General features: G+C 27.0%; 107 protein-coding genes, 1 tRNA gene and 3 pseudogenes (1 of these 111 running past the window's edge). 48 read left to right on the top strand and 63 right to left on the bottom strand.

Annotated features, from left to right (window positions below; genetic code table 11):
• Both AVBRAN9331_RS01535 and AVBRAN9331_RS01530 read left to right on the top strand, forming a co-directional pair.
• Positions 1-224, top strand: the 3' portion of a protein-coding gene (locus AVBRAN9331_RS01535) for a hypothetical protein (protein ID WP_336606918.1). It extends 460 nt beyond the left edge of the window; 224 of the gene's 684 nt are visible here — the last part of the coding sequence; its start codon lies beyond the left edge, outside the window; the stop codon is at positions 222-224.
• 18 nt (positions 225-242) lie between these two features.
• Positions 243-689, top strand: coding sequence for a low molecular weight protein-tyrosine-phosphatase (locus tag AVBRAN9331_RS01530; protein WP_214120053.1), 447 nt, complete (start codon positions 243-245; stop codon positions 687-689).
• Between the two features lie 14 nt (positions 690-703).
• On the opposite strand, the gene AVBRAN9331_RS01525 is transcribed toward AVBRAN9331_RS01530, so the two are convergent.
• Genes AVBRAN9331_RS01525 through trpS form a run of 3 tightly spaced genes read right to left on the bottom strand, consistent with a single transcriptional unit; the run spans position 704 to position 5,190 of the window.
• Complete coding sequence (locus AVBRAN9331_RS01525; RefSeq protein WP_336612282.1) at positions 704-2,956, bottom strand: tetratricopeptide repeat protein; 2,253 nt, start codon at positions 2,954-2,956, stop codon at positions 704-706.
• Positions 2,957-2,964: 8 nt separating this feature from the next.
• Positions 2,965-4,212 carry a serine--tRNA ligase gene (gene serS, locus AVBRAN9331_RS01520; RefSeq protein ID WP_336612281.1) on the bottom strand — a complete coding sequence of 416 codons (1,248 nt, stop codon included), beginning with the start codon at positions 4,210-4,212 and terminating at the stop codon, positions 2,965-2,967.
• 9 nt (positions 4,213-4,221) lie between these two features.
• A complete protein-coding gene (gene trpS / locus AVBRAN9331_RS01515) occupies positions 4,222-5,190 on the bottom strand; it encodes a tryptophan--tRNA ligase (RefSeq protein ID WP_214116695.1) in 969 nt (322 codons plus the stop codon).
• Positions 5,191-5,265: 75 nt separating this feature from the next.
• Here trpS and AVBRAN9331_RS01510 point away from each other — a divergent pair, with 75 nt between their 5' ends.
• From AVBRAN9331_RS01510 to AVBRAN9331_RS01450, 13 genes and pseudogenes are all read left to right on the top strand, one after another.
• Positions 5,266-6,195: an NAD(P)-binding domain-containing protein gene (locus tag AVBRAN9331_RS01510; RefSeq protein WP_214116693.1), complete on the top strand. Its 930-nt coding sequence runs from the start codon at positions 5,266-5,268 to the stop codon at positions 6,193-6,195.
• A 2-nt stretch (positions 6,196-6,197) separates the two neighbouring features.
• Positions 6,198-8,336: a hypothetical protein gene (locus tag AVBRAN9331_RS01505; protein ID WP_214116691.1), complete on the top strand. Its 2,139-nt coding sequence runs from the start codon at positions 6,198-6,200 to the stop codon at positions 8,334-8,336.
• Entirely contained in the window at positions 8,333-9,016 is a 684-nt protein-coding gene (locus AVBRAN9331_RS01500; RefSeq protein WP_214120057.1) for a tRNA1(Val) (adenine(37)-N6)-methyltransferase, read from the top strand. The genes AVBRAN9331_RS01505 and AVBRAN9331_RS01500 overlap by 4 nt, the downstream gene beginning before the upstream one ends.
• Positions 9,003-9,368: a YkgJ family cysteine cluster protein gene (locus AVBRAN9331_RS01495; protein WP_336612280.1), complete on the top strand. Its 366-nt coding sequence runs from the start codon at positions 9,003-9,005 to the stop codon at positions 9,366-9,368. Before AVBRAN9331_RS01500 ends, AVBRAN9331_RS01495 begins: the two co-directional genes overlap by 14 nt.
• Entirely contained in the window at positions 9,350-10,732 is a 1,383-nt protein-coding gene (locus tag AVBRAN9331_RS01490) for a hypothetical protein (protein WP_336612279.1), read from the top strand. Before AVBRAN9331_RS01495 ends, AVBRAN9331_RS01490 begins: the two co-directional genes overlap by 19 nt.
• Entirely contained in the window at positions 10,720-11,190 is a 471-nt protein-coding gene (locus AVBRAN9331_RS01485; RefSeq protein ID WP_214116683.1) for a hypothetical protein, read from the top strand. The genes AVBRAN9331_RS01490 and AVBRAN9331_RS01485 overlap by 13 nt, the downstream gene beginning before the upstream one ends.
• Positions 11,162-11,632 (top strand): HIT family protein, encoded by a 471-nt coding sequence (locus AVBRAN9331_RS01480; protein WP_336612278.1) that lies wholly within the window; start codon positions 11,162-11,164, stop codon positions 11,630-11,632. Before AVBRAN9331_RS01485 ends, AVBRAN9331_RS01480 begins: the two co-directional genes overlap by 29 nt.
• Positions 11,619-12,599, top strand: a complete 981-nt coding sequence (gene mnmH / locus AVBRAN9331_RS01475; RefSeq protein ID WP_336612277.1) for a tRNA 2-selenouridine(34) synthase MnmH — start codon at positions 11,619-11,621, stop codon at positions 12,597-12,599. The genes AVBRAN9331_RS01480 and mnmH overlap by 14 nt, the downstream gene beginning before the upstream one ends.
• Before the next feature lie 22 nt (positions 12,600-12,621).
• Positions 12,622-13,806, top strand: a complete 1,185-nt coding sequence (locus AVBRAN9331_RS01470) for a DUF262 domain-containing protein (RefSeq protein ID WP_336612276.1) — start codon at positions 12,622-12,624, stop codon at positions 13,804-13,806.
• Positions 13,799-15,310: a DUF262 domain-containing protein gene (locus AVBRAN9331_RS01465; RefSeq protein ID WP_336612275.1), complete on the top strand. Its 1,512-nt coding sequence runs from the start codon at positions 13,799-13,801 to the stop codon at positions 15,308-15,310. Before AVBRAN9331_RS01470 ends, AVBRAN9331_RS01465 begins: the two co-directional genes overlap by 8 nt.
• 109 nt (positions 15,311-15,419) lie before the next feature.
• Positions 15,420-18,800 (top strand): annotated as a pseudogene (gene dnaE, locus AVBRAN9331_RS01460) (DNA polymerase III subunit alpha); the annotation flags it as partial.
• Between the two features lie 1,066 nt (positions 18,801-19,866).
• Positions 19,867-20,103 carry a zinc-binding dehydrogenase gene (locus AVBRAN9331_RS01455; RefSeq protein WP_336612290.1) on the top strand — a complete coding sequence of 79 codons (237 nt, stop codon included), beginning with the start codon at positions 19,867-19,869 and terminating at the stop codon, positions 20,101-20,103.
• Between the two features lie 9 nt (positions 20,104-20,112).
• The gene (locus tag AVBRAN9331_RS01450) at positions 20,113-20,433 is read left to right on the top strand and encodes a TfoX/Sxy family protein (protein WP_336612274.1); all 321 of its coding nucleotides are present in this window, start codon (positions 20,113-20,115) and stop codon (positions 20,431-20,433) included.
• Positions 20,434-20,653: 220 nt separating this feature from the next.
• Here the strand turns inward: AVBRAN9331_RS01450 and AVBRAN9331_RS01445 are convergent, their stop codons facing one another.
• Entirely contained in the window at positions 20,654-21,937 is a 1,284-nt protein-coding gene (locus tag AVBRAN9331_RS01445) for a PHB depolymerase family esterase (protein ID WP_336612273.1), read from the bottom strand.
• A gap of 520 nt (positions 21,938-22,457) precedes the next feature.
• On the opposite strand from AVBRAN9331_RS01445, the gene AVBRAN9331_RS01440 reads away from it, so the two are divergent.
• Together AVBRAN9331_RS01440 and AVBRAN9331_RS01435 are read left to right on the top strand one after the other, a co-directional pair.
• Positions 22,458-22,910 carry an alcohol dehydrogenase catalytic domain-containing protein gene (locus tag AVBRAN9331_RS01440; RefSeq protein ID WP_336612272.1) on the top strand — a complete coding sequence of 151 codons (453 nt, stop codon included), beginning with the start codon at positions 22,458-22,460 and terminating at the stop codon, positions 22,908-22,910.
• A gap of 9 nt (positions 22,911-22,919) precedes the next feature.
• Positions 22,920-23,426: a zinc-binding dehydrogenase gene (locus AVBRAN9331_RS01435; RefSeq protein ID WP_336612271.1), complete on the top strand. Its 507-nt coding sequence runs from the start codon at positions 22,920-22,922 to the stop codon at positions 23,424-23,426.
• A 67-nt stretch (positions 23,427-23,493) separates the two neighbouring features.
• Here AVBRAN9331_RS01435 and AVBRAN9331_RS01430 read toward each other — a convergent pair whose 3' ends face one another.
• The 15 genes from AVBRAN9331_RS01430 to AVBRAN9331_RS01360 all read right to left on the bottom strand — a co-directional run bounded on the left by AVBRAN9331_RS01430 (position 23,494) and on the right by AVBRAN9331_RS01360 (position 44,493).
• Positions 23,494-23,706 carry a hypothetical protein gene (locus AVBRAN9331_RS01430; protein WP_214116664.1) on the bottom strand — a complete coding sequence of 71 codons (213 nt, stop codon included), beginning with the start codon at positions 23,704-23,706 and terminating at the stop codon, positions 23,494-23,496.
• Positions 23,696-24,718 (bottom strand): DHH family phosphoesterase, encoded by a 1,023-nt coding sequence (locus AVBRAN9331_RS01425; protein WP_214116662.1) that lies wholly within the window; start codon positions 24,716-24,718, stop codon positions 23,696-23,698. Before AVBRAN9331_RS01425 ends, AVBRAN9331_RS01430 begins: the two co-directional genes overlap by 11 nt.
• An 11-nt stretch (positions 24,719-24,729) precedes the next feature.
• On the bottom strand, positions 24,730-26,907 hold the full coding sequence (flhA, locus tag AVBRAN9331_RS01420) for a flagellar biosynthesis protein FlhA (protein ID WP_214116660.1): 2,178 nt from the start codon (positions 26,905-26,907) through the stop codon (positions 24,730-24,732).
• Positions 26,907-27,305 carry an Rrf2 family transcriptional regulator gene (locus tag AVBRAN9331_RS01415; RefSeq protein ID WP_214116657.1) on the bottom strand — a complete coding sequence of 133 codons (399 nt, stop codon included), beginning with the start codon at positions 27,303-27,305 and terminating at the stop codon, positions 26,907-26,909. Before AVBRAN9331_RS01415 ends, flhA begins: the two co-directional genes overlap by 1 nt.
• 158 nt (positions 27,306-27,463) lie before the next feature.
• A complete protein-coding gene (carB, locus tag AVBRAN9331_RS01410; protein WP_214116655.1) occupies positions 27,464-30,628 on the bottom strand; it encodes a carbamoyl-phosphate synthase large subunit in 3,165 nt (1,054 codons plus the stop codon).
• Between the two features lies 1 nt (position 30,629).
• On the bottom strand, positions 30,630-31,892 hold the full coding sequence (locus AVBRAN9331_RS01405) for a dihydroorotase (protein WP_214149730.1): 1,263 nt from the start codon (positions 31,890-31,892) through the stop codon (positions 30,630-30,632).
• A 1-nt stretch (position 31,893) separates the two neighbouring features.
• Complete coding sequence (locus AVBRAN9331_RS01400) at positions 31,894-32,769, bottom strand: aspartate carbamoyltransferase catalytic subunit (protein ID WP_214120028.1); 876 nt, start codon at positions 32,767-32,769, stop codon at positions 31,894-31,896.
• A gap of 177 nt (positions 32,770-32,946) precedes the next feature.
• Complete coding sequence (locus AVBRAN9331_RS01395) at positions 32,947-35,025, bottom strand: RNA degradosome polyphosphate kinase (protein ID WP_214149729.1); 2,079 nt, start codon at positions 35,023-35,025, stop codon at positions 32,947-32,949.
• Positions 35,026-35,034: 9 nt separating this feature from the next.
• Positions 35,035-36,039: a tRNA 2-thiouridine(34) synthase MnmA gene (gene mnmA / locus AVBRAN9331_RS01390; protein ID WP_214120027.1), complete on the bottom strand. Its 1,005-nt coding sequence runs from the start codon at positions 36,037-36,039 to the stop codon at positions 35,035-35,037.
• Positions 36,036-37,217, bottom strand: a complete 1,182-nt coding sequence (gene mqnF / locus AVBRAN9331_RS01385) for an aminofutalosine deaminase family hydrolase (RefSeq protein ID WP_336612270.1) — start codon at positions 37,215-37,217, stop codon at positions 36,036-36,038. The genes mnmA and mqnF overlap by 4 nt, the downstream gene beginning before the upstream one ends.
• A 131-nt stretch (positions 37,218-37,348) precedes the next feature.
• Complete coding sequence (locus tag AVBRAN9331_RS01380) at positions 37,349-38,011, bottom strand: Type 1 glutamine amidotransferase-like domain-containing protein (RefSeq protein ID WP_214116644.1); 663 nt, start codon at positions 38,009-38,011, stop codon at positions 37,349-37,351.
• Between the two features lie 12 nt (positions 38,012-38,023).
• Positions 38,024-39,310: a porin family protein gene (locus AVBRAN9331_RS01375; protein ID WP_336608476.1), complete on the bottom strand. Its 1,287-nt coding sequence runs from the start codon at positions 39,308-39,310 to the stop codon at positions 38,024-38,026.
• The gene (locus AVBRAN9331_RS01370; RefSeq protein WP_214120307.1) at positions 39,307-40,200 is read right to left on the bottom strand and encodes a FecR family protein; all 894 of its coding nucleotides are present in this window, start codon (positions 40,198-40,200) and stop codon (positions 39,307-39,309) included. The genes AVBRAN9331_RS01375 and AVBRAN9331_RS01370 overlap by 4 nt, the downstream gene beginning before the upstream one ends.
• A 14-nt stretch (positions 40,201-40,214) precedes the next feature.
• Positions 40,215-40,781: a FecR family protein gene (locus AVBRAN9331_RS01365; protein ID WP_336612269.1), complete on the bottom strand. Its 567-nt coding sequence runs from the start codon at positions 40,779-40,781 to the stop codon at positions 40,215-40,217.
• Positions 40,782-40,950: 169 nt separating this feature from the next.
• Positions 40,951-44,493: an autotransporter outer membrane beta-barrel domain-containing protein gene (locus AVBRAN9331_RS01360; protein ID WP_336612268.1), complete on the bottom strand. Its 3,543-nt coding sequence runs from the start codon at positions 44,491-44,493 to the stop codon at positions 40,951-40,953.
• 90 nt (positions 44,494-44,583) lie between these two features.
• On the opposite strand from AVBRAN9331_RS01360, the gene lpxB reads away from it, so the two are divergent.
• The 12 genes from lpxB (at position 44,584) to rimI (ending at position 55,932) form a co-directional block, all read left to right on the top strand.
• Entirely contained in the window at positions 44,584-45,639 is a 1,056-nt protein-coding gene (gene lpxB, locus AVBRAN9331_RS01355) for a lipid-A-disaccharide synthase (RefSeq protein WP_336612267.1), read from the top strand.
• 4 nt (positions 45,640-45,643) lie between these two features.
• Positions 45,644-46,123 (top strand): transcription elongation factor GreA, encoded by a 480-nt coding sequence (greA, locus tag AVBRAN9331_RS01350; protein WP_239802743.1) that lies wholly within the window; start codon positions 45,644-45,646, stop codon positions 46,121-46,123.
• A complete protein-coding gene (locus tag AVBRAN9331_RS01345; protein WP_336612266.1) occupies positions 46,123-46,851 on the top strand; it encodes a UDP-2,3-diacylglucosamine diphosphatase in 729 nt (242 codons plus the stop codon). Before greA ends, AVBRAN9331_RS01345 begins: the two co-directional genes overlap by 1 nt.
• A 2-nt stretch (positions 46,852-46,853) precedes the next feature.
• Positions 46,854-47,798 (top strand): chemotaxis protein, encoded by a 945-nt coding sequence (locus AVBRAN9331_RS01340; protein ID WP_214116629.1) that lies wholly within the window; start codon positions 46,854-46,856, stop codon positions 47,796-47,798.
• 11 nt (positions 47,799-47,809) lie between these two features.
• A complete protein-coding gene (locus AVBRAN9331_RS01335) occupies positions 47,810-50,182 on the top strand; it encodes a hybrid sensor histidine kinase/response regulator (RefSeq protein ID WP_336612265.1) in 2,373 nt (790 codons plus the stop codon).
• A gap of 4 nt (positions 50,183-50,186) precedes the next feature.
• Positions 50,187-50,687, top strand: a complete 501-nt coding sequence (locus AVBRAN9331_RS01330; protein WP_214116625.1) for a chemotaxis protein CheW — start codon at positions 50,187-50,189, stop codon at positions 50,685-50,687.
• Positions 50,687-51,652 carry a transaldolase gene (locus tag AVBRAN9331_RS01325; protein WP_336612264.1) on the top strand — a complete coding sequence of 322 codons (966 nt, stop codon included), beginning with the start codon at positions 50,687-50,689 and terminating at the stop codon, positions 51,650-51,652. Before AVBRAN9331_RS01330 ends, AVBRAN9331_RS01325 begins: the two co-directional genes overlap by 1 nt.
• A gap of 9 nt (positions 51,653-51,661) precedes the next feature.
• Positions 51,662-52,846 (top strand): type IV pilus twitching motility protein PilT, encoded by a 1,185-nt coding sequence (locus AVBRAN9331_RS01320; RefSeq protein WP_214116621.1) that lies wholly within the window; start codon positions 51,662-51,664, stop codon positions 52,844-52,846.
• Positions 52,847-52,905: 59 nt separating this feature from the next.
• Positions 52,906-53,442 (top strand): 50S ribosomal protein L25/general stress protein Ctc, encoded by a 537-nt coding sequence (locus AVBRAN9331_RS01315; protein ID WP_214116615.1) that lies wholly within the window; start codon positions 52,906-52,908, stop codon positions 53,440-53,442.
• On the top strand, positions 53,439-53,975 hold the full coding sequence (gene pth / locus AVBRAN9331_RS01310) for an aminoacyl-tRNA hydrolase (protein ID WP_214116613.1): 537 nt from the start codon (positions 53,439-53,441) through the stop codon (positions 53,973-53,975). The genes AVBRAN9331_RS01315 and pth overlap by 4 nt, the downstream gene beginning before the upstream one ends.
• Positions 53,976-54,511: 536 nt before the next feature.
• A complete protein-coding gene (locus tag AVBRAN9331_RS01305) occupies positions 54,512-55,495 on the top strand; it encodes a DUF2156 domain-containing protein (RefSeq protein WP_336606890.1) in 984 nt (327 codons plus the stop codon).
• Complete coding sequence (gene rimI, locus AVBRAN9331_RS01300; RefSeq protein ID WP_336612263.1) at positions 55,492-55,932, top strand: ribosomal protein S18-alanine N-acetyltransferase; 441 nt, start codon at positions 55,492-55,494, stop codon at positions 55,930-55,932. Before AVBRAN9331_RS01305 ends, rimI begins: the two co-directional genes overlap by 4 nt.
• Before the next feature lie 9 nt (positions 55,933-55,941).
• Here rimI and AVBRAN9331_RS01295 read toward each other — a convergent pair whose 3' ends face one another.
• From AVBRAN9331_RS01295 to AVBRAN9331_RS01275, 5 genes are all read right to left on the bottom strand, one after another.
• Entirely contained in the window at positions 55,942-57,171 is a 1,230-nt protein-coding gene (locus AVBRAN9331_RS01295; protein WP_336612262.1) for a glutamate-5-semialdehyde dehydrogenase, read from the bottom strand.
• A gap of 2 nt (positions 57,172-57,173) precedes the next feature.
• Entirely contained in the window at positions 57,174-57,974 is an 801-nt protein-coding gene (gene proB, locus AVBRAN9331_RS01290; RefSeq protein ID WP_214116606.1) for a glutamate 5-kinase, read from the bottom strand.
• 129 nt (positions 57,975-58,103) lie between these two features.
• Positions 58,104-58,760, bottom strand: a complete 657-nt coding sequence (locus AVBRAN9331_RS01285) for a LutC/YkgG family protein (RefSeq protein WP_336612261.1) — start codon at positions 58,758-58,760, stop codon at positions 58,104-58,106.
• Complete coding sequence (locus AVBRAN9331_RS01280) at positions 58,753-60,183, bottom strand: LutB/LldF family L-lactate oxidation iron-sulfur protein (RefSeq protein ID WP_239802751.1); 1,431 nt, start codon at positions 60,181-60,183, stop codon at positions 58,753-58,755. Before AVBRAN9331_RS01280 ends, AVBRAN9331_RS01285 begins: the two co-directional genes overlap by 8 nt.
• Positions 60,180-60,917 carry a (Fe-S)-binding protein gene (locus AVBRAN9331_RS01275; protein WP_214116599.1) on the bottom strand — a complete coding sequence of 246 codons (738 nt, stop codon included), beginning with the start codon at positions 60,915-60,917 and terminating at the stop codon, positions 60,180-60,182. Before AVBRAN9331_RS01275 ends, AVBRAN9331_RS01280 begins: the two co-directional genes overlap by 4 nt.
• 63 nt (positions 60,918-60,980) lie before the next feature.
• Between AVBRAN9331_RS01275 and AVBRAN9331_RS01270 the strand changes: the two genes are divergently transcribed.
• From AVBRAN9331_RS01270 to AVBRAN9331_RS01255, 4 genes are read left to right on the top strand one after another with little or no spacing between them, the layout of a single operon-like run.
• Positions 60,981-61,490: a rhomboid family intramembrane serine protease gene (locus tag AVBRAN9331_RS01270; protein ID WP_214116597.1), complete on the top strand. Its 510-nt coding sequence runs from the start codon at positions 60,981-60,983 to the stop codon at positions 61,488-61,490.
• 1 nt (position 61,491) lies between these two features.
• Complete coding sequence (locus tag AVBRAN9331_RS01265; RefSeq protein ID WP_239802753.1) at positions 61,492-62,229, top strand: hypothetical protein; 738 nt, start codon at positions 61,492-61,494, stop codon at positions 62,227-62,229.
• A 9-nt stretch (positions 62,230-62,238) separates the two neighbouring features.
• On the top strand, positions 62,239-63,282 hold the full coding sequence (locus tag AVBRAN9331_RS01260) for an NAD(P)-dependent alcohol dehydrogenase (RefSeq protein WP_336612260.1): 1,044 nt from the start codon (positions 62,239-62,241) through the stop codon (positions 63,280-63,282).
• Positions 63,275-64,552, top strand: coding sequence for an MFS transporter (locus AVBRAN9331_RS01255; protein WP_336612259.1), 1,278 nt, complete (start codon positions 63,275-63,277; stop codon positions 64,550-64,552). The genes AVBRAN9331_RS01260 and AVBRAN9331_RS01255 overlap by 8 nt, the downstream gene beginning before the upstream one ends.
• 345 nt (positions 64,553-64,897) lie before the next feature.
• Here AVBRAN9331_RS01255 and ftsZ read toward each other — a convergent pair whose 3' ends face one another.
• From ftsZ to AVBRAN9331_RS01235, 4 genes are all read right to left on the bottom strand, one after another.
• Positions 64,898-66,082 carry a cell division protein FtsZ gene (gene ftsZ, locus AVBRAN9331_RS01250; protein ID WP_214116589.1) on the bottom strand — a complete coding sequence of 395 codons (1,185 nt, stop codon included), beginning with the start codon at positions 66,080-66,082 and terminating at the stop codon, positions 64,898-64,900.
• 3 nt (positions 66,083-66,085) lie between these two features.
• Complete coding sequence (gene ftsA, locus AVBRAN9331_RS01245) at positions 66,086-67,504, bottom strand: cell division protein FtsA (RefSeq protein ID WP_336612258.1); 1,419 nt, start codon at positions 67,502-67,504, stop codon at positions 66,086-66,088.
• Complete coding sequence (locus tag AVBRAN9331_RS01240) at positions 67,501-68,976, bottom strand: peptidylprolyl isomerase (protein ID WP_336608489.1); 1,476 nt, start codon at positions 68,974-68,976, stop codon at positions 67,501-67,503. Before AVBRAN9331_RS01240 ends, ftsA begins: the two co-directional genes overlap by 4 nt.
• Positions 68,977-69,043: 67 nt before the next feature.
• Positions 69,044-69,541, bottom strand: coding sequence for a hypothetical protein (locus tag AVBRAN9331_RS01235; protein ID WP_214116582.1), 498 nt, complete (start codon positions 69,539-69,541; stop codon positions 69,044-69,046).
• 64 nt (positions 69,542-69,605) lie between these two features.
• Here AVBRAN9331_RS01235 and rsmH point away from each other — a divergent pair, with 64 nt between their 5' ends.
• Genes rsmH through AVBRAN9331_RS01220 form a run of 3 tightly spaced genes read left to right on the top strand, consistent with a single transcriptional unit; the run spans position 69,606 to position 72,764 of the window.
• Complete coding sequence (rsmH, locus tag AVBRAN9331_RS01230; protein ID WP_336612257.1) at positions 69,606-70,511, top strand: 16S rRNA (cytosine(1402)-N(4))-methyltransferase RsmH; 906 nt, start codon at positions 69,606-69,608, stop codon at positions 70,509-70,511.
• Entirely contained in the window at positions 70,511-70,813 is a 303-nt protein-coding gene (locus AVBRAN9331_RS01225; RefSeq protein ID WP_214116578.1) for a hypothetical protein, read from the top strand. The genes rsmH and AVBRAN9331_RS01225 overlap by 1 nt, the downstream gene beginning before the upstream one ends.
• On the top strand, positions 70,788-72,764 hold the full coding sequence (locus AVBRAN9331_RS01220; protein WP_336612256.1) for an FUSC family protein: 1,977 nt from the start codon (positions 70,788-70,790) through the stop codon (positions 72,762-72,764). The genes AVBRAN9331_RS01225 and AVBRAN9331_RS01220 overlap by 26 nt, the downstream gene beginning before the upstream one ends.
• A gap of 2 nt (positions 72,765-72,766) precedes the next feature.
• Here the strand turns inward: AVBRAN9331_RS01220 and AVBRAN9331_RS01215 are convergent, their stop codons facing one another.
• The 10 genes from AVBRAN9331_RS01215 to AVBRAN9331_RS01170 are packed head-to-tail and all read right to left on the bottom strand — an operon-like array spanning position 72,767 to position 80,739.
• The gene (locus tag AVBRAN9331_RS01215; RefSeq protein ID WP_214116574.1) at positions 72,767-73,114 is read right to left on the bottom strand and encodes a hydrogenase maturation nickel metallochaperone HypA/HybF; all 348 of its coding nucleotides are present in this window, start codon (positions 73,112-73,114) and stop codon (positions 72,767-72,769) included.
• Positions 73,114-74,112, bottom strand: a complete 999-nt coding sequence (gene hypE / locus AVBRAN9331_RS01210; protein WP_336612255.1) for a hydrogenase expression/formation protein HypE — start codon at positions 74,110-74,112, stop codon at positions 73,114-73,116. Before hypE ends, AVBRAN9331_RS01215 begins: the two co-directional genes overlap by 1 nt.
• 10 nt (positions 74,113-74,122) lie before the next feature.
• The gene (locus AVBRAN9331_RS01205) at positions 74,123-74,551 is read right to left on the bottom strand and encodes a hypothetical protein (protein WP_214150038.1); all 429 of its coding nucleotides are present in this window, start codon (positions 74,549-74,551) and stop codon (positions 74,123-74,125) included.
• The gene (locus tag AVBRAN9331_RS01200; protein WP_336612254.1) at positions 74,548-75,483 is read right to left on the bottom strand and encodes a prepilin-type N-terminal cleavage/methylation domain-containing protein; all 936 of its coding nucleotides are present in this window, start codon (positions 75,481-75,483) and stop codon (positions 74,548-74,550) included. The genes AVBRAN9331_RS01205 and AVBRAN9331_RS01200 overlap by 4 nt, the downstream gene beginning before the upstream one ends.
• Before the next feature lie 8 nt (positions 75,484-75,491).
• Complete coding sequence (locus tag AVBRAN9331_RS01195) at positions 75,492-76,196, bottom strand: type II secretion system protein (protein WP_336612253.1); 705 nt, start codon at positions 76,194-76,196, stop codon at positions 75,492-75,494.
• On the bottom strand, positions 76,193-77,269 hold the full coding sequence (gene serC / locus AVBRAN9331_RS01190; protein ID WP_336612252.1) for a 3-phosphoserine/phosphohydroxythreonine transaminase: 1,077 nt from the start codon (positions 77,267-77,269) through the stop codon (positions 76,193-76,195). The genes AVBRAN9331_RS01195 and serC overlap by 4 nt, the downstream gene beginning before the upstream one ends.
• Positions 77,270-77,271: 2 nt before the next feature.
• Positions 77,272-78,801, bottom strand: a complete 1,530-nt coding sequence (gene xseA / locus AVBRAN9331_RS01185; RefSeq protein ID WP_336612251.1) for an exodeoxyribonuclease VII large subunit — start codon at positions 78,799-78,801, stop codon at positions 77,272-77,274.
• Positions 78,788-79,489 (bottom strand): bifunctional demethylmenaquinone methyltransferase/2-methoxy-6-polyprenyl-1,4-benzoquinol methylase UbiE, encoded by a 702-nt coding sequence (gene ubiE, locus AVBRAN9331_RS01180; RefSeq protein ID WP_336612250.1) that lies wholly within the window; start codon positions 79,487-79,489, stop codon positions 78,788-78,790. Before ubiE ends, xseA begins: the two co-directional genes overlap by 14 nt.
• A gap of 2 nt (positions 79,490-79,491) precedes the next feature.
• Positions 79,492-80,295 (bottom strand): hypothetical protein, encoded by an 804-nt coding sequence (locus AVBRAN9331_RS01175; protein WP_214116557.1) that lies wholly within the window; start codon positions 80,293-80,295, stop codon positions 79,492-79,494.
• A gap of 33 nt (positions 80,296-80,328) precedes the next feature.
• Positions 80,329-80,739, bottom strand: coding sequence for a Fur family transcriptional regulator (locus AVBRAN9331_RS01170; RefSeq protein WP_214116554.1), 411 nt, complete (start codon positions 80,737-80,739; stop codon positions 80,329-80,331).
• A 163-nt stretch (positions 80,740-80,902) separates the two neighbouring features.
• Here AVBRAN9331_RS01170 and AVBRAN9331_RS01165 point away from each other — a divergent pair.
• Positions 80,903-81,100, top strand: a pseudogene (locus AVBRAN9331_RS01165) (Rdx family protein); the annotation flags it as partial.
• A 28-nt stretch (positions 81,101-81,128) separates the two neighbouring features.
• Here AVBRAN9331_RS01165 and AVBRAN9331_RS01160 read toward each other — a convergent pair.
• Positions 81,129-82,244 (bottom strand): FtsW/RodA/SpoVE family cell cycle protein, encoded by a 1,116-nt coding sequence (locus tag AVBRAN9331_RS01160; RefSeq protein ID WP_214116552.1) that lies wholly within the window; start codon positions 82,242-82,244, stop codon positions 81,129-81,131.
• 52 nt (positions 82,245-82,296) lie between these two features.
• Here AVBRAN9331_RS01160 and AVBRAN9331_RS01155 point away from each other — a divergent pair, with 52 nt between their 5' ends.
• From AVBRAN9331_RS01155 to AVBRAN9331_RS01130, 6 genes are all read left to right on the top strand, one after another.
• Positions 82,297-83,286 carry an RluA family pseudouridine synthase gene (locus AVBRAN9331_RS01155; protein WP_336612249.1) on the top strand — a complete coding sequence of 330 codons (990 nt, stop codon included), beginning with the start codon at positions 82,297-82,299 and terminating at the stop codon, positions 83,284-83,286.
• Positions 83,287-83,348: 62 nt separating this feature from the next.
• A complete protein-coding gene (locus tag AVBRAN9331_RS01150; protein ID WP_214120131.1) occupies positions 83,349-84,548 on the top strand; it encodes a fibronectin type III domain-containing protein in 1,200 nt (399 codons plus the stop codon).
• Complete coding sequence (gene trmB, locus AVBRAN9331_RS01145) at positions 84,548-85,681, top strand: tRNA (guanosine(46)-N7)-methyltransferase TrmB (protein ID WP_336612248.1); 1,134 nt, start codon at positions 84,548-84,550, stop codon at positions 85,679-85,681. Before AVBRAN9331_RS01150 ends, trmB begins: the two co-directional genes overlap by 1 nt.
• Positions 85,678-86,355: a cell division ATP-binding protein FtsE gene (locus AVBRAN9331_RS01140; protein WP_214120129.1), complete on the top strand. Its 678-nt coding sequence runs from the start codon at positions 85,678-85,680 to the stop codon at positions 86,353-86,355. The genes trmB and AVBRAN9331_RS01140 overlap by 4 nt, the downstream gene beginning before the upstream one ends.
• Positions 86,342-87,148 carry an ABC transporter permease gene (locus AVBRAN9331_RS01135; RefSeq protein WP_214116540.1) on the top strand — a complete coding sequence of 269 codons (807 nt, stop codon included), beginning with the start codon at positions 86,342-86,344 and terminating at the stop codon, positions 87,146-87,148. The genes AVBRAN9331_RS01140 and AVBRAN9331_RS01135 overlap by 14 nt, the downstream gene beginning before the upstream one ends.
• Positions 87,145-88,299, top strand: a complete 1,155-nt coding sequence (locus AVBRAN9331_RS01130) for a murein hydrolase activator EnvC family protein (RefSeq protein ID WP_214116538.1) — start codon at positions 87,145-87,147, stop codon at positions 88,297-88,299. Before AVBRAN9331_RS01135 ends, AVBRAN9331_RS01130 begins: the two co-directional genes overlap by 4 nt.
• Positions 88,300-88,306: 7 nt before the next feature.
• Here the strand turns inward: AVBRAN9331_RS01130 and AVBRAN9331_RS01125 are convergent, their stop codons facing one another.
• The 19 genes from AVBRAN9331_RS01125 to rpmH form a co-directional block, all read right to left on the bottom strand.
• Positions 88,307-89,620: an oligopeptide:H+ symporter gene (locus AVBRAN9331_RS01125; protein ID WP_214116536.1), complete on the bottom strand. Its 1,314-nt coding sequence runs from the start codon at positions 89,618-89,620 to the stop codon at positions 88,307-88,309.
• A 64-nt stretch (positions 89,621-89,684) separates the two neighbouring features.
• Positions 89,685-89,761, bottom strand: a tRNA-Ile gene (locus AVBRAN9331_RS01120).
• 152 nt (positions 89,762-89,913) lie between these two features.
• Entirely contained in the window at positions 89,914-91,026 is a 1,113-nt protein-coding gene (gene ald / locus AVBRAN9331_RS01115) for an alanine dehydrogenase (protein WP_214116534.1), read from the bottom strand.
• A gap of 98 nt (positions 91,027-91,124) precedes the next feature.
• Positions 91,125-91,685 carry a manganese efflux pump MntP gene (locus AVBRAN9331_RS01110; protein WP_214150328.1) on the bottom strand — a complete coding sequence of 187 codons (561 nt, stop codon included), beginning with the start codon at positions 91,683-91,685 and terminating at the stop codon, positions 91,125-91,127.
• A complete protein-coding gene (gene gyrA / locus AVBRAN9331_RS01105) occupies positions 91,675-94,278 on the bottom strand; it encodes a DNA gyrase subunit A (RefSeq protein ID WP_336612247.1) in 2,604 nt (867 codons plus the stop codon). The genes AVBRAN9331_RS01110 and gyrA overlap by 11 nt, the downstream gene beginning before the upstream one ends.
• Positions 94,279-94,316: 38 nt before the next feature.
• On the bottom strand, positions 94,317-94,880 hold the full coding sequence (locus AVBRAN9331_RS01100; RefSeq protein ID WP_239802769.1) for a ComF family protein: 564 nt from the start codon (positions 94,878-94,880) through the stop codon (positions 94,317-94,319).
• A gap of 7 nt (positions 94,881-94,887) precedes the next feature.
• Positions 94,888-95,187: a thiamine-binding protein gene (locus AVBRAN9331_RS01095; protein ID WP_214116528.1), complete on the bottom strand. Its 300-nt coding sequence runs from the start codon at positions 95,185-95,187 to the stop codon at positions 94,888-94,890.
• Positions 95,188-95,197: 10 nt separating this feature from the next.
• Entirely contained in the window at positions 95,198-95,845 is a 648-nt protein-coding gene (locus AVBRAN9331_RS01090) for a nitroreductase family protein (protein WP_336612246.1), read from the bottom strand.
• Positions 95,835-96,431 carry a LysE family transporter gene (locus AVBRAN9331_RS01085; protein WP_336612245.1) on the bottom strand — a complete coding sequence of 199 codons (597 nt, stop codon included), beginning with the start codon at positions 96,429-96,431 and terminating at the stop codon, positions 95,835-95,837. The genes AVBRAN9331_RS01090 and AVBRAN9331_RS01085 overlap by 11 nt, the downstream gene beginning before the upstream one ends.
• Positions 96,424-98,517, bottom strand: a complete 2,094-nt coding sequence (locus tag AVBRAN9331_RS01080; protein WP_336612244.1) for a polyribonucleotide nucleotidyltransferase — start codon at positions 98,515-98,517, stop codon at positions 96,424-96,426. Before AVBRAN9331_RS01080 ends, AVBRAN9331_RS01085 begins: the two co-directional genes overlap by 8 nt.
• Complete coding sequence (locus AVBRAN9331_RS01075) at positions 98,501-99,178, bottom strand: sodium:proton antiporter (RefSeq protein ID WP_214116520.1); 678 nt, start codon at positions 99,176-99,178, stop codon at positions 98,501-98,503. Before AVBRAN9331_RS01075 ends, AVBRAN9331_RS01080 begins: the two co-directional genes overlap by 17 nt.
• Positions 99,168-101,210, bottom strand: a complete 2,043-nt coding sequence (locus AVBRAN9331_RS01070; protein WP_336612243.1) for an LPS-assembly protein LptD — start codon at positions 101,208-101,210, stop codon at positions 99,168-99,170. Before AVBRAN9331_RS01070 ends, AVBRAN9331_RS01075 begins: the two co-directional genes overlap by 11 nt.
• A complete protein-coding gene (locus tag AVBRAN9331_RS01065) occupies positions 101,203-101,691 on the bottom strand; it encodes an RDD family protein (protein WP_214116509.1) in 489 nt (162 codons plus the stop codon). The genes AVBRAN9331_RS01070 and AVBRAN9331_RS01065 overlap by 8 nt, the downstream gene beginning before the upstream one ends.
• 221 nt (positions 101,692-101,912) lie before the next feature.
• Complete coding sequence (gene mnmE / locus AVBRAN9331_RS01060; RefSeq protein WP_336612242.1) at positions 101,913-103,238, bottom strand: tRNA uridine-5-carboxymethylaminomethyl(34) synthesis GTPase MnmE; 1,326 nt, start codon at positions 103,236-103,238, stop codon at positions 101,913-101,915.
• On the bottom strand, positions 103,235-103,864 hold the full coding sequence (locus tag AVBRAN9331_RS01055) for a Jag N-terminal domain-containing protein (RefSeq protein ID WP_214116505.1): 630 nt from the start codon (positions 103,862-103,864) through the stop codon (positions 103,235-103,237). Before AVBRAN9331_RS01055 ends, mnmE begins: the two co-directional genes overlap by 4 nt.
• The gene (gene yidC / locus AVBRAN9331_RS01050) at positions 103,851-105,398 is read right to left on the bottom strand and encodes a membrane protein insertase YidC (RefSeq protein WP_336612241.1); all 1,548 of its coding nucleotides are present in this window, start codon (positions 105,396-105,398) and stop codon (positions 103,851-103,853) included. Before yidC ends, AVBRAN9331_RS01055 begins: the two co-directional genes overlap by 14 nt.
• 9 nt (positions 105,399-105,407) lie before the next feature.
• On the bottom strand, positions 105,408-105,740 hold the full coding sequence (yidD, locus tag AVBRAN9331_RS01045) for a membrane protein insertion efficiency factor YidD (RefSeq protein ID WP_214116501.1): 333 nt from the start codon (positions 105,738-105,740) through the stop codon (positions 105,408-105,410).
• Position 105,741: 1 nt separating this feature from the next.
• The gene (gene rnpA / locus AVBRAN9331_RS01040; RefSeq protein WP_275592001.1) at positions 105,742-106,080 is read right to left on the bottom strand and encodes a ribonuclease P protein component; all 339 of its coding nucleotides are present in this window, start codon (positions 106,078-106,080) and stop codon (positions 105,742-105,744) included.
• Positions 106,068-106,205 (bottom strand): 50S ribosomal protein L34, encoded by a 138-nt coding sequence (gene rpmH, locus AVBRAN9331_RS01035; RefSeq protein ID WP_214116499.1) that lies wholly within the window; start codon positions 106,203-106,205, stop codon positions 106,068-106,070. Before rpmH ends, rnpA begins: the two co-directional genes overlap by 13 nt.
• Before the next feature lie 88 nt (positions 106,206-106,293).
• Between rpmH and AVBRAN9331_RS01030 the strand changes: the two genes are divergently transcribed.
• Together AVBRAN9331_RS01030 and AVBRAN9331_RS01025 are read left to right on the top strand one after the other, a co-directional pair.
• Positions 106,294-106,854, top strand: coding sequence for a uracil-DNA glycosylase family protein (locus AVBRAN9331_RS01030; RefSeq protein WP_214116498.1), 561 nt, complete (start codon positions 106,294-106,296; stop codon positions 106,852-106,854).
• Positions 106,855-106,856: 2 nt separating this feature from the next.
• The gene (locus AVBRAN9331_RS01025) at positions 106,857-108,038 is read left to right on the top strand and encodes a hypothetical protein (protein ID WP_336612240.1); all 1,182 of its coding nucleotides are present in this window, start codon (positions 106,857-106,859) and stop codon (positions 108,036-108,038) included.
• Positions 108,039-108,072: 34 nt separating this feature from the next.
• Here the strand turns inward: AVBRAN9331_RS01025 and AVBRAN9331_RS01020 are convergent, their stop codons facing one another.
• The 5 genes and pseudogenes from AVBRAN9331_RS01020 to AVBRAN9331_RS01000 all read right to left on the bottom strand — a co-directional run bounded on the left by AVBRAN9331_RS01020 (position 108,073) and on the right by AVBRAN9331_RS01000 (position 111,981).
• A complete protein-coding gene (locus tag AVBRAN9331_RS01020; protein WP_214116494.1) occupies positions 108,073-109,101 on the bottom strand; it encodes an aspartate-semialdehyde dehydrogenase in 1,029 nt (342 codons plus the stop codon).
• Between the two features lies 1 nt (position 109,102).
• Complete coding sequence (locus AVBRAN9331_RS01015; protein WP_336612239.1) at positions 109,103-110,398, bottom strand: sigma-54-dependent transcriptional regulator; 1,296 nt, start codon at positions 110,396-110,398, stop codon at positions 109,103-109,105.
• Complete coding sequence (locus AVBRAN9331_RS01010) at positions 110,395-110,781, bottom strand: hypothetical protein (RefSeq protein ID WP_336609208.1); 387 nt, start codon at positions 110,779-110,781, stop codon at positions 110,395-110,397. The genes AVBRAN9331_RS01015 and AVBRAN9331_RS01010 overlap by 4 nt, the downstream gene beginning before the upstream one ends.
• Positions 110,757-111,065: pseudogene (locus tag AVBRAN9331_RS09840) on the bottom strand (lipoprotein required for motility); the annotation flags it as partial. The pseudogene AVBRAN9331_RS09840 and the gene AVBRAN9331_RS01010, both read right to left, overlap by 25 nt.
• Before the next feature lie 214 nt (positions 111,066-111,279).
• Positions 111,280-111,981, bottom strand: coding sequence for a plasminogen-binding N-terminal domain-containing protein (locus AVBRAN9331_RS01000; protein WP_336612238.1), 702 nt, complete (start codon positions 111,979-111,981; stop codon positions 111,280-111,282).
• Positions 111,982-112,076: 95 nt separating this feature from the next.
• Here AVBRAN9331_RS01000 and AVBRAN9331_RS00995 point away from each other — a divergent pair, with 95 nt between their 5' ends.
• The 3 genes from AVBRAN9331_RS00995 to AVBRAN9331_RS00985 form a co-directional block, all read left to right on the top strand.
• Positions 112,077-113,249: a peptidoglycan DD-metalloendopeptidase family protein gene (locus AVBRAN9331_RS00995; protein WP_214116477.1), complete on the top strand. Its 1,173-nt coding sequence runs from the start codon at positions 112,077-112,079 to the stop codon at positions 113,247-113,249.
• 3 nt (positions 113,250-113,252) lie between these two features.
• Positions 113,253-114,605 (top strand): magnesium transporter, encoded by a 1,353-nt coding sequence (locus AVBRAN9331_RS00990; protein WP_336612237.1) that lies wholly within the window; start codon positions 113,253-113,255, stop codon positions 114,603-114,605.
• A gap of 66 nt (positions 114,606-114,671) precedes the next feature.
• Positions 114,672-115,343, top strand: a 672-nt coding sequence (locus AVBRAN9331_RS00985; RefSeq protein WP_336612236.1) for a cache domain-containing protein, incomplete at its 3' end; no start/stop codon positions are given.

The raw sequence follows: 115,343 nt of genomic DNA, 5'->3' as shown, positions 1-115,343 counted from the left end.
AACTACAAACTCATAAAAACTCAAAAATATTTACTCATATTGCAAATATCATATCTTATTTAATACAAATTGAAAGGGCATTTTATAGTGTAAATGCACCTGCTAAAAAAGAATCGGTTGCTGATATTGCATTACAAAGAATACCTTATGAACCAAGACTTCCAACCGAGTTTTCAAAAATCAATATGAGTGAGCTAACTAGCTTTAAAGAAAATATAGAATAAGTTTTATAAAGGAATAAAATGAAGATAATGTTTGTATGTTTAGGCAATATTTGTCGCTCTCCTATGGCTGAGTTTATTATGAAAGACTTATGCAAAAATAAAGAATTTAAAATAACAAGTTCAGGAACAGCAGGTTATCACGATGGAGAAGATATGCATATAGGCACGAAAAAACTTTTAAAAAATAAAAATATTGAATGCGATAATTTCGTATCAAAAAAACTCACAAAAAAATTATGCCAAGAATATGATTTAATCCTTACTATGGACGAGAGTAATTATAAAGATGTTTTAAATAATTTTTATGAGTTTAAAGACAAAGTAAAACCAATATGTTCTTATTGTGATTTAGGATATAAAAATGTGCCTGACCCTTGGTATACAAATAATTTTGATGAAGTTTATATGATTTTAAATAATGCTTGCAAAAATATTTTAAAAGAAATTGAAAATAATAAGATTTAACTAAAAACTAAATCTTATCTAAATATCTGAAATGTAAAAAACTCTGATTTGTATTCATCATTCATTTTCTCATATTGCGATATAGCTGATTCATAATTTTTTGCTTCGTGATAAAGTAAAGCTAAAGCCAATCTTGATTCAAGATTGCTTGGATTTTTTACACGAGATAACTCAAGTAAGGCTATAGCTGAATTATTATGCCCTGCTCCAATAGCTGCAACACTAGCTAAAAATAAAATATCAGAATCTTCAATATGATAATCATCAATCAAACTATTATAAATTGCAAAACTCTCTTCAAATTCATTAGCATAAATATCTATATAAGCAAGTGCTTTTAAAGCTCCTATGTCTTCATTAGTTTTTAAATATTGCTTTAATTTTTCTCTTTCTTGTTGTAAAAGACCTGAAATCTGCATTAATTTTACATAGTTATACCCTACTATTTTAGCACCACCAAATAATGAGCGATAATCTAATTTTTTGTTAAGAAAATACATTTGAACATCTTTAGCATAGGCTTTTACATCTTTTTTATTGTTTTTTAAAGAAAAATATAAAATATTTGCGATTATGTCATTATCACTTAAGTCTATTAAAACTTTTGATTTATCTATCATCTTATCGTAATCATTTTGCATATAAAATCCAAGAATTTCTAAACTAATATTACTAATATTATTTGTATTAGTTTGGTTCAAAAAACCTTGCATATTTACATAATCTTTTTTCTTAATTGAAAACAATGCTAAATAATAATTTCTATCTTTTTCATCTTCAACATAATTTAAATTATATTGTAAATCTTGCTCTAATTTCGTAGTATCATCATATAACAAATCCGAACAAAATAAAGCATAAATTCCTGCTCTTAAATCCTTAGGGTCTAAATGATAACTAGCTAAAAAGTGCTTTTTTGCTAAATCATATTTGCCTAAGAGTGCATATGCTAAACCTAAATCATATTGCAAAATACTATGCTGCGGATAAAGCTTTACTAATTCTTCTAATAATTCACTAGCACTCTTTATATCATAACTAAAAGCATAATTTAAAGCTTTTGTAATTTGTATATTTATCTTTGATAAAGTTTGACTATTTTTAAGATAATTTGAGCTTTTATCTAAATCATCTAAGTAAATATTAACATTTGCCTTATTTATCATCTTAGTTGCACTTGTCGCATCAAATACTTTAAAAGGCGAAAAATAAAATATCAAATCATATTTTTGTTGCTTTGAATCTATAAAGGTTTTTTCATAAGTATGTTGAGCGTAATTTATATCAAATATCCTATCATCTATGGTTGTTTTGACATTATAACTTGACTTAAGCCACTCTAAATCATTTTTCTCTAATTCTTTTAAAAACCTTGAAGCTTCTTGATATTCTGCTAATTTTATATCAACTAAAGCTAAAGCTAATTTTGTCTCTTTTGGTTTTATTCTTTTTTCAAGTGCATTTTTTAAATAAAATCTTGCTTTGTTATATTCAGCATTTCTTGCATAAAGTAATCCTAAAGATAAATTTTTATCATAAGAATCTTGTAAATTAATCTCTCTTATAGAATCAGAACTTTTATTAAATGAGCTTAATATTTTTGCTCTTAAATATCTTGCGTCGTTTTGATAAAGTGGATGGATTTGTTTATTTAATGCTTGTAAAGCTTCAGGATAAAATCCTTTATAAAAATTCACTAAACCCAAGTAATAATAATAAAGGCTTGAGTTTTTTTCATTACTTAAATAAGAATATGCTAAATCTATATAATATTTAAATTCTTTATCTTTTTGTAATTTTAAAGCACAAACAGCAGCATTTAAAGCAGCCACCGTGTTATTTTCATTATTTTCTAAAGCCTTTTGAAAACTCTCTAAAGCTCCTTTATAGTTTGCTTGTTTCATTCTTGAAACTCCTAAATTATAATGCGAAAAACTCTCATTATATTTAGCTATATTTTCATATATTTTTAAAGCTTCACTTTTGTTTCCACTCTCATATAAAGCATTGGCTTTTGCCACCATTAAATCTAATTTTTGGCTTTTAAATTGTTGAATGCTTATTTTTGGTTCTATTAGCTCATTTTGCTCAACTTTAATTTCTTTTGACTTATCTTGAGTAAAAATTAAAAAAAGTAAAACTACTAATAAAATAATAATAAGTAAAGAAAGTCCAGCGATTAAAATTATACTTTTTTTGCTGAACTTACTTTGTTTTACTGGAAGAGTATTTCCTTCTTCAATAACAATTACTTGTTCTTCTGCCATACTTTATCTTACATATATTTTTGTAATACTTCAGGTATTGCTATTGTGCCATCTTCTCTTTGATAATTTTCCATAATAGCTACTAAAGTCCTACCTACTGCAAGGCTTGAACCATTTAGTGTATGAGCTAATTTGTTTTTACCATTTTCATCTTTATATCTTATTTTTGCGCGTCTTGCTTGAAAATCATAGCAATTACTAACAGAGCTAATTTCACGATATTTATTTTGTGCTGGTAGCCACACTTCTAAATCAACTGTTTTTCCTGCACTAAAGCCCAAATCCCCACTACAAAGCATTAAATGTCTATGAGCTAAACCTAAGCTTGTTAATAAATCACTTGCACAACTAAGCATATCTTCAAATACTTTATCACTATCTTCTTGAGTGCTAATGCTTACAAGTTCAACTTTTCCGAATTGGTGTTGGCGGATAATTCCTTTTGTATCACGCCCTGCACTTCCTGCTTCTTTTCTAAAACAAGGTGAATAGCAAGTCATTTTGATAGGCAATTCATTTAAAGGTATAATTTCATCATTATATAGATTTGTTACACTAACTTCACTTGTAGGGATTAAATACAATTCTTCGCCATCAATTTTGAATAAATCATCTTTAAATTTAGGTAATTGTCCTGTGCCAAACATAGTATTAGCATTTACAATATAAGGAGTATTTACAAACTCAAATCCTCTTGAGCGGTTAAAATCTATCATATAATTATATAATGCTCTTTCAAGTCTTGCACCTTCACCGCGTAAAGCTACAAAACGACTTTTAGCAACTTTTACACCACGCTCAAAATCAAGCCAACCAAGTGCTACACCTAAATCGTGATGGTCTTTTGGAGTGAAATTAAATGTTGGTGGAATTAATACCTTTTTAATCTCTACATTTTCTTCTTCATCATTTCCAATAGGCACACAATCAGCTATTAAATTTGGAATACAAGCTGCAATTTCATTTAATTTAGCTTCACTTATGCTTACTTTTTCGTTTAATTCAGCTATTTTTTTCTTATTTTCATCTAAAGACTTTTTAAGCTCACTTATATCTTCTCCTGATTTTGCTTTAAGTCCCATTTCTTTTGAGAATTTGTTTTGAAAACTTTGAGCGTTTTCTAATTCTATTTTTAACGCTTTTGTATCATTGTAGCTATCTAATAAACTTTTTAAAACTCCATCATCTACTTTTTTTGCTTTTAATTTTTGATTAAAAACTTCATAATTTTCTTCAATTTTTCTTAAATCTATCATAATTTCTCCTTATAAACTTAAAGCTTTATAAACTTGTTGCATTTTATTTTGCGCTAATATACTAGCTTTTTTTGCACCATCGTTTAATATATCAGCAATTTCTTTACCTTGCAATAATCTTTCATACTCACTTCTAGCCTTGTCAAAATACTCCCAAATAACATCACATAAATACAATTTAAAATGTCCGTATCCTTCTCCACCTTTTTCATACCTTGCACGAAGACTTGCTAAATCATTTTCATCTAAAAATAATTCAGCAATTTTATATATATTACAATTTTTCCAATCCTTAGGCTCTTCAATAGGAGTGCTATCGCTTACTATTTTATTTACTTGTTTTTTAAGTTGTTTATAACTTGTGAAAATATCAATAGTATTGCCATAACTTTTACTCATTTTAGCACCATCTGTGCCTACTATTGTTTGAGTATTTTCATCAACTAATGCTTCAGGGATAGTAAATACATTTCCAAATTCATTATTAAATTTAATTGCAATATCTCTTGTGATTTCTAGGTGTTGAATTTGGTCTTTTCCAACAGGAACTAATGGTGCATCAAACAATAAAATATCAGCCGCCATTAAAACAGGATATGAAAATAAGCCGTGATTTGCACTAAGACCTTTTGCTATTTTATCCTTATATGAATGTGCTCTTTCAAGTAATCCCATAGGAGTAAATTGCGATAGTATCCAATAAAGTTCTAAGACTTCTTTAACATCACTTTGTAAATAAAATATACTTTTATTTGGATTTAATCCTAAAGCTAAAAATGCAGCTGCTGCTTTGTTAATATTATCTTTAAAATTACTAGCTGTTTTTTTATCCTTTAAAATACTTGTCATAGCGTGATAATTTGCAATAAACATTATCATTTCATTATCATTTTGTCTTTTCATCATTGGAGCTATTGCTCCAAAATAATTGCCTATATGCAAATCCCCACTTGGCTGAAGTCCTGTAAAAATTCTCATTTGTTCTCCATATCTTTACTTGTAATTTAAAATTTATGCTTAATATAGAGCAAAAAAATTAATAAAGGAGCTTAAATGCTATATGATTTAGTAGTAATAGGTGCAGGTCCAGCGGGAATTGCAAGTGCTTATGAAGCACATAAAAATGGTTTAAAAAATGTTTTATTAATAGAAAAAGCAGCAGAGAATTGTCAAACTTTTAGAACTTATTATAAAGATGGAAAAAGAGTTGATAAAGTTTATAATAAAATTGATATTCCAAACTTAGGAAATATACCTTTTGAAGATGGAACAAAAGAAAGCTCATTAGAATTATTTACAAGCCTTTGCGATGGTTCTTTTGAAGTAATGTTTTCAAATGAAGTTGAGAAAATCAAGCAAGTTGATGGAAATTTAGTTGTATATTCAAGTAAAGGCGAATTTAAAACAAAAAATGCAGTAATTTCAATCGGTAGAATGGGAAAACCAAATAAACCAAGTTATAAACTACCTTCAAAATTAAGTAAAGTTATCAATTTTAACGCAAACGATGCTAAAGAAAATGAAAAAATCTTAGTAGTTGGTGGTGGTAATAGTGCTGTTGAATACGCTGTTGATTTAAGCAAAAAAGCAAATGTTACATTATGCTATAGAAGAGCTGAATTTAGTAGAATTAATGAAATAAATCATAAAAATGTATATGAAGCAAAACTTACTTTAAAATTAGCAACTGATATTAGCGAAGTAAATGAAGTAGATAACAAACCTGAAGTTACTTATACTAATGGTGAAAAAGAGATTTTTGATAGGATAATTTATGGAATTGGTGGCTCTACTCCAGTTGATTTTCTAACAAATAGTGGAATAGAAATTGATGATAAAGGCGTTCCTACTTTTGATACAAATATGCAAAGTAATGTTAAAAATATTTTCGTAGCAGGAGATATTGCTAGTAAAAATGGAGAAAGCATAATAACTGCTTTAAATCACGCTAAAAAAATTGCTGATTATATTATTAAGGGTTAAGCTTGGCTAAGAAGAATTTAACACTATATAGCTTAGGTGCTTGTGCTGTTATTTTAGGTGGAATTTATTTTGTAATTCCATCTAAAGACACAAAAACAAACCAAACACCAATAAAACCACAAGTAAAAATAGAGCAAAAACAACAAACAAAACAAGTGCAATTGCCAAAACTTGAAGAACAAAACTATAAGATATTAAATGATAGAATTGTAAAGCTTACAAAGCAAATAGAAAGCTTAAAAAATAGCAATACCAAAGCCAATGAAATAGAAAATCTATATCAAGAAATTGAAAAATTAAAAATACAAAACGAACAATTAGAAACTAAGAATAATGAATTAGTTCATCGTTTAAATAACGAAAGTTTATTAGTAAATGAAAATAGCAAAAATTCATATCAGCAAATGATAGATAAGCTAAATGAAGATTTAGCAAATTATAAAAGCGAAAATGATAGTTTAAAATTAAGCTTAAATGATAAAGAAAACGCTGTTAAAAATCTAAATTCTTTACTAGGAACTCTTAGTAATCAAAAACAAATGGACGAATTTGAACACGATAATTTAGCAAGAAAATTGCAAGATGAATTAGATAAAGCAAATGCAAAAATCATAGCAAATCAAAAAAATTACACAGATGTGGTTAAAGAAAATGATATTTTAAAACAAAGAGTAAAAAATCTAGGGAATTTAGAAAGTGTAAATGCTGAATTAAGTAAAGTAAATAATGAACTTAACTTAAAAAATCTTGAATTAAGTAAAGAAATAAAAGCAGCAAGCAAGCTAAATGATGAATTAAAAAGTAATAATAATTCTGATTTTGTAAAGCTTAATTTGGATAATAAAAATCTCCAAGCAAAATTAGATGATGCCAAAACTTCAATATTAAAACTAAATCAAGTTAAAAATGATTTGGAACAAAAATTAGATAATTTAAAAAATATTGAAAAACAAAGAGATGAATTAAAAAATGAAGTTTTTCAAGCAAAACTAGAACTTGAAAAATCTAAAAACGAACAAACTAAAGTGATTAAGGATTTAAGTGATAAAAGCCAAAATTCACTTGATAATCTTACAAAAGAGCTAAATAAAGTTAATGAATCTAATGCTAAATTACAAGATAAAAATACAAAAAATGAAATAGCATTAAAAGATATGCAACTAAAAAATAAAGAACTAGAATTAGACTCAAAGAAAAAAGAAAAAGATTTAAGTGAAACAATAGCAAAACTTCAAAAAATTGATGAGCAATTAAAAGCAAGTAGTGCAAATAATATGGATTTAAAAACAAAATTAGATAATTTACAAAAAGAAAAAATAGAATTAACCACGCAATTAAATAAAATTAATAATGAGTTTTTAAACTATAAAAACGATAGCTTAAGTAATAAACAAAATGATGTTAAAGACTTAAATAATAAACTTTACGAAAGTTCAAAAGCTTATGATGAGCTAAATGTAAAATATATTGCTTTAAAAGAAGAATATGCGGCTAAAGAACTAGATAATAATAAAGCAAAACAAGAAAACAAAACACTTTTAGATGAAATTGAACAACTAAAATTAACTATTAGTAAGGATACAAATTCTGAAAGAGTTTTAGCCTTAGAAGAAGAAAAAGATAAGCTATTAAAACAACTAAATGAAATAAATATCAAAACTTTAAATAACTATAATCAAGAAAATAGCGAACTAATAGCAAAAAAAGAAAAAATTCAAGAATTAGAAAAAAAACTTGAATTAGCTCAAAAAGGAAGTTCGTTAAATACAAATAGTTTAAAACTACAAGATACTTTTGTTTGTGATGATATAAAATCAGGAGTAATTGGACTTAGTAAAACTTGCTCGCTTGAACTTGATAAATTCTTAGCAAAATATAATCAAAATTATTTATATGAGATAACTCCTATAATTGATGATAGTGGCTTTAAGAGTTTAAGTGCTATTGATGGAGTTCATATGGCTAGCAAAGAAGTGCAAAGATTAACTCGCTTAGCTAATTTTGGATTATCAAAAGATAGAACAAAAAGTGCTGCAAGTTATATAAAATCAAAAATTCCTAATGCACTAATTAGCTCAAGTTTAGAGCCTGAATACTCAAAAGACAATAAAAAAGGCTTTATTTTAAGAGTTTATAAATGATAATTTATCAATATAAAAACGGCTATCGCTACAATAGTGATAGCATAATTTTATATGATTTTATAAATAAAGATAAGCTTAAAGGAATAGGACTTGATATTGGTGCTGGAAGTGGAATTTTAAGCCTATTATTAAGCGAAAATAAAAATATAAAAATAGATGCAATTGATATTCAAGAAGAAAATGTAAAACTATGCAAAAAAAATTATGAAAAAAATAATCTTGATTATAAAGTAATTTTAGGTGATATTAAAGATTATAAAGTTTATAATTATTATGATTTTATAATCTCTAATCCACCATTTTATTCTAAAATGCAAGCACAAAATAAGCATTTAAATATTTCAAGACATATTGATTTTTTGCCACTTGAAATATTGCTAAAAAGTGCTGATAAATTATTAAAACCAAAAGGTTTTTTATATTTTTGTTATGATGCTAAAAAAATTGATTTAATATTTGAAACCTTAAAAAATACGAATTTAAAATGCGAAATAATAAGATTTATTCACACAAAAGCCGAAAAACCATCAAATTTAGTATTAATTAAAGCAAGAAAATTAAGCAAAAGCGATGTGCTGATTTTGCCACCTTTAATATGTAACGATAGCAATGGCACAACAAAAGAATTTAATTCAATTTATCAAAATATCAAGGTTCAAAGTTATGATTTACAATAAAGATTACTCATATTCATTTGATGAAAGTAAATGCAGTGAGTGTGGCGGTAAGTGTTGCACGGGTGAGAATGGTTATATATTTTTAACTAGCGATGAAATTATGCAATTAGCTAAGATAAAAAATACAACTTTTAATGATTTTGTTAATAAATATTGCATTAAAGTAGGCGTTAGGTTTAGCCTAATTGAAAAACCATATAACAATGGTTTTGCTTGTATATTTTTTGATGAAATTAATAAAAATTGTGGAGTATATGAAGCAAGACCTATGCAATGTAGAACATTTCCGTTTTGGGAATATTTTAAAAATAACCTAAAGGAGCTTAAAAAAGAATGTATTGGAGTAAATTAATACTAATCTTATTAGCTAGTATTACTTTTGCTGATAGTATTGATGATTTGCGTTTAAATGCAATGTTAAACGAAAATAATAATGCTAAATTATCTAGCGAATCATATTTAAAATTATATGATGAAACAAAATTAAAAGCTTATTTAGAAAATGGAATAAAACAAGGTTTTATTGCTAATTTAAATATGGATAAAGCAGTAAATACTTTAAGAGATATTGATAAAGATAATAATTTAATCAAAAAACTAGATATTGTTAAATTAGTAGAACAAAAAAATTATAAACAAGCAAAAAAAGAATATTACAAATTCATATCAAAAAACGAAGATTTTACACTAGCTAATGCTATGAGTAAGGAGCTGTTTAATCAAGGATTAAAAAAAGAAGCCTTACAAATATCTAAAGATTATTATAAAAAATATAGCAATTTATACTCATTATATTTATATATTGAAATGCTTATGGCTAACGAAAAATATAAAGATGTAGTAAAACTAACAGAAGAATTTAATAAAACCGCAGAAGAAAATAATAAAGTAGATACAGAATTAGCTCCTTTTTTATTAATGCGTTTAAATGCTTTAAAAGCTCTTAATATGTGGGAGAAAACGATTAGATTAGACCCTAAAGGCTATTCAGAACAAATATTAAAATTATTTAAAGAAAAAGATTATAAAAATATCAAAGAATATACTAAATTAGTGCCTATAAATCCTGATTATTCATTGTTTTTGTTGTATAGATTAGAAGCGCTTTATGAACTTAATAATTCTTCAGATATTAATGAGATTTTTAGCTTAGGAATGAAGCTTTATGAATTTACAAATAATAAAGATATTTTATACACAATAACTAAGAAATTATTGGAATTTAACAAGAAAAAAGAACTTTATGAAATAGCTAATTTAGATGATGAATTAGCTTATAAAGTATATTTTAATTTAAAAGAATATAAAAAACTTAGTGAATTTTTATATCAAAAAGCAATTAAAGAAAATAATAATAGTTATTTAATAGAATCATATATATACGAAATGCTAGATAATCCTAAAGAATTTGATTATTTCAAATTAGATGAATTAGTAGCTAAAGGTGGCGTTGCTCCTAATATGCTAAATATATATGCTTATACAATAATTGATGAAAAAATTGATATTGTAAAAGGTATAAAACTAATACAAAAAGCTTTAGAACAAGAACCTGATAATGCTTATTTTCTTGACACTTTAGCTTGGGGATATTATTTAATAAATGATTGCAAAAACGCACAAGAAACTATGCAAAAAGTATTACAAAACGAAGATGTTTTAAATGAAGATGAAATAAAACTGCATAATCAAAGGATAAATAAATGCAAGAATTAAGCAAAGAAATTCTAATAAAAAGCCTTGGATTTAATCTGTTTTATCCAAGAGATTTAAGCGAATTTAAAAATGAAATAATTAAATTTAGCTATGACTTAAATGATTTAAATGATGCTTTTATTACCAGTGATTTTGATGAGCTAGGTTATGCTAGGCGTTATGTTAAAAAACATTTATTTTATTATTCAAAAAACTTAAGCGAAGATGAATTAATCAAAGCTAGTATTTACGGAGCTGATGGGATTGTTTTGGATAAAATTGCTAATAATGATTTATTAAATCTTGCAAAAAATTGTGGTTTTAGCTTAGGGTTTTTAGCTAAAAATAATATAGATTTATTTAAAGCTACCATAAAACAATTTGATATTTTTATTGCTAACGATAAATTATTAAAAAATGTTCCAAATACTAAATATAAAGGAATTCTTAATGCAACACCTAAAAGCACCTTGGCGTGATAAATATTTTAAAGAAGATAGAAGTTTATGTCCTTTTTGCGAAGTTAGTGAAGTGTTAGTTTATGAAGATGAGTTATGTAGGGTTTTAATGAATAAATACCCTTATTCTCCGGGGCATATTCTAATAACTCCTAGAAAGCATGTTGAGTTTTTAAACGATTTAGATGAGATAACTTGGCTTAGAATGGCAAAAATATCTAGATTTGCTGAAAATATTATGAGAACAACCTTGCATGCACAAGGAGTAAATATCGGACTTAATTTAGGTGATGCAGCGGGTGCTGGTATTGCAAAACACTTGCATTTGCATGTCTTACCAAGATGGCATAAGGATACTAATTTTATAACCACTATTTGTGATACTAGAGTTATAGGGACTAGCCTAGATGAATTATATTTAAAGATAAAAGAGAGCTTTAAAAACTACAATGCAGCTAATTAGTGCTAAAGAATTTTTAAATACTAATAAAAATATTTTAATAGACGCAAGAAGTCCAAATGAATACAAAAAAGCACATTTAAAAAAAGCCTTAAACTTTTTTGCCTTAAATAATGAAGAGCATAAATTAGTAGGGACAAAATATGCTACTAATAAATTTAACGCAAAATTATTAGGAGCTAGTTTTATTTGCAAAAACACAAGCATTCATCTTAAAAAAATACAAAATATAGCAAACCCACATAAAGATGAAATATATATTTATTGTGCTAGGGGTGGTCAGCGAAGTGGTGCGATAGGTCATATTTTAAGTGAGATTGGATTTAAAGTTTATAAATGCGAAGGTGGTTTTAAAGAACTTAGAAACGAGATGATTTCGTATCTTAATAGCTATCAAAATCCTAATTTTGTAAGCCTAGCAGGAAATACAGCTTGTGGTAAAACAAGGCTTTTAAAATTACTTGATAATAAAATAGATTTAGAAAAATTAGCCCATCATTTCGGCTCAACTTTTGGCTCTCGTGGGTTTTTACAACCTAGCCAACAACAATTTGATATAAATCTAATAAATGAATTAAAAGCATTAAAAGATGCAAAAGTATTCATAGAAGCAGAGAGCAAAAACATAGGAACTATAACTTTATTTAATAATTTTTACGAGCAAATAAATAGCGGTATTAAGGTGTTTTGCGAAGCTAGTTTGGATATTAGAGTGCAAAATTGTGTGAATGATTATCAAAACATTAGCTCGGAGTTTTTTTATTTTTGTCTTGAGAGATTAAAGCCTTATTTAGGAAATGCCTTAGTTTATGAGCTAAGCACTGCTTATAATAATAAGGATTTAAAAAGTGTAGCAAAAATACTTTTAATCAATTATTATGATAAGGTCTATAAAAAACCTAAGGAATTTGATTTATTATTAAATCTTGATGATTTAGAAAAAGCTAAAAATGAGTTAATGAAATTGTAATTTTATAATCTAAAGGATTTTTATGGATAATGTAAGCTCAATCATATTAACTTTTGATGAATTAACCAAACTAAATCTTAGCATACCTGATTATCAACGCCCTTATGTATGGGAATTAAAGCAGGTTAAAAAATTAATTGAAAGTATAAATAAAGATGAAAAATTACTTGGTTCAATCGTGTTATATAAAAATAATGATACCTATGAAATAATAGACGGGCAACAAAGACTAACCACTATAAAACTTATTTTAAAGGCTTTAGATAAAAATAATAAGTTTTTAGAAAATGCTAAATATTATCATCAAATATCACACATAAAAATTAAGCAAAATTACGAATACATTCAAAAATACTTAAAACAAAATAATAACTTTTATGATAAATTAAAAAATACTAATTTTATTTGTATTAGCACGAATGATATAAAAAGAGCTTTTGTGTTTTTTGATAATATTAATACTAAGGGCAAAAAGCTAGAAAATTATGATTTAATCAAAGCATATTGGGTATTAAATACCAATAATGATTTAATTAATTACTATGTTAAAAAATATAATGATTTTATTGAAGATGGGAAAAAGCACGAACACCCTACATATAATGGAGTAATTTATAATAATTATTTTCAATATTTTTTAAAAAATATAGCTATGATTAGGGGGTCTATGCGTGAATATAATAAAAACTATCAAGATATTAATATCATAGATGAATATTGTAAAATCACTCCTTTTAGTGCTGGATTAAATATAAATAATATAAATGCAAGTTTTACTAATGGGGTTAGCTTTTTTGCTTGGGTAAAAAAGCACTATGAAAATACAAAATTAATAGCAAAAAGTGATTTTATAAGTAAATTCCAAAAACTATATGTAAATAATAATTTATATCACTATACTATTTTTGTTTTGATTGTATATCTTGATAAATTCCCTGATGGTGATTTTAATAAAATAGCTAGAATGATAGTTAGGATTACTTATTATAGAGCTATTAATAATGATACAAAATATTCTTATTCTTCTTTAAAAGAAGATGCAAAATACATAATCCAAATCATTTTAAGCTCAAATATAGAAGAAGAATTAGTTTATAGATTAAATGATTTAATAGCTCATTATCCTTACAAACAATGTATTAAACAACTTGAATTTTTAGAGCAAGAATTTAAAAATTATGGTATTTTAGGAGCTTCTTATGAATAGCAAAATCATTAAAATAAGCGAAATAAATCAAAGCCTTGTAATACCGATTTATCAAAGGTTATATGAATGGGATAAAGAGCAAATAAGAACACTTTTAGATGATATTTTAAATGCAAACGAAGAATATTTCATAGGCACAATTACAACTAGCTTAAGAAATAATGAATTAATAATAATTGATGGGCAACAAAGGCTTAGCACTATATTTTTCTTATGTGCTTATATGTGCTATGAAAATAACAAAATGCAAAAAGCTGAAGGGGAATTTGCAAATGCTTTTAATTTTGCGTATTTAGAAAATGAATGTAGATTTAAAATGCCTTTAAGAGAAGATATAACAGATGCTATTTGGGATTATGATTTTCATAATTTAGGAGAGAATATAGACAATGCTTTTAATACTTTTGAAGAGTATTTTAAAGACAATGATAAGTCAAAATTAAACGAAAACCTTTTTAAAAATATAAAAATTAATTTAGTAATTTTAAATGATAATTTAGGCGAATATTTTTTAACTATGAATAGCAATTTAATTCAATTAAATCCAAGTGATATTTTAAAGTCATATTTACTAAATCTCTTAAAAGATGATGATAAATATTTTTATTATTCAAATATTTTAAATGAATGTATGCAAATGGATAAAATAGCTGATTTTAATACAGAATACAAAGCTCTTAGTATAGATGATATTTTAAATACCAAAAATTCTGAAAATAATATAAAAATATACGAAAGCCTTATTGATTACCCTACTTTTGTTTTATATGTTTTTAAGATTTTATTTCCAAATAATATAGAAATTAACAAAAACAAATTCTTAGAAAATACTTGGAATAAATTAGAACATTCTAAAGAAAATGCTATAAAAATAATAAATGCTTTAAAAGAATATAGAATTATTTTTGATAGAAGAAGTGTTAGAAAAACTCACGAAGATTATAAGCTTTTAGGAGATTTAAAGGATGCTAAGCTTGAATTGTTTTTAAATTATTTAAGAGTAACTAGAAATCCTAGTGAATATTTAGAAACTTTACTAACTTGTAAAAGTGATGAAAATTTATTTAAAGAGCTAAAAAACCTAGATGATAATCTAGCAAAAAACGACAATCTTAATGATTTAAATTATAATCATCCAAATATTGTTTATTGGTTACAACGCTATGAATACTATCTAATGCAAGATGCTGATTTTAAAAACAACTATAAAAATTACATTACAAATTATCGCTTTAGAGATATTAATTCAGTTGAGCATATTTACCCACAAAGCAGAAGTAAAATTGATGACTTAGGCAATTTAGCCGTAATAAGTGATAGTGAAAATTCACAATTTAGCGATAAAGATTTTAATAAAAAGAAAAATATTTTTCAAAATTTCATAAATGAAAAAATAATAATTAGTCTAAAATTATTAGAAGTCTATTCTAAAAATAGCTGGGATTTAGAAGAAATTAATGCCTATCATAAAAAAATGCTAGATATTTTAAATAATTCCTTTTAAGCTAAATACAAAATTATTTAAAATTCCATAAAAAATATTAAGAATTTAAAATAGATTTTGTGTTTAAAAAGTCTTTAGATAAAACGACTAAAATAGCCCTAAAGGATAAATTATGGATTTTACACATTTACATTTACATACAGAATATTCGCTTTTAGATGGCGCAAATAAAATTGATGAATTAGCAAAAAGATTAAAAGAGTTAAATTTTAAATCTTGTGCAATAACTGATCACGGGGTTATGTTTGGAGCAATTCATTTTTATAAAAGTATGAAAAAGCACGGAATTAAGCCTATTATTGGATTTGAAGGCTATTTGCACGATGATGATGATTTAAGTAGCACTGCAACCAATCGCCGTTGGCATATATGTTTATTTGCTAAAAATCAAAAAGGCTATGAAAACCTTATGTATCTTACTTCAAGAGCTCATATAGATGGTTTTTATTATCGCCCTAGAATTAATAAAAAATTATTAAAAGAATATAGCGAAGGTATAATCTGTAGCTCTGCTTGTCTTGCAGGTGAGATTAATTGGCATTTAAATGATAAAGAAGTTCGTCGCAATGGAAAAACAAATGCTGATATGGGTGCTAAAGGCTATGAAGGTGCAAAAGCAGCCGCACTTTGGTATAAAGAAGTTTTTAAAGATGATTTTTATCTTGAAATTATGAGAATGGGTATAAATTCTCAATTAAATATAGATACAAATATACTTAAATTAGGAAGAGAATTAGGCATAAAAGTAATAGCTACAAACGATTCACATTATACTTATAAAGATAGAGCTCAAGCTCAAAATATCTTTATGGCAATTAGCACAGGAGATATTGTAGGGGTTGATCCTGAAAGTGATGAAGCCAAAAAAGACAATGGCTTAAGACATACAATGAGTGAAATCTATGTAAAAAGCGCTGAAGAAATGCACGAATTATTCCTTGATGTGCCTGAAGTTGTGCAAAATACTCAAGAAATAGTTGATAAATGCAATTTAGAGCTAAACTTAGGAAACCCTACTCCACCAAATTTTAAATTCGCTCTTGAATATGCTGAAAAAATTGGCTTAGAATTGCCTAGTCAAGATATGTTTAGCTTTAGCAATGATGATGTATTGTTTGAAAGGCTTTGTTGGGACGGGCTTAATAAGCGTTTAGTATATATTGATGAGAGTAAACACGAAACCTATAAAGAGCGTTTAAGAACTGAAATCAACATTATTAAAAATATGCGTTTTAGTGGTTATATGCTAATCGTTCATGATTTTATAAAAGCTGCTAAGGATATGGGTATTCCTGTTGGACCTGGTAGGGGCTCTGCCGCAGGTTCATTGGTATCGTTTTGTTTAGAAATAACTGACCTTGACCCACTTCCTTATAATCTACTTTTTGAGCGTTTTTTAAATCCTGAGCGTGTATCTATGCCTGATATTGATGTGGATTTTTGTCAAAATAGGCGTGAAGAAGTAATTGATTATGTTGTAAAAAAATATGGTCGCTATAACGTAGCTCAAGTAATTACCTTTGGCAAATTACTTGCAAAAGGTGTTATTCGTGATGTTGCAAGGGTTTGTGATTTACGCATAAAAGATGCTGATACTTTAGCAAAATTAGTCCCTGATGAGCTAAAAATCACTCTAAAAGATGCTTACGAAAAAAACCCTGATATTAAGGCTTTCATTGAAGATTTAGACAATCGTGCAGAGTATAAAAATATAGTTTGCCACCCTGATGATGTAAGGGGCAAAAGCAAAATTGGAACTAGAGTTTGGGAGTATTCATTAGCACTTGAAGGACTTAATAGAAACGCAGGAATGCACGCTGCTGGAGTGGTAATTTCAAACGAAGAATTATGGAAAAAAACCCCATTATTTAAACAACCAAAATCAGACGCATTAGTAACTCAATATATGAAAGATTATCTTGAAGATGTTGATTTGATTAAGTTTGACTTCTTAGGACTTAAAACTTTAACCGTTATTGATAATGCTATAAAACTCATTAAAAAACGCCATAATATAGATATAGACTGGAACAAAATTGATGTAAATGATAAAGGCGTTTATGATTTAATTCAAACAGGAAATACTCTTGGGATTTTCCAAATAGAAAGCTCGGGAATGCAGGATTTAAATGCTAGGCTTAAGCCAACTTGCTTTGAAGACTTAATCGCTGTTTTAGCACTTTATCGCCCAGGGCCACTTGATAGTGGAATGGTTGATGATTTTATAGATATTAAGCACGGAAGAAAACCAGCTGTATATGCTTTCCCTGAATTAAAGCCTATTTTAGAGCCAACTTATGGGGTTATTGTATATCAAGAGCAAGTTATGCAAGTAGTTCAAACCATTGGTGGATTTAGCTTAGGTGGAGCTGATTTGGTTCGTCGTGCTATGGGTAAGAAAAAGCTTGAAGAAATGGTAAAATTAAAAGGAGAATACCTAGAAGGTGCTATAAAACAAGGCTTTGATGAGAAAAAGGCTGATGATTTATGGGAGCTTATCTTAAAATTTGCTGAATACGGCTTTAACAAATCTCACTCAGCAGCCTATGCTCTAGTAGCCTTTCAGACTGCTTATCTTAAAAAATATTATGAAACAGAATTTATGGCAGCATTACTAACTAGCGAAGAAGGAAAAGTTGAAAAAATAGAAAAATATAAAGATGAGCTAGATAGATTAGGAATAGAGCTTTTACCACCTAATATAAACGATGGCACAAGGGAATTTAACGTTACTATAAAAGATGGAAAAGCTGCTATTGTCTATGGGCTTGGCTCAATTAAGAGCTTTGGAATTCCTAGTGCTGAAGGACTTGCAAAAGCTAGAGCAGATAAGCCATTTAGCGATATGAAAGACTTTATTGCAAGGGCTGATGCTGCTTATATGAATAAAAAAGGCTTAGAAGCTTTAGCTAAGACGGGTTGTTTTGAATGTATTGGGATTAATAGAAAAAGTGCTTTAAATGCAATTGATTATATTATTAATGAGTTTAAAGCAAAGAAAGAGCATGATAAAAGATTGCAAGAGAGTTTATTCTCTCAATTTGAAACAGAATATCATAGTAGTATTGATATTACAAACCAAGAAGAATTTAGCGTAGCAGAATTAGCCGAGTTTGATAAAGAATATTTAGGAATATATCTTGGCTCACACCCGCTAGATGAGTTTAAAAAAGAAATTAAATCAATTGAGCATTATAAAAGTAGTGATTTTGAGAATTTAGATGATGGGGAATATCAAGCATTTTGCTTAGGAATTATTGAAGAAGTTGATTTTAAACAAAGCAAAAGCGGTAAAAGCTATGCAAATATTAAAGCGCTTGATTATTATTCAAATTTTAATATTTTATGTTTTAATCCTGATTTAATAGATGTTTTAGCATCAAAATATAAAGCAATGAACCTAGCAGCTCAAGATGTAAAAACCAAAAAATCTCTTTACGCATTTATTTTAAATCTTAAAAGAGATAATGCAAAAAATACTTTATTTTTAAATAACTTAATAGAAGTAAATGCTAGTGAAATAGGTGTAAATACTGATGATAAAAATGCTCTTGGATATGAAGTGTTTAGCAAAAAGGGTGGTAAGAAAATTAAGGGCGATATTAAAAGATTTTCTCATCTAACTCAAAATATTGAATACTTAAAAAGTAGCGATTTTAACAAGGCTGATTATGGAGATTACAATGCTTTTTGCTTAGGAATAGTAACTGAAGCAGAATTTAAAGTAAGCAAAAAAAATAAAGCCTTTGCTAAGCTTAAAGTGGTTGATGAAGGTGGAGAATTTGATATTTTATGCTTTAATGATGAAGTGTATAAAAAGCTAGAAAATGAGTTTTTTAGTAAAGAAAAAGAAGAGAATTTATATGGATTTGAAGTTAGTTTAAGAGCTGATGAGAATGGAGTTGGGGTATTTATTGATGATTTTTTCTTAATTACTAACGAGCTTATAAAAGAGCCAAGTGAGAATAAAAACTCATTAGGTTATGTGGTATTTGAAAAAAGAATAGCAAAACCAAGAAGGCAGTATTCTAAAGAAAATAAAGAAGAATTCACGCAAAACCCAAAAGCCTTTGAAGGAGAATTTATACAAATTGATTTATTAAATATCAGTGCAGAGATTTTGCAAGAAATCACAAGATTGATTAAAGAAAATTTAAGTCAAAATGTAAGTGCAAAAGAAATAGTTTTAGAATTTTTAGATGATTCTTGCGTGAATAAATATTCAAGAAGATTTGGTTTAAATAATGAAGCTATAGAGAAAATAAAGGAATTATCAAAAATTAGCTAAAAAATTGATATTTAAATTCTAGTGGATAAAGAATTTATAAAATAAACTATAAGACTTTATCCACTAAATAATCTTTTAATTTTATAACTAACTTAGATAAAAGTAAAAGAATTTAAAACATAGATTTTTAATAAGTCCTTATTAAGTATAAAATGCTAGTTAAGTAACACAAAATAAGTTTTATAAATTTTACAAAAGCTTTAGAATTAGGTGTTTGCTAGTATTTTTTGAAGTTAGATAAGGCTTAAAGCTTTCAAAACTAAAGCAGATTTTATTTTATTTTGCAGGGTTTAAGCTAAACAATGCCGCTAAAAAAGTGGGTTGCGAATATCATTTTATGTTTGTTAATAAAAACGGAGAAGAGCTTAGGCAAGTATCATCTATGCTAAATAATACAAAATACCGCCCATCAGTCGGTGAGGTTTTTAGCCTAAATGATATAAATAAAGCCCTAAAAAGCGTGAAAAATAGCAACAAAACTGGCAAGGTTTTAGTTAAACTTTAAGGAGATTTTATGGCTAGTAGTAAAGAGTATTTGGAGTATGTTTTGGAGCTTTTTAATGAGCCGAATATAACTTATAAGTATATGTTTGGAGAATATACTTTATATTTTAAAGATAAAATCATAGGTGGGATTTTTGATAATCAATTACTTTTAAAACCCACAAAATCAGTGCTAAACTACATAAAAGAGCCAACGCTAGTTTTGCCCTACGATGGGGCAAAAACTAAAATGGTTTTGTTTGATAAAGAAGATAGCGAGCTTTTAAACGCAATAGTTTTAGCAATGTATGAAGAACTTCCAAATCCTAAGAAAAAGCCTAAAAAAGCTTGATACGGAAATAAATTCTACACTCCAAACAAACGAAATTTTATGGAATTTATTTCGTGTATTTTCAAAGAATTTAAAATAGGAATTTCGTTTGTTTTAGCCTAACTATAAACATACGAAATTCCGATTTAATTTCAAGTAAAAAATTATTACAAAAACCTTTAAATAAATTGATTTTGATTTAAAACACCTTGATTAATATTAGTTTATTGTATAACTAGTATTAATCATTAATTTGTTCAAAAATCCATTCTCTTATAGGTTCTATTGAGTATGCAATTCTCCAAGTATTTCTATGTCCGCTAGCTCCTTGCTTGCTATCTCCTTCTAAAAATACGCTATCTTTTTTAAATACTACATAATTAATAGGATTATTATTAGAAATTATCTTATCAAATGCAAAACGATACTCGCTATCACCCCATCTTCCGTCCCAAATATCACGGCTAATCTTAGCCCCTTCCTTTTCTAATTGTTTTGTTATTAAATTTTGCCCAGGAAATGCTCCTAAATCATCTGCTGATACTAATATAAAAAGCTTTTTATTTGCTAATGGTTTTACTAGTTTATAATCCCATTGACCTGCCACCAAAAACGATGCGGCAAATAAATTTGGATATTTGATATTCATAGCAATACTCATCATACAACCACCAGATTGACCTGTGGCATAAATCCTTTTTGTATCAATATTGTATTTATTTACTAGTTCGTTGATTAAATTAATTGTTGTTTCTAGCATGCTTGAGGCATTAGAATTATCATCTACTATTATTTCATCATATTGTGGTGCCAACACAAAGCAAGGTCGTTTTTCTTGCTCTTTAGGACTAGCCCAAACAATAGCACCTAAACCTTGATATAAAGTAGCTTTATGATACTCACTAGTTGTCCCAGCATCGTGCATAAATAACACTAAAGGAAGTTTTTTGTCTTTAGCGTTTTTAGGAATATACAAATTATAACGCAAGGTTTTATTTGTAATTCTATCTTGAAAAACAAGTTGCAAAAATTCATCAGCAACAAGGTTTTTTACACTATCTGTGCTATAACTTATACCTTGATATGTTATTTTGGCTTTTGGTTCTTCAAAAACTAAATTACTTGCTGGCTTATCTCCTGCAACCCAAGGCTTTTTAGATGTTTTACTTGCTTTTATTGTAGAATTTGACATAGGTATCATTTTTGATAAAGATAGATTTTTATCTTCTAAAGATAATAAAAGTATGATAAATTTTCCTTTTTCTTGCTTTTTTAATCCTATTTCATCGCTTATAAAAACATCGCTAATAGTTCTATTTTCAACGCTAAAATCATCTTTTTTAATATCTTTTAAGGTTAATATTTTTTCACACTCAAGTGCAATAGCGACAAGCTTAATACCATCTCCAAATATCTTAGTAATAGCAAAAGCTCTTATGTTTTTGCTTGTTTGATTTGCAAAAACAGGGCATGAAACAGCTAAAACTAAACCTAAACTAGAAACTAAAAATTTTCTTCTTTTCATATATTTTTCCTTGTTTTAAATAAAATATAATTTTATAATATTAATTTTAATTATTAAAATTAATATTATTTTTTTGAAAATTTTTTATTATCTAGCGTTGTTTTAAACTAAAATTTTATAGTTAAAAATACAAAAAATAAATTCTTTTAAATATACAAATTTACTTAAAAAAGAATTTGAAATCGGAATTTCGTTTGTTTAGCTTAATTAAAAAATAAAATTAGCTTTATAAAAAGTGTGTTAAAAACACAAAAACATTTTTATTTGTAACGAGCGTAAATAAATCAATTTTATTTTATGAAAAGCTTGGGTTTTGCATAGAGCAAAAATAAGAGATTAAAAACCTTTTTTCAAACGAAAATGCCTAGATAATGCTACAAGATATAAATAGGATTAAAAAAGAGTTTTCGTTTCTAGCAAATCTAAAGGCAGCTATGAAATGAAAGAATTTGTAATGCGAGATTTTAATGATTATGTATATATAATTGCATAAAAAAATAATTAAATTTAAAGGAAAATTATGAAAGCAGCAGTTTTAAATAATTTTAAAAGTGATTTAGAAATAAAAGAAATTTATATTCCAAAAATAACAGATGATGAAGTTTTAATTAAAGTAACTTATGCAGCCGTAAATCCACTAGATAATCTTATAAAAGATGGTGCACTAAATATAATAACTCCTTATAAATTACCACTAATTTTAGGCAATGAATTAGTAGGAGTTATAACTAGCATAGGTAAAAATGTAAAAGAATTTAAAGTTGGAGATAGAGTTTATGCAATGTGTGAAAAAGCATTTGCTGAATATGTAACGATAAATCATAAGTATATAGCAAAAGTGCCTGAATATTTAAAAGATGATGAAGCAGCTTGCGTGCCACTAGCCTCTTTAACATTTTTACAAGCTATTAAATTAATGAATGCTAAAAATGAAAACTCAATATTTATTTCTGGAGCTAGTGGGAGTTTTTAAAATCTTGCTTTGCCACTTGCAAAAGAGTTTAAAATATATGCTAGCGGAAATGCTAATTTTAAGCAAAAAGCCTTAGAATTAGGCGTTTGCGAGTATTTTTCAAAAAGCGATGATTATACAAAAATTAAAGTAGATTTTGTAATAGATTGCATTGGTGGAAATGAAACTTTTAAGCAGTTTAAAATCCTAAATAAAGGTGGAAAGCTAGTATCTTTAAAGGGTATGCCTGATATGAAATTTACTAAAAGCTTGAAGCTTTCAAAACTAAAGCAGATTTTATTTTATTTTGCAGGATTTAAGCTAAACAATGCCGCTAAAAAAGTAGGCTGTGAGTATCATTTTATGTTTGTTAATAAAAACGGCGAAGAGCTTAATCAAATATCTTATATGCTAGATAATATAAAATACCGCCCATCAGTCGGTGAGATTTTTAGCCTAAATGATATAAACCAAGCTTTAAAAAGTGTAAAAAATAACAATAAAATCGGTAAGGTTTTGATTAATTTAAATAATTAGAACGCTTATAAAATATCTTTCTAATTTAAATTCTAAGAATTTAAATTAGACTAATTATATTTATATTTTAGTTAAAAAACTCAGGGTGTTTGTCTTTTAATAAAGCCATAGTTTCTAAAATAAGCTCAAAATCATCTTCACTCTTCGCTTCATCAATTAGCTCAAGATAAGTAAATGCAGCCTTTTCTAGGCAGTTTTTCTTAACTCCTGCATAATACAAAGCAGCTTTATGCATTAGAGCAATCTCATACATTAAATCTTCAATTTCTTCATTTTTCATTAAATTTCTCCAAATAAGTTTTAGTTTGTTCGTAAATCTTAGAATATACACTACTATCTTTATAACTTGTAAATATCCCGCCACTAGCATTTGCGTGACCGCCACCATTAAAAGCCGTTTTTGCAAATAAGCTAACATCAATTTTATTATTAGCCCTAAGAGAGATTTTCTTGCCAGGATTAATTTCTAAAAAGAAATCATATTCAGGATTTTTGACTAAAAAATCATTCCCTATAACGCTAACATTTCCTATATCATAGACTAATAAGCCTTTTTTATCTTTATAATAAATCGTATAATCTTGCTTATTTTCGCTTAAAATCCTTACTAAATAATCGCTTATTAAATTACACAAAGTATCGTTTTTGTCATTTTTAAAAAACTCTTTTTTAATACTATGAGTTGCATCTTCTAAAGCAATATTTGGATTTTCAAGATGAAAATATTCTCTAGCTTTGTTTAATAAAAAGAACATATAAGCGTGATTTTGCTTAGCAAACATAGTTCTATTTATCTCCTTACTGCTAGCAATTATTTGCATTAAGATTTTGCCTAATTCAAAATATTTGCTATCACTTAGCCAAATATCAATGCTATTTATAATATCTACCATTAGGCTTAGCTCTTTATTTTCTCCAAAAATTTTACTAAAAAAATCATAAGTAATCTTAGTAGCACACCTTGAACTATCTAAAAAATACCAAGGATATTTTTCCATACAAGCTTTACCTGTTTGATGATGGTCAAGCAATAATAATTTTGCGTGATTTAGCCTTGCAACCCTAGAAGTAAATTCTTCGCAAACACTTTCAATAGGATTTACATCAGTTATTAAAATAAGAGCAAATTCATCAGGATTTGCTTCTACTTTTATCATAATTTCTTCAAATTTTTCTTCAATTTCTTTGCCATAATTAGAATTATAAAACTCACAATCCTTAAAATAATTAGCTACCACATATTGGCAACCATATCCATCTAAATCAGTGTGGCTTAGGTGATATATTTTCATTATTTTCCTTTCTAAATTGCTGCATCAACATTGCCTATATTATCAAAATCAGCGTTATTTGCAATCTCGCTATAAGCAAGAACAACAACTTGTTTTAATCCAAATCTTTCACAAATTTCTTTTATCTTTCTTCTAAGACTAGGTTCTACTAATAATATAAAAGTATTTGAGTGCATATTATAATGCTCTTTTACTTTATCACTAATTGCTGTATATAAAGCGTGGGTTTGCTCTGTATTTATTGCTAGGGTTGTTGTGCCGTTTTTATTAGTTACTAGCATTTCCAATAAACGCCTATTCACTTGCATTGATAGTGCATAAAATTGTAGTTTGTTATTATCATCTAAATACATATTAGTAATTACTCTATTAAGACTAGCTCTTACATGATCTGTTATTGTATCAATATCTTGAGTATAAGGCACTAAATCAGATATTGTTTCTAATATACTTATCATATCTTTTATTGGAATTTGCTCTTTTAATAATTCTTTTAATACCTTTTGTATAAGACCTATTGAAGTGATTTTCAATACTTCTTCAACCAATACACTTTGAGTAAGCTTTAATCTATCTAATAAAGAATTTACTTCTTGCCTAGTTAAAAGTTCGGCTGCGTGTTCTTTAACCAATTCACTTAAATGCGTGCTAATTACTGCACCAGGATGGACCACTACATAACCACTCATCGTAGCTTTATTTTTTTCACTTGGGTCAATCCAAATAGCTTTTGAACCAAAAGCAGGTTCTATTACTTCTATTCCTTCTATTTCATCGGTTTCATCAAAACCATTATCAATTGCTAAAAATTTATCAGGATATATAATATTTTTTGCAATTGAAATTCCTTTAATTCTAAAATCATATTCATTAGGGTCTAACTGAATATTATCAATTATTCTAATATCTTGCATTAAAAAACCTAGATTTTTAGCTATTGTTTGACGCATTGTTGGAATTCTATCTATTAAATCACTTTCAGCAACTTTTACTAAAGAATACCCGATTTGTAATTCAAGCATTTCAAGATTTAAGCTTTCTTCGTTTTTCTTTTTACGCTCTGCTGCAATTTCAGCTTCACTTTTTCTAGGTGGTGTTGTGCTTTGAGCTGGTGCTGCTCCACTTGTATTTGGCTGTTGAGCTGCTCCTTTTTGCTTTGGTTTAGGACTTAATAAATCTTCATCTTTAGTCTTCATAAGTAAAAAGCCAAGCCCACCAAATACAAAAGCCATAAAACCTAGTGAAATAGTAGGAAGACCAGGAACTAAAGCAAATACGAACAAAATAAACCCAACTATAAATAAGGTTTTATAATCTCCAAATAATTGCTCTAAAGATTTTTCAGCAAATGGTTTTTCTTCTTTGCTTGCACGAGTAATAATTATAGCTGTTGCTGTTGAAGTAATTAATCCTGGGATTTGAGATACAAGTCCATCTCCTATAGTTAAAATAGTATAACTAGAAGCAGCAGCATTTAATTCTAAATCGTGCTGAAACATACCTATTAAAAGTCCGCCAACTATATTAATAATAGTGATGATTATACCTGCAACTGCATCACCTTTAATAAATTTAGAAGAACCATCCATAGCTCCATAAAAGTTCGCTTCGCCTATTATTTCTTGACGCCTTTCTCTAGCTTGCTCTTCAGTAATAAGCCCTGCATTTAAATCAGCATCAATTGCCATTTGTTTTCCTGGCATTGCATCTAGCGTAAATCTAGCTTGAACTTCACTAACACGAGTTGAACCCTTTGTAACAACCATAAAATTAATTAATACTAAGATACAAAATACAACAACCCCTATTACATAATTTCCGCCTACAACAAATTCTCCAAAACTAGCAATTATATCACTAACCGCAGCAGGACCTTCGTGCCCTTTGCTTAAAATCATTCTAGTGGTTGCGATATTAAGGCTTAGTCTAAAAAGAGTAATTATTAAAATTAATGTTGGAAAAGTAGTCAAATCAGTCGGTTTTGGAATATACATAGCTATTAAAATCATCAAAACCGATATAGCAATACTAAGTGCTAAGCAAAAATCAAGTATTCCAGATGGTAAAGGAACGATAATAATTGCTAAAATAGCAACTATTAAACCTACCATAGAAAGACTTTTAAATTTTACAAGTGGCTCTAAATAAGGAGCTACTAGGCTTAGCATAGTATTTTTTTGTTTTGCCATTATTTTAAAATCTGCTCTAAGGTAATATCAGTTAAAAAAGAATTTATTTTATCTTGTAAGTTGGTAATTATAGGATATATTTTACAAGTATCGTGCCTATTACTAGGACACTTATCATCTCCTGTGCATTCAAAAACTAAAGGCTCTTTTTTTTCAGCAGATATTATGACATCTTTTATATTTATTAAATTTGGTTCTTTTGCCAGAATAAAACCACCATTAATACCTTTATAAGATTTTAAAATATGCGCTCTTGCTAAATTTTGTAATATTTTTGCTAAAAAGCTTCTTGGTATATTTAATTCACTTGCTAAAGTATCTACATCTATTGGACTTTTATGTTTTGCAATGTAAATTAAACTAATTAAAGCATATTCACTAGCTCTTGTAAATAACATTGTTTTCCTTAAAATATTTTTATTTAAATCTTAACTTTTTTTATTTAATACATAGACTAAGCAATAATCATTCTTGATTAGGAGTTTAAAAAATATTTATTTTATACTAAAATTAAAAAGGAATTTAAACTCAAAAAATGAGTTTAAATTCTTAAAAATTATAAAGAATACACGCTTAATGATATTTCTTCTAAAGCCTTTAAATAAGCTTTTGCAATATCAAGATTTGTAAAGCTTGCAACCTTACTCTCACTTGCTGCGCGTCTTATTTTAAATCCATCACTAAGGCTATTTTTTGCATCTCTTGGAGTATTAATTACTAATGTAATTTCTCCATTAACAATTTTTGAAATTATGTCATCTTCATCGCCTAATTTATTAACACTAATTGCATTAATTCCGTGATTATTAAAATAAATTGCTGTATTTTTAGTAGCTAAGATTTTATAACCTAAGTTCATAAATCCACGAGCAAGCTCAAGTGAATCAGCCTTATTTTTATCATCAATACTAAATAATACTCCGCCAAATTCTTCTATCCTAACGCCACTTGCAACAAGACCTTTATAAAGTGCTTTATTAGCACTTGTGCTAGTTCCCATAACTTCTCCAGTGCTTTTCATCTCAGGCCCTAAAACTGTATCCACTAAAGATAATTTTGAGAAGCTAAATACAGGAACTTTTACATAATACATTCCTTGTATTTCTTCAAATTCTTTAGTAATTCCTTGCTCTTTTAGGCTTATTCCTAAAGCAGCTTTTAAAGCTATATTTGCTAGGTTTTTATTAATTACTTTACTTAAAAACGGCAATGTTCTTGAAGCTCTTGGATTTACTTCTAATACATAAAGCTTGTTTTCAAAATATACAAATTGTATATTTAAAAGCCCTTTAATCTTTAAAGCAAGTGCAAGTTTTTTAGTGTAATTAATAATTTCTTCTTTTACCTCATCACTTATACTAACGCTTGGAGTTATTGCTGTGCTATCTCCACTATGTACACCTGCTCTTTCAATATGCTCTAAAATACTTGGTATATAAACATTTTCTCCATCACAAATAGCATCTACTTCAAGCTCTTTTCCACATAAATATTTATCAATTAATATAGGTTTATCAAGGCTTACTTCTGTTGCTTCTTGCATATATTTTTTAAGTTCTTCATCGTTAAATACAACTTGCATAGCTCTACCACCTAAAACAAACGATGGACGAACTAATACAGGATAGCCTATTAAATTAGCATTTTTGATAGCTTCATCAACACTAATTGCAGTAATTCCTTTAGGTTGATTTAAGCCTAAATCACTCATTAATTTTTCAAATAATTTTCTATCTTCAGCAGTATTTATACTATCTAAACTTGTGCCTAAAATCTTAACTCCATTTGCTTCTAAAAACTCAGCTAAATTAATAGCAGTTTGACCACCAAAACTAACAATTACTCCTAAAGGTTTTTCAATATTAATAATTTCTAAAACTTCTTCATTGCTTAAAGGCTCAAAATAAAGCTTATTAGCCACGCTATAATCAGTTGATAATGTTTCAGGATTGTTATTAATTATTATTGCTTCATAGCCCATTTCTTTAATAGCCCAAATAGCATGCACGCTAGAATAATCAAACTCAATTCCTTGACCAATTCTAATAGGACCACTTCCTAAAACTATTATTTTTTGCTTATTGCTAATTTCATTTGTGTCTTTAAATTCTTTATTATAAGTTGAATAAAAACTTGGAATTAGATTTTTATAATCCATCGGCTGAACGCATTTATAAATAGGTCTTATATTATTTTTAGCTCTTAGTTCATACACTTCTTTTTGCTTGCATTCCCAACGATGTGCGATAATTTTATCAGCTAGTCCTATTTGCTTAGCTTTTGTAAGTGCTTGAATATCAAATTTTTTCTCTTTTAATTCGTGTTCTGTATCAATGATTTGCTTAAATGTGTCTATAAATAATCTTTGCATTTTAGTAAGATTCATAATCTCATCAACACTAATTCCACGCCTTAAAGCTTCTCCTATGAAAAATATTCTTTCATCTCCAGCTTTAATTAAACGCTTTTTGATTTTTTCATCTGTGTATGTTTCGCCGTTTTTAAGACCTAGATGACAAATTCCATATTCAAGTGATTTAATAGCTTTTAAAATACTTTCAGCTAGGCTAGTTCCTAAGCCCATTACTTCACCCGTTGCTTTCATTTGAGTGCCTAAATAACGATTAGCATCTTTAAACTTATCAAATGCAAATCTAGGAGCTTTAGTAACTATATAATCAAGATTTGGTTTATACTCAAGATAGCTTAAGCCACTTGCTTCGTTTTTAATCTCATCTAAAGTTTTGCCTATTGCGATTTTTGCTGCGATTTTTGCTATAGGAAATGAAGTTGCTTTACTAGCTAAAGCACTTGAGCGTGAAACTCTAGGATTTACTTCAATAATAAAATATTCTTTTGTAATTGGGTTTAAAGCTATTTGAACATTACAACCACCTTCAATTTTTAATGCTCTTATTAATTTAATAGCAACATCTATCATTTGTTGTTTGATTTTTGGCTCAAGTGTTTGAGTTGGTGCAACAACCAATGAATCACCCGTATGAATTCCAACAGGGTCAATATTTTCCATATCGCAAATTAATATAGCATTATCAGCTCTATCTCTTATAACTTCATATTCAAGTTCTATAAATCCTGCTATTGATTTTTCAATTAAACATTGTCTAGTAGGAGAATAAATTAAGCCTTCGCTAGCTATTTTTTTAAGTTCAGCTTCATTTTCACAAATTCCGCCGCCAGTTCCACCCATAGTAAATGCTGGACGAACAACAACAGGATAACCACATTCATTAGCAAAAGAAATTGCACTCTTTGTATTATTTACAATAACACTTGGTGGAACAGGTTCATTTAATTCATTCATTAATGCTCTAAATAATTCTCTATCTTCAGCCTTGTTAATAGTATCTAAGCTAGAACCTAATACTTTTATATTATATTCTTTTAAAATCCCTGCTTTATCTAATTCTATTGCCATATTTAAAGCAACTTGTCCGCCTAAAGTAGCCAAGATTGCATCAGGGCGAGTTTTTTTAATAACCTTTGTTACAAATTCTAAAGTAATTGGCTCTATATAAATCTCATCAGCAATATTTTTATCAGTCATAATGGTAGCTGGGTTTGAATTGATTAATATTACATATTTACCTTCTTCTTTAAGTGATAAACAAGCTTGAGTTCCTGCATAATCAAACTCTGCTGCTTGACCAATTATAATAGGACCACTTCCTATAACTAAAATTTTATTTACATCTTGCATTTTATTCTCCTTTAAAAATAATTTTTCCATCACAAATTGTAAGCTCTACTTTTGAGCTTAATACACTTCCTAAATAAGGCGTATTCTTGCCTAAACTAACGATTTCATCTTCTTTTAATTCCCAAGTTTTATCTAAATCAATTACTACAATATCAGCTATCGAACCAACTTTAAGCTCCCCTGCATTTTCTAAATTAAATATTTTTTTAGGATTAGTGCTAAAAGCGTTTAGAATTGTCTCAAGTTTTACTAAATTAGTTTTTACTAATTTTGTATAAAGCAATGAAAACGCAAACTCACTTCCTATAATTCCAAAATAAGCCTTATTAAATCCACCTTGCTTTTCATCTTTTGAATGTGGTGCATGGTCTGTTGCTATTACTTCAATTATGCCTTCATTTAAAGCATTTATTAAATAATCTCTATCAGCTTTGCTTCTTAAAGGCGGATTCATCTTCCACATTCCATTATCTTCTTTAATATCTTCATCACAAGAAATTAAATGATGTGGAGTTACTTCGCAACTTATATTTACTCCAAGTTTTTTGCCAAACTCAACCATCGCAACACTTTCTTTAGCACTTATATGGCATACATGATAATTTGAATTGCATTCTTTACAAAGCAGCATATCTCTTGCAACTTGCACGCTCTCGCTTGAACTTGAAATTCCTTTAATTCCTAATTTTTTAGACTGAACTCCATCGTGCATATGACCGCCTTCAACTAGGTCTAAATCTTCGCAATGTGCAATTACATATTTATTTAATTTCGCACATTCTTTCATTGCATCTTTCATAATTTTTGCATTTGCAACACCTCTTCCATCATCGCTAAACGCAAAAACAAAAGGAGCTAATTGGCTAAAATTAACTAAGCTTTGACCTTTTTCTTCCATAGTAATAGCTCCATAAGGAAGAACTTTCATACAAGAATCTTTTTGAATTAAATCTAATTCAAGTTTTAAATTCTCTAAAGTATCAGGCACAGGTTTTAGATTTGGCATAGCACAAGCTGTAGTAATTCCACCTTTTGCATTCGCCATTGAGCCTGTTTTTATACTTTCTTTATGTGAATATCCTGGCTCTCTTAAATGCTGATGAATATCAACAAAACCCGCACTAACAAGCTTACCTTTAACATCAATTATTTCTCCACTATAATCAATATTAGGAGCTATTTTTACTATTTTTTTACCTTCAATTAAAATATCGGTTTTAACAAATTTATTATCTATAAATGCATTACAATTTTTAAGAAGCATTTTAAATCCTTTCATATACATAATCAAGTATTGCCATTCTAGCAAATACACCATTACTCATTTGGGTAAAAATCTTTGATTTTTCACATTCAACCAAACAACTATCAATCTCTACTCCACGATTAATTGGGGCTGGGTGCATTATGATTGCATCATTTTTTAATCTTTTATAATTATTAGTTGTAAGTGCGAAAGATTTTCTATATTTTTCTAAATCTAATTCGTTTTTATCGTGTCTTTCGTGTTGAATGCGTAAAAGCATACAAACATCAACCTCATCTATAATTTCATCTAATTTATAGTATTCATTATAAGAATTATCTTGATAAATAGGAGGTGCAGCTAAAAATACTTTAGCTCCAAGTCTTTCAAGCGCATCTTTATTTGATTTTGCTACACGAGAATTTTTTATATCTCCAACTATTGCTATTTTTAAACCATTAAAAGTATTAAAATGCTCATAAATCGTTACTAAATCAAGCAAACATTGAGATGGGTGTGCTCCACTTCCATCACCTGCATTAACCACTTTAGCATTAAGTCCTACTAAATCATCAAAATAATTATTTTGTTTATGTCTAATTACTAAAACGCTAGTTCCAAGACTTTCAAAAGTCTTGCAAGTATCATATAAACTCTCGCCTTTATTTACACTTGAACTACTAGCAGAAAAATTAAGCACTCTAAAGCCAAGCTTAAGCTCAGCAACTTCAAAACTTGTCCTTGTTCTTGTAGAATCTTCAAAAAATAAATTAGCTATGATTTGATTTTCATAATTTTTAAAAAAGCCATCGTGTTGTTTATAATACAAAGCTTTTTTTATAAGCGTATAAAAATCATCATTGCTAAGATTTTTAGTTGTTAAATAATCACGCATTGTCCTTCTCCCACGAGAGTAAGGCCTAACCGCCATTAGAAAACAATTTTAAATAAAGGGGATTGTATAAGTGAAGTTCAAAAAAATCTGTCAATAATAATATTTTAAACTTAAAATAAAATTAATTTTTATAAATTTTAGTAAAATATATTTTAGGAATTTAAATTCCTAAAATATTTAATTCTCTCTAAAGAATTTTTGTGCCATTTGATTGGCTTTTGCTTTATCACGACCTTTTTTAAAGCTTTTATAAATTCCACTTACATAGTTTTCAAAAGTTTCTTGAGAATCAAGAGCCTTTTCATCTTTTTCTATCTTGGTATAAATTCCATTCTCATCAAGCGTGTAAGCTAATTGATTATCACTTAATTGAAGTCTTAAAATCTCTGCTAATTTAGCGTGCAAACTCTCATTTAATATAGGTGTCATTAGTTCAAGCCTACGCTCAAGATTTCTTGGCATCATATCAGCACTGCTTATATAATATTGTGGAGTTGCGTGTTTAAAATAAAAAATCCTAGCGTGTTCAAGATATTTTCCAACTATACTTCTTACTCTTATATTTTCGCTAAAGCCTTTAAGATTTGGTTTAAGACAACAAATCCCACGAACTATTAAATCAATGCTTACACCTTTATTTGACGCTTCATAAAGTGCTTTTATAATGTCTTCATCAACAAGCGAGTTCATCTTCATTATAATTTCACCCTTTTTACCTGCTAGGCTTTCAGTTTTTATCATTTTTAAAATCTGCTCTTTTATCTGAAACGGGCTCATTGATAGAGTTTTTAAGCGTTTATTTTTGCAATAGCCTGTAAGTATGTTAAAAAACGCTGTAATATCAGTATTTGCTATATCAAAATTAGATGTAAAAAAGCTAATATCAGTATATACTTTAGCAGTAGCGGCGTTATAATTACCCGTGCCTAAATGTGCGTAGAATTTAAGCGTGCCATCGTCTAATTGGCGAATTACTTGAGTAATTTTTGCATGCACTTTAAACCCTGCTATTCCATATACTACATGAGCTCCTGCGTTTTCTAATTCTTTTGCCCAATAAAGGTTATTTTCTTCATCAAAACGAGCCTTTAATTCAACCATAACCGTAACTTGCTTTCCATCATTAGCTGCGTCCATTAAAGCCTTAATAATTTGCGAGTTTTTTTCTAAGCGATATAGGGTCATTCTAATTGATATTACTTTTGAATCCTTGCTAGCTTCTTTGATAAAACTTGCAACTGGGTCAAAACTCTCATAAGGCTGGTAGCATAAAATATCTTGCTTATCAATTACTTCAAATACACTTACATTCTCATCAAATGGTGGCAAAATCTTAGGCACATAAGAAGCATTACATAAATGACTTAATTGCTTATTATTTACAATTTGTAGCATTGATGATAGGGCTAATGGGGTTTTGTATTCGTAAATATCTTTATTAAATACTTTTAAATGTATGCTTAAAAAGTTTTTAATCTCTTCGCTAGCACCGCTTTCAATTTGAATTCTAACATAAGCACCTTTTCTTCTAAGTTTTAAGCCTTGCTCAAGTAGCATCATAAAATCATCTGCTTCTTCTTCCTCAATTATAATATCAGCATTCCTAGTTACTCTAAAAGCTGCACTTTCTACCATAGTAAAACCTGGAAAAATATCTTCTAAATGCTCTTTTACCACGCTTTCAATAGGAACGAAAAGCCCCCTATCAGCTTCAAAAAATCTAGGCAATACTCTAGGAATTCTAACCATAGCGAATTTATCGTGCTTTTCATCTTCGCTTTTTAACTTAACAGCTAGTGAGAAAGATAGATTATTAAGTGGTGGAAATGGGTGCGTTGAATCTACTGCAATAGGAACAATTACTGGCATTATGGTGCTAAAGAAATATTCTTTAGCTTTGCCTTTTTGATTTCTTGTTAAATCATTATAAGTTTTAAGCTCCACACCCACTTTTGCTAATTCGCTCATTATAGAAAAATAATTTTGTTCTAAAGTGTCTTTTTCTGCGTGTAAATATTCACGAATAGCGTTTAATTGCTCTAATGGTGGTAGTTCATTTTGTGGCACTACTCCTGCTGCAAAAAGTTGCTTAAGTCCAGCAACTCTAATCATATAAAACTCATCTAAATTCGTGCAATATATACTAATAAATCTTAATTTTTCTAATAAAGGTATTTTTTTATTGCACTGATCAAGCACCCTTGAATTAAACTTAAGCCACGATAATTCTCTATTAAAAACCAATTCCTTCTTCATTAATTATCCTTAATTTATAAAACCACTTGCTACTACTAAATCACCTTGATAAAATACTGCTAATTGTCCTTTTGCTAAAGCATATACGCTTTCTTCTAATAAAACCTTTTTTTCATTTTTTAGCAATTTACAAGTCACTTCTTTAGTGTTATATCTGATTTTTACCTTGCAATCAATCTCATCAAAATCACAAAAAGCATTTACATTTTTTAATTGAAATTCTTTTACAAATAATTCTTCTTTTGAACCTACTATTATTACATTTTCTTTCGCATCAATTTCTAATACATAATGTGGAGTTAATGCACCTTTTACACTAAAACCACGCCTTTTACCGATAGTATAGTGCATATAACCTTCGTGCTCTCCTACAACTTCGCCCTTAGTATTTTTTACTAAGCCTTTTTGATTAACTTTTACATAATCTTTTAAAATATCGGTGTAATTTGTGGTTACAAAACATATTTCAGAGCTTTCTTTTTGTTCGCTGATTGATTTTAACATAGGGATTTTTAGTGCTTGTTCTTTTATGTCTTTTTTAAATTTATCCCCTAGTGGAAAAAGCACATCATTTAAGCTTTCTTTATTTACATTTGCTAGAAAATATGTTTGGTCTTTGCTTAAATCTACGGCTTTTTTAAGCATATTGTTTTCTATTTGAGCATAATGTCCTGTCGCTAATTTTGCATTTTTGCTTTTAGCATAGTCTAATAATGCTCCTAGTTTTATTTTTTGATTGCATAAAGCACAAGGATTTGGAGTAAGTCCATCTTCATAAGTCTTAATAAATGGATTAAAAACTGCTTTGCTAAATTCATCAGTAAAATCAATAATATCATAAGAAATTCCTAAAAAATCAGCCACTCTTTGTCCATTTTCTATATTTTTTTCGTGATAGTTTAAACGATTGTGTAATTTCATATAAACACCACTTACATTAAAACCTTTTTCTTTAAGCATAAGAGCTGTATAAGAGCTATCAACCCCACCACTCATTGCTAAAACTACATTCATATAATTTCCTTTCCATCTAAATACATATTTTTTATTTTATTCGTTCTTAAAATTATTTGAGCTAATACATTATCCTTATCATAACCAAAATCATCTAGCAAGATAAAATCCGCCTTAGCACCATTACTTAAAGGCTTTAAGCCATTTAAAAATAAATGAGAATTATCAAAACAAGCCGCCTTATAAATTATGTAAGCTAATTCGTTTAATTCAAATTCATTATGAGTAAATATAAAAGCTCTTAGCTCATCAAACATATTTAAACTATTATTTGAGCTAAGCCCATCTGTGCCTATGCTAAGATTTAAATCATTTGCTAAAAGATTTTTAAGCTTAATTGCACGAGAGCCTAAAAATCTATTTGATTTAGGACAAGTCGTAATTATATGATGAGATTTAAAAATACTAAAATCATCAACATAATTACAATGAGTAAAAATAGCTCTTAAATCATCAAATCCACTTAAAAAGTCCTTAGTAATTAAACTAGGATTAAATCTAGCTAAATAATTGCTTAAAGCGTTACTTTTGCCTTGCAAATACTCATTTTCATAAGCACTTTCTAAAAAATGTGTGCTGATTAATAAATCATTTTTCTTAGCAAAATTAAGTGCGTATTCATAAGTCTTATCACAAATTGAATAAGGACTATGCAATGATATATGATTATTAAGGTTTGAAAATCTTGAAAATCTCTCTTCAAAACTCTTAATATTGTTTTTTAAGGTTTCATCATTAGCACCTAAAATCTCATGAAAAATAATGCTTTTTATCTTGCTATTTGATAGGATTTCTAGGTTTGCTCCAAAACTTGAAATTTCGCCTAGATACCCTACCCCACTTTGCATTAGAATTTCAATTTGTCTATTAATCTCTTTACTTAATAAATCTTTATTTATTACTTCACGATTTTTGATAATGCTCTCAAGCCATTTTGCAAAATCTCCATAATAAAGCTTAGATAGACAAAACTCTAAATGTGAATGCAAATTGCACAATACTGGGCTTAAAATATATTCGCTTTTATCAATTATTTGAGCGTTTTTGTATTCACTTAAAGCCTTGTTAAAATCACATATTTTAATAATCTCTTCATCAAATACTAAAGCTTTATTAGTTTGTAAAAATTCATCTTGGCTAAAGTCTAAAATAGCCTTAGTTTTCATAATTTTAATCATTTTTTTCCTTTATGAAATATTACGAAACTTTTTTTAATAAATGTTGTTAAAAATAGCAAATCGGATAATAAAAATCCTTTTTAGATAAAAATTTAATCCATAATTTAAATTCTTTTGATTAAAAATATGTATTAAAGCTTGATAAAATCACCAATTTTAAAGTATTGCTCATAATATTCAGATAATTTTAAAACCCCTTCATTACCCATTACTAAGGCACTATCATTATGAATTTTAAGGGCAGAACCATATGGCAGAGCAAAAACAGAAGAATTTTGATTTAGCTTAAAATATTCATAAAGCTTCATTGAATATTCCCTATCTTGAGGGATATATTCAGTGATTATTTGGTATTTTAAAATACCTAAAGCTTGCAAATTACTAGGATATAATATAGGTAAATCATTACAAGTTTTAATATCTTCTGATAATACACTAGCCCCAGCACCCCAGCCAGCATAGGTTATAGAATTTTCTATTTTATCTTTTAAAATATCTAATAAATTTAGCTTTTGTAATCTATGTAAAAGAACAAATAAATTACCGCCACTTACTAATATCCCATCGCTATCGTTTAATATATTAATAGGGTCATTGTGTATAGAAACTATTTTTGAGTTTATTTTATTTTTAAGAGTTTTTTCGTATTCATCAAATCCATCAATTACTTGAGCATAAGGAACTAGAGCTATTTGTTTAGTTTTAGCAAAAAAATCATTTAATATACTAGCACACCAATCAAAAGAATCTAAGTTTTTATATCTATCACTGCTTAATAATAAAATATTTCTCATACTATTTTCCTTTTAAAACTCATATCTATAATTAATCATACTTGTATAATTTAAACTATCATAAAAATTATGATTTGAATTTTGCTTATCATAAATCAAAGCGAAACTCAAAGATTGATTATAATCTAATTTATAATCAAAAATACTAGAAATAACTATTTCATTATCTTTTCTTTTTGAATAATAAGATGAATCAACCTTTTTATAAATTGTATGATTATAACCAAAACTTGGCTTAAAACTAACTTTATTTAATATAGGAATAATAGCCCCGATTTTTATACCATAATTTTTAAAATCAGAATTAGCACTAAAACTATCTTTTGCATTTTCTAAATCATAATTTAAATTAAAATAATAAATATTATCATTATATGCAAAAACATTATTAAGACCTAAAGAATGATGGATAAAATTAGAATCTTTATCCATACTATCAGCAAATATTCCTTTAGATAAATCATAAGAAATTAAATATAAATAATTATCATTTACATTATTTTCATAATTAATACCCATATTTAAGCTATGCAAAAACGCAGCTCTTCTAAGTAATACAAAATCATAACTAGCATTTAGAGTAATTTTGTGATTATCCCTTACATAGCTTGGATTAATTGCTAATGTTAATACATTTAAATCAGGATAATTTTCGCTTTTATTTTTTAAATATTTTTTATTATTTAAACTCGCATAAAGCTCTGCAAAATAATTATTTCCTAAATCTAAATTATAAGCACCATCTATATTAAAATTAAAACTTAAAGAACCACTTGCTTTTTCATTTTTAAAATTTCTAATCTTCTCACCAACAAAATCAGTGAAATTATCATTGCCATAAAGCGGGTTTGTATCATAAGCAAAACCCAAATTAAGTCCTATAAAATAAGGCTTAGCAACTTCTTTTGTCAAATTATCTAAATTATTTAGCATATTATTAATTCTAACTTTTTGAGTAGAACTTAAATCCAAATTATTTAGCATATAATTTAATTCATCTCTCATAAGCTCTGGATTATTATTTTCATAATACAAATTAGCTATTGAAAATCTAGCTTCAATATTGTTTTCATTAATAATTAAAACCCTATCGTAAGCTGCAATTGCTTCTTTTGTATCTTTTAATTTTTCAGCACTTTTTGCCAAAATTAGGTTAAGTTTTTCATCACTACAATCAATCTCACATTGAGCTTTAGCTAATTCTAAAGCTTTTTTATAATTTTTCTTATTAAACTCATCTATATAATTAGCAAAAGCAAGAGAGCTTATTAAAAATGATAAAATAATCTTTTTTATCATTTTTGAACCCCGTAAGTAGAATTTCTTTGCCTATTGTTTTGATAGTCTTTACCATTTAAATATCCCTTATTTGCATAATTTATTTTATTTTGTATGCAATAAGTATTGCCATTACATATTTTAATGATATCTTTAGATATTGAATTAGTATCTAAATCCTTTATTCTTTCATTATTGTATTTATAATTATTTTTATAATCTTGATAATTTTTATTTTGATAATATTCTTGTTTTGCTTTTATCATTTCTTCTTTAGAATTTAAAAACTCATTAAAACTTTCACTATTTTTATAAGATTGTTTAGTATTTACTTGACTTTCTTTACCTGTATTAATAGTTTCAAATTCCTTAGGCACTATCTTTTCAATCTTAATAACCTTATCATTATCAAATCTTAATTGATTTCCTGCTTGAACTAAAGAAGTTTTATTTCCTACTTTAACATCTATTGCACCTTCTAAACAACCTACTTTATCAACCTTTCCAAGACTTCCAACAAACACGGTTCCTCTAATTCCAATCGTCGCTGTTTTTGCTTGAAATTCAAAATTCTTTCTAGCTATTTTTGAAATATTTCCTGATATTACTTTAAAATGTCCGTTATTTACTTCAAGACTTACTTTTGATTTTTTACCATCAATTACATAATCTTTAATATTTAAAGTTGTATTTTTACCTAGCGTAACTATTGTATTATCTATGAATTTAATTTGTAATTTTGCATTATTTTTTGTGATTATTTTGTCATTTTCTTCTAAAATATCATTTGTTTTTGCAATTCTTTCTTTGTTGTCACTTAAAATTACAACATCTCCTCTTAATGTAACTATTTTTCCAATATTTGCGAAAAGTGAGCTTGCTAAAAACACAATTAAAGCTATTTTGTTCATATTTTCTCCTATTTTTATAATTTGATTACATTAAAACTACTTGGTTTTAATTTTTCTAATTTGATAATTCCTAAATTTTTATAGTGTAATCTCTCTCCTTTTTTTAAATTATATTTTTTACCGCCTACTCCAACTTCAATTTCTCCTGAAACACAATCAACAAAACCATTATTAACATCTCCACTAAATCTAGTTCCACGAATGCCAATGGTCGCTGTATTTGCTTGGAAAGTAAAGTTTTGTCTAGCTAGCTTAGAAATATCTCCACTTACTAAATCATAACTTCCTTTTTTAGCTTTCAAATTCACTTTAGAATTTGCTCCATTAATTAAATATTTATTGATTTGTAAAGTTGAGTTTTTACCTAAAGTAAGAGTAGTATTATCTATAAATTTTATTTGAACTTTTGCATTATTTTTAGTAAGAATAATATCGTTTTCTAATAGCTCATAATTTTTATGATTTACATTAATTGTTGATTGATTTCTTAAAACCTCAACATCTCCTACATAATTTACAATACTTCCAACATTAGCAACTAATGAAATTGAAAAAAACACCAATAAAAGCAAAATACGCATAATAAGTCCTTTTTTAAGATTTAATCAGTGATTTTATGATATTAACTTTAATTATAAATTAAAAATATATTAAATAAAAAATATAATCAAAAGTAAATTTTATTTATAAAATAATAAATTTATAAATAATTCATCACAATAATTTTTATCTTATTGTGATGAAAGAAGATTAGAAGTTATATCTATATACTAGGTTAAAGCTATAATCTATGTTTAGATTACCACCGAATGTTTTTTCAAATTCTAAGCCTATATTTGAACGATTATTTAGCTTATAAGAGCTTGATAAATTAACAAATACTCTTGAATCTCTTTTACCATTATTAACACTTATAGTATCTAAATCTTTTATAGTTTTCTTAGAATTATTTACCAAATCACTAGCAAGTCCAACGCCTGCTCTAAGTGATAAATCATTTTTATTAAAACCTGTAAAGATAGCTGTTTTTAAATTAAGTGGGATAAAAGAATCTGATTGTAAATATAATTTTTTATCACTACTTGTTAATTCTTGCTTACTTACATAACCTGTTATTAATTCAATTTGTGGTTCTAAATAAAAATTATTAAAATCTTTTCTATATCCAATCTCAGCACTAGCTAAAAAAGTATAAGAATTATTTGGTTTTAAAGAATTTGTAACTTCGTTTTGATTTTTAACATATAAATTAAAATCATTTTTATAATTTATATATTTTGCTATTACATCAAAATACAATCCATTATCATATATAGTGCTAGAGTATGCTCCAAAACCATAACCTTTTATACTGCCATCTAAATTATCACTTAAACTATATTTACTAGCATTAAAAATAAGCCCTGTGTAATTTACATAATTATTGCCTTGATTTAATTTATCAGCACCTAATTGCATTTCATAAAACTTAGTCTTGTTTGCGTGTTCGTAAGAGCTTTGACCTGTATAAGCTCTAAACCAAATTCCAGCATTTGCATCTGTGTTATTTCTTAATTCTCCCATTCTTTTTTGCAAGTTATTCCATTCTAATACATAGCTAAAAAATACTTGATTTAACGAGCTATCAATCATTTGTGTAACTTCTTTATTTTCTTGAACGAAGAAATAATCTTTAACACTAGGCTTATTTAAATCATCGTTAGGTTTAGGTTCTGGTTTAGGTTCTGGCTTTGTTTCTGGCACAATAGGAGTTGTATTTTCAATTTCTTCTTTATTTACTTTTACTAAATACCAATTAGCTTTGCCATTTTCATTAACAAACTCAACATTAGGTGTATAAATACTGATATTTTCTTTATAATCAAGTGCTTTTAAATAATCATTATTAATAGTATTATTAGTATTTACAAGACTTGCTAATAAAAACTTATTAGCATTAGCTAAATCAGGTTTAATCATAAAAGTATTTTGCCCACCTAGTGTGCTTATACTTGATGTTAGAGTATTGTTTAAACTAAACATAAAATTAGTCTTGCTAGCATTTAAATTAGCTACATTTATATTTGCATCAATATTTGCATTATTTAAGTTTAAAGTAGAATTATTATCTTCTGTGATTATAGAACCACTAAAATTAGAATTATTCATAATGCTAAGAGTTGAATTATTTTTTAATTTCACATTTGCAGTCACTTCAATATCTTTTGCAACTGAACTAAACTCATTAGCAAAAGAAGTAAATACTAAAGAGCTATTTATATGATTTGCATCATATTTATCAAGATAAATCAAATTCTCTCCTATGCTAAGATTTGATTTATCTAAAGTAATATTATCTGATGTTAAATTGCTATGTTTTAATATTTTAAAGGTTGAATTACTTAGATTTATATTATTTATTTTGCTTGTTCTATTTTCGTATTCATCTTGAGTATTTGTATTAGGAGCAGTATTTACACCTAAAGAATTAGCTAAAGATTGATTTAGAAAATAAGAATGCTCTAAAGGATGACCTTGTAATATCGTAGTTCCACCATTTACACTTAATTCATCAGCTTTTATTTCTCCATCAAATACAAAAGTCTTAGAATTATTCAGTTTTAAATCAATATTATCGCTAATTTGTCCGTGATAAATACCTATATCATTAGTGTTATTTATACTTAGAATTGATTTTTTAGAATTTGAATTAATAATCTTAGTTCTAAAATCATTTGCTTGAATTTTATCAAAACTTAAATCAACTCCATTTAAATCCAAATATCCACCATTAAAAACTAAATTAGCATTATTAATTTGATTTGCATTAGTTATTTTTAGCCCTGCATTGTTTAGAAGATAAATTGAGCTAAATGCTTTATTGCTTGTATTTAAAATCGTTAGCCCTTCGCCACTTCTTAATCCACCTGCACTTTCTTTGCTAATTTCTAGCGTTCCTTTTCCCATTTTATGCAAATTATCATTAGCTGCTGTTTTTGCATTAAAATTAAGTGTCTTACCATCATCTATCACAACTCCACCCAATAAAACTTCTTCGCCATTTAAAGTAGAATTATCTTTAAAATAAAACACACTTGAGCCAAAATTTTCATTATTGCTTAAAGCAATACTTGCAGCTTTACTAAATACTAAATCTTTATTATTTTCATTATATTTATCTTTAATATTTGAATATATATCATTTGAATTATAAGAATTACCACTTAAAGTAGCAGTAAAATCATTCTTAAAATCATTAATTATAAAACTATTTATAAGAGCATATTTTGTATAAGAGCATACATAATAGCCTTTTCCTGCATCATTACAATCACTTCTACTAACTACTCCAATTACTAGCCATTCTTTTTTCAGATTATCCCATACATAAATAGCACTTCCGCTATCTCCTGGAGCTGAAGTATTTGAAAAATCAAGCCTTATATCTTTATAATAATCCTTTGCACTTAAATGTAAATATCCTGTTTCTGTTTTGCTTTTATCTTCATCTGCATATAAAACTCCACCTGTTAAAAACTCTAAAGAACCAGCCACTTGTTTAGGGATAGTATTTGTATCAATACTACCAATTTTTTGAATTCCACTACCAGTTCTTGCATATACGCTAAATCTTTCTGGATTATTTAAAATTTCACCTTTTCCTATATTATTATCATCTTTTTCACCGCTTGTTTTAATATATTCTTTATAAGCTTTAATATCCCACTCACTAGAGCTATTTTTATTAAAATACTTATCTTGATATATTACATTTTGGTCATTTTTTAAATTTTCACTAACATTTGTGTTTTTAAAATAAAATTCTTTATCAATTAGCTTTGCACTTTCATTGATATTTAATTTACTCATTTTAATTACCGCAAAATCTTTTAAATCATCAACTTGAACTAATTCACTACAAGAGTTATTCCATTTAAGATAATCTTTAAAATTTGTATCACTTGCTACTACTTTTGATTTTACTAAGCCAAATTCATATTCTTTATCTTTTTGTATTAAATAAGGTCTATATGTAGGACTAATCATATGAGCTGCAGTGATTGCAAAAGAGCCACCTATATTAGTAAGCTCGCCCATCAAATCTCCTGTAGTATTTGCTGCATTAAAACTTGGCATAGGAACTTTAAAATCAATAGTTTTTCCATAAATATCTGTAACTTCTATATTATTACCTACTTTAAACTTGCCTTTGTTATTTCCAAAATCTAAATAATCTTGATAAGCAAAATTAGGATTTACAACACCTGCAAATAAATTAACACTAAGTAAAATGGCACTATATTTGATTTTCATAGTGGCTCCTTATATTAAAATTATGTTTTATAATAATATCAATATACTTTAAATTCTCTTTAAAGAATAATTTTTATTAAAGGAAAAAATATGAAATTATTAAGCATAGCTTTAGAAAATTCTGCAAATTCTCATCTAAAACATATATTAAAAAAATTAGATAATATAGAATTATACGGGATTTATGATATTAATTTAAAAAATGAAATTCCTATTTTAAATTCTAATAATTATTGTGATTTTACAGAATTTAATGCTATGGGTTTTGTGCAGATTTTGCCACTTATTTTAAAAGCAAAAAAAGCTATAAAAGATTTGGTTCAAATAGCACTTAATGACAAAATTGAAAAGATTTTATTAATTGATTCTCCTGCTTTTAATATACCATTTGCAAAAGCCCTAAGAAAAGCAGGTTTTAAAGGCAAAATTATTTATTTTATCTTGCCACAAGTTTGGGCTTGGAAAAAAGGTAGGATTAAGGTAGTTGAGAGTTTATGTGATGAATTAGTTGGGATTTTACCTTTTGAAAATCAGTATTTTAAAAAATCTCATTATTTTGGAAATCCAAGTAATGAAGCATTGAAAGATTATTTTAAAGAAAACTCAAATTCTAAAAAATTAATAGCCTTTTTACCAGGTTCAAGAAAAAGCGAAATCAAATCTTTAATGCCGGTTTTTAGGAATTTAAAACAAGATTTTAAAGACTATGAATGCGTAGTTTGTGTGCCAAATTTTTTAAAAGATAGATTAGATTTATATGAAGATTTAAGCGGCTTTACTATCTCATATGATACTAAGGCTACTTTAAAAGAATGCGAGTTTGCTTATATTTGCAGCGGGACTGCAAGTCTTGAAGCAGGGCTTATTGGAAATGCTTTTTGTTTATGTTATAAGGCTAAAATGATTGATTATTTCATAGCAAAAACTTTAGTAAAAATCAAATTTATTGGACTTTGTAATATTATTTTTGATAAGCTTAATTTAGGCGAATTTCATAAAGAATTCATTCAAAATTTAGATAAGACAGAGTTATTAAAAGCATTTGAAAATGCAAATAAAGATGAATTTTTAGAAAAATCAAAAAAATTAAGAGAATTAACTAAAGGTGAAATAGCAAATAATTTAGCAAAATTAATCAAGGAGTAATAATATGGAAATGATGACACAAAAAGGATATGAAAAATTATTTAAAGAATTAGAGCATTTAAAGGTAGTTGAGCGTCCTAATGTGGTAAAAGAAATTGATATTGCAAGGTCTCACGGAGATTTAAAAGAAAATGCTGAATATCACGCAGCAAGAGAAAAACAAAGCTTTTTAGAAGGCAAAATCGCAGAACTTAGCGAAATTTTAGCAAATGCTAAGATAGTAAATCCAGCAGAATTTAATCACGATAAAGTAAGATTTGGTAGCACGGTTTTGATAATGGATTTAAATACAGAAGAAGAAAAAACATTTAGCATAGTAGGAAATAGTGAAAGCGATTTAGATAAAGGTTATATTAGTATAAACTCACCTATAGCAAAAGCTATGATAGGTAAAGTTGAAGGCGATGAGTTTAATGTAGTATTACCTAAAGGTAAAGCTAGTTATGAAATACTTGAAATTTATTATAAAGAGCTTGATATTTAATGCTTGTACTAAAAGAAGGAGCAATTTTTATAGCCGATGTGCATTATGATAGCACTAGGCTTGATTTTGTAGATTTTATAGATTTTTTAAAAAAGACTAATCCACCACAAGTAATACTTCTAGGAGATATTTTTAATCTTTTAATAGGTGGAATTTCAAGTTGTAAAAACGATAATTTAGATATTATAAAAGCATTAGATGATTTAGCTTTAAAAATAGAAATTATTTATTTTGAAGGAAATCATGATTTTAATTTAACTAAGCTTTTTAACAATGTAAAAATCATTAAAAATCAACCAATTTTAGCAACTTATAACGATAAGATTTTTGCTATATCTCACGGAGATATATTCTTGCCAATCATCACCCAAATAGCTTTAAGATTTTTAAGATTTAGCTTTGTAATTTTTATATTAAATTTATTAAATATTTTAAGTTTTGATAAAATTTATCAAAAGATTTGCAATCAACAAAAGGTAAAAAAGCTATATAAAAAATTAGATTTTTTTAAAAAATTAATGGAATTTAGAATTAAAAAATATAAAAGTTTTTTTATAAAAAAAGGCGTAAATATTGATTATATAATAGAAGGGCACTTTCATCAAGGAGATGAGTATTGCTTAGAAAATATAAAATACAAGAATTTAGAAGCTTTTGCAAATGACCGAAGTTTTTTTATACTAGAATATGGCTTTATAAAAAAATATAACTTACCCAGAAAGGAGTAAATATGGCAGAAGATAAAGTCTTAAAGGCTGATTCTAATGAAATGGAACTTGTAGATTTTCGTATCTATAAACAAGGACAACATAAAGTCTATGAAGGAATTTATGGAGTTAATGTTGCTAAAGTTAAAGAAATCATAAAAATACCTGCACTTACAGAATTACCAGGTGTTCCTGAATATATTGAAGGAGTATTTGATTTAAGAGGAGTTGTAATTCCTGTAATAAATTTAGCTAAATGGATGAATATAATTGAGCCAAAAGATATGGTATTAAAACCTAGAATTATTATTGCTGAATTTTCAAATATTATGATAGGTTTTATAGTTCATGAAGCAAAAAGAATTAGAAGAATTAATGCAAGTGATATTAGAGGTTCTGATTTTTCAACAAATACAGGCGGATTTGATAAAAGTCAAATAACAGGAATTGCTAAGATTGAAAATGATGAAGTTTTATTAATCTTAGACCTTGAAAGAATTGTTGAAGAGCTTGGAATTTACTCTCCAAAAATTGATATAGAAGAAAAAGAAATCAAAAAAATGACAGGAACAGCAGTTGTATTAGATGATAGCTCAACTGCTAGAAAATTAGTTCGCGATGCACTTGATAAAATGGGCTTTAAAGTAATTGAAGCAAAAGATGGTGTAGATGGACTTAATAAAATGAATGAACTTTATGAAGCATACAAAGGCGATATTGCTAATCAAGTAAAAGTTATTATTAGTGATGTTGAAATGCCACAAATGGACGGATTTCACTTCGCTTCAAGAGTTAGAGAAGATATTAGATTTAAAGGTATTCCAATTATCTTCAACTCATCTTTAAGCAACGAATTTTCAACTCTGAAGAGTAAAGATGTAGGTGGAGATGCCTTTTTAACCAAATTTGATGCTAATGTATTTTACAAAGAAGTATCAAGAGTAATTGAATCATATATTAATAAGTAAGGAGCGTAAATATGGAAGATATGCAAGAGATATTAGAAGACTTCTTAGTAGAAGCTTTTGAATTAATTGAACAAATAGATCACGATTTAGTTGAGCTTGAGAGTAATCCTGAAGATTTAGAATTACTAAACCGCATTTTCCGTGTTGCTCACACAGTTAAAGGAAGTTCAAGCTTTTTAAACTTTGATGTTTTAACAAAACTAACTCATCATATGGAAGATGTTTTAAACAAAGCTCGTCACGGCGAATTACTAATAACTCCTGATATTATGGATGTTGTGCTTGAATCAATTGATATGATGAAAGACTTATTACATTGTATTAAAGATAATGGCAATGATACAGCAATAAATATGGATATTAGCTCAATTTGTAGCCGTCTAACTGCAATTAGCGAGGGTAAAATTTTAAGCGAAGTTAAGGCTGAGCCAAAAAGTTTAAATGAAAAAATTGAAGAATTAATTGAAAAAGATTCAAATAGTAATGAAGAAGAAGTAGATGTAAATTCTTTAAGTGCTGATGAAGTAGAAGCTGAAATTGAAAGATTATTAAAACAAAGAAAAGCTGAAGATAAAGCAAGAAGAGAAGAGAAAAAACAACAAGAAGCAGTGGTAGAAACTAAAAAAGTTGAAAAAGTAGTTGAAACACCTGTTGAAAAGCCGGTAGAAAAAATCTCTGAAAGAGCTAGTGAAAAACAAGATACAAGAGAAGCTAGAAATGCGAAACAAGCACCTGTAGCTGCTGATAAAGGCAACTCATCAAATATGGAGCAAACTATTAGGGTTGAAGTAAAAAGACTTGATAACCTAATGAACTTAATAGGCGAACTTGTATTGGGTAAAAATAGGCTTTTAAAAATCTATGATGATGTTGAAGAAAGATATGAAGGCGAAAAATTCATAGAAGAATTAAATCAAGTTGTAAATCAATTAAGCGTAGTAACAACTGATATTCAATTAGCTGTAATGAAAACAAGAATGCAACCAATTGCAAAAGTATTTAATAAATTCCCAAGGGTTGTTAGAGATTTAAGCCGTGATTTAGGAAAACAAATTGAGCTTGAACTTGAAGGTGAAGAAACAGAACTTGATAAATCAATCGTAGAAGAAATAGGCGATCCTATTATGCATATGATTAGAAATTCTTGCGATCACGGAGTTGAATCAGCAGAAGATAGAATTGCAGCAGGTAAACCAGAAAGAGGAACGGTTCAGCTAAAAGCATACAATGAAGGAAATCACATAGTAATTGAAATAGCTGATGATGGTAAAGGACTTAATGCTGAAGTATTAAAAACTAAAGGTATTGAAAAAGGAATTATTAGCGAAAGAGAAGCTGATAATATGAGCGATAAAGAGGCTTATGGTCTTATATTTAAACCAGGATTTTCAACTGCTAAACAAGTAACAAATGTAAGTGGTCGTGGTGTTGGAATGGATGTTGTTAAAACAAACATTGATAAGCTAAATGGTATTATTGAAGTAGATAGCGAATTAGGAAAAGGAACGGTTATAAAACTAAAAATCCCATTAACACTAGCTATCATTCAATCACTACTTGTAAAAACTCAAGAAGAATTCTATGCAATTCCACTTGCTAGTGTTCTTGAAACGGTAAGAGTTGCTATTGATGATATTTATACAATTGAAGGTAAAAATGTTTTAAGACTTAGAGATGAAGTTTTATCACTTGTAAGACTTAGTGATTTATTTGGAGTAAAACAAGTACTTGAAAATAGCGAACAAGCTTATGTAGTTGTTGTTGGTGCAGCAGCTTCTAAACTTGGAATTATAGTAGATACTTTAATAGGTCAAGAAGAAGTTGTAATTAAATCTATGGGATATTATTTACAAAATATCACAGGAATTGCAGGCTCAACCATTCGTGGAGATGGTAATGTTACATTAATAGTTGATGTTGGTGCAATGATGGATATGGCAAAAGATGTTAAAGTAGATATTAAAGCTAATAACGACACAGGTTCAAAAGTTTCAAAAGATAAGCCAAGTGATTATGTAGTTTTAGCGGTTGATGATTCTCAAATTGATAGAGGAATTATGAAAAAAGCATTAGAGCCGCTTGGAATTAAAGTAATTGAAGCAAGCAATGGTGTAGAAGCTTTAAATATAATTAAAAGCGGAGAGCATTCAATAGATGGAATGCTAATTGATATTGAAATGCCAAGAATGGATGGTTACACACTAGCAGCAGAAATTAGAAAATATGCAAAATATAGAAATCTACCACTAATTGCTGTTACAAGTAGAACTAGCAAGAGTGATAGACTAAGAGGCGTAGAAGTAGGAATGACTGAGTATATTACAAAGCCTTATTCTTATGAATATTTAGAAAATGTAGTAAGAAAGAATTTAAAATTAGGATAATGTAATGGAAAGATTAAATCAAGTTTTAAATAGACAACAAGAACAAGTTAAAGGTGCTTCTGGTAGAGATGTAAAAGAAGAACAAATTAGACAATTAGTAGGATTTATGATTGATGAAGAAGAATATGCAATTCCAATTCTAAGCATACAAGAAATCATAAAGCCTATTGAATACACTAGAGTTCCTAGCGTTCCTGATTATGTATTAGGAGTATTCAATATGCGTGGTAATGTAATTCCATTAATTGACCTTGCAAAGCGTTTTGGCTTGGGTAGTTCAAAACATACTCAACATACAAGATATATAGTTTTAAAAGGTGAAGAAGGAAATATCGGTTTTGTTATTGATAAATTAACAGAAGCTATCAAAATTAAAGAAAGCAATATTGACCAACCACCTGAAACTTTACTTAAAGAAAAAGGTATGATTGATGGAATTGGCAAGCAAGAAAATAGTATTTTAACTATATTAAAAGTTGAAGCTTTAATGAAAAGGGATTTTTAATGAGTGGATATAGCATTTGGTGTGATTTTATTGAAAATAGTTTTTTAGATAATGAATTTTTACAAATGCTAGCTAGTGGCACTATAAATGGTGCTACTAGTAATCCTAGTATATTTAAAAATGCAATTACTACTTCAGTATATTATAAAGAAAGAATTAAGCAATTAAATATAAAAAATAAAGAAGAATTATTTTTAACTCTAGCCTTAGAAGATATTAAAAAAGCAGCTATTAAAATGAGCCATTTATATGCAAAAGATAGCAATAATGGTTTTATTAGTTTTGAAATAAATCCACTAAATAGCAATAATGCAGGTCTTAGTATTGCAGAAGGTTTAAAGATTGCTAATTTAATAAATATGCCAAATTTAATGATAAAAGTGCCGGCAACTAATGCAGGATATGAAGTTATGAATACATTGGCAAGTTATGGAATTAGCATAAATGCTACGCTGATTTTTTCTTACGAACAAGCAAAAAAATGTAATGACGCAATAGCACAAGGTATGAAAAAGTATAAAGCAAAAAATCCTAATGGAATAATTAATAAAGGTGTAGTTAGTATTTTTGTAAGCAGAGTTGATAGCTTATTAAATAATAGATTTAGCGTTAAAAACCAAATAGGAATTCAAAACGCAATTTATTCAGCATCTAAAGTTGGTAGTGAAAATATAAGAGCTTTATTTGCAAGTACAGGAACAAAAAGTAATGATTTAAGTAAAGATTATTATTTAAAAGAACTAGAATTTAATAACACTATAAATACAGCTCCAATTAATGCTATAAATGCCTATAAACCTAGTAAAACTATAAAGAATTTAAATCAAGAAATAATTTCAAATTCAAAAGATTTTATATTCTCAACTATAAACGAAATTGAGTATAATGCCGCTTGCAAAAAACTTTTAGAAGATGGATTAATCCAATTTGAAAAAGCATATATAGATATTTTAGAAAGTCTTTAAAGGTTATTAATGGAAATAGATTTAGAAAATATTCGTTGGGAATTAAGAGATAATTTAGATGGTTGGTTAAATACCTTAATTGAAGTTGGTGGAAGTGATTTACACCTTAGCTCAAACCTAAATCCAAAAGGTAGAGTAAATGGAGAAATTAGCGAAATAGCACCTGATATTATATCAAGAGAAGATATGTTAGATTTATGTAAAGCCCTAACAAGGGGAGATTTTACAAGATTTGTAGATAATAAAAATATAGACTTCTCTTATGAGCCTAAAAATAAAGATAAATTTAAATACAAAGGCTCTTTTCGTGTGAATTTATTTTTTACAATGAATGGACCTAGTGCTGTTTTTAGAACAATCCCTGATACTATGCCAAGTTTTGAAGCATTAAAACTGCCAGAAGTTATTAAAGATATAACAACAACAGAAACAAGGGGATTAATATTAGTTACTGGACCAACTGGTAGTGGTAAAACGACTACACTTGCTTCAATCATTGAATATATTAATCAAAACTACCATAGACATATTATCACTATTGAAGACCCAATTGAATTTAAATATAAACCTGCAAAATCAATAGTAAATCAAAGAGCTATAGGACAAGATGCTTTAAGTTTTCAAGATGCACTAAGAGCAGCTTTAAGGGAAGACCCTGATATTATTCTAGTAGGTGAGATGAGAGATTTAGAAACCATTGAAGTAGCAATGCACGCAGCAGAAACAGGACACTTAGTTTTAAGCACACTTCACACAATTAATGCACAAGAAACATTAAATAGGGTTTTAGGAATGTTCCCTAAAGAAGAGCAAAACAGAATTAGAAGTTCATTTTCTGGAGTATTAAAGGCTGTTATTTCTCAAAGATTATGTAAAACCACAGATGGAAAAAGAACAGCTGCTATTGAAGTTTTAAGAGGAAATGAGCGTATAAAAAGACTTATTTTAGAAGGTAGGGAAAACTCAATAGGCGATGTATTAAAAGAAGGCACAATGAAAATGCAAAGTTTTGACCAACATTTGCTAATGCTATATAAATCAGGAAGAATTACAGAAGAAGAAGCGTATGATAAAGCAAGTAATGCAAATGACTTGAAAGTATTAATTGATGGTTATAAATTTGGAGAAGCTAAAAAATCATCATCTAATGTAAGCACTGGTTTTCAATTTAAACTTGCTTCTCAAGAAGAATAATATTTTTATTAAACTTTTTATAGTATTATTCACACTTATTTTTTTTGAAAGGACATTTTATGTTAGAAGGACAAATTAGACAGAGTATTGGTAGAAAGTCAGCTAAAGCTGCTAGACAAGATGGTATGCTAATTGCTAATATCTATGGCAAAGGCGTTGAAAATATCCATGCGGTATTTAAAACAAACGAATTTATTAAAGAAGTTCGTAAAAAAGACGGATTAATTTTCCCTGTTAGTGTTGATGGTAAAACTTATGAAGTTGTAATTGTTGATTATCAACACCATCCAGTAACTAGCGAAATTAAGCACGTTGATTTAAAAATAGCACTAAAAGGTGTTGAGAGCTTTTATATGGTTCCAGTAAAAGTTGTAGGAACTGCAAAAGGTCTTAAAAATAAAGGTGTATTAATTCAATCAAAACGCCGCTTAAAAGTAAAATGTAAAGCAGAAAATTTACCTAATTTCTTTGAATTAGATGTAACTGATTTAGATGTTGGTGATGCTTTATTAGTAAGAGATATTAAAGTTGCTGATAATGTAAAAATTATTGACGCTGGTCGTGTAGCTGTTGTTGGAGTTGAAAAAGCTAGATGATTTTAGTAGTAGGCTTAGGAAATCCTGGCGAGAAATATGCAAATACTCGCCACAACCTAGGCTTTATGTTAATTGATAAATTACTTAACTCTTCTTACACTAAACAAAGTTTAAACTGTAATGGAGAACTTTATAAAAAACAAAATATATTACTACTCAAACCACTAACCTACATGAATAATTCAGGGGAAAGTGTAAAGAAAGTCGTAGATTTTTATAAACCAGAAAGAATAATTGTATGCCACGATGAAATGGATATAAATTTTTCTAAGCTAAAAATTAAAAAAGGTGGTAGTTCTGGTGGTCATAATGGATTAAAATCCATAGATAACTTTATAGGTAATGATTATGAAAGAATTAGATTAGGAATTGGAAAACCTGATTTAAAATATGAAGTTATTAATTATGTTCTTGACAATTTTAATGAAAATGAAAAAAAAGAATTAGAAAACTTCTTAAATTATTCAAAAGACGCTTTAGAATATCTTTTGGACAATGATATATTAAAGACTCAAAATAAATTTCATAATTAAACACTTTCAAATAATTAATAAAATCATTATTCTTAAATAATTAATAATACAAATATGTATTTAAATAGCCTAATATTTTAGCTATTGCAATTTTGCCAAACTCATAAATAAATTACAATTTATAATAATCGTGATATAGACTTAAAATAAATCATACTTAAAGCCTATGTAAAATGTTTATTTAAAAACAAAATTTTTCAAAATAAGATAAATTAAATTACAAATATAAAATTATTTATCAATTAATTCCATTAACAAAATACTCATTAAATATTTATAAATGTTTAAAAAGTTAATTTTATGAATTTAAAAATATACTTATATGATTAAATCACAAAAAGATAATTTATAAAAAAAACTTAACATATTCAAAATCTACATATATTTCTAAAAATATAAAAGTAAAAATTAACAAATTCTCTAATTTGAACTATTTATAAAACACTTAGAAAATAATTAATTTAGCTAATTGATTATATCTAATAAGTTACTTTAATAACCTATAATCGCGACATTTTTTTAAAAAAAGGATTAAAGTGGCAGAGATAAAACTACAAGGACATACACTAAAATCATTTGACTTAAAAACAAAACCAATTATGCAAGAATACTTAAAGGATTTTGATGTTAATGTCAGTGATTATTCATTTTGTGCGAACTATATTTGGCTTTCTAAAGCTAGTGGATTTTATTCAATAATCAATAATACATTTTGCTTATTTGTTATGAATGGTGGAGAATTATCTATGTTATTACCACCACTAGGAAAACCTCAAGATTGTTATGATAGCATACCAGAATGCTTTAAGATTATGAATGAAAACAATACTTCTACATATTACTCTAAAATTGAATATGTTTGTGATAACTTCTTAGAAGGATTTATTACCCATACAAATGAAGGTGAAGTTATGTTTAGCTCACTAGATAATTATATAATAGAAAAAAAATTAGCAGATTATATATATGTAAGCGATGATTTAATAGAGCTTAGGGGTAATGCTTATCACACTAAAAGAACCGAAATTAATAAATTTAAAAGAGTATATCCAAATTATTTTTTACAGACATTAGATTGCAAAAAACATAGCGATGATATAAAAATGCTTTTTGATAAATGGGTAAGCGATAGGATTAAATATGTTCCAAAAGCAGAAGTAGATGCGTTTTTAGATGGAATTTATCAAGAAAGATTAGCGATTAAAAAATGCTTACAAGATTACGAGACATTAGGACTAGATGGCTTAGTAATTTATATTGATGATGAATTAAAAGGCTTTACAATAGGCGAAAAAATATGTAGCGATACAGCAAGTGTATTGATTGAAAAAACTGATTTTGAAACTTTAGGTTGTGCTCAATTTATATTTAGAGAGTTTTCAAAAGTTTTAAAAGAAAAATATGATTGTAAATACATAAATGTAGGAGATGATATGGGTTTTGAAAACCTAAAAAAAGTTAAAATGTCATATCGTCCAGAAAAAATCATACCAAAATACACAATATATCAAAAACTATGATTATAAAAGCTACTAAAACTCATTTAAAAGACCTTTTGCTAATTGAAGAAGAATGTTTTAAAAATGATTGTTTTAAGTTAAGTAAAAATAATTTCTTATATCACATAAAAAAAGAAAATATATTTATTTTTTTATGTGATAAAAAAGTAGCTGGATATATTATGAAGCTTACTTATAAAAATAGTATTAGAATATATTCTTTAGCGATAAAAGATGAATTTAAGGGTTTAAAAATAGGCACAAAATTATGCGAAGAACTAATTAATAATGCTAAAGTATTAAATAAAGAAAAGATATTTTTAGAAGTAAGAGTAAGCAATATAAATGCTATTAATTTATATAAAAAACTTCAATTTAAAGAAGAAAAAATCTTAAAAAATTATTATAGCAATGAAGATGGTATTAAAATGATGCTTATATTAAAGCCTAAAAATTAGGCTTTAAGTTTATTTTCTAATATGAGCATTTCCTATGATTTGATATTTTGTAGTTGTTAATTCATTTAATCCCATAGGACCTCTTGCGTGAAGTTTTTGAGTGCTTATTCCTATTTCAGCCGCATAGCCAAATTCCGCACCATCGCTAAATCTAGTGCTAGCATTTACATATAAAACTGCTGAATCAATCTCATCTAAGAACTTATTAATATTAGTATAATCTTGAGAAATTATCGCTTCTGAATGATTTGTGCTGTATTTTTGAATGTGAAGTATAGCTTCATTAATATCATCTACTATTTTAATAGCTAGTATTAAATCTTCAAATTCTTCTTCCCAATCACTATCATTTGCCTTTTTATAATTTTTTAAAAATTTCTCACACTTAGCACAAACCCTAAGCTCTACATTAGGCATTTTACTTTCCAATAAAGGCAAAATTTCACTAGCTATATTTTTATTAATGAGTAAAGTCTCTACACTATTACATACCCCTGGTCTTTGCGTTTTAGCATTATTTATAATATTTATAGCATCATCTATTTTCGCATTATAATCAACATAAATATGACAATTCCCTACTCCTGTTTGTATGCAAGGAATTAGGCTATTATTTTTAACTTCATTAATCAAACTAGCACTACCCCTTGGAATTACAACATCTATATAATCATTCGCCCTTAAAAGCTCTTTTACTAAATCCCTGTTAGTATCACTTACAATCTGAACGAAATTCTCATCTAAATCAAATCTTTTTAATACCTTTTGAAAAATTGAAACTAAAAATAAATTAGTATTTAAAGCTTCCTTTCCACCCCTTAAAATCACAACATTAGAGCTCTTAAAACATAGTGCAAAAGCATCTACGCAAACATTAGGACGAGATTCAAAAATAATAGCAACCACTCCTAAAGGCACCTTAATTTGCTGCATTTTTAGACCATTTTCTAAAGTCTTTCCAAATACTACCCTACCCACTACATCATCAAGTAAAGCAACATTTCTTAAAGTGTTTATCATATTATTTATTCTATTTTCATTAAGTCTTAACCTATCTACAAAAGCACTTTTTAGATTTGAATTATCATTAATATCTTTAAGGTTTGCTTTTAATAAACCATCAATATTTGCAAGTATTTCATCAGCACAAGAATTTAAAACTTCTTTTTTAATACTTGAATTAAGCTTAGCTAATTTAGTCTTTGCATTTTTTGCATTCTTGCATAAAATATCAATCATTTTTATTCCTTATCAAAAATAGTCCCTATATCAGCACCACTAATTAACTCGCTAATATTCATAGGATTAGAGCCGTTTAAAATAGCCATTCTTACGCCATTTTTAGCACAATTACTTGCAGCTTGTAATTTTGTCTTCATACCACCTATACTAAACTCACTACCTTTATCTCCGCCCATTTGCATAATCTCATCTGTGATTTTTTCTACATAAGAAATTCTTTTTGCATTAGGATTGTTCTTAGGATTTGCTGTATAAAATGCGTCTATATCACTTAAGATTATTAACAAATCAGCCTTGATTAGACAAGCAACACTAGCTGAAAGGCTATCATTATCACTAAATTCAATCTCATAAGTTGAAATAGTATCATTAGCATTAATTATCGGGATAATTTCGTATTTTAATAAAGTATTTAAAGTGTTTTCAGTATTTTGTTTTCTTTGTTCTATTTCAAAATCATCTTTAGTTAGTAAAACTTGTGCTACAAATGAACTAAAATTAGCAAATGCGTTTTGATAAATATGCATAAGCTCTGCTTGACCTATTGCTGCTGCTGCTTGTTTTTCCATAGTAATTGTAGGTCTTTGCTTAAAGCCAAGTTTTTTTGAACCAACCCCAATCGCACCTGAAGTAACCAATACAACTTCTTTTCCTTGATTTTTCAAATCAGCTAAAACCCAAGCTAACTTATTAATTAATCCTAAGTTTAAATTACCATTCTCATAAGTTAGAGTTGATGTGCCAACTTTGATTACAATTCTTTTGCTATCTTTTAAATTAATTTTTAAATTCTCATTCATATTTTCCCCTTATTTAGAAGAATATTAAATACTTTAAATTAATGCTTAAATATAAAAATTACAAATGAGAATTTAAAATGATTAGAATATAAAATAATAATATTTTACCCCTAATATTAGGGGTAAATTTTAGTAAAATATTATATGAACTTTTTGACTTCCATGAACTCCAAAAACGGTTACAAGCTCAATATCAGATGTTCTACTAGGACCTGCAATATATAAAATATTAGTAGGTAAAATCTCATTTTCAGCCTTTATTCTAGCAAGACCATTAGCAAGTGAAGGCTCAATTTTTGTTTTATCAAGTAGCATAATGCAAAGCATTGGAGCAAGGCTTAGCATTCTTGGTTGATTTGCACTTGATTTTACACAAGCAACTCCATGTGAGCTAATAGCAAATTCTACATCAATCACTGAAAAATCACTATGAAAAACTTCACTTCTTAATTCTTCTACGCTTTTATCAAAACAAACTTTTTTACTTGCATTTATTTTTTCTACATCAGCGCTTAGGCTTTTTGGATAAATTAAAGATGAATATCCATAAGAGCTTGTGATTTTGTTTATTTCATCATAAACATTATCTAAGCCACTAACTTCATGAACTTCAAATTTGTTTTCACTCATTTTAGTTTTAGTTTCTTCTAAAGGATTATCGCTTTGTTTTATATGCACACTTGGGTCTATACTTTTATCGTTTAACTCGTGTCTTACACCACATTCAATTGCGTTTAAAATCTGATTTCTTGAGCGATTGCTTATCTCTTCAATTCTCTTATTCATAAGAAACTCCTTCTAAGTTTTCTAATTCTTTATAAATATTTCCTTTAAGTTCAGGTAAGTCTTTATAAGTAGCCCAATTTTTAAGCACAGGTAGGCTTGTTCCTAGACTTTGTAATAACCAGTTAAACTTACTTGCGTTACCAATAGCAACTCTCCACATTTTTGGACTTGTAGCAATATCAGCAAACTTAGCAAATCCATAGCTTTCCATTGCACTATGCTCTAATTCATTTGCACCTAGTGGAGCATTGTCCCCAGCTTCACCTATCTTATCACGGCGTAATTTTCTAATCATACTATCAAGTGGGATTTTTACAGGGCAAACTTCAGAGCAACGACCACATAAAGAGCATAAGCTTAAAATATCTCCATGCTCTTTCATACCGAATAATTGCGGAGATATAACTTCTCCAATTGGACCAGGATAAACAGCATCATAACTATGACCGCCGATTTTATCATATACAGGACAAAAGTTCATACAAGCACCACATCTAATGCAGCGTAATGCTTCATAATAATCTTCGTTACTTAAAATATTTGTTCTATGGTTGTTAAATAATATTATATGCACTTCTTTAGGACCATCTAGCTCATCAGCTTTTCTAGGGCCTGTAATAATATTGTTATATGCAGGGATAAATTGTCCTGTGGCAGATGGAGTTAATAATGTATCAGTTGTAGCCGCATCAGTAAAACTCTCTACTATTTTTTCAATTCCGCAAATTGCTACATGAATAGTTGGAGCAGTTGTACACATTCTACCATTGCCTTCGTTTTCAATCAGCCAAATAGCACCTTCGCTTGAAATTGCAAAATTTACCCCGCTAATTCCCATCTCTAAACCTTCAAATTCATTTCTTAAATGAGTTCTAGCAATTGCATTTAATTTTTCAGGCTCACTTTCTTTAGCTACGCCTAATTTTTCGCTAAATAACTCTCCTATTTCATAACGATTTTTATGAATTGCAGGAACAACTATATGAACAGGAGTTTCATTACCTAATTGTAAAATCAGCTCTCCTAAATCAGTCTCAATTGCATTTAAGCCTTTGTGTTCTAAATAGTGATTTAAGCCTATTTCTTCACTAGCCATTGATTTGCCTTTTAAGACTTTACTGATTTTCTTTTCCATCATTAGCTCATAAATTATCTCACAAGCATCTTCTTTAGTATTTGCAAAATGCACTTTCATTCCATTTTTTGTAGCATTTTTTTCAAATTCTAATACCCTATCTTTTAAGGTATATAAAGCATTATTTTTAGCTTTTTGTGCTTTTGTTCTAAGCCCTTGCCAATCTTGAAATTTTGCATTTATTAGATTTTTTCTTCTATCTTGTAAGGCGTGCATTGCAGAGCTTACATTTTCTCTCATTTGTTTATCAGCTAATTTAGTTTTAATTAATTCACTATGATTTTTCATATCTTTTCTCCTTGCATTCTAGCAGCTAAAAAGTCATATAAATGATAAGTTTTGATATCAAGACCCATTTTTGCAATAGTTCCACGAATGTTTAATAAACACCCACCATCAGCTGAAATTATAACCTTTGCTCCACTTTCAACTATATCATTTACTTTTGCAGTTGCCATAGCGTTTGAGATTTCAGGCTCTTTTACACTAAAAGTCCCACCAAATCCGCAGCATTCTTCTTCGTATTTAAGCTCAACTAATTCAACATTTTTAAGACTTCTTAATAAATTTTTAGAAGCTTCAATGCTTTTTTGCACTCTTAAAGCGTGGCAATTGCTATGCCAAGTAACCTTAATAGGCTCTCCTTTATCTTCTATCTTAAATCCAATTTGTTCTAAATATTGACTAAGTTCTATTACTTTTGAGCTAAATTTTTTAATTTTTTCATAATTTGCGTCATCTTTAAAAAGCTCAACATAATCATGGCTCATCATACCACCGCAACTTCCACTAGGAATTACTACTGGCAAATCTTCACTAAATAATTCGGCATTATATAAAGCTACTTTTTTAGTATCTTTAAAATATCCTGTGTTATAACTTGGCTGACCGCAACAGGTTTGATCTTTTTTAAAAATCACTTCAACTCCAGCACTTCTTAAAAGCTTAATAGAGTTTAAAATAGTATTCTGCATAGCAGCACTTGCTAGACAGGTCGCATAAAAATATACTTTTTTTTGCATTTTTAACCCTTTTTAATAAAATGATAATTTATTATATAACTTTAAAAATATTAAAGGGTTAAAATGGTTTTTTATGCGATTATTTTTTTAAATGTGTTGATTTATTTACTTGAATTTTTATTTGGTAAATCTGTATTTATAAATAACTTTGCACTTTATTATGGAAGTGATTTTTATACATTTTTTACCTACTCGTTTTTGCACGGAGATTTTGAGCATATTTTTATGAATATGGTAATGCTTTTTATGCTATCTCAAATTCTTAGATTTTTAAATATCAAACACTTACTAATTGTATATTTTGTAGGTGCAATTATTTCATCTTTAGGATATTATTATTTAATGATAAATATGGGATATTATAATTTCATTTTACTTGGAGCTAGTGGAGCTATTAGTGCTTTGATGGGTTATGCTGCAATTATTTTAAGACAAAATGGATTTTTAATAGCTATTGTAGTAACTAGTATAATTTCTGCTGTGATTTTTCAAAATATTGCTTGGCAGGCTCATATTTTTGGTGCTATTTTTGGCATAATCTATGCTTATGGAATTTATTTTTTAAGGAGATAGAATGAAAAATTTTTTAAAAGGTTTTAGCTTATGCTTTAGTTTATTTATATTCTTTATATTAGGATTAATATCTACTAAAATTTATGAGTATTTAATAAATAAAGATGAAATTGTTATTGAGCAAACAATAGAAGTAGAAAAAAGATTAAATTATGATTCTTATATTTCAAATCCAAAATTTACTATGACAAAACAACTTAGTGTAAAAGAAAATCTAAATGAAAATGAAAAGAATGAAATAGAAGAATTATTCTCTAAGGTATTAGAAAGAGTAAAAGAAAGTAATTTATGTGAAGGTGGAAGCTATATATTACAACCTAATATAGCATATCAAGATGGAATGAATATTCCAAATGGTTATAAATTTGATTCTGCTTTAAGATGCGAGTTTAAAAAAGAAGAATATCAAAACTATAAGAATTTATTAAAAGATATAGATAACATACTAGCTAATAATGAGTATATTACAATTAATTCTCCTGCCTTAAATCTATCAGTTAGTAAAGAAGAAATAAGCATAATAAAACAAGAATTGTATGATGAAATATTTAAAAAAGCTATAAGTATAAAAGATAAATATTCTAATCTTACAAATAAAATTTGTGAAATAAAATCAATAAAACATTATGAATTAGCACAAAATCAAATATTAGGTGCTGATTATAAATACGATGATACACCAATAGAAAAAGATAGTGATTTTAAATTAAACGCTACTTTAGAATTAACTTGCAAATAAGGAAAAAATATGAGTGAAATTATAACTAAAGGCTTTGCAGCTTATGACGAAAATGCTAATTTTAAGCCAATTACTTTTAAAAGAAGTGCTTTAAGAGATGATGAGATATTGATTAAAACTATGTATTGTGGGATTTGCCATAGTGATATTCACGCTGCTAAAAATGAATGGAAAGCTACAAAATATCCTATAGTTCCAGGTCATGAAATAGTTGGCTTAGTAGTTGAAATCGGTAAAAATGTAAAAGAATTTGAAATAGGAAATTACGCAGGAATTGGTTGTTTGATTAATTCTTGTGGTGAATGTGATGCTTGTTTAAACTCAAATGAGCAATTTTGTCAAAAAGGTGCTGTTTGGACTTATAATAGCGTTGATTATTTTAATAATTCAGAAATTACTAAAGGCGGATATTCAAATTATATAAAAGTTCATAAAAACTATGCAATTAAAGTTCCTAATAATGCTCCACTAAAACTAATTGCTCCACTTTTTTGTGCAGGAATTACTACTTATTCTCCACTTAAATTCTCTAAAGTTAGTAAAGGTATGGATGTAGCAATCGCAGGATTTGGGGGCTTGGGTGTAATGGCTTTTAAATACGCAAAAGCAATGGGTGCAAATGTTAGTGTAATAGCTAGAAACGATACTAAAAAAGAAGCAGCTATTAAACTTGGAGCAAGTAATTATTATAATGATATTAATAAGGTTGATAAAAAATTTGATGTAATAATTAGCACAATTCCAAGTAAATACGATGTCTTAGCGTATGCAAGAACTTTAAAATACGGCGGAGAAATGGCAATCGTTGGCTTACCACCAATAAACGAGCAAGTATCAATTAGTCTAAATGCCTTAATTAGAGTAAGTCATAAGAAAATTTATGGCTCATTAATAGGTGGCATTAAAGAAACTAAAGAAATGCTTGAATTTTCATTAAAACACTCAATTTATCCAGAAGTTAAAATCATAAAACCTGATGAAATTAATAAAGCTTATGATGACTTATTGAATAATTCAAATTCTTTTAGATATGTAATTGATTTTAATGAATAAAAATCTAATTTTAAGCCTAATATCTTTAGGCTTAATATCATTTTTAAGCGTATTAATTGAAACTTCTTTAAATGTTACTTTTGCTTATTTAATACAAACTTTTAATATTGATATTAATAAAGCTTCTTTACTTACTTCTATGTTTTTACTAGCAATCACACTTACAATGCCACTAAGCTCATATTTAGTAAATCAAATTAATACTAAAAAACTTTTTATTTTTACTAATTTATTATTTTTAATAAGCCTAATAATTTGCTCAAGTGCAGGTGAGTTTTATATTTTAGTTTTTGCTAGATTTTTACAAGGAATTGCTGCAGGTATTGCTCTACCACTTATGTTTAATATGGTAATTTTTAAAGCTAGTGAAAAATACTTCGGATTTTTAATGGGATTTTGTATATTTTTAGTAGCGACTGCACCTGGTTTTGGGCCAATTTATGGTGGATTTATTATGAAATATTTTCAGTTTAAAGATATTTTTATATTTTTAATACCTTTTTTGGTTTTTGCCTTTGTTTTAGGAATTAAAAATATTCCAAATCTTGGAACAAAATATAAATTAGACTTAAAAGAATATATATTAATTGTATTGCTAGTAATTAGTGTTGCTATAAGTATTAAATATATTTATATTTTATTTTTTAGTATTTTAATTATTTTTATGCTAAATAAAAGCAAAATTATTGCAAGTGCTAAGAATTTGCAATTTTTCTCATCTACTTTAATTGTATTTTTAATGCAATTTTTTGCTTTAAGCTACTCATTAATACTACCGAATTATTTAATTATGAATAAAAATTATGATAATTTTGAAGCTAGTAAAGTAATGCTTTTAGGCTCATTAATTGCTGCTATTTTATCTCCAATAAGCGGATATTTAAGCGATAAATTTGGCTCTTTTAAATTAAGTTTGCTAGGTATTTTTATCATAATAATTGCAAATATTTTATTATTAAATATTGAAGAAAAAACCTTATTAAATCTTTCAATATGTTATTTAATTTATGCTTTCGCACAAGGCTTATCTATGAGTGCTTTAATTTCTTATTCTATAAAAATTTCTAAAGATAAAACAAATGCAAATAATTATATAAATACTTTTCAACAAAGTTTTGGAAGCTATGCTGTGATGATAATATCTATAATTTTTAATAATAATTACGAAATTGGCTTTTTAAATTCTATAAAATTAATACTATTTTTAGCGTGTTTACAATTAATCTTAATTTATTTTGCTTTTAGAAAAAAATCTAGCAATGGTTTTTAATCATTGCTAGATTTTTTATTATATAAACTTATGTAAAGAATGTAAGTGATATAAAATAAGTTGAAAGCTTTATGTGCTCGTTATTTAAGCTTGATTTTTGTAAAATGTAAGTGCTTTACAAAGTGTATAAAATAAGAGTTTTTGCTTTACATTTTATAAAATACTTTCAAAAAACCTTTACAACATACTTTACAAAATCTTTATAAAAGCCCATTAAATCGGCTTTGAAATACTTTTAAAATCTTTTTAAATAAATATATGCAAAAAATATTGCGGGGACATTTGGGAGACATTTTGTCCCCCATAAATAAAATTGTAGCAACATTTTGAGCTACATTTTTTATATTAATCTTGACCATTTCTAACGAATGCAGGTTCGTTAAAATCTCTAGTTTTATAATCTACTTTTATTGTTCCGCCACTTACTTTTTGCATTTCAGGTTGAACTATTTTATAGCTTAACTCTTCTTCACGCTTTTTGCTCTCTTGCTCAATTTTAGCTTTTTGTGCTCTTGTTTCATCAAAACCTGTAGCTATAATAGTAACTTCAACAGCATCAGCTGGCAAGCTAGTATCTAATACATGTCCGCAGAATACATTTAAATCTTCGTTACTAGAATTTGAAATCTCTTCCATTGTCTCAACAAGTTGGAAGAAAGGAATATTTTCACCATAGCTAAAAAATACTATCATAGCTTTAGCATCTTGTAGATTAGTTGTATAATTTTCTAATAATGGAGAATCAATTGCATTTGCATACGCTTCTTTAATAGCATTTTCACCTTCAGCTCTTCCCATTCCCATAAGTGCTGTTCCACGATGGCTCATAACAGAAGTAACATCTGCAAAATCTATATTAGTATCAGCTTCAATTAATAACATTTTAATTATGCCGGTTACAGCATTTACTAAAACATCATTAGCAAATTTGTTAGCTTCTCTAGTATTTAAAGTTTTTGGAACTACTAATTTTAACTTATCATTTTGGATTAATATAACGCAATCGCTTTCTTTTTTTAGCTCTTCTAATCCTTTTTCAGCAGCTTTAATTCTAGCTTTTTCATAGCTAAATGGGAATGTAGCAACAGAAACAACAAGTATGCCTAAAGATTTTGCAATTTTAGCAATTACTGGACCTGCACCAGTGCCAGTTCCACCACCTAGACCTTCGGCGATAAATAATAATTCTGTTCCTGCTAAGCGTTCTTTAATTTCATCTTCAACTTCTTCAGCTGAAATTCTACCTATTTCAGGATTTGCACCAGCTCCACGACCATTTGTCTTCTTTGGTCCTAATTGTATTTTAATGTTTGCTTTTGACCTATTTATATCTTGAATATCAGTATTTGCAATCATAATATCTACATTAGAAATATCAACTTTTAAAGAACTAGCACAAGTTTCTACAATATGATTTATCATATTTCCACCTGCTCCACCAACACCAATTACTTTTATCTTAACGCCGCAATCCATTTCACTCTCCATTACTTTAAAATCTATATTATCACCTAAAATATCAAAATCCATTTCTTAAAATATCCTTTCTATATAAGCACAAACTTTCTTCCAAGATTTAGCAAAAACGCCTTCAGATTTTTCTTCGTTAGAACTAATCTTTAATGACTCTAATACTTCATCTTTGTCATTTTTTTCAACCTTAAGCAATTTTTGTTCCTTAACATCTATATTTGTGTAATAAGAAGTATTGTTTTTAGTTTCTATTTCTTTATCTACCGAAAAATCTATGATTTTTTCTAATTCTGTGGTTTTTTGTCTAGTTAATAAAACACCACTAGAATTAAGCTCATATTTAGTATGAAAACCACAAGAATACATACATAGGCCTAATAAACATGTATATTCAGGCATAGTAAAAATCTCATTATCCCCATAAAATACGCTATTTTTTTCTATAACGGTTCTTACGGCTTTATTGTTAAATTTAGGAGTTGCTCTTTCAGCCATATTGTCTATTTTGAAACAACCTCCAGTTAAAACTACTCTTGAGAAAAATTTCTCATAAGGACTATCATCTATGCTAGCATATATACATTCAAGCATTTCTGTAAGTCTCATATTTACACACTTTGAAACTGATTCAACAGATACTCTATCAAGAGTTTGAGAACCGGTTTTGTAATATTCTACATGGGTGCTATTTTCTTCATCTTTAAATAAAGAAAATTGTAATTTAATTTTATCTGCAACCTCATTGCTAGCGGTAAGATATTTAGCAATATCGCTTGTAATATGCCAAGAACCAAAAGGAAAATAATACATCCATATAATTGAATTATAAGCATATATTGCAATATCACATACTTGCGAACCACAATCAATGATAGCAACACCATTTTCTCTTTCATCGTTATTTAAACAATAAATTGAATTAGCATATATAGAAGATACTAAAACATAGTTTTTTATATCAGCATTTGATAATATTTGCTTTATATTTTCATAATCATTTTTATTCATAGTAATAATATTAGCTTCCAACCTAAAGCTTGAAGCCATCATACCAAGTGGATCTTCAATATTATCAGTATTATTCGCTCTAAATCTATAAGGTAGTATATGAATTGGAATTTGATCGCTATGAATATCTGCAGATGTTCTAGCAGCATTAATTGCTTTTTCTATATCCTTAATCGTAATTGCCGAGCCATTAGCATCTAGCCTTATGTCAGCATATCCGGTTACAGAATTTGTATAAGCTCCACTAACAGAAACAGCAATTTTATCTATATTAATACTTAAATTTTCCTTAACCTTATTTACTGCTTTTTTAATGGAATTACTTGCGTCATTAATGCTTGTAATTTTTCCAGATTTAATTCCGTAAGTTTGTGTATTAGCAACACTAACTACTTTGATACCTTCCCCATCAAAACTAACAATAGCTACTTTTATTAAACTAGAACCAAGATCAATAGCTAAAATATTCAAAATTCACTACCTTTATAATAATTTTTAATTTCATAACGCTTATCTAATTCTTTTATTAAATCATCAAGCATAAGAGTAAAATTAATATTTTTCAACTCATTACTTAAATCAGTATTATTCTTTTCACTTGTATTATCAACTAATTTTTGAGAAAGTATTTCATATACTAATACTTTATCATTTAAAAGCACATAAGATTTTTTAGTATTTTTCAAAAATAACTCGCTCACAAATGTAAAAAATTCTGTATCTGTTAAATCGGTATTATTTTTAGAAACTTTAGATATAAAACCTATATTTTTGCCATTAATTTTATCTTTTTTTAATTCTTCTTCGCCTGTATTTGACAATAATTCTTTAAATTTTAATTCTCTTAAATCTTCTTCTACCATCATTTTAGCTTTTTCAAATTCTAAAGCAGTTGGCTGATTTATTTTATCAAGTCTTACTATGTAATATTTATTATCCATAATAAAAGGCTTACTCATTTCACCTACTTTTAAATCTTTATTTTGTAAAACTAATTCAGAATAAGCATTTTGATTTGTAGTTGATTGGAATTTAATTTCATTATTTTTTAACTTAATATAATCAAGTTTAGCTTCTTTTTCTAACAAACTTAAAGCAAAATCTATCTTAACATCATTTATTGCTAGTTCATATTCTTTAATTTTGCCTTCTTCATCTTTATAATTAAATTTATTATTTTCCCAATAAGCTTTCATATCACTTTCAATTAAATTGTCTAAATTAGGATTTAATGTATATACAGAATAATCATATGATAGTTCAGTTTTATATTCATCTTTATGTTCTTGCCAATAAGACTTTAATTCATCTTCGCTTAATTTGATTTTATCTTCTTCTTTAGACAAATCTATAATTTTTAAATTTATCTCATCTTGCATATTTAAACTAGCATTTGCGATTTCTAATTCTTCTTTATTTGCTGGAACTGCTAGTAATTTTAATAATTTAGAAATTTCTAATTTATTTTTAATTTGATTAGCAAAATCTGCTTCACTCATTCTTAAATTTTTCAAATATGTTAAATATTTACTTTTATCAAATGTTTTATCTTCTTCACTTTTATTAAATAACTCATAGCTAGCTATTGTTTTTACAACTTCTTCTTCACTAGCATAAAATCCCAAATCATAAGCATAATTTAATAATAATTTTTCTCTTATTAATTCCACTAATGCTTGTTTATCCAGTCCTAATTTTAACGCTTGTTCTTCTGTTAATTCACCATTAGATAATTGATTTTGAATATAAAATAATTCGCTATATTTATCATTAAATTCTTTATGTGTTACGCCTAAATTTCCTACTTTTGCTACATATTTGCTTCTTGAACTATTTAAATCTACACTACCCCAACCAACAGTTCCTGCACCAACAAATGCTATAACGCTAATCCAAATTGTAACAACTAAATATTTTTTATGACGCTGCATCCAAGTAATCATTATTTATCCTAATTTCAAGTGTTTTTAAAGAAAAATCCTATCTTATAAGCATTAACAAAGATTTAATTTATAAAGAAATTTTAGCCTGCAAATCTATATCAAAAATTTTAGAAAATAAACCATTAAAATCTCTATCAAAAATCAATAATCCAAAATTCTTTATCATTAAAAAATTAGATTTATTTTTTCTTAATTTATCTATTAAAACATTCATATCTTGCAAAATTAATTCATTTTCTATAAAAATATTTTGATTTTGATATTTCAAACTTGAACCATTACATATTTTCATTATATCTTTAGTGCAAACTACGGCTATCACTTTAGCTTGTGAAAAAGAATTATATATTTTTGAATGTAATTTTACATATTTACAAGCATCATATTGTTTATAATTTTCATTTAATAATAATTTAATAAAGAATGAATTATCATCATTAAATATTGTATTTTTGTTTATTAAAAACGCATTATCTTCAAATCTTGAAGATATAGAACCATTAAGTCCATATATAAAGTCTTTTTCATACATTATTTTTGCGTATTTTTTGATTTCAGCAAACATTATTATATCCTTGTTAAAAAGTTTTATTTATTATATATACAATATTAAATTACAAGGTAAGCATTTGCAAATTCATATTCCCGTTTTAAAAGATGAAGTAGTTAAATTATTTAAAGATTTAGATAATGGTTATTATCTTGACGCGACTTTGGGCTATGCAGGACACGCTAGTGCTATATTAAAAAATAATAATAAACTAAATCTAATAGCATGTGACCAAGATATAGAAGCCATCAATTATTCTAAAGAAAAATTAAAAGAATTTAATGTAGATATTCAAATTTATAAAACAAATTATGAAAATATATTTTCTTTCATTAATAACAAAAATGAAATTAAAGGTGTATTAGCAGATATTGGAGTATCTAGTTTGCAATTAGATAAAGATGATAGGGGTTTTTCTTTTGATTCTAGTGAATTAGATATGAGAATGGATAAAAATAAAGATTTTGATGCAAAAACTCTAATTAATACCTATACTAGCAAGCAACTAAGTGAAATTTTTAAAAATTACGCAGAATTACCAGAAAAACTAGCTTCTGATATAGCTTCAAATATTATCAAAAATAGACCTATTAACTCTTGCAAAGAACTTAGTAAAATAATAGGAAATGCAAAGTTAAACAATCGTAGTGTAAGCCTAAAAACTTTAATATTTCAAGCAATTAGAATTGAAGTAAATGATGAATTAGGAGTGCTTAAAAGATTTTTAGAGCAACTAAAAGAATTTAAAAGTTGTCTAATTTGTATAATTACTTTTCATTCTTTAGAAGATAAAATAGTAAAAGACACTTTTAAAAAATGGGCAAATAATTGCATTTGTGATGAATTTGCAATTAGATGTGAATGTGGTAATAACCATTCCTTAGGAAAAATTATTACTAAAAAACCAATTGAACCTAGCAAAGAAGAAATAAAATATAATTCTAGGTCAAGTTGTGCAAAACTTAGAGCGTTTTATTTAAAATAATGAAAAACATAAGAACAAGTACAGAAGAAAAAGAAGAATTACTAATAAATAAATACCAAGATTATTCTATTTTAGGTTTTAACAAAAGGCTAATATTATTATTTTTTATAATAATGATTATATCAATTAGCTTAGTTTGGGTTAGACTTCAACTCTATGAATCAAGTAAAGTTTATGCTCAATTAAAAGATAAAAGAGAAGTATTAAGCGAAGAAAATAAAGAGCTTAAAAGAAAAATAGAAGCTTTACAATTTAAAAATAAAATTACAAATTATTTTGAAGTGCAATATGGAACTAAATAAACAATATTTTATTAATTCGTATCAAAAATTAAAAGTGTATTTTCATAAATACGACCCTAGTAATTTTTCATTACTATACGCTATGAAAGCTTGTGTTGGACTTGCTATTTGCTTAATCATAAGCTATTTTACAATTCACGAAAACTATACTATTTTTAGTGTTTTGTCTTGTGTTTTTATATTTTATATGAACAATCTTAATTCGGTAGGAACTAAGAAAATATTATATTTGCTAGCTTTTACTTTTTTTGGTTGTTTTTTTGCTCTAGTAGTTCCTTATTTAATCAAACTTGATTTTTTTATGGCAATTCCTAGTTTTATTTGGATTTTCGCTGTTATTTTTGCAGGTGCAATTTCACAAGACGCACTAAAAGTTGGCATATATGCAACCTTACTTGTTATGGCTATGTTAATTAGTGCTAGTCTAAATAATTTTGATTCTTTAGAAGTATTTTATGCGACATTAATTGGCTCTTGCGTAGCAACTATTTTTAGAACTTTTGCATTTTATACTTATGGTGGATTTACTAGAAGAAGTTTTATAATGCTTTTAAATGATTTGATTTATATGAGTGAAAATATGACAAATAGCAAATATGAAATGTGGCAAAATTTATTCGTAACAAGGATAAATGAATTTAAAAGACTTTTTGAAAGTAAATCAGTAAATATAAAAGACTCAAGCCTTATAAGACACCAAGAAATGGCTATGTTTTATTTGCTAAAGTGTGAAGAAATAGCACTTGCTTTATTTTCACTAAGGACATTTTTTAAACAAAATTCAAAAAACGCTCATATAAAAAATATTCAAAATGAAATTATTTTTAATCTTGAAGAATTAAAAAAGATATTTAAAGATGAAAAAGTCAATCTCAAATCATTTTGTCTTGATAGATTAAAACAATTAAATACCTTACCAATATTATGCACCTTAGTAGAGGTTCTTTATTACAAGCTTGAATTATTTAAACAAGGTGGAGCAAAACAATTAACCTTAAAACCAAAAGATAAAAAAATCACAATTAAAACTATTTTAGAAAAGTTTCATTTTGATAATAAGTATTTTAAATTCTCAATAAAAGTTGCATTAGCAACTTCGTTTTCGTTATTTTTAGCATTATTTTTCAAAATTGACCACGGAATTTGGATAGCGATGGGTGTTTTTACAATGTTTAAAGAAACCATCAATTCAACTACAATTAATAATAAAGAAACCATTTATGCAGCACTCATAGGCTTTGCATTAGGACTTTTAATTATTTTTTCAATACATTCAAAATTAATTTTTGTAGTGCTATTTTTATCATATTTTGCTTGTATATATTTTAAGCATTTTCCATATTTTATAGCAACTATTTTTATTATGCTAAATCTTGCTATTTTATTTGCGAGTTTAGGACTTGATTATGAAAGATTACTTGTATATAGATTAATTGATTTTATTGTAGCATTTTTTATAGTTTATACCTTTTCGTATCTTTGGCCTAGCAAAAGCGAAGATGATATAAAACCTACTTTAAAAGACGCAATAAATAATCTTAAAAACTTCTTAAGTGCTGTTATTAAAAAAGAAGATTATTTAAATTATGAAAATAAAATTTTATTAAATATTAAAAGCCTTAAAAACCTTTTATACGAAAGCAGAAACAAGCATAATAAAATTGAACAAATTAGACTACTAGAAGCAGTTTTGGAAATGAATAACTTATGTATATCATTAAATGAGTATTTATATTCAAAATATAATAAAATTCAATTAAAAGAACAATCAGATATTGGAATTTTAATCACTAGATTTAAAATGATGGAAAATATAAGCAATGACTTGCCTTATTATTTTTATGATGAAATAGATGATAAAATTCTAACAAACGATGAGAGAATTAAGTATTTTATAAACCAAATCTCAAAACGCCAAGATATAGTATATAAATATCTAATTGATAACTAAAATCACTCTAATTCAACTTGCTCTAATAATAATTCATCGCCACTTTTAATCTCAACATTATTGCTAGAGCAATTTTTGCAACAAAACTCATTTTTATTTTGAATAAAACTACAATTACAATCTTTGCAAAAAAGTTCAAGTTCTTTTAAAACTACTTCTAATTTAGCATTGAAATAGCTTGAATTATTATCGCTAGTAAAAGCATTGAAAGCTTCTTTAAAATAATGCTCTTCAACCCCACTAAGCCTACCTATACTAACTCTTACTCTAGTAATTTTTGTAGCTTTATTATTTATTCTAATTCTTTCACACTCATCTAAAAGATTATTAACAATTGCCATTTCATGCATTAGCAAATCCTTGGCAATAATTCGCCTTTTGGCATTTGTAAAATCCTACTTCCACCATAGCTATTATTAAGCTTTACTGATGGGCTTTTTGACTTATGCACTACACCTATTATATTTGCAAAATCATTGTATTTTTTTAATTCTTTTAATACATTTTGTGCATCTTCTTTAGAACAAATACAAACAAATGTTCCTTCATTAGCTAATTCTAAAGCATCAAATCCTAATAATTCACAAAGCCCTAAAACCCCATCACTTATACTAATATCACTTTCATTGATTATAAATTCCAAGCCACTTGATTTTGCTAATTCATTTAACACGCTAGATAAACCACCACGAGTAGCGTCTCTTAGACATTTTATATCGTATTTTAAAATATCTCTTACTTCACTATATAAACATTTTGCATCACTCATAATATCGTAGTTAAAACCAAATCTAGCAGCCATTACACAAGCTCCATGCCTTCCTAAATCACCACTTACTATAATAGCGTCGCCTTCTTTTATATTTTTTGTGCTAATTTTATTATTATTAATAAATCCATTTGCATCGCCTATACAAGTTGTATTTATATATATCTTATCAGCCTTACCTTTAGGAACTACCTTTAAATCCCCACACTTAATTCCTACTTCAAATTCTTTTGCAGTATTTGATAAATCATTTAATATTTTTGCTAAATCATCAAGTAAAAAACCTTCTTCTAAAATAAGACCTAAAGTAAGATATTTAGGCTTTGCTCCCATCATCAAAACATCATTTATAGAACCACAAGCTGCGATTTTACCTATATTTGCACCATTAATAAAAATTGGGTCAAGCACAAAAGAATCAGTTGAAAAAGCAATTTTAGAAAAACCATCACACACAGCAGCATCTTCGCTAAGTCCTTGAGAATTATCAGCATGAATATGTTTTAAAATAAAATTATTTAAAAACTCATTCATCTCATCTCCGCCACCACCATAGCTTAATAAAACTTGCTTTTGCATAATATTTCCTTTAATTTCCTATTGTGTAATCTCTTACTAATCTAATTTTTGCTACTTTTGATAAAGCTTCTCCTGTCTCAACACTAATTCTTGCTAAAACGGTGTTTTTATCAAATTTTAACGCTTTAGAGCTATCAACTTTTGTATATTCTATTGTGATTAAATATTTTCTATCACTATTACTAGGGTAATAGTAATTCTCGGTTATTTTTGCGTTTGACATAATACCTGAATTAACTATAGGATCACCTGATTCAAACCATCTACTTAATGCCTTTGCTCTAGCCCCGTCCATTATAAGTTCAACTTGCTCTTTAAGATAAGCTCTAGCTGCAAATGACACGGTGCTTTTTGATGATTGCAGTGTTAAAACTCCAACAACGCTTACTAAAATAATAAATATAATAGCAGTTATCATACTAAAACCTGATTTTTTCATATTATTACCCCACTTTTGCAAACTTTAAGGCTTGTCTTTTTAGTAATAAAACTACCTGGCAAATCATTTACTTCTAAGCATAATTTAATTTTAGTAACGCCGTTATTATTACTAATAATAAAATCACTAACATTATTTACAAGTGTTACTTTATCAATGCTATTTGTTGAGAAATTTGGTCTTTTATCTTTAAAATCATAACTATAATATTTTAATTCACCATCTTCAAACTTAATACCTTCAATCTTATCAACTAGTACATATACATTACTAATTGTAAAAATCTTATCACTTAGTTTTAGTTCAATTTTTGCATAATCTTCTTTCTTACCACTACCAACATTTCTTTCAGCTATTTCTAAATCATACAAATCTTTTTCCATAAAAGAAGTTGAAGTTGCTATATTATCCCCTAAAAAATATACGCCTAACTTATCTCCTAAAGAATACGAATTAATAATTTTAGTATTAATACCTTTTTGTTTATGAGAAAAACAATTAAAATAATTTGTTCCATCATAGCAACTTGCTTTATCATTTACAGCTGCATTAATAACGCTTCTAGTTTCATTAAGCCCGTCCCATTTATTATGCTTTTTATCAATAATAGCAATTCTAGCCCATTCAAAAATCTTAAAATCTTTCTTTAAAGAATCATCTTCAATATTAAAAACAAACTTACAATCAGTTACAGAATTTACACATTCAGAATTTTCAGCTTTTTTAAGTCTAAAGCTATTTTTAATGGCATTGTTTAGGTGTGTTGTTAAAAAGTCCATAGTAGCTTGAGATTTAAGCTCAAGTTCATTTAATGCTCTAACTCTTTGTTCGTTATCGTAAGAAAATTTAATAATCTCAATTCCAAGCCCTGCAATTATTCCTAAAATAACAATAACAACAATTAATTCTATTATCGTAAAAGCCTTTTTCATCTACTTCCTTATAAACTTAAATAATTTTTTAATTTTGCTTCATTAGTGCTATCCCAAGTGGTATCACTAGTCTTCATTGCATATTGGCTATAAATACTATCTAATCTTCCAAATTTATTAAAAAATACATCAAATGATACAATAGGATTAGCTCCATCTAAAATCTGCATTTGACCTACATACATTGTGCTAGTCCCGCCTATATCTCCACATATACTATTTGTTGATATAGCACAATCAGCAGGGGTTTTAAAACCAAATTTATAAGATGAATCTATTTTTGAATACTTACCATATTCATATTTTATATTTTGACCTAAAACATTAGAAAAGCTTACATTTTTTTGATTATTTATAGAAATATTATTGATATTTGCAGCACTTCCTGATGAAGTAGCATAATATCTTGAATTAATATTAATTTGATTTAACTCATCAACTTTATAAGTTATCTTACCTTGTAAAGCAGGAGTTAATATATATTGAGATAATAAGCTATTGGTTTTGTATTCATCATAAGCTATATTAGAATTATCATAAGGTAGATTTCTAATAAGTCCATAAAGCTCTTTTACTTCATAAAAATATTCTTGTTTATAACCTACCTCATCGCCTTCTAAACTAGCATTAACTATTTTTGGAATAGCTGCTAAGCTAATTCCAATTACAACCATAGAAAATATAAGCTCAATTAATGAAAAGCCTTTTTTCATCCACGAACCCTTTCATATTCTTTCATATATTCACCTAAAATTTTAACTTTTTCTAAACTAGCACTATTGTAAATACTAGCTCTTAATCCGCCAAGTTTTTTATGACCTTTTAAACCTAGCATATTGTGTTCTTTAGCAGCTTTACTCCAAAATTCTAAGTCTAATTCATCATTTCCTGTAGTAAAGCAAACATTCATAACTGATCTATCATCATTATTTACATAAGCTTTGTAAAAATTACTATTATCAATAATATCATAAAGATATTTAGCTTTTATTTCATTTTCTTGATTAATTGCATCAAGTCCGCCCTTAGCCTTAATCCATTTCATAATTTTTGCATATACATAAATAGCAAATGTAGGCGGAGTATTAAATAAAGAATTATTATCTGCATAAGTGTTGTAATTAAACATTTTAGGCATAGTTTTATTTTTACTGCGTTCTAATAAGTCTTTTCTAATAATTAAACATGCAAATCCTGCTATACCAGCATTTTTTTGAACTCCACCATATAAAACACCTATATTTGAAAAGTCTAATTTCTTAGAAAAAAAGTCCGAACTAGCATCAATAATCAAAGGAGAATTTGAAATAGGAAGTTGCTTATATTGAGTTCCATGCACCGTGTTATTTGAACAAATATAAGTATAAGAACTATCATTATTTAAAGCAATTTTTGGAATATAATTATATTTACTATCTTTTGAACTAGCTACGATTTTTGCATTTACTCCAGCTAAGATAGCTTCTTCGCAAGCTTTTTGCGTCCATACATCAGTATCAATGTATTCACAAGGCTTATTATCTAGGCTAAAATTCATAGCCAATAAGCTAAATTGCATAGTAGCACCACCTTGAACGAAAATTACTTCATAATCATCATTTATTCCATAAAGCTCTTTTGCATCTTTAATAGCGTCATTGTGCATTTGCTCATAATAACTTGAGCGATGACTAATTTCCATAATAGAAAAGCCGTTATTTTTATAACTTAATAATTCTTCTTGAATTTCTTTTAAAACCTCTAATGGTAATTCAGATGGTCCTGCACTAAAATTGTATTGTCTCATTTTTACTCCTTTATAATCTTTGCTATTTTTACACAATCAATTGATTTTAGCGTGATTTCATCACCTTCTTTTAAAGCACTAAGTTTTATGCCTTTATTATCTTTCATAACTCTAGCATACTCTTTAATGCTTTCTAAGAATGATTGATGAGTGCTTAAAATCTTTTGATAATTGTTTATTTTTACATATTTTTCTTTAAATTTAGGTTTAAAGTTGTTATTTAATAATATTTTTTGATTTTCTAGTTTGTCTTTTGCTAGTTTTATTTTAAAATCAATGATATTTTTACTCTTTATAAAATCATTTAAAGATTGATTTTTATTTAAAATAGCCTTATTAAAAGATTGCTTTGCTAGTTTTTCATATTGATTTAGGCTAAATTGCATACTTGAAATATTACTTTTAAGCTTTGTGATATTTATCTTATTTTCATAAATATTATAAAGCTTTTCTTTATTTTCTAAGGCTTTATGAAAATTATTATTTAAAATAGTTTTTTGATTATTTAAAATTAGCTCATTTTGTTTTAAAATATTTTTTAGCTTATTTTGAAATAAAGTCTTTTTATTTAAAAGATTATTTTTATATGAATTAAATTTAAAATTCACTTCTTTTTTAGAAAATTTACTTGCTAAATATAAATAATTTTGCTCTTTTTTATCCAAATGTTTTTTAATAGTTGAATTAAAATAATTTTGCAAATTATCTAAATCTAGCATTCTATCAAACTTATTATAAACCAAGCTTTGCATAGCCGCAGTTGGGGTTGCATAATACTTACTAGCTGCTAAATCGCTTAAATGAGTATCTATTTCGTGTCCTAAACCCGTAATTATTGGGATTTTAGATGCTACGATTTGTCTTACTAAAGCTTCATCATTAAAGCAAAATAAATCTTCTTTACTACCACCGCCACGAGCTATTAATATAACATCAAAATCAAATTCATTAGCCTTTTTAATACACTCAATTACTCTTTTACTAGCATTTTCTCCTTGCATTAAACTATCAAAAAACACTAATTTTATTAAATAAGCTTCGTTGTTTTCATAAACTCTTAAAATATCTTTAGCAGCAGCTGAATTAATAGCTGTAATTACTGCAATTTTTTTAATATTTTTTGGAATTTGTTTTTTATAAATATCTAAAAACAAACCTTCATCTTTTAATTTCTTATAAAGCTCATTAAAAGCTGCTTGTAATTTACCCAATCCATCGGCTAATTCATAATCAGTGCAGTTTAATTGATACTTTCCACTAGCAGGATATATGGTAAGTTTTCCAATGGCTATTATTTTATTGCCTACTATTAAATTAGCCTTACCTTTGTTATAGCTTGAAAACATAGTGCAATCAAGGCTTGATAACTCATCTTTAATAGTAAAATACCAATGCCCTGAAGTATGATTTGTAATCTTACTAACTTCTCCTTGAATTGCGATATTTAAAAAAGTATTTTCTAAATTATTTTTAGCAAGATTATTAATTTCGCTTACACTAAAATATGTTTTTTCTAGTTTATTTGCTAACATTTTTACTCGCTATAAACAATGAACTAACTCCAAAACTATAAGTTTTGAAAAGTTTTAAATCAAAATTATGCTCTTTTAATTTATCTTTAAATTCATCATTTGAGTAAAAATCATCAATAGAATTAGGTAAATATTCATAAGCTGCTTTGTTTTTGCTTAAAATTCCACCTATTATAGGTAATATTTTTTTTAGATAAAAATCACGGAAAAATCCTATTATACCGCCCTTTTCTCTTTTAAAAAACTCTAATACTAAAAGCGTTCCATTAGGCTTTAGCACTCTTTTAAATTCTTCCAATGCTTCATCTTTTTCAACCACATTTCTAAAACCATAACTAATAGTAATTAAATCTATGCTTTCATTATCTAATGGTAAATTATTTGCATAGCCTAATTTAAAATCAATTTCTAAATGACGCTTTTTAGCCACTTCTAGCATTCCACTACTTGGGTCAATCCCTACAACCTTTGCATTTGGAATTTTACTTAGCAAAACACACATATCGCCTGTCCCACAAGCAATATCAGCTATATTTAAATTAGAATTTAAATTAAGAAAATCTTTAACCTTACTAATCGCATCAAATCTCCATTTTGCATCGATGCCAAAACTTAAAACCTTATTAGCTTTATCATAACTTGGAGCTATTTCATTAAACATTTCTACTATTTTTTCTTGTTTTTGCATATTTATCCTAAATAATAAGTTCTAGCTATTTTACTAATTTTTCTAGCTATTTTTTTAACGCTTTTATTTTTTGCTAATTTTTCTTGAAAATCTAATTTTTTATGAGTTTTAAAAAAGCTTAAAAATTCAAGCAATATTATTAATTTTTCGCAACTTTCATTAAATCTTAATACTTTTATAGCTTCTTTTCTTAAAACTTTTGAAAAGATTTTTACAAAATTGACCTTAGCACAATTTGTGGTATAAAAATTATTTTCATCTAAAATAATACAAGATAAATTATCATAAAAATTATCATTTTTATTGATAGTTTTTATTATATTTTCTTCGTAAATAAAAGAGAATAAATTAAGAATTTCTTTTATTATCTCTTGCTTAGAATTAATACTCAAATAAAACAAATATATCCTTAAAGCAAGTCCTATGCTAATGCTTAAATCCCTTGATTTAAGCCCATAAGTTAAAAATATTTTTAATCTTTCATATTCACTAAAACTAAGTCCATCTTGAGAATTTTCATCAAATAAAGTGCAGATATAAAAATTATTAAATTGTTCTATCATCTTGCCTTGAGTGATGGCTCTTTTGTATTTTAAACTTTTGCTTTTTACTTCATTTAAGCTAAGCTCACTCGTATGATATTCTATGTCAGCTCTTGATAAATTAGCTTTTAAAAAATGTAAATTGCTATCAATTATATCAAGTTTATAAAGACTATTTTCAAATAAACAAAAACTATCTTTAAGCTTTTTAAACTCTAAATTACTCTCTAAGGTAAAAAAGAGAAAGTGTTTTAAAATACTCACCTAAACTCCTTTTTTATCTTATTTTAACTTATATTATTTGCAATTTGAACAAGTTGCCAAAAACGCTGTAATTTTAATACTTTCTATAGGATTATCTAACTTAGTTTGTAAAGTTTGTTGATATTTATCAAGTCCAGCCTTAACTTTATCTAAATCAAAAACACTTTTACAATTATTACAAACCAAATGAATATGTTCGTATTCATATATATCGTATTTTGATTTATCATTAGGGATTGAAATCTCAACCACTAAACCCTCATCAATCATAGTGCTAAGATTTTTATAAACAGTAGCAAGTGAAATTGCAGGATATTCAACCTTTATTTGCTCGTATAATTCATCAATACTAGGGTGTTCGTGTTTTGATAAAACTTTTAAAATGCTTATTCTTTGCGGAGTTGCTTTTAGCTTTCTATCCTTTAAAATCTCTAAAAACTTCATATTTACCTTTACCAAATAATATTTTTTATTAAATGCGAAAGAATACTATAAATAACTTAATATTTCTAGTCATTAATTAAGTTATTTTAAATTTGTAATATTTTTGTAAGGAGAAAAAATGAAAGCGAAAATCATTTATTGTAATGCTTGAAAATATGAACCACAAGCTGCAAGGGTTGCAGATGAATTAATTGGTGAATTTCAAGGAATAGAAGTAGAATTTGAAATAGGAAGTAAAGGCGATTTTATAGTTATTTGTGATAATGAGAAAATATATTCAAAAAATGAATTAATAGGTTGTGATAGCAAAAGATTTCCACATATTAATGAGATTAATTCACTTATTAAAGCCTATAGATAATTAAAGAATTTAATTTTAAATTCTTTAATTACAAATCAATTCTTACTAATTTATAATCAGGGTCAAACCTAAATGATAATAAATTTTCATATATTCCAAAAAGTATCATAAAGGTTACAAAAGAGCTTCCACCATAGCTAAAAAACGGCAGTGGCACTCCAACAACAGGAGCAAACCCTATAGTCATAGATACATTAACCCCAACATAAATAAATATTAATATGGATAGAGCTGATGTGAAAGTTTTAGCAAAATAATCTTTTTTAAGCTTTTTATTAAAGCTTAGCAAATGTAAAATCAGTAATAAATATAATCCTAAAAGCAAGCAAGCACCTAAAAATCCGTATCTTTCAATAGTATATGCAAAAATAAAATCACTCGTGCTAATTGGTAAGAATTTAAAATGAGTTTGAGTAGCATCATCTTTGCTTTTACCATTTATTCCACCACTTCCTATTGCTATCATACTTTGTCTTACTTGATAGCTTGGTTTTTCACTTAAAAAATCGGTAATTCTTTTCTTTTGGTAATCATTTAAATTATCATAGACAATAGGAGCTATTGGCATACAAATTCCAAGCAATAATGCCCCTGTTAAAATAATTTTATGATGAATGCCCACTAAAAACAATGTAACATAGCCAACTATTAAAATAATTAAAGCAGAACCTAAATCAGGCTCACTTTTAATAAGAACAAAAGGTAAAATTATATAAAAACTAATTTTGCAAAAATCTTTAAATCTATATCCATCATCAGGTGGAGGATTATGTCTAATTAAATAAGCAAGCATTAATAAAAACGCAGGTTTAAAAATCTCACTAGGCTGAATCGTAAATCTTGTAAAAGGAATTTCAAGCCATCTAGTAGCTCCTAATTTAGTAGCACCTAAAACATCAACTAATAATAATAAACCTATACAAAACCAGTAAAAAAAAGGAATAAGCCATTCAATTTTTTTAATTGGTAATAAAAAAAATATAAAAAAAGCAAAAAACCCTACAATCACATATATAATTTGTTTATGCGCTAAAACTTCATTCGCCTCATTCATTAATAAAAATGAAAAAATTATTATTGGAAATACGAGCAATGGCAATATAAAATCAAAGTGGGTTAAAATTTTACCATCTAGTTTTATCAATTTACAACCTTTTGCTAAATTTGTTTATGAATATGATTTAAAAAGGTTAATATTGAGTAAGATTGTAGCAAGTGAAATTGAAAGAATTGATATATATTTAGCTAAAGTTTTAGGACAAAGTCGCTCACAAATTTCTAATCTAATAAAAAATCAAAATGTATTAGTAAATAATAAAGTAATTAAAAGCTCATATAAACTAAATATAAATGATGAAATAGAGATTAATTACCCTGATATAAAAGATATAAATATTAAATATGAAGCTAATTTTGATGTAGAAATTCTGTATGAAGATGAGTATATGCTAGTAGTAAATAAGCCAAATAATGTAGCAACTCACGGCTGCTCTTCTTTAAAAGAAGCATCACTAGTAGAATGGCTACTTGAGAGAAATTATAAACTAGCTGATATCAACGGCAAAATAAGAGCAGGAATAGTGCATAGACTTGATAAAGATACTAGCGGAGTTATGCTAGTAGCTAAAAGCAATGAAGCATATTTTAGCTTAGCAAATCAGATTAAAAATAGAGAAGTAAATAGAATTTATCTAGCAGTTACAAACCACGCAATAAATCAAAATCATATAGAAAAATATATAAAAAGAAATGAGAATAATAGATTAAAAATGCAATCTTTAAGCAAAGATGAATGTATTAAAAAATACGGCTTAAATGAAGATAGATGGGGCAAATGGGCTAGAACTCATTTTATAAATCTTGCAAATACAAATGATAAAGCTTTAATTTCAGCAAAATTAGAAAGCGGTAGAACTCATCAAATAAGAACCCATCTAGCAAGTGTAAATAGATATATTTTAGGAGATAGTATTTATGCTGATGAGAGCAGTAAAAATAAAGCAAATAGATTAATGCTACATTCATTTTATATAAATTACACTCATCCAATAACAAATAATTTTATGGAATTTTATTCAAGTAATTGTTTGAGTTTTAATGAAGTTATTAAAGATTTTAAAGATATAAAACTTGACTTAAATCTAGCTCATAATTTATTAAATCAATTTAGTAATAATTTGGAATAGGATATGCTTATAAATCATTATTCATACTTAGTATAATTAAATCTTTACACGAAAGGCAAAATATGAAGAAAATTATTAAAATAAGTTTATTTACAGCTTTTATTATAGGTTTTAATGCGTGCTCTAGCACAACAAGTCTTAGTGAAATTGCTCCGATTGATAATCTTACTATGGTAAATAATATAAGAACTCTTCAAGGTATGAGAGAAATAGGATTTGAGTGGGACCCTATATATGATCAAAATATAGATGGTTATAAGATTTATAGAAAAGAGCTAAATGATGAAAATGCAAAAGACAAACTAATCGCTACTATAAATGATAGATATGCAACTCATTATTCTGATAATAATTTAAATCCTGATACTAGCTACGCTTATACTTTCGTAACTTTTAATAAAGAAGGTAATTCAAAACTATCTACTATAAATGTAAAAACTATAGGAAAAATTGAACCAGTTACATTCATTCAAGCAATAGCAGGACTTCCTAATAAAATCAAAATAATTTGGAGACCGCATACTGATTCAAGAGTTGTAAAATATAATATTTATAAACAAGACGCTAATTCTGATAAGTGGTATAAAGTAGCAACTATTAATAATCGCTTAAGTGCTGAATATTTAGACGAAGTTAAAGCAAATCTATATGCTAAATACAAAGTAACTGCACTAACTTATAACGGAGTTGAAAGTGATGCTAGTGCTGAAGTTGAAGCAATTAGTAAAGTTTTACCACCACAAATTGTAAATATCAATGTAACCACAAACCTACCTAAAAAAATAATTCTTACTTGGGACGCTCCTAAATATGAAGATTTTTCTCATTATAAAATATATTATTCAAAAGCATCTTTATTACCATTTTTTGAGCTAGCTACAACTACAGAAAATAGCTATGAGGATAATATAGGAGATGATGGAGTAAGCAGATATTATTATGTAACTATGATAGATAAAGACGGACTTGAGAGTGCAAAAACTGGCGTAAATGTAGTTGGAATGAGCCTTGATAAACCTAAAACTCCTGCTCTTACAGGATTTGAATTACAAAATGAAAATACACTAAAAATAAAATGGATTAGCACGGATAATCGTATAAGAACCTATAAACTTATTAAAAATTCAACAGAAGTTGCAAACGGAATACAAAATGATTATTATGTAGATACTACATATGTGCCTGGAGATGTTTATCAAATAATTGGCGTTGATGAATTTGGAATAGAATCAAAACCTAGTTCAAAATTGAGTGTTAAATAATGCCAAATTTTAAAGCAAAATATATAAAGAATTTAACCTTGCCAATTAGTGTTGGGGAGATTGAATTTAAATTTAAAACAAAAACACAATTAGGCAAAACTTTAGTTTATACTAGTATTAATAATTCTAGTTTTTTTATAGAACTTAACGAAAAAAATAATGATTTTGTAGTAAAAATTGATAAATTAACAAAAATTACCGACTTAGCCTTAATGCAAAAAGCCTTAGAAGCATTTGAAAAAACATTTTGTGATGAAATCATATCAAAAGCATATCATTATAATAAATTTAAAGAATTAGCAAGTAATGTCATATCATCTCCTAAGGACTTTAAAGAATTAATTAATTCATTAGATAATGCTTATTTAGAGATAGGTTTTGGTTCAGGAAGACATTTGCTATATCAAGCAAAAAATAATCCTCAAAATACTTATATAGGAATAGAAATTCATAAACCTAGTCTTATTCAAGTAAGTAAATTAGCTAAAGATTTAAAGAATATATATTTATTAGATTTTGATGCAAGAATAGCTATAAAAGAATTAAATAATAGTTGTTTAAATGGAATATATTTGCATTTTCCTGTGCCTTGGGACGACGCTCCTTATAGAAGAGTTGTATCAAATGAATTTAAAAACGAGTGCGAAAGAGTATTAAAAGAAAATGGATTTTTTGAATTAAGAAGCGATAGTTTAATGTATGCAGAATATACAAAAAATATTTTTTCTGATTTAGACTATGATTATTTTAAAAATAAAGACGCAAGGATAATAAGCAAATACGAAAGTCGTTGGCTTAAAATGAATAAAGATATATATGATTTTGTTTGCTATGTGAGAAATAAAAAGAATTTAAATCAAGAAATCATAAATCAAAAAATTAATTTCAAAATTGATTTTAATAAACTTAATTTTATAAAACATATCGATGAAGATTTTTTCTTAAAAATATCAAGAATTTATGAATGTGATAATGCAAAAATCATTCAAATAGCTTATGGTGGATTTGACACACCAAGTAGCTCTTATTTGTTATGTAAAGAAAATGAAGAATTTGAGTTTTTGTTTCACGACTTTTGCCCAAATACTTTAAATTTAAAAGCATTTATTAAATTAAAAGAGTTTTTACAATGAAAAGCAATGCTACTTTAATAAATGCCAATAATTTAACTCTAGCCTACAATAATGAAATAGTATTGCATAATATAAATTTTAGTGCTAATGAAGGTGATTTTATATTTATCACCGGTAAAAGTGGTAGCGGGAAAACAACATTGCTTAAAAGTTTTTTTGGAGAATTTAGCGAATTTAGTGGGGATTTGCATGTTTTGTTTAAAAATATGGGAAATATTAGCAATGCTGAATTGTTAAAACTTAGAAGAAAATTAGGAATAATTTTTCAAGATTATAAACTAATTAACGAGCTAAATGTAAGCGATAATATAGCATTACCTTTAAAAATAGCTGGCGTTAAAAATGAACAAATCAGCAAGCATGTAGATGTGTTATTAAAATACACAAAACTTCAGCATAAAGCTAAAAAAATGCCTTTAGAATTAAGTGGCGGAGAGCAGCAAAGAATAGCCCTTGCAAGAGCAATCATACACAATCCTAAAATAATAATTTGTGATGAGCCAACAGGAAATCTTGATATTCATTCAGCTGATATTATTTGGCAATTACTAAACGCTGCTAGAAATACATTCAATGCTTGCATTATCGCAGTAACTCATCAAATTCCACCTAGAATTGATTTTAATTATAGGCATTTAAATATAGAAAATGGGGTTTTGAATGAATTTATTTAAAACACATATTAGTTTTATTTTTCCACTTTTTATTATATGTTTTTGTTTTCAATTTGCCTTTTTTATTGATGAATTAATAAAAGATTATGAAACCAAATTAAATAAAGATTACAGCGTAGTATTAGTAAGCGAGCTTGAAATTCAAGCAGTTGATTTAGCTAATATTGAGTATTTTTCAAGTATTAATGAATTAGACCCTAGTGAAATTCTTAATAAATTAAAAAAAGATATAACAAATGCTAATTTAAATACCTTAAAATCAAAACTACCGAAATTTTATAATATTAGCTTTACTAAATTTATTAATGAAAACGAAATAAATCAAATCAAAAAACAACTATTAAAAATACCGAATGTTTTAAAAGTAGAAACATTCTCAAAAACACACATTAAAATATATAAACTATTAAATATTATAAAACTAATCTCTTATATATGTTTAATTTGCATAAGCATATTATCTATTGCTTTATTTATAAAACAAATAAAAATTTTTAAATACGAGCACGAAAATAGAATTTATATTCTTAATTTATTTGGGGCAAATTTCTTCCAAAGAGCTGCACCAATGCTTAAGATTGTATTTGTAGATAATATAATTTGTTTTGCTTTATTATTTGCGTTTTTTATTAATTTTAATAATATCTCTTATATAAAAGAATTTTTAGCAAAACTTGATATAGATTTACCGCAAATTGATTTTTTACCTAGCTTAATTGAAGTAAGCTCTTATTCTTTACTAGCTTCATTACTATGTATAATGATTGTAATGTTTAAGGTAAAAAGACAATGAAAAAACTTCTAATAGTTTTGTTTAGCTTAAGTTTATTTGCAAATCAAATAGAAAACAACACAAAAAAACTAGAGCAAACTCAAAATGAAAAAGAACAAATATCAAAAAAATTAGAAGATTTGGCAAGTGAAATAATTGAAGGGGAACAAAAATTAAAAGAAATAAATGAAAAAGTTAAAAAAACTTCAAATATAACAGCAGAATTACAAGAACTTGTAAATGCTCAAAATGGAGAATTAAATACATTTATCACACAAAATAAAGAGCTAATGAAAGATAAAGAGAAATTAGGTGCTAAATTAGTTGAAATAATTGCTAAGGATTTTTCGTATGATTTAATAGCACCAAAAGATTTAATTGATAGCTCAATGAGTATAGTTTCTATTGAAGTATTAAACACACTTTCTGAAGTTTTGAATAATGAGCTTTATAAAATTTCAAAAGATTATGCAAGAACGCAACAACAAATTGATTATAAGCAAAAAAAAATTAGTGAAATGAATGTAAATATTGATAATTATAAAAAACAAGCAAAAGAATTAAGCGAACTTAAAAAACGCCAAGAGAATTTAATTTCTAAACAAAAACAAGATGAAAAAATATATAAACAACGCCTAACAAATTTACAAAAACAACAAGATGAAATTAGAGCAACTTTGGCTAAATTAAAAATCATAGAAAATGAAAAATCAAATAAAAAATCAAGTCAAACTACACAAGTAAAACATTCTGATACCTTAAGTTATGATGGAAAAGTAGCAAAATATACAGGAGCAAAAACTATAGCACCTTTGGTTGATTTTAGTGTAAAACAAAAATTTGGAGATTACATAGACCCTATATATAAATTAAAAATATTTAATGAAAATGTAGTGCTACGCTCAAATACGCCTGATGCCAATGTAAGAGTAGTATTTGATGGAAAAGTAGTTTTTGCAAATGATACTGCAGTCCTTGATAAGGTTGTAATTGTTGAACACGCAAATGGAATTCACACAATATACGCTCACTTATCAAAATTTAGCAAACTTGCAAAGGTTGGAGAAGTATTAAAAAAAGGAAACATTGTTGGAAAAGTTGAAAGGGATTTAACTTTTGAAGTTACACAAAAAAACTACCACATAAATCCGTTAGAACTAATCAACAATTAAATTATAGTTATACTTTTAAGTATTTATACGCAAATAACATTAGTAATGCCAAAAATAATACAAAAAATCCTTGCATACTAAAATACAATTCATAACTAATATTATCAATATATTTTGCAATAATTCCTTCAATTCCTTGTGCGGCACCAGAACATAAAAACCAAATTCCCATAGTGCTTGAATTAAATCCACTTGGAGTTAATTTTGATACTATGCTAAGTCCTAAAACCCCTATGCTTGTTTGAGAAATACCCAACATAAAATAAGTAATTAATATATAAAATGGATTAATAAAATCATCTTTACTAAGCATTCCTAAAACAATAAATGAACTAGCAGCAATAATCATAGCAGCTGGTATAATTAATGCTTCATTAATTGAGCTTTTTTTACTTATAAAACTTAAAAGCATACTTGTAAAAATACTGACTAAAAACATAAAAGCTAAATACCAACTAGCTGGAATTTGATAATTTAAAATACTAAAAGAAACCTTACTTTTAATTAAAATATTTAAAGTATTAAAGCTTTGAAAAATCAACATATAAAAAAACACAGCAGCTATTAAATAAAAAGCTAATTTTTTAAAATTATTTTTTGTTGGTATTTTTCTATAAATAAAAATATAAAAAATTATTAAAATTAAAATTGAAAAAATACTTATAATTTTACTAACCACCAAAAGTTCTTGAGTAGCTAAAAATGCAATAAATAAAAATATCAAAATAAGCATAGCTATATTATTTTTAAAAAAATCATATTTTATAGGTTCGCTAGATATATATTTTGAATTATAAAAAAATACTAAAATAGCACAAAATACACTAAAAAATGATATGAAAAATGCTAAATTATAAGAATGTAGTATTAAAAGACCAGCACTAATTTGCCCCAAAAAACATCCTATATTTACAAAAATATAAAACATACTAAATACATACTCGCTATCATTAGGATAACTTTTAGATAACAAACTTGTAATATTTGACTTGATTAATACACTACCAAAAATAATGCAAAAAAGAGATATTGTTAATAAATCAAAAGTTAAACACAAATACCCTAAAGTAAGAAAAATAATTCCTAAAATTACACATCTTTTTGCACCTAAGCAAAAATCACTTAAATATGCTCCAAATATACCAAAAGCATAAATGGCAGCACCCAAACTTGCACTTATTGCACTTGCTTCACCTTTAGAAAAAGAAAATGTATCCATTAAATAAAATACAAAAATACCTAAAAAGCCTAAAAAGGCAAATCTTTCTAGGGCTTCTATGTAACATATTGGTAATAGTGGTTTTAACTTATTTTTTGACATCGTTTTCTCCTAAAGAAAATCTTGAAGCCTAAGAAAGATTTAATTCTATTAAATTTAAAGGAGGTGGTGGATTTACCAGGACTCGAACCTGGGACCAACCGGTTATGAGCCGGTTGCTCTAACCAACTGAGCTATAAATCCTCCGTGATTAAAAGCTGTTATTATATATTTAAAAACTTAAAAATTACTTAAACAATAAAATTTTTATCTTTTTTATAGGCTTTTATTGAATATTACAAAATAACCCATAAAAACCTATAGGCATTTATAAAAAATATAAATGCCTAATCATATTACATAGCAATGAAATTCTTAGGATTAAAATACTCAAGGTTAAAGGCATTTGCCACACCTTCGTGAGTGCAGTGTCCTTTATGTGTATTTAAACCATATCTTAAACTTTCAAAACAAGTTATAGCACCAATTACTCCAAGGTTTGCTATTTTAATTCCATAAGGAGTTGTAGCGTTTAATAGTGCTAAAGTAGCTGTTTTTGCAACTGCTCCTGGCATATTACCAACTGCATAATGAATTATACCATCAACTTCATAAATAGGGTTTGTATGAGTTGTTGCACGGCTTGTCTCAAAACAACCGCCTTGATCAATCGCAACATCAACTATAACAGCACCTTTTTTCATATGCTTTAAATGTTTTCTAGATAATAATTTAGGAGTTTTTGCTCCCGGAACTAAAGCTGCTCCAATTACTACATCAGCATCTTTTATACTATCTAATATATTTGAAATATTACTATATAAAGTAGTAATCTTACCATTAAATACATGGTCAATATAATCTAGTCTATTAGCATCACGACCTAAAATCACAACTTCAGCTCCCATACCAAAAGCAAGTTGAGCAGCATTAAGCCCTACCATACCACTACCTAAAATTACAACTTTTCCTTTTTTAACACCAGTTAGACCACTAAGCAGCATTCCATTACCACCATAAGTTTTTTCTAAATACTTACAACCTTGAATTACCGCTAAACGACCAGCAATAGCACTCATAGGAGCTAAGCAAGGAAGATTTTTACCTTCTTGAATCGTCTCATAAGCAAATGCTGATATTTCTTTATCTATTAACATTTTTGTAAGTTTTTCATCTGCTGCTAAATGTAAATATGTATATAAAATCTGTCCTTTTTTAAAATACTTATATTCACTTTCAATTGGTTCTTTTACTTTAATAATCATTCCAGCTTTTTCAAAAATTTCTTCTTTAGTTAAAATCTTTGCTCCGGCTTTTATATATTCTTCATCACTTATATCAATACCAGCACCGGCTTTACTTTCTACTAAAACTTCATGTCCATGATTTATATATTCAATAACATCTAAAGGCGTTAAGCCAACTCTATATTCTTGGTCTTTAATTTCTTTTAAACAACCTATAATCATTTATACTCCTTTTGTGATAAAGGAGTATGATATAAAAAAAATAAAAACTTCAAAAGATTTTTTTAAAAAAATTATAAAAAGTGTTACGAATTTACAAGTTATATGTTTTCTAGCATATGAACTATTACAATTTTAAACGCTAAAAATAAAAGTAGCAAGCTTCCTATTGGTTGTAAAATTTTTTTATTAACTTTCATTTTGCTTATAAACAAACTAGAAAAACACATAAAAAATGTAACTAAAGCTATTAATACAGAAGAAATAAATAAATTATATTCCAAAGAAAATATCATAAGTCCTGCACCTAAAGCATCAATACTAGTTACTATACTAAGCAAAAACAACGACCCATAACTAATATCAATATTCTCATTTTCATTATCTAAAAATTCTTTAAATAATTTATAAGCTAAAAATGCAAAAACTACAAAAATCAAATAGTGATCAATTGCTTGAATTAACTTCATATATCTTACATTTAGTAAATAAGTTACATAATATCCTAAAATAGGCATTAAAACCTGAAAACAAGCAGATAATATACTAAAAACTAATAATTTTTTTAAAGATTGTTTTTGTAGCACTAAGCAAATACTTAATGCTACAAAAAATGCGTCAATTGCTAAAGAGAATGCTAAAATAATAATATCAATTATCATCAAATAAACCACTCTCTTCTTCTAAATTTTCTTCCTCATCCTCTTCCTTAGGGCATTTTGCAATGCTTACAACCTCATCACTACCAACATTTACAACGATTACTCCGCTTGTATTTCTACCAGCTTTTCTAATGCTTTGCATATCAGTTCTAATCATCTTGCCACTACTTGTAAGCGCCATTAAATCCATAGTATCATCAACAATTACAATGCCTACTAAATCTTTTGTCTTTTGAGTAAGTTTCATACAAATTACGCCCTTACCACCACGACTTTGTAAACGATATTCTCCTGCATCAGTTCTTTTTGCGATACCTTTTTGGCTAACACTTAAAATTTCTTGCTCATTACTTTCAATAACTACTGCACCTATTACATAATCTTGCTCTTCTTTAAAGCGAATAGCAGTTACTCCACGAGCTACACGACCAATTTGACGAACTTTTGTAAGTGGGAATTTAATACACATACCCTTTTTAGTAGCTACAAAAATCATAGTTCCACTAACTTGCTCTTCTTGATTTTCTTGGTTTTCATCTAAAGAATTTTCTTCTTCAACAATTTGAATATTATCATCTTCAATAATTTCACTATTTTCATCAACCAAATCAATATTTTCACTATCATCATTTTGTGCTATTAAAACACTTACTAATTCATCGTTTTCATCAAGATTAATAGCTCTTACACCAACTGAACGGATATTGCTATATTCACTTAAATTCGTGCGTTTAATAAGACCATTTTTAGTAAAGAATGCAAGTGATTTTGTCTTAGCAAAATCAGTTGTTGGAATTATTGCCATAATTTTTTCATCTGGTAAAAGATTGATTAGATTTACAACAGCTTTTCCTTTAGCAGTTCTACTACCTTCAGGAATTTTATAAACTTTTAACCAATATAGTTGTCCTTTATTAGTAACAAACATTAGCGTATCGTGAGAATTTGCAGTAAAGAAACTCTCTATAAAATCATCATCATAAGTAGTAACTGCAACTTTACCTTTACCACCACGCTTTTGTTTTTCATATGATTTTGTAGGAACTCTTTTGATATACCCACGATGAGTAATTGTAATTACCATTGGCTCATTTGGTATTAAATCTTCTACATCAATTTCATCATAATCATCTACTATTTCGGTAATTCTTGGAACTTTAAATTTATTTTTAATTTCTAATAATTCATCGTGAATTATTTCTTCTATTTTTTCTTCGCTTTTTAAGATTGCATTTAGTTCTTCAATTTTTGCTAAAAGCTCTCTTAACTCATCTTCTAATTTATCTCTTTCAAGTCCTGTAAGACGGCTAAGTCTCATTTCTAAAATAGCATTAGCTTGTAATTCAGTTAAGCTAAATTTTTCTACTAAAGCATCTCTTGCACTTGCAGTATCTGCACTTGATTTAATTAATGCAATTACTTCATCTATATTATCTAGTGCAATTTTAAGACCTTCTAAGATATGTGCTCTTGCTTTTGCTTTTTCAAGTTCAAAAATAGTTCTTCTAATAATTACGGTTTTTCTATGATTTAAGAATAAATCTAATAGCTCAATTAAAGAAAATACCTTAGGTTCTTTATTGTGAATTGCTAACATTATCACACCAAATGTTGTCTCCATTGTGGTGCTTTTAAATAAATTATTTAGCACAATTTCACTCATAGCATCACGCTTAAGCTCAATTACAAGGCGAATTCCATCTCTATCACTCTCATCTCTTGTCTCGCTTATACCTTCTATTTGCTTTTCTTTTACAAGCTCTGCAATTTGCTCGTGAAGTCTTGCTTTATTTACTTGATAAGGTAACTCATCAATTACTATTAGCTCTTTATTTCCTTTTTGTTCTATATGAGTTTTTGCTCTTACTTTAATTCTACCACGACCTGTTTTATAAGCTTCTATAATGCCTTTTTTACCAAAAATTATCCCACCAGTTGGAAAATCAGGACCTTTTATAAACTGCATTATTTCTTCTAAACTAGCGTTTTTATTCTCAAGTAAATATAAAAGTCCATCTACTAATTCATCTAAACTATGTGGCGGAATATTAGTTGCCATACCAACAGCAATACCACTTGAGCCGTTTAATAATAAATTAGGCACTCTTGAAGGTAAAACATCAGGCTCACTCATACTATCATCATAGTTTGGAACAAAATCAACGGTGTCTTTATCTAAATCTTTTAACAATTCTTCAGCCAAAATTGTCATTCTAGCTTCGGTATAACGCATAGCTGCAGCACCATCTCCATCAACTGAACCAAAGTTTCCTTGACCATCAATACTTGGGTATCTCATTGAAAAGCTTTGTGCCATTCTTACTAAAGCATCATAAACAGCAGTATCTCCGTGCGGATGGTATTTACCGATTACATCACCCACTATACGAGCTGATTTTTTATAAGCACTTTTTGAACCTACTCCTAAATCATTCATTGCATAAAGAATTCTTCTATGAACCGGCTTTAATCCATCTCTTGCATCAGGTAAGGCACGGCCTATAATTACTGACATAGAATAATCAAGATAGCTTGTTTTTATACTATCTTCAATATCTACAATAGTAATTTCACTATTATCAAATAAATTCATTGTTTTCCTTTAAGTAAAGATTTTTTTATACTAGCAAACTAAACTTTCGCATCGGCTAATACGACCGCAAAAAGAACCTTAATTTTAGCTTTTTTAAGCACTAAATTCGCTTGTTTTAAAGACTCACCTGAAGTGATAATATCATCTACTAAAATTACAGGTAAATCCAAGGTCTTTTGTAATTCATATTTTCTTTTATTTTTCTTTCTAAATGAAAGGCTTTTGCCTTTATAAATAATCTTATTTTTTGCTTTAATTGCGTTATATAATGGAATAATATTTTTTGATTTCATATTTTTAATAAGTATTGCTGTATGAGAATACCCGCTAGAGCAATCATCATCTAAGCCTATAGCATAAGCTAATTCATTATCAAAATGAAATCTTTTATAAGAATAAGATGCGAGTTTATTTAATATAAAATATCCACTAATAAAATGCTTGTGATTTAATAATTTTTTAATTTTAGAATATTTATAAAAGCTAATTACTTCTAAACCATCATCTAAAATTCTTCTTTTACATTCAAGTAATTTAAATTCTTTTTCACAAGTTTTACAAAAAATCTTAAATGTAGGCTTAGAGCAATTATAACATAGCATAAAGATTTTATTCTTTATCTTTTAGACGCTTTTTAACCGATTTTACCTTATATTTTAGATTATCATTTCTACTTTTGTGAATGTCAAATTTGGCTACTAAATAAACTCTATCTTTATTAATTAATTTATTTGCTTTATTTAAAATTTTTAAAGCACTTTTTAAATCATCAGTTTCTACGCTAGTTCCCATTGCACCTAATTTGTGTTTTATATTTTTCTTTCTTAAATACTCAATAATTGGTGCTATTTCTTCACTTTTACTATCATCGCTCATAGAAAAAATACAAAAATCCATTGTAACACTCATTTTTTCTCCTTTAAATAAATTTAATTATTTCTTCATTACTTGCTCTAGTAGTTTTAAAATTATTTACATTATCGCTACTTTTTTTACCTATTGCAATGCCACATATAATTTTGCCTTCAACCCCATTTTCTCTAATAGTATCGCAATATTCAGCAATACTACCTAAAACACAAGTGCTAAATCCTAAATATGTAGCCGCATTTAAAAAATTAGCTAGAAAAATACCACAATCTAACAAAGAACCTTCGTTTAAACCATTATCAATATGTAAAATTGCTAGATTTTTAGCATTAAAGAATTTAAAATTCTTATGCCATTGCTCTAACCTTTTTTCTTTCTCATCTCGCTTTATATTAAGTGCTTCATAAAGCTTAATTCCTGTCTGAAATCTTCTACTCTTATAAGGCTCAAACCAAATATCAGGATATAATTTTATATCTTGACTTTTTAAGTTATTTTTTACAGCATTTAATAAGTCATCGCTTAATTTAGCAAGGCTTTTACCACTAAAAAAGCTTAGTTTTGCTGGTTGCATATTTGTTGCACTAGGACTTAATTTTGCAAGTTCTACTATATTAATTAATTCATCTTTACTTAATTCATAGTCAATAAAATCTCTACAAGAAAATCTATTATCCAAACATTCCTTAAAAGTCATAAAATCTCCTTAAAACAAGCATAATCGCAAAATATTCTAAAATAAAAGCAGAAATTATATTAATAATCTTTAGCACTTTTACACTAAATAAATTTGTATATTTATATACAAAAAACGAAAGCGAAAATATCCAAATAAGTATGCTAACGCTAAGTCCTAAAAATAAATATATAGGATTTTGTTTAGTGCTTAGCATAGTTGCAACGCTAAGCCAAAATGTGATTACATAAGGATTTGCTAGATTTAACAAAAATCCTTTAATAAAATTACTAAATATATTTGTATTTTCTAAATTCTTATGAAGATTTATATCTTTTACTGGCTTTAGCATTAAAAATGCTAAATAACTTAAAAATATAAAGCCAAAAATACTTAAAATATTTAAAAATAAATCATTTTTAATAAATTCTAAAACGCTAAAGCTTAATAATGATAAATAAAGTAAATCAGCGACAAAAGCACCAAAACCTAAAGCAAAAGCATTCTTAAAAGATTTTAGTGCATAACTTAAAATTAGAATATTAACAGGACCAAAAGGAACACAAACTCCAAGCCCTAATAATATCCCATCAAATAAATCATTCATCTGCTAAACTAAGTCCTACTTTTCCATCTTTAATTTCACTAACTATTACTTCTAGCGTTTCGCCCTCATTAAAGCTTTTACCCTTAATTTTATTAGAATGTAATAATCCATCAATGCCGTCTTGCAAGGTTACAAATACTCCAAAATTAGCTACTTTTTTAACAACGCCACTAAATCTAGTTCCTATTTCAAATTCTACTTTAGGAGCTTGTTTTTTGCCTTTAGATTTTGGTTTTAACACTTCATTTAATATATATTCTTTAGCTTCTTTTACTAATTTTCCACTAATTTTTACTTCATTTTTATCTCTATCTAAATCTATGCTAACGCCAAATTTATCTATGATTTCTTTAATAGTTTTACCACCTTGACCAATAATTTCTGGAATATCATTAGCACTTACGCTAAATATTTCTAATTTAGGTAAAATTTCTTCATTAATAACAATCTTAGAATTTGCTTCTTCCATTAAATTAAGAATATGAATTCTTCCTTTTCTAGCAGCTTCTAAAGCTTGGGTTAATATTTCAGTGCTAACCCCACCTAATTTTATATCCATTTGCATAGCAGTTATTCCATCAACACTACCTGCTACTTTAAAATCCATATCCCCATCGTGATCTTCTAAGCCCATAATATCAGTTAATACAGCATATTCATTATCTTCAATTATAAGCCCCATAGCAACTCCAGCTACTAGTTTTTTACTAGGAACTGCTGCAGCACGAAGAGCTAATGAGCCACCACAAACACTAGCCATTGAGCTACTTCCATTGCTTTCTAATATTTCTGAAACTATTCTAATAGTATGAGCATAATCTTTACTAACTGAAGAACTTAAAGCTCTTTTTGCTAGATTTCCGTGTCCTAATTCTCTTCTTGAAGGTGCTTTTAAAGGACTTGCTTCGCCTACACAAAAACCAGGAAAATTATAATTAAACATAAATCTTTCATAGGTAGTTGATTTATTATTTAATAATTCAATTGCTTGAGCGTCATTGTCGCTACCTAAAGTACAAACCACTAATGCTTGAGTTTGACCCCTTGTAAATAAACAAGAGCCGTGCGCATTTGGTAAAATATTAGTCAATATACTAATAGGACGAACCTCATCTAAAGCTCTCCCATCAGCTCTTGTTTTTTCTTTTAAGATTTGCTTTCTTACTATGTGTTTTTTAATACGATTTAATTCATAATCAAGTTCAGCTTCACTCCAATTATTATTTATAAATTCTTCATCTAAAACAACTTTTTTTGCAATAGCTTTAAGCTCACTTGCTCTTTCGCTTTTAGCCATTTTATTAATTGCAAATTTTATATCTTCTAAATAGTTTTTTTCTAAATATTCATATACTGCTAGATTTTCGCTATCAGCTTTATAGTTAAACTCATAAGATTTTTTATATTCTTTAAAAGTATTATAAAAATCATTACTTATATTTAAAATACTACCTTTTGCAAATTCTAAAGCTTGTAATAACTCGCTCTCACTCATCTCATTCATTGAATTATTAGTCTCATTTGCTTTCATTTCTATCATTAATAATTCATCTTTAAGACCACTTACAAACAAATCAAGACTTGAAAGTTCTAAAGAATTTAAATCAGGATTTAGAACAAAACCATTTTCATCCTTAGCAACCCTAACCCCAACTGCTGGATATACAATTTCAATATCACTTAAAAATAAAGCCGCACTTGCTGCATAAAGTGCAAGTGGCTGAATATCCACATTTTCTTCAACCGAAAGAAGCATAACAACGATATGAGTTGGGTGTAAATAACCCTTAGGAAATAATGGGCGTAATGTTCTATCAATTATTCTTGAAGTTAAAGTCTCATAATCACTTGGTTTTGTTTCTCTTTTCACAAAACCGCCTGGAATTTTACCTGCTGCATAAGTTTTTTCTACATAGCTAACGGTTAATGGTAAAAAATCTTCACTAACACACTCATCTTCTCTAGCAACACTTGCTAACATAACCGTTTTACCACAAGTCATTAAAACACTTGCATTTGCTTGTTTGGCAACTAAATCAAGTTCAAATACTAATTCTTTATCGTTAATCTTAATTATTTTTTTCATTTATCTCCTTTTGATATGGCAAATAATAATTGCTCGTTTCTAAAATCTCACACGCATATTCACTTGATATTTCAAGTGGTTGCTTGTAGTAATAATCTTTATCTATAAAATGTTCTATTTTTTCTAAATAATAAACTTTATCAAATAAATCATTATAATAATTATAAGCATCAGCAGCTACTAAAGCACTTGCATATTTTATACTTCTAACGCCTAAACCCAATAAACTTTTATGACATACATTAATAGTTAAACCGCTGTTTGAACCTTGGTCTAACAATAAAATATCCTTACCTTTAAGATTGCTAAGTGGTAAAGACTTTCTATATTTTGCAATTTTACCCATAATTGATTCATCATAAAGCACAGTACTCATTGATAAAATATATTCTTGAGTTATAGAAAAAGCTTCAATTAATTCTTGAATACATACTATATCTCTTGTTTCACTAATTTTTGCTATCTGACATTCATTATTTGGGGCATATATGCCTTTGTTAAAAAGCATATCATAATATAAATTAAGTTCACTTGCAATAGTCTCAATAAAAGGAATATTTTTAATACTATTTCCTATAATTATATGTCCTTCTAATTCTTTATATTGCAATAATTTTTCACTAAATTTATTAGCAGCTTGTAAAGGATTGTCAAAAATCATAAGTATCATCACCTCTTAAAGCAAAATTATATCTTACACCGCCTATTGGATAAAGATTGAATTTCAAATAAACTCCCCTATCTCTTACAGATTTTACACCCATTTGAGTAAGTTTTGCTGTTGTGCTTTCTTTAAATTCTAAAGAATAATTTATACATCTTTTTTTATGAGTAAAACCTATACTATAGTTTTCAAATTTCTTACTATTTAAATTAAACCAAGCTTGAGAATATATTATATTATAAGGCATAAATTCATATTGAAATTTACTAGTTAAAAATCTATCATAAGGCTTGTTTTTCATAAGAAGCTCATCAATTTTATTATAATAAAATCCAGAACTTATTTTAAATGGCTGGGTTGTATATACGCCTTCTATAAAAAATCTATCAATATTAGAATTTTTAAACGAATACTCCGTAGTATTATTAATATTAAAATTATTATTAAAATAATACTTAAACTGATTGCTTAAAATATTAAACTTAGAATCTTCTGTCCTAAGCGTTAAAGAATGCTTAAGTTTTTTATCATTATCACTAAAAATTATTTGAGATAACTCAATATTAAAGGTTAAATCATCATAAGTATTTGGTATGAAAAATTCATTTTCTATTTCTTTTGAACCAGTCCTAAGACTAGCACCAAAACCAAAATTAATATTATGCAATATATAATCATACTTTCTAAATAAATTAGTATATATAAAAGCACTATGAGTAGAATTAAAATTATAATCATCTCTTCTACTATAATTATTATAAAAGTTAAGTCCTAATTCAAATTCTTCATTTAAAACAAAGTTAATATAATCATTAAATAAGCTTTTATTAAACTCAATTGGAACATAAAAATGAAATCTATTTAATGTGCTACCTTCTCTTCTATAAAAATTGCTATATGAAAAATCTGCTTTATAGTTAATATGATTATCAAATAAAGTATCATAAAATCTATGATAATGTAGATTTGGAATTTCTTGTAAAGTATAATCTTGATTAATACTTGAAGTGTCTTGATAATATTTAGCATATAAACCGAAATAATCTTTATTATCTGTATAAAAATAATTAAATTTGGAAGTTATTATGGCTTCATCATTATTATCTAAAAAACTAGATAAATTCAAATAATCAATATCACTAATTCTTAAAAAGTCTAAATATAATCCTTCTTGATTTTTGTTATTTGTATTAAAGATTTTATCTCTTTCATAGTGCATATTAAATCCATAATGCTCGCCAAATTTCAATTCTTCTTTATTAAAATAACTATTAAATTCTTTAAAATACCCAACTCCTATATTTCCTTTAGAATAAGGGCTATCAACAAAACGAAAATTAGAATAAATTCCATAACCCCTATTTGTTCTAATTTGTGGTCTTAATTCTAAATCCATTCTATGATTAATCGCCCAAAAAAATGGTTGCTCATAATGAATAGCTTCTTTGCTTTTTATTGATAATTTAGGAACCAAAAAACCAGTTTTTCTACTATCATCTGTATTAATAGCAAAATATGGCATATAAAAAATTGGTATATTTTTAAATCTTAAAACCATACCTTTTAATACTAAATCTTGAGTTTTAGTATTATAAATACCTTCCTTAAAATCAATACTCCATTCAGGATTTGCAACATCACAAGAACTAACACTTGCATTTTTTACAATAAAATCACCATTTATATAAGAACTATTCTTACTTTTTAACCATACTTCAATAAAAGAATCGCTTATAAAAAAATTATCAAAATTTGCACAAGAATTACCTAAATTAATTTTTGCATAATTTGATATAGTAGTTTGATTATTGTTTATTAAAAATACATCTCCAAATAATTCTAACTCTTTTGTATCTTGATTATATTTACCACTATTTGCTCTTGCAAAATAATTTTCTTTAAACAACAATATATCTTTATTTGAGATTATGTAATTATCTTTTTTTATAAACTCATCTGATTGAATTTCAATTTGATTTGAATAAAGTAAGCCAATAAGCAATATCAAATAAGATATTTTTTTAATCAACTTTAATCACCATAGATTTGCTGGCAATATCAGCAAAATTTCTTCTTGTCTTATTAAAGAATATAGATACAAACAATACCCCATTTATAAAAAATTCACAAAATACAAACACCAAAGCTCTATTTAAAGATTCTGTAAAATTAGGAGTATCAAAATGTTCGCAATTTACAATTTTTGTCTTTGTAATCATATTGCCAAAAGTTGCACCATACATATAAAAAAATATAAGAACATAAAAGAATTTAATAATAAAATATGCTTTTACATAGCGAAATAACAATATATTTAAATTGATATAATCTTCGTTATTTATTAAGGTTCTTATTTTAATTATTTCTTCATCGTTTATAAAATATATCATTAAAATAAAGATAAGAATATAGCAAATTATAAAATCAGCCACAAAAGCAATAAACCTAGCAACAATATCGGCTAGTTGTTTATCTTCTTTTTCAAGCTTTTCTAATATTTTATCATCCATTTAAAACCCTAAACATAAATCCCCAAACAAGCGTTAAATTTCAAGGTCTTGTAACCTAAAAAATAGTGGAAGAAAAGCATTAAAGGCTGCAATTCACAATTACTTGCATCACAGAACACGGTTGCTTAAACTTAATCACATAAAAAAATCTGTTAGACCGAATATATTAAACCCGCGTTGTCTAGGGTAGTGTAATTTTACATAAAAAGCTTAATGAATTTTTACTTACCCAAGCAAAACTCAGAAAACATTGCATCAAACAATTCATCGCTTCCTGTTTTTTTACCAAAAAGAGATAGTTTATTTAAACTTTCATTTAAATAATAAGCGCAAATTTCAAGCTCATTAAAATTATCTATAGCTAAATAAATATTCTCACTAGCACTATAAAACGCACTTATTAAATCTGTATTTGTTAAAACCAATTCATTGTCTAATTGAGAATTTAAATAATTTTTTAATTCAAATTCTAAAGCTTTTATATCATTATTTAATGCTGATATTTTAATACCTTCTAAAGTATTTACTTGTGCTAAGTCGCTTTTATTTTGAACTATAAAATATTTTTTACCACTATTTTTAATGTATTCTAAAAGTTTTAATTCATCTTCTAAGCATTCTTTTGATGAATCAATTAAAAACAATACTATATCAGCTTTATTAATAGCCTCATAGCTTCTTTTAATGCCTAATTCTTCTATTAAATCATCACTTTGTCTAATTCCTGCAGTATCAACTAATTTTATTAAATGTCCGTGATAATTTAAATACTCTTCAATGCTATCTCTAGTAGTTCCTGCAATATCACTAACTATTGCTCTATTAAACGATAATAAAGCATTTAATAAAGAGCTTTTACCTACATTTGGTTTTCCAATAATTGCTAGGTTAAATCCTTCTATTAAGCCTCTTTTTTTCTCGCTTCTAATTGCAATTGTTTCTAATTCTTTAGCGTTATTAAGTAGTTTTACTTTAGCATTTTCTAAAATATCTTCAGGCAAATCATCATCAGCATAATCAATTGCGGTTTCTAAATAAGCTAAAGTTTTAATTAACTCATCTTGAGTGTTAGTGATTAATTCTTTAAAAGCTCCATCTATATTCTTAGATATTATTTTTCTTGCATTTTCACTCTTTGCAGCAATTAATTCATTTATTAAAAGTGCTTTTTCTAAACTCATTTTATTGTTTAAGCAAGCTCTTTTGCTAAATTCCCCTGCTCTTGCAAATCTAGCACCTAATTTATTTAAAATCATAAGTATATTTTGTGCGTTTGTAAAACCGCCGTGAATTTGAAATTCTACGCAATCTTCACCAGTAAAAGAAAAAGGGGCTTTAAAATAAATTATAATGCCTTCATCAACAAATTCATTTTCGTAAAATAGTTTAAAAAAGTGAGCATAGCGGGGATTATTTTTTAATTTTTCTGCGTTTTTTTGACTTAATAATTTTGATGCTATTTCTAAAGCTTTTTCCCCACTTAATCTAATAATACTAATAGCACCATTTCCACTAGCACTAGCAAGTGCTACTATTGTGCTATTCATTGTTTTTTAAATTCTCCATAAATTGCAATGTATCTTCCTAAAGAACTATCTTTTATAACTATATTTTTATGAGAAAATTCTTTTAGTAATTCTTCATATACTAGATTTAATAAACTTGTTTCCAATGGTCTTGTTTGAGCCTTACCCACTTCATCAATTTTTGTCTTTACTTCGCTTAAATGCTTTTCAAGATTTTCTCTTAACTTAGCAAGAACACCACAAATCTCAACTCTTGCGTGAAGATTGTATTTAATGTTTATTAGATGATTTACAATAGTATCTAGTGCTTTGTATTTATGTGCGTCTTTTCCTATTAAACTTTCATAAGAATTTGCAATAAATTCTACATTTACACTATTTTCATTAGCTGGAGTTACCACAACATCTCTTACATCAAAATATTCACTACAAAATAAATTTTTTAAATCTTTTGCAATATCTTCAATAATATTAATTTCAATTTTTTTCTTAACTTTTACTTCAATTATTGCATCTTTTTTAAAAAAACCTAAAAAACCAGCTTTTGGCAATTGAATTATTTCATACTCTAATTCTCTAATAGAGCAATTAGTTTCCTTAATTGCTCTATCAATAGCACCTTCTAGTGTTTTATCAACTATTTGCATTTTTTCCTTCTTTATTAGCAAAAATTTTATTTACAAACCATTGTTGAGCTAGTGAAAATGTATTATTTACACACCAATACAATGTAAGACCTGCTGGGAAATTTATAAAAAATATCACAAATACTAAAGGTAAGAATTTCATAATCTTAGCTTGTGTAGGGTCTTGTATAGTCATAGGAGTTATAACTTGTTGTAAAAACATAGTAGCACCCATATAAATTGGTAAAATATAATAAGGATCATGTATTGCTAAGTCATTAATCCATAAAGCCCAAGGAGCAGCCTTAAGTTCAATAGCATTTAATAATACCCTATAAATTGCAAAAAATATTGGAATTTGAATTAATATTGGTAAACATCCGCCTAATGGATTTGCCTTATGTTTTTTATAAAGCTCCATCATATGCATTTGCATTTTTTGTGGATTACCTTTATATTTTTCTTGAATTTCTTTAATTTTTGGAGCTAAAACTTTTAATTTTTGCATAGAAACCATACTTTTATAAGTTGGATATGTAAGACAAATTCTAACAACTATCGTAAGAATAACAATAGACCAACCCCAATTGCCTACATGTGAATATATAAAACTTAAAAATGCGAACATTGGTTTAGCAATAAAAGTAAACCAACCATATTCAACCACATTTGTAAGTTTTTCATTAATAGCTTCTAAAATTTTATGCTCTTTTGGACCAATATAAGCATTAAATGTATCATTACCACTAGCTACAACATAACCAACTGATAAATCTTTGTGATTTTTAACAACTACCTTAAATGGCTTTTCAAAATTATAAAATGTGCTTGTGTAGTATCTATCAGAAAATGCAGCTATTATAGAATCAGTTTCAACTCTTTCATCATTTGATTTTATATCTCCATCTTCATAATCTACTTTAGTATCATCATTTTTGTAAATCATAGCACCATGAACTGTTAAAGTATCTGCTAAAACATTAGGACGCTCACCTGGAGTAATAACATAATCTCTTAATTTATTATCACTAAAAGTAATTTTTACTTGATAAAAACCATTTTCTTTGAATGTTATAATTTTATTAACAATTACACCATTTACATCTTTACTTAAAACTAGCTCTTCACCAATATTTACACTACTTTTATTTGCTTTAAAAGTTGTATTGTTAAATTCTTTATTAAATTCACTATCATAAAAAACCATAGATAAAGGATATAAAGTAGTATTTTTATCAACTAAATTAATAGCTTCATTTGTTTCATTTAAAAATCTTTCATCTTTTAAAATAAAACTACTAATTTCTCCATTTTCATTGATTTGAACATCAAAATGCTCATTATTAACACTAGCAATAATATTATTTGTTTTTATTGCTTTAATATCTCCGATATTTTGAGTTTTTGTTTGTATATTACTAACTTCTTGCTTTTGAATTTGTTGAGTATTAGTAACAACTGGTTTAGGGATTAAAAAATCATAACCTATAAAAAAAACCATAGATAAAACTACAGCAATTATAATCCTTTTTTGTTGAGACATATTATCAAACATATTTTTCCTTTATTTGAATATTACTTTTACTATATAATAAAATTGTTTATCTTTTGGAACAAAAATCATTTTAAGTTTTTTTATCTTATTTTGATGTGTAAAAAGCATAATAGGTTTATGTTTAATTTTAATTATAGGATAATCAAAACCACCTACAAATAATTGATTACATTTTAAAATTCTTAAAGCTGTTAAAAAAAGTGCTTTAAAAAAATTATTATATTGAAGTTGAATAATCGCATATTGAGAGCAAGTTGGATAATATCTACAAGATTTAGGCTTTAAAGGACTTAAAAAATATCTATAAAATTCAACTAATTTAACAGCTAAATACCTAAACATTTTATTCCTTTAAACACCCCAACCTTTTAAGACTCCACTTAATATTCTTTTCTAATTCAAAATAACCTAAATCACTAAAACCTTTTTTTGCTACAAATATGTAATAACCGCTACTTATATTTGGATAAAGTTGTAAAAAAATAGCTCTTATTAATCTTTTAGTTCTATTTCTTACAACAGCACATCCTACTTTTTTACTTGCGATTACTGCAATTTTTTTAACTTCGCTTGGTTCGTGATAAATAACGCAGTTTTTAGCAAACCATTTTGAACCAATTTTATAAAGTCTAGCAAAATCTTTAGAATCATTTATGCTAGAAAATTCCTTTAGATTGCTAATCTTCTTCTACCTTTTGCGCGTCTTGCATTGATTACTTTACGACCATTTTTAGTCTTCATTCTTACACGAAATCCGTGAGTTCTCTTGCGAGGTGTATTGTGTGGTTGATAAGTTCTTTTTGGCATTTTTCTTCCTTAAATAAAAAAATTAAATGCATATTCTATCACAAATAACTTAATTATTTTTAAGTATTTTTGATATAAAATAAATTTTATGGATAAAAATACATATTTACATTACTTAAAATTATTCGGATTTTCCTTTTACAACGATAAGTTAAGCGTTAATAAAAACTACAATATAAAAGATATAAAAAATTGCAAATTATGCAATTTATACAAAAGTAAAAATAATTTTTATACAAATAAAGTAATTAAATCAAATATTTTCATACTAAGCGATATTGGTTTTAATGACAATGATGCTGAATATTTTAATAGTATTTTAAGCAAGAATTTAAATCTTAATTTAAATAATGTATATATTACAAATATAGTAAAATGCTCAAATCAATATAAACAAGAAAATATTTTAAAGTGCTATCAGTATTTTTTAAATGAACTTTTGGAAAGTGAAGCAAATATTATAATTTTATTAGGAGAAAATTTAAAAAATATATTACAATTATCAAATTTTAATATTGGAGATATTATTTTTTATGACTTTTATGGTAAAAAAAGAAAAGTTTTGCTAAATTACAGCTTTAGCTTTATTAAAAAAAATCCAAGTTATGAAAATGATTTTATAAATAACTTAAAAAAAATAAAGGAATAATTATGAAAAAATTATTAACAACAATGTTAATATGCTCAAATCTTATTGCTGCCAAACAAGAATTAGTCAAAATTGAGCCAGCAAAGGTTTTTTATGTTAATTACGAAAAAGAAAAATGCTCTGATGAATGTCTAAAAGACTTATTATACAAAGGTCTTTACATAAGCTATATAACAAGATTTAATTCTAATGATGAAAAACTAAATAACATTTATGTAAAACTTCTTAATGGAATTGAATATATTGATTTACCTAAAAAACAACAATTAAACACAATTAAAATAGCTTTAGTTATACCAGAAAAAGTTGTAAAATCTTATTCTAGTAATATAATTTCTCCTGCACTTGCATATCTTATGAAACAAAATGATAATGTATATATGAAAGTATATTTTACAGGAGATGAAAGTGAAGCTAATATAGCTCCTATCATAAGCCAATTACACGATTATTCACTAATTATTACAGGATTTCAAAAAAACGGCATTAATGTATTAAACAAAAGTATTACAAATATTGCAGTATTTAATCCATTAGCAAAATCTAGTGATTTTGATAATGTAAATTCTAATTTTACATTTGGTAGCATAGATTATCAAGAACAAGTTGCAAAACTAATAAATATTTCAAATAATAAAATAGCTGTATTTAAAGATGATAGCTTACTAGCAAGTAAAATAACTGATAATATAAGAGAACAAAGCAATATAATTTCTCTTAAAACTATTGAAAAGAAAAATCTAAATATAAATTCGGCTTTAAGTGATGCTTGGAAATTAAATAATTCTAGCGTATTTTTTAATATACCATTAGTAAAAACAACTCTTTTGGCAACACAAATAAGAGCTTTAAGTATTAGACCAAATAAATATTTAAGCACTCAAATTAATTATCATCCAATGTTTTTAAATCTAAGCCAAGAAAACGAAAGGTCTATGTTTTATTTTGCTAATTCAATAGGCGAAATTGATGAAGAAATAGAGTATATAAATGATTTATTAGGGCAAAAAATAGCTTATAACTGGATAGCTTATTCAACTAGCGTTGGATTAGATTACTACTATCACGAGCTATATTCAAACAAAAAAGATAGATTATTTAAAGATAATTTTATAGGTAATTCAATACATTTTAATGTAAGAATTATGAATGCTAAACAATCAAAATTTAGCGAACAAAAATAAAACTAAGAATTTAAATTCTTAGTTTTAAGTAATTTTATAAAGATAATAAAGCAATTCTTACTGCGTTAGTTGCTGCTCCAACACGAATTTGATCAGCTACACACCATAAATGTAAAATCTTAGGATTATTTAAATCAACTCTAATTCTACCAACATAAGTTTCATTTGTATTGCTTGTAAATAAAGGCATTGGATAGCGTAACTCTTCATTTTCACTATCTTCATTATGTGCTTTTGTATTTGGATTATCCATCAATACAACGCTTGGAGCTTTACTTAAAATCTCTCTTACTTTTGTTAAATCTACATTATTTTTAAAAGTAATTGTAATACTTTCACTATGACTTCTAAGTACTGGCACTCTAACGCAAGTAGCACTAATTTGCATTTTTTTATTCATAATTTTTTGAGTTTCATTTACCATTTTTAGCTCTTCTTTTGTATAACCACTATCAGTAAATACATCAATTTGAGGAATTAAATTTAATGCTAGTTGATAAGTAAATTTTGATGGTTTAATTTCTTCAAAAGCAAATACTTTTTGAAGACCTTCCATAAGCTCACTCATACCTAAATTCCCTGCTCCACTTGCCGCTTGATAAGTGCTAACATCAACTCTTTCTATATCAAATACATCATCAAGTGGTTTTAATACTTGCACCATTTGAATGGTTGAGCAATTTGGATTTGCAATTATTCCTTTATGTTTTTCAAAATCACCAGGATTACATTCAGGCACTATTAAAGGCACATCATTCATCATTCTAAAATAACTTGTATTATCAATAACCAAAGCACCTTTATTTGCTGCAATTTTTGCATATTTTTCACTTATACTTCCACCCGCACAAAAAAATGCTATATCAACATCTTCTTCATCAAAACTATGCTCATCTAATTCTTCTATAACATAAGTTTCATCACGCCATACAATCTCTTTACCAGCACTATTTTTACTAGCTAATAATCTTAGTTCTTTTACTGGAAAATTGTATTCATTTAATACATTTAATATTTCTTCGCCTACAGCACCTGTTGCACCAATGATTGCAATATTTTTCATTTCACTCTCCTAAATTGTATTTTTGCATTTTTTCTCTAAAAACTTTTTCGCTCATTGAAATTAATTTAGAAGCTGCTTTTATATCCTTTTCTTGCTTTAAAGCTTCTTTAATTAATTCAAATTCTAAGTCATTTATATTATTTTTATTATTATTAGTAAAATTAAGCCTTAAATCACTATCTTTTACTATATTTTCATCGCTTAAAATTGCAGCACTTTCAACAATAGAAATCAATTCTCTTATATTTCCAGGATAATTATAATCATTTAATACTTTTATAGCTTCTTTGCTAAAAGTTTTTTCCCCTAAATCATACTCATTACAAATTCTATTTAAAGTAGCATTAGCAATTTCTATTATTTCATCTTTTCTTTGTCTTAAAGGCAAAATATCTAGCATAATTGTATTTAATCTATAAAATAAATCTGCTCTAAATTTATTATTTTTAATATTATCTTGTATGTTTATATTACTAGCACTTATAATTCTTACATCTATATTAATTAATTTTGTGCCACCTAATCTTTGTATAGTTTTTTCTTGTAAAACTCTTAATAACTTAGCTTGAATACTAGCACTCATTTCACCTATTTCATCAAGAAATAAAGTGCCTTCATTAGCTAACTCAAATAAGCCCAATTTATTAGAATTAGCATCTGTAAAAGCTCCTTTTTCATATCCAAACAATTCACTCTCTATTAAATTTTCAGGAATAGCAGCCATATTAATAGCTATAAAAGGCCTATTTGCTCTTTTACTATTTTCGTGAATAAATTTTGCAAATACTTCTTTACCAACTCCACTTTCACCGCTTAAAAATACACTTACATTTGTTTTAGCTGCTTTTAAAGCTATTGTTTTTAAATTCTCAAGTTCTTTTGATGAACCTAAAAATCCATTTTGTTTTACCGGAATTTCTTTTTTAATTTTATTAGCTTTTTTTTCTCTAATAATTTTTGCTCTATTTATTGCTTCATATAATTTATCCAAATCAAATGGCTTTGTTAAAAAATCTTTTACTCCAAGTCTTAGTGCTTCAATTGCTTTATTTAAAGTAGCATTTCCTGTAATAATTATAAACTCAGCACTAATTTTTTGTTCTAAAGCTGTTTTTACAAACTCAAGTCCGTCCATTTTAGGCATATTAATATCACTTATTATTAAGTCAAAACTATCATCTAATTCTTTTAAAGCATCAATTGGATTTTTATAAGTTTTTAATTCATAATCATCACTTAATGATAATTCTAAGGATTTTCTCATATTAATATCATCTTCAACTATGGCTATTTTCATACCTTATCCTTTGTGTAAATCAATATTTTACCTTGAGCAAGTTCTGCTTTAAAATAAATTGGCAATAATCTTAAATGAGTTTTTATACTTGCTTTAAAATTATTGACATCAACATATTCACTCACTATCGCTTTATTAACACAATCTATTAAATTTGTTTGTTGGTCTTTTAAACTATCATAAACATTAGACTTTGTAGCATTAATCTCACAAACATAAGTATATCTTGCTTTTTTATCAATACTCATTGCTCTACTTAAGTGAAATTCTTCGTTAGTTAGGACTAGATTAGTAGTACTTAATCTAGCCCAAAATATATAATCAGGATTTGCAGCGTTTAATAATCCTAAAAAGCTAATTAATATGAGAACAATTCGTTCCATTTATATTTATCAATTTTTAGTTCTAATTCAACCGTATAAAGACCATCTTTAAATCCTTCTCCGGTAATGTTTGCATTTTTAATAAGTCCATTAACATATGTTGTAATTAACGAGCTTCTAAGCATTGCATCTTTTACATTTTCTCTAGAATTTACTCTAACCCCATAAAGTTTGCCAGCTAATTGACGATAAGCATCAGCTAATGCTGCTCTTTTTGCAAGTGCTAATGCTTGAGCTTGCGAAACTGTGTTTTGAGGTGGAATTCCCTCTCCTACCGAACTAAAAATCATAAGTCTTACTGCTTCTTCTTCAGGACTTAAAACAGGCTCTTGATAACTTGCTTTTTTATAAGCTGTTTTTTGAGTGTTATTTTCTACTTGAACTGTTGTTTCTTTTTTTTGTGGAACACAAGCACAAATAAATATAGCTAAAGCGATGGTGCCTAATCTTTTCACGATTTTTCCTTTAAATAATTATTTAATTGCTTCAAAGCAATTATTATTCCTTTTCTTTAAATAGCTTGTTATAATATGAAAAATAATCTGTTGTTTTGCTTAATTGCTTAGAAATATTTGAATAAAAATTTATTTCATCAATTTGATTATATTCTAAATTATTATCCAATTCAGCTATTTTCTTTAAAGAAGAACATTCATATAAATATAAGTTATTTTTTAATGCAACCATTACACTACCAATAGCCCAAGTTCTACAAAATTCTCTTAAATCATTTCTATTTGGAGTTAGTTGTTTTTTAGCGTATAAATTCGCTGCTAAAACATTAGTATCAAAATATATAAAATTGTTATATTTATTTTTAATACTATCATATATTTTTTGACTAGGAGCTATTAATAATGTATGCTCAATATAATTATTAAAAATTACTCTATCGCCTATTTGTGGAGTTAATATAGGTAATGGTAAAGCATCTTGTTTTAAATCAGAAAATGTATATAACTCTAATTTAATATTATTGTTCTCATTATTTACAAAACTAGCTCTAGCAACAATTATAGAATATTCTCCAATATCTTTAATAACAATAGCGCCATTTTTTAAATTATTTTCATCATATTTTGCATCAACTATATGAGCATAAGCATAGCCATTATCAATCTTGTCAATAACAGCATTTATAAATTGATTAGCAAATACAAAAACTGAAAAGCATATTAAAATAAAAGTTTTCTTAAACATATTATCCCTTTAAAATTAAATTACTAAATTATAAGCAAAAAAAAGTAAAATGTCTGCCTTATTTTGGAAATTTTATCATATTTTAAAGGAAAATAATGCGAAAAATCATATTAGTTTTATCTATTTTTTTAAGTTTAAATTTATTCTCAAAAGAATTAAAAATGGAAGAATTAATATGGGAAAGAGGCGAGAGTTTTTTATTTTTCTTACAAAAAAATCAAATTCCATTAAGCATATATCATAATCTTGATAAAGAAGATAAAGAACTAACAGCAGAAATTATAGCTGGGGTTAAATATCAAATATTAAGAGATGAAAATGATAATATAGAACAAATTTTAATACCAATAAGCGAAACTTTACAAATACAAATATATAAGGATTTAGAAGATAAATATGCTATAACATTTACTCCAATTACTTATAAAGTTGAAGAAACAAGTTTAACATTTAAAATAAATAAATCAGTATATCAAGATATTATAGATAACACTCAAAACTCTAGATTAGCAAGCGCTCTGCTTAGAGCATATGCAGGAACGATTAATTATACAGGAATGAAAAAAGATGATAGAGTAGTAATCGTTTATTCTCAAAAAAGAAGATTAGGTAGAATTTATGGAGATGCAAATATAAAATCAGCTATGATTGAAGTCAATAAAAAGCCTTATTATATATTTAAATATGGAGATAATGACTTTTACGATGAAAACGGAAAACAATTAGAAACATATACTTTTATATTGCCTGTTGGAAATGTTAGAATTAGTTCTCCATTTAACCCAGGAAGATTTCATCCTATTTTAAAAAAATATAGAGCCCATCTAGGAATAGATTATGCAGCACCAACAGGAACGCCAGTAAAAGCAGCAGGTGCTGGAAAAATAATGTTTAGAGGAGTAAAAGGCGGATATGGAAATGTAGTTCAAGTAAATCACTCAAGTGGCTATATGACTTTATACGCACATTTAAGCAAATTTGGTAAATACAAAATAGGAGATAGTGTAAAACAAGGTCAAGTAATTGGCTATGTAGGAACTACAGGTCTTAGCACAGGGCCGCACTTACATTTTGGTATGTATAAAAACAATGCAGCAATTAACCCAGCAACAGTTGTTAGAGTTGCAAAAGATGGTCTAGTAGGCAAAGAAAAGCAAAAATTTGATTTAATAACTAAAGAATATATAAGTGAAATTAAGCATATATTAGAAAGTAAAATAACTCCTATAAAAGAAGAGAATTTTGAAAATATTGTGGAGCTTAATTAAAATATGAAAAATACAGCAGTAGCTTTTGAAATAATACAAGATTTTTTAGATGAAAAAGATGTTAGCTACGCTGAATTATTAGAAGCCCTAAAAATAATAAAAAATGATGATTATGAAGCTTATGAAAACATAATCAAAAGTCTTGATGATGAAGACTTAGGAAATATCGCAACGCTAATGCCTGAACATATGTTAAGCGATGTTTTGAAATTATCTTCAAGCAAAAAATTAGCTTTAGCATTAGGCGAATTAGAAAGCGATGATGCAACTGATTTAATGCAAAGCATTGAAGAAATTGATGATGAAAAAGCAAATAGAATTTTTTCAAATCTTAGTAAAGACGAACAAGATGATATTTTATTCTTAAAACGCTACGATGATGAAAAAGCTGGTGCTTATATGCAAACAGAGATTTTTACCGCAAAGCTTAGTGATACTCTAGAAAGTGCTATTAGCAAATATAAAGAGCTTAAAAAAAGCGAAGAAATAGAACATATAATCCAACTTTTTATAACCGATGAGAATGAAAAATTAATTTATAGTTTGCATGTAGGAGATTTAATTTTATATGAATTTAAAGATACTTTTCAGCAAATTCTAGATAAAAATGAAGATTTAGCAAAAGATTTACATTTTATTAGAGATTATGACACTATAAATGATGCTATCTCTATGGTTCAAGACTATGATTTAAGTGTAATTGCTGTAGTTGATAATAATAATAAATTATTAGGAAGAATAACTTATGATGATATACACGACTTAATCCAAGACTATGCAACAGAACAAATGTATAACTTTGCAGGGGTTGGAGATATTGATAGCGAAGATGAAAATACTATAAAAACAGCTAAAAGTAGAGCTAAATGGCTTATTGTAAATCTAATTACTTCGTTAATTTCAGCCCATGTTATCGCAATGTTTTCTGATGCAATAGAAAAGTTAGTAGCACTTGCAGCTTTAATGCCAATAGTTGCATCAATGGGTGGAAATACTGGCTCACAAGCACTTGCCGTAACTATTAGAAAACTTGCTTTAGGCGAATTAAGTTATGAGAATTCAAAACATATATTATTAAGAGAAATTGCTATTTCGTTTTCAAACGCAACGATTTTTGCCATTGTTTTAGGAGCTGTTGCGTATTTTTGGTTTTCAATACCAATGCTAAGCCTTGTGATATTCATATCAATGATTTTAAATTTAGGTTTTGCAGGTTTAATTGGCTCATTAATACCTTTGGTATTAAAAAAATGTGGATTTGACCCTGCACTAGGTAGTGCAGTTTTGCTAACAGCAACCACCGATGCTTTAGGATTTTTTAGCTTTTTATTGCTTGCTAAAATAATATTGCTATGATTTAATTTTCTTTTAACAAAAATATGTTTAAATTTAAGATTTAATTTTCAATAAAAAGGAGATAAAATGAAAATTTCAACAAAACTTTCGTTATGTATACTGATTAGTTTATGTATCTTAGGTATTAGCCTAATATTTATTTCTAACAAAGGAATGCAAGAAATTGATAACGTAACAACTAAAACAGTAGAAGAACTAGCAGTAAAAGATGCTAGAAGTGCTGCAAAAAGCATTGTATTTGGCTTTTATAATTTTTCTGAAAAATTATATAAAGACTTCGTAAAAGCTGGAGATGGACCTGAAGATGCACTTGAAAGCACAATTGAATATCTTCAAGGTATGAATTTAGATAGCACAAATATTAGATTTTTTGCCGTTAATTCAGATGGAACTTATTTAGTTCATTATCAACCAGAAAAAATAGGAAAGAATTTAAAAGCAGATTTAGATGTTAAAGGCGAAAGCTATGTAGAAAAATTTGTTAAGAATGGCTTAGCAGGTGGTGGTTTTACAGAAGTTACATTCTTTGATAAGGTAACTAATAAAGATAGAAATATCATTACCTATACTAAAAAAGATAAAAATATGGATATTATCTATGGTTGCACAATAGATATGGATATAACAAATCAAGAAATCGCTGAAGTAGGTAAAATAATTGATGAAGTTATTAGTAGCTCAAATTACAAATTTACATTAGCAGCAGTTGTTATAGCGGCTATAATTTTAATATTAATG

The sequence above is a fragment of the Campylobacter sp. RM9331 genome (assembly GCF_020137685.1).
Taxonomy (GTDB): Bacteria; Campylobacterota; Campylobacteria; order Campylobacterales; family Campylobacteraceae; genus Campylobacter_E.
The sequence above is the reverse complement of the archived record's forward strand: the minus strand, read 5'-3'. Positions and strand labels throughout refer to the sequence as shown.

Excerpts from the sequence above, each read along its gene's own strand:
- AVBRAN9331_RS01530 (WP_214120053.1), top strand. The coding sequence starts at position 243 with ATGAAGATAATGTTTGTATGTTTAGGCAATATTTGTCGCTCTCCTATG.
- AVBRAN9331_RS01525 (WP_336612282.1), bottom strand. The coding sequence starts at position 2,956 with ATGGCAGAAGAACAAGTAATTGTTATTGAAGAAGGAAATACTCTTCCA.
- serS (WP_336612281.1), bottom strand. The coding sequence starts at position 4,212 with ATGATAGATTTAAGAAAAATTGAAGAAAATTATGAAGTTTTTAATCAA.
- trpS (WP_214116695.1), bottom strand. The coding sequence starts at position 5,190 with ATGAGAATTTTTACAGGACTTCAGCCAAGTGGGGATTTGCATATAGGC.
- AVBRAN9331_RS01510 (WP_214116693.1), top strand. The coding sequence starts at position 5,266 with ATGCTATATGATTTAGTAGTAATAGGTGCAGGTCCAGCGGGAATTGCA.
- AVBRAN9331_RS01500 (WP_214120057.1), top strand. The coding sequence starts at position 8,333 with ATGATAATTTATCAATATAAAAACGGCTATCGCTACAATAGTGATAGC.
- AVBRAN9331_RS01495 (WP_336612280.1), top strand. The coding sequence starts at position 9,003 with ATGATTTACAATAAAGATTACTCATATTCATTTGATGAAAGTAAATGC.
- AVBRAN9331_RS01490 (WP_336612279.1), top strand. The coding sequence starts at position 9,350 with ATGTATTGGAGTAAATTAATACTAATCTTATTAGCTAGTATTACTTTT.
- AVBRAN9331_RS01485 (WP_214116683.1), top strand. The coding sequence starts at position 10,720 with ATGCAAGAATTAAGCAAAGAAATTCTAATAAAAAGCCTTGGATTTAAT.
- AVBRAN9331_RS01480 (WP_336612278.1), top strand. The coding sequence starts at position 11,162 with ATGCAACACCTAAAAGCACCTTGGCGTGATAAATATTTTAAAGAAGAT.
- mnmH (WP_336612277.1), top strand. The coding sequence starts at position 11,619 with ATGCAGCTAATTAGTGCTAAAGAATTTTTAAATACTAATAAAAATATT.
- AVBRAN9331_RS01470 (WP_336612276.1), top strand. The coding sequence starts at position 12,622 with ATGGATAATGTAAGCTCAATCATATTAACTTTTGATGAATTAACCAAA.
- AVBRAN9331_RS01465 (WP_336612275.1), top strand. The coding sequence starts at position 13,799 with ATGAATAGCAAAATCATTAAAATAAGCGAAATAAATCAAAGCCTTGTA.
- AVBRAN9331_RS01450 (WP_336612274.1), top strand. The coding sequence starts at position 20,113 with ATGGCTAGTAGTAAAGAGTATTTGGAGTATGTTTTGGAGCTTTTTAAT.
- AVBRAN9331_RS01445 (WP_336612273.1), bottom strand. The coding sequence starts at position 21,937 with ATGAAAAGAAGAAAATTTTTAGTTTCTAGTTTAGGTTTAGTTTTAGCT.
- AVBRAN9331_RS01440 (WP_336612272.1), top strand. The coding sequence starts at position 22,458 with ATGAAAGCAGCAGTTTTAAATAATTTTAAAAGTGATTTAGAAATAAAA.
- AVBRAN9331_RS01430 (WP_214116664.1), bottom strand. The coding sequence starts at position 23,706 with ATGAAAAATGAAGAAATTGAAGATTTAATGTATGAGATTGCTCTAATG.
- AVBRAN9331_RS01425 (WP_214116662.1), bottom strand. The coding sequence starts at position 24,718 with ATGAAAATATATCACCTAAGCCACACTGATTTAGATGGATATGGTTGC.
- flhA (WP_214116660.1), bottom strand. The coding sequence starts at position 26,907 with ATGGCAAAACAAAAAAATACTATGCTAAGCCTAGTAGCTCCTTATTTA.
- AVBRAN9331_RS01415 (WP_214116657.1), bottom strand. The coding sequence starts at position 27,305 with ATGTTATTTACAAGAGCTAGTGAATATGCTTTAATTAGTTTAATTTAC.
- carB (WP_214116655.1), bottom strand. The coding sequence starts at position 30,628 with ATGCAAGATGTAAATAAAATTTTAGTTATAGGAAGTGGTCCTATTATA.
- AVBRAN9331_RS01405 (WP_214149730.1), bottom strand. The coding sequence starts at position 31,892 with ATGCTTCTTAAAAATTGTAATGCATTTATAGATAATAAATTTGTTAAA.
- AVBRAN9331_RS01400 (WP_214120028.1), bottom strand. The coding sequence starts at position 32,769 with ATGCGTGATTATTTAACAACTAAAAATCTTAGCAATGATGATTTTTAT.
- AVBRAN9331_RS01395 (WP_214149729.1), bottom strand. The coding sequence starts at position 35,025 with ATGAAGAAGGAATTGGTTTTTAATAGAGAATTATCGTGGCTTAAGTTT.
- mnmA (WP_214120027.1), bottom strand. The coding sequence starts at position 36,039 with ATGAATGTAGTTTTAGCAATGAGTGGTGGGGTTGATAGCTCTTATACA.
- mqnF (WP_336612270.1), bottom strand. The coding sequence starts at position 37,217 with ATGATTAAAATTATGAAAACTAAGGCTATTTTAGACTTTAGCCAAGAT.
- AVBRAN9331_RS01380 (WP_214116644.1), bottom strand. The coding sequence starts at position 38,011 with ATGAGAAATATTTTATTATTAAGCAGTGATAGATATAAAAACTTAGAT.
- AVBRAN9331_RS01375 (WP_336608476.1), bottom strand. The coding sequence starts at position 39,310 with ATGATAAAAAAGATTATTTTATCATTTTTAATAAGCTCTCTTGCTTTT.
- AVBRAN9331_RS01370 (WP_214120307.1), bottom strand. The coding sequence starts at position 40,200 with ATGAACAAAATAGCTTTAATTGTGTTTTTAGCAAGCTCACTTTTCGCA.
- AVBRAN9331_RS01365 (WP_336612269.1), bottom strand. The coding sequence starts at position 40,781 with ATGCGTATTTTGCTTTTATTGGTGTTTTTTTCAATTTCATTAGTTGCT.
- AVBRAN9331_RS01360 (WP_336612268.1), bottom strand. The coding sequence starts at position 44,493 with ATGAAAATCAAATATAGTGCCATTTTACTTAGTGTTAATTTATTTGCA.
- lpxB (WP_336612267.1), top strand. The coding sequence starts at position 44,584 with ATGAAATTATTAAGCATAGCTTTAGAAAATTCTGCAAATTCTCATCTA.
- greA (WP_239802743.1), top strand. The coding sequence starts at position 45,644 with ATGGAAATGATGACACAAAAAGGATATGAAAAATTATTTAAAGAATTA.
- AVBRAN9331_RS01345 (WP_336612266.1), top strand. The coding sequence starts at position 46,123 with ATGCTTGTACTAAAAGAAGGAGCAATTTTTATAGCCGATGTGCATTAT.
- AVBRAN9331_RS01340 (WP_214116629.1), top strand. The coding sequence starts at position 46,854 with ATGGCAGAAGATAAAGTCTTAAAGGCTGATTCTAATGAAATGGAACTT.
- AVBRAN9331_RS01335 (WP_336612265.1), top strand. The coding sequence starts at position 47,810 with ATGGAAGATATGCAAGAGATATTAGAAGACTTCTTAGTAGAAGCTTTT.
- AVBRAN9331_RS01330 (WP_214116625.1), top strand. The coding sequence starts at position 50,187 with ATGGAAAGATTAAATCAAGTTTTAAATAGACAACAAGAACAAGTTAAA.
- AVBRAN9331_RS01325 (WP_336612264.1), top strand. The coding sequence starts at position 50,687 with ATGAGTGGATATAGCATTTGGTGTGATTTTATTGAAAATAGTTTTTTA.
- AVBRAN9331_RS01320 (WP_214116621.1), top strand. The coding sequence starts at position 51,662 with ATGGAAATAGATTTAGAAAATATTCGTTGGGAATTAAGAGATAATTTA.
- AVBRAN9331_RS01315 (WP_214116615.1), top strand. The coding sequence starts at position 52,906 with ATGTTAGAAGGACAAATTAGACAGAGTATTGGTAGAAAGTCAGCTAAA.
- pth (WP_214116613.1), top strand. The coding sequence starts at position 53,439 with ATGATTTTAGTAGTAGGCTTAGGAAATCCTGGCGAGAAATATGCAAAT.
- rimI (WP_336612263.1), top strand. The coding sequence starts at position 55,492 with ATGATTATAAAAGCTACTAAAACTCATTTAAAAGACCTTTTGCTAATT.
- AVBRAN9331_RS01295 (WP_336612262.1), bottom strand. The coding sequence starts at position 57,171 with ATGATTGATATTTTATGCAAGAATGCAAAAAATGCAAAGACTAAATTA.
- proB (WP_214116606.1), bottom strand. The coding sequence starts at position 57,974 with ATGAATGAGAATTTAAAAATTAATTTAAAAGATAGCAAAAGAATTGTA.
- AVBRAN9331_RS01285 (WP_336612261.1), bottom strand. The coding sequence starts at position 58,760 with ATGAATAAGAGAATTGAAGAGATAAGCAATCGCTCAAGAAATCAGATT.
- AVBRAN9331_RS01280 (WP_239802751.1), bottom strand. The coding sequence starts at position 60,183 with ATGAAAAATCATAGTGAATTAATTAAAACTAAATTAGCTGATAAACAA.
- AVBRAN9331_RS01275 (WP_214116599.1), bottom strand. The coding sequence starts at position 60,917 with ATGCAAAAAAAAGTATATTTTTATGCGACCTGTCTAGCAAGTGCTGCT.
- AVBRAN9331_RS01270 (WP_214116597.1), top strand. The coding sequence starts at position 60,981 with ATGGTTTTTTATGCGATTATTTTTTTAAATGTGTTGATTTATTTACTT.
- AVBRAN9331_RS01265 (WP_239802753.1), top strand. The coding sequence starts at position 61,492 with ATGAAAAATTTTTTAAAAGGTTTTAGCTTATGCTTTAGTTTATTTATA.
- AVBRAN9331_RS01260 (WP_336612260.1), top strand. The coding sequence starts at position 62,239 with ATGAGTGAAATTATAACTAAAGGCTTTGCAGCTTATGACGAAAATGCT.
- AVBRAN9331_RS01255 (WP_336612259.1), top strand. The coding sequence starts at position 63,275 with ATGAATAAAAATCTAATTTTAAGCCTAATATCTTTAGGCTTAATATCA.
- ftsZ (WP_214116589.1), bottom strand. The coding sequence starts at position 66,082 with ATGGATTTTGATATTTTAGGTGATAATATAGATTTTAAAGTAATGGAG.
- AVBRAN9331_RS01240 (WP_336608489.1), bottom strand. The coding sequence starts at position 68,976 with ATGATTACTTGGATGCAGCGTCATAAAAAATATTTAGTTGTTACAATT.
- AVBRAN9331_RS01235 (WP_214116582.1), bottom strand. The coding sequence starts at position 69,541 with ATGTTTGCTGAAATCAAAAAATACGCAAAAATAATGTATGAAAAAGAC.
- AVBRAN9331_RS01225 (WP_214116578.1), top strand. The coding sequence starts at position 70,511 with ATGAAAAACATAAGAACAAGTACAGAAGAAAAAGAAGAATTACTAATA.
- AVBRAN9331_RS01215 (WP_214116574.1), bottom strand. The coding sequence starts at position 73,114 with ATGCATGAAATGGCAATTGTTAATAATCTTTTAGATGAGTGTGAAAGA.
- hypE (WP_336612255.1), bottom strand. The coding sequence starts at position 74,112 with ATGCAAAAGCAAGTTTTATTAAGCTATGGTGGTGGCGGAGATGAGATG.
- AVBRAN9331_RS01205 (WP_214150038.1), bottom strand. The coding sequence starts at position 74,551 with ATGAAAAAATCAGGTTTTAGTATGATAACTGCTATTATATTTATTATT.
- AVBRAN9331_RS01200 (WP_336612254.1), bottom strand. The coding sequence starts at position 75,483 with ATGAAAAAGGCTTTTACGATAATAGAATTAATTGTTGTTATTGTTATT.
- AVBRAN9331_RS01195 (WP_336612253.1), bottom strand. The coding sequence starts at position 76,196 with ATGAAAAAAGGCTTTTCATTAATTGAGCTTATATTTTCTATGGTTGTA.
- serC (WP_336612252.1), bottom strand. The coding sequence starts at position 77,269 with ATGAGACAATACAATTTTAGTGCAGGACCATCTGAATTACCATTAGAG.
- xseA (WP_336612251.1), bottom strand. The coding sequence starts at position 78,801 with ATGTTAGCAAATAAACTAGAAAAAACATATTTTAGTGTAAGCGAAATT.
- ubiE (WP_336612250.1), bottom strand. The coding sequence starts at position 79,489 with ATGCAAAAACAAGAAAAAATAGTAGAAATGTTTAATGAAATAGCTCCA.
- AVBRAN9331_RS01170 (WP_214116554.1), bottom strand. The coding sequence starts at position 80,739 with ATGAAGTTTTTAGAGATTTTAAAGGATAGAAAGCTAAAAGCAACTCCG.
- AVBRAN9331_RS01150 (WP_214120131.1), top strand. The coding sequence starts at position 83,349 with ATGAAGAAAATTATTAAAATAAGTTTATTTACAGCTTTTATTATAGGT.
- trmB (WP_336612248.1), top strand. The coding sequence starts at position 84,548 with ATGCCAAATTTTAAAGCAAAATATATAAAGAATTTAACCTTGCCAATT.
- AVBRAN9331_RS01140 (WP_214120129.1), top strand. The coding sequence starts at position 85,678 with ATGAAAAGCAATGCTACTTTAATAAATGCCAATAATTTAACTCTAGCC.
- AVBRAN9331_RS01135 (WP_214116540.1), top strand. The coding sequence starts at position 86,342 with ATGAATTTATTTAAAACACATATTAGTTTTATTTTTCCACTTTTTATT.
- AVBRAN9331_RS01130 (WP_214116538.1), top strand. The coding sequence starts at position 87,145 with ATGAAAAAACTTCTAATAGTTTTGTTTAGCTTAAGTTTATTTGCAAAT.
- AVBRAN9331_RS01125 (WP_214116536.1), bottom strand. The coding sequence starts at position 89,620 with ATGTCAAAAAATAAGTTAAAACCACTATTACCAATATGTTACATAGAA.
- ald (WP_214116534.1), bottom strand. The coding sequence starts at position 91,026 with ATGATTATAGGTTGTTTAAAAGAAATTAAAGACCAAGAATATAGAGTT.
- AVBRAN9331_RS01110 (WP_214150328.1), bottom strand. The coding sequence starts at position 91,685 with ATGATAATTGATATTATTATTTTAGCATTCTCTTTAGCAATTGACGCA.
- gyrA (WP_336612247.1), bottom strand. The coding sequence starts at position 94,278 with ATGAATTTATTTGATAATAGTGAAATTACTATTGTAGATATTGAAGAT.
- AVBRAN9331_RS01100 (WP_239802769.1), bottom strand. The coding sequence starts at position 94,880 with ATGCTATGTTATAATTGCTCTAAGCCTACATTTAAGATTTTTTGTAAA.
- AVBRAN9331_RS01095 (WP_214116528.1), bottom strand. The coding sequence starts at position 95,187 with ATGAGTGTTACAATGGATTTTTGTATTTTTTCTATGAGCGATGATAGT.
- AVBRAN9331_RS01090 (WP_336612246.1), bottom strand. The coding sequence starts at position 95,845 with ATGACTTTTAAGGAATGTTTGGATAATAGATTTTCTTGTAGAGATTTT.
- AVBRAN9331_RS01085 (WP_336612245.1), bottom strand. The coding sequence starts at position 96,431 with ATGAATGATTTATTTGATGGGATATTATTAGGGCTTGGAGTTTGTGTT.
- AVBRAN9331_RS01080 (WP_336612244.1), bottom strand. The coding sequence starts at position 98,517 with ATGAAAAAAATAATTAAGATTAACGATAAAGAATTAGTATTTGAACTT.
- AVBRAN9331_RS01075 (WP_214116520.1), bottom strand. The coding sequence starts at position 99,178 with ATGATTTTTGACAATCCTTTACAAGCTGCTAATAAATTTAGTGAAAAA.
- AVBRAN9331_RS01065 (WP_214116509.1), bottom strand. The coding sequence starts at position 101,691 with ATGGATGATAAAATATTAGAAAAGCTTGAAAAAGAAGATAAACAACTA.
- mnmE (WP_336612242.1), bottom strand. The coding sequence starts at position 103,238 with ATGAATAGCACAATAGTAGCACTTGCTAGTGCTAGTGGAAATGGTGCT.
- AVBRAN9331_RS01055 (WP_214116505.1), bottom strand. The coding sequence starts at position 103,864 with ATGCAAATAGTTGATAAAACACTAGAAGGTGCTATTGATAGAGCAATT.
- yidC (WP_336612241.1), bottom strand. The coding sequence starts at position 105,398 with ATGTTTGATAATATGTCTCAACAAAAAAGGATTATAATTGCTGTAGTT.
- yidD (WP_214116501.1), bottom strand. The coding sequence starts at position 105,740 with ATGTTTAGGTATTTAGCTGTTAAATTAGTTGAATTTTATAGATATTTT.
- rpmH (WP_214116499.1), bottom strand. The coding sequence starts at position 106,205 with ATGCCAAAAAGAACTTATCAACCACACAATACACCTCGCAAGAGAACT.
- AVBRAN9331_RS01030 (WP_214116498.1), top strand. The coding sequence starts at position 106,294 with ATGGATAAAAATACATATTTACATTACTTAAAATTATTCGGATTTTCC.
- AVBRAN9331_RS01025 (WP_336612240.1), top strand. The coding sequence starts at position 106,857 with ATGAAAAAATTATTAACAACAATGTTAATATGCTCAAATCTTATTGCT.
- AVBRAN9331_RS01020 (WP_214116494.1), bottom strand. The coding sequence starts at position 109,101 with ATGAAAAATATTGCAATCATTGGTGCAACAGGTGCTGTAGGCGAAGAA.
- AVBRAN9331_RS01015 (WP_336612239.1), bottom strand. The coding sequence starts at position 110,398 with ATGAAAATAGCCATAGTTGAAGATGATATTAATATGAGAAAATCCTTA.
- AVBRAN9331_RS01010 (WP_336609208.1), bottom strand. The coding sequence starts at position 110,781 with ATGGAACGAATTGTTCTCATATTAATTAGCTTTTTAGGATTATTAAAC.
- AVBRAN9331_RS01000 (WP_336612238.1), bottom strand. The coding sequence starts at position 111,981 with ATGTTTAAGAAAACTTTTATTTTAATATGCTTTTCAGTTTTTGTATTT.
- AVBRAN9331_RS00995 (WP_214116477.1), top strand. The coding sequence starts at position 112,077 with ATGCGAAAAATCATATTAGTTTTATCTATTTTTTTAAGTTTAAATTTA.
- AVBRAN9331_RS00990 (WP_336612237.1), top strand. The coding sequence starts at position 113,253 with ATGAAAAATACAGCAGTAGCTTTTGAAATAATACAAGATTTTTTAGAT.